This window comes from Microvirga arvi (assembly GCF_016892765.1).
Lineage (GTDB): Bacteria > Pseudomonadota > Alphaproteobacteria > Rhizobiales > Beijerinckiaceae > Microvirga > Microvirga arvi.
The window spans coordinates 1-111,111 of record NZ_JAFEMD010000010.1; the positions used below are offsets into that span (position 1 = coordinate 1).

Consider the following 111,111-nt stretch of genomic DNA (forward strand, 5'->3'; position numbering starts at 1 on the left):
CCGACACGCTCTCGGGCGGCGACGGCTCGGACTGGCTCGAGGGGCGCGCGGGGGCGGACGTGTTCCGGTTCGAGGGGACGCTGGGGACGCCGGGCGCGCTCAACGTCGACCAGATCCTCGATTTCAACGCGGCGGAGGGCGACCGGATCGCGCTGGCCACCAACGTGTTCGGGAGCTTGCCGGCGACGACGGTGATCGACATAGTCAACGGAACACCGATGGGGCGGCAGGTGCTCAAGAGCGGCGCATTCACGGTGGGCAGTGCGGCCACGAGCTGGGAGCACCGGATCGTGTACAACCAGGCCACGGGGGCCTTGTTCTACGATGCGGACGGCACCGGCGGCAGCACCGGCAATGTGGCGCAGATCCAGTTCGCGCAGCTGAAAGCCGGCACCGCCCTCTCCGCCGCCCACTTCCAGATGTTCCCCCTGTAGATACCAGGACAGAGCAGAGCCAACAATACAAAGAGCCGGCGCCAAAAGGCGCCGGCCGCATCACCAACAAATCCTCGAAATGAGGATCTTGATTGGCGCGACAGGATCCGTCGACCGGCGGTCATGACGGCAAGAGAGAGAGAGAGAGAGAGGCGCTTACCGCCCGAAGATGCCCTTGAAGAACTGGGCCATCTTGTTGTGCTTCTTCTTGCGGTCCACGTCGGCCTGGCTCTTCACCCAGGCGATCTGCACCACCCGGCGCTCGCCGGAGAAGGGCAGATGGCCGTGCCAGGAATTGTCGGAGCGCAGGAAGGCGAACATCGTGCCCATGGTGGGCGGCACTTCGAGCTTGTAGCGGTCGTAGTTCTTCTCGTCGTAGAGAACGCGCAGGCGGCCACCTTCGTCCTGCTGCCACTCGTCGTTCATGTAGACCAGCATGGTCATGACCTTGGACGGGCCGTCCGTGTGGATGGAACCGTATTTCGGCTGCGACTTCTTCATGATGGTGGTCAGGCGCGGATACTGGTGAAGGTCCAGGCCGAACTTCTTGGACAGTTCCTCCGTCAGCTCGGGGCCTTCGAGCTCCTCGATGAGCCGCTTGAAGCGTCCGTGAAGCTTGACCTCGTCGACCGTCAGGTAGCCCGGCTTGCTGATATCGGGAAAATCGCGCCGCAGGTCGTCGATCTTGTCCTGCTTCAGGAGGCTCGAGGCTAGAACATAGTCGTAAGGCTCGCTGGACCGCTCCGCATTTCGAACGGCGCTCAGGTCGATCAATTCCATCTTTGTCCCAAGGCTAGAGCATATTTCGGCGAAGTGGATCCGGTTCGCCGTCAAAATATGCGGCAAGGCAAACAAGAGAGATGATTCCACGTCAGTGGAAACAACTCTAAGGCTGCCTGTCAATTGGCCGACAAAGTACCGAAGCCCTCCATTCTGTAAATCCTCGTTTCACGGTCGCGTGAGCGCAGGCGAGGGCCTCGACCTTGGCAGGAGATCAGACGATCTCGATCACCGGCTCCATGTTGAGGAGCCTGCCGAGCGCCCGGACGCGCCCGTTGAGACGCTCGTTGGCGAGCGGCTCCATGGCTTCCGGCAATTGCAGCACCACCTGGCCGCCGCGGGCGCGGAGCGGCGCCTGGGGCAAAACGCCCTCCATGGCGACGGAGACCGGATAGGCGACACGCATGAGCGCCGCGAGCAGGCGGGCGCGCTCCATGAGCCGCGGACCGGCGAGCGACTTGATGCGCGAACTCACCTTGTCGGGCGACAGGCCCTCGTGCCGGAAGAAGATCGACAGGGCGAGATAGGCGCGGCCTGGATGGTCGAGCCCGGCGAAGGCGCCATAGGCGATGAGGTTGAGGCTCTGCTCGCCCCGGTAATCGGGATGGGCGCGCCAGCCGATATCGGCGAGCAGGCAGGCCGCGCGGCGCAGACGGGTATCCTCATCGGTCTCGGGCAGCCCCAGGCTCCGGATGAAGGCTTCCGTCCAGGCGCACAGCTCCTCGCCGTGGCGCGGCGAGCGGGAGCGCAGAAGGTTGAGGTCGCTGGCGGCGGCGATGAGCGGATCGCGCTCGCGGGTCTCGGCGTCGAGCTTGTCGAAGAGCACGCCTTCGCGCACACCGAAGGCGGAGATCGCCACCTCCTTCGGCTCGCCGAGGCGGATGATCTCCTCCAGCACCATGGCGCCGTAGGCGAGCAGCGGGCGGCGCGCCTCGGACACGCTCTCGATATCTTTGAGGGTCTTCGAATCCGCCTCCTCCACGAGGTGCAGGAAGTCGAGGCCGTCCTCGGGATCGAGGATGTAGCCGTGCATGACGTGCAGCGGATAATCGTGCGCCGCCTGATGCAGCTTGGCGAGTGCGCGCCATGTGCCGCCGACCGCGTAGAAGGTGCGGCCATGAAGGTTTTCGAGATATTCCGGAGCGCGCCCAAGGGCTTCGCGCACGATCCTCTGAGCCTTCTTCAGCGAGCCGCCGCTCACGTCCAGCAGGGCGAGGCCGCCGAGCGGCATGGTGATGCCCTGCCCCACCTGCGCGCCGTGCACGTCCACCAGTTCCAGGCTGCCGCCGCCCATGTCGCCGACGATGCCGTCGGGAGAGTGAAAGCCTGCGATGACGCCGAGCGCGGAGGCCCGCGCCTCCTCGGCTCCGGAAAGCAGGCTGATCGACTGGCCGCAGGCCTTCTCGGCCGCCTCCAGGAAGGCAGGCCCGTTGGACGCGTCGCGCGCGGCGGCGGTGGCGAGCACGAAGGTATCCGACACGTTCATCGTGTTGCAGAGGACCCGGAACCGGGCCAGCGCCCGAAGCGCCCGGTCCACGGCCTCCTCGTCGAGTCGGCCTGTGGTGGCCACGTGACGGCCGAGGCCGCACAGGACCTTCTCGTTGTAGATCGGCGTGACGGCGCGCGAGAGACCCTCATAGGCCACGAGGCGCACCGAGTTCGAGCCGATGTCGATGATCGCGACCGGACGCCCGAGCTTGAGCCGTCCCGGCGCTTCGAAGCTGGGGGCCGGCATGCTAGCGCTGCCCGCGCTTGGCGAGCGCCTTGGGGCTTGAGGTCTTGAGGGATTTGCCACGGCCCGACAGACTTGGGTTCGTCATGAAATACTTGTGAGCGTTGAATGGTTCCTCGCCCTTGGCCAGCGCCACCCGTTGGCTCGTGCCGTCGGGCAGGACGGTCCAGCTCTGTTCGTTGTCGAGGAGGTTGGCGAGCATGATCTGATCGAGCACCTGCTGGTGGACCGTGGGATTGAGGATCGGCATGAGCGCCTCCACGCGCCGGTCGAGGTTGCGCGACATGAGATCGGCCGACGAGATGTACACGTGCGCCTTCGGGTTGGGCAGGCCCTGCCCGTTGCCGAAGGCATAGATGCGCGTGTGCTCCAGGAAGCGCCCGACGATGGACTTGACCCGGATGTTCTCCGACAGGCCCTTGATGCCGGGCCTGAGGCAGCAGATGCCGCGCACGATGAGATCGATCTGCACGCCCGCAGCAGACGCATCGTAGAGCGCATCGATGATGTCGGGATCGACGAGCGAGTTGCACTTGCCCCAGATCGCGCCGGGACGTCCCGCCTTCACGTGCGCCACCTCCTCCTCGATGTGCTGGAGCAGCCGCTTTCTCAAGGTGAGCGGCGACACCGCCATGCGCTCGAGTTCGGCCGGCTCCGCATAGCCGGTGACGAAATTGAAGATGCGCGACACGTCGCGCCCGATCACCGGATCGGCGGAAAAGTAGGACAGGTCCGTGTAGATGCGCGCCGTGATCGGGTGGTAGTTGCCCGTGCCCACATGGCAATAGGTGATGAGCTGGCTGCCTTCGCGGCGCACCACCATGGACAGCTTGGCGTGGGTCTTCAGCTCGATGAAGCCGAACACGACCTGAGCGCCGGCGCGCTCCAGGTCGCGCGCCCAGCGGATGTTGGCCTCCTCGTCGAAGCGGGCCTTCAGCTCGACCAGCGCGGTGACGGACTTGCCGGCCTCCGCAGCTTCGGCCAGCGCCGCGACGATGGGCGAGTCCGACGAGGTGCGGTAGAGCGTCTGCTTGATCGCCACCACGTTCGGATCGCGCGCGGCCTGACGCAGGAACTGCACCACCGCGTCGAAGGATTCGTAGGGGTGGTGGACGATGATGTCCTTCTCGCGGATCGCCGCGAAGCAATCGCCGCTGTGCTCGCGGATGCGCTCGGGGAAGCGTGGGTTGTAGGGTTTGAACTTGAGATCCGGCCGTTCGAGCGCCACGAGCTGCGACAGGTCGCGCAGGCCCATCATGCCCTCGACGACGAAGACCTCGTCACTCGAAACCTCGGATTCTTCGGCCACGAAGAGACGCAGATCCTCCGGCATGGCGGCCTCGGCCTCGAGGCGGATCACGCTGCCGCGGCGGCGCTGCTTGAGCGCCGTCTCGAACAGGCGCACCAGATCCTCAGCCTCCTCCTCCACTTCGATATCGGAATCGCGGATCACCCGGAAGGCGCCCTGCCCCTGCACGTCGTAACCGGGGAACAACCTGCTCGTGAAGAGCACGATCATCTGCTCCAGGGCGATGAACCGGGTAGCGCCGGTCTCGGCAAAATCCGGCAAGCGGATGAAGCGATCGGCCCGCGACGGCAGGCGGATCAACGCGTTCAGCACCTTCCCATCGCTCTGACGCACCAGCTTCAGGGCGATGGAGGAACCGAGATTCGGGATGAACGGGAACGGATGCGCCGGATCGATGGCGAGCGGGGTGAGCACGGGGAAGACATGGTTGAGGAAATAATCCTCGAGCCAGGAGGCCTCGGCCTTCGTCAGGCCCGCCCCCTCGACGAGGATGATGCCCTCCTCCAGGAGCATGTCCCGCAATTCGCGCCAGCGCCGCTGCTGGTCGGAGGCGAGATGCGAGACCTCTGCCGAAATCTTCGCGAGTTGCTCCTGCGGCGAGAGCCCGTCCTGCGAGGTGGTCGCCACGCCGGAGCGGACCTGTCCGCGCAGGCCCGCAACACGGACCATGAAGAACTCGTCCAGGTTCTCGGCCGAGATCGACAGGAAGCGCAGCTGCTCCAGAAGCGGGTGATGGCTGTTGGAGGCTTCTTCCAGCACCCGCCGGTTGAACTGCAGCCAGGACAGCTCGCGGTTGATGAAGCGCTGGGGGAACTGCCGCAGAACGGCGCCGTCGAGTTCGATATCCGGCGGGGCCTTCGGCAGGGGAGCCTCGCTGACGGTCTCCACCTCTTTCAGGGCAAACGCGCTGCGCACCTCGTTCTCCGCCGCTTCCGTCTTCGGCGTCCGTTTTGCTCTGGGCTTCGTGACGGTTTCACGACGGGTGGGCAACAGGGCGTTGGTCTCGGGCTTCACTCGTTCTCTTCCGTTTCCTGCGCGGCACCAAGGATCTCCGCCGCGATCGCCCGCGACACGCGACGGCCTCGGCTCAGGGCTTCCCGGTCGAGGAGAGACACGATTTCGGAGGCCTTGGCGAGCGAACGCTCGATCCGCAAAGCAATATAGTCGACAACGGAGGTATCGACCACGAGTTGCCTGTCGACGAACAGCTTCACCAGAACCGCCTTGAGGAGCGCATCGTCCGGCGGCTCCAGCGCGACGCTCGGCGCGAGCCGCAGGCGGGAGAGGAGATCGGGGGTTTTCAACGACCAGCGGTCCGGAGGCGTCTCGCAGGTGATGAGGAGCGAAGCCTTTTTCTCCCGCGCCAGGTTCAGGAGATGGAACAGGGCCGCCTCGTCGCGCTCGCCCCGATCCATATCCTCGATGGCGAGCGCCCCGTTCGAGACGAGGTGCGGGACCTTGTCATGGGTGATCCCGGTGGCATCGATGGTCCAAGCATGGGCGTTCGTCGCCCAGATGGAGGCGAGATGGCTCTTGCCGCTGCCGGAGGGGCCGATCAGCACGAGAATCGTGTCCGGCCAGTCCGGCCAGCTTTCAATGAGCCCGTAGGCCTGCTCGTTGGAGGGGCTGACGAGAAAATCCTCGGCCCCGAAGCGCGGATCGAGGGGAAGGTCGAAGGCTAGCTGCTTGGGCGCCTCACGCATCGAGATCGGCTTTCCGGTCGGCCTCGACCCGAGGTTTGAGGATCACCGTTTCGCCGCCCCGATACAGCGGGCTCGCCAGGTATTGGCGCAGGGCAAAACGGGCGATGACGCCGATGGCGGCGGCGAGCGGCACCGCGAGCAGCAGGCCGACGAAGCCGAACAGCGCGCCGAAGGCGACCAGCGCGAACATGAGCCAGACCGGATGGAGGCCGACGGACTCGCCGACGAGCTTCGGCGACAGGATGTTGCCTTCCACGAACTGGCCAAAGATGAAGATGCCGAGCGTGGCGGCGATCATGGCCCAGTCCGGCCAGAACTGCACGATGGCGACGCCGACCGAGAGGATGAGGCCGGTGAGCGAGCCCACATAGGGAATGAAGCTCAGGATGCCCGCCGTCATGCCGATCAGGGCGCCGAAATTGAGCCCGATGAGGGTCAGACTCACCGCATAGAAGGTGCCGAGGATCAGGCAGACGAGGGCCTGCCCGCGGACGAAGCCGGCAATCGCCCGGTCGATGTCGCGGGCGATGGTGCGGATCGTGTCCCGGTGGCGCATCGGCATCCAGGAATCCACGGTCCTGACCATGCGGTCCCAGTCGACGAGCATGTAGAAGGCCACCACCGGGGTCACCACCAGCAGGGAGAAGATGCCGATCAGGGCCTGCCCGCCGGACCACAGGCCCTGCAGGAAGGTGGTCATCCAGGCGATGCCCTGGCTGATGAGGTTGCCGACGGAGGGCGGGGTCGATGGGAGCACCTCCTCGATGCCGAGCTTGCGGATCAACGGACCCAGCTGCTCGGCCCCGAGCTCTTGCAATCTGACCACGTAGCCGGGCAGCCTTTCCACGAAGGCCCCGACCTGCTGCGCCGCGAAGGGCACCAGGATCATGAGGGCGATGATGAAGACCAGGACGAACAGGATGAGGATGAGCAGGCTCGCTCCCAAGCGTCCGATGCCGACCTTCTGCAGCCGGTCGGCCAGGGGATCGAGCAGATAGGCGAGCGCGAAACCCGCCACGAACGGCAGCAGGATGCCGCGCAGCACGAACAGCAGCAGCACCGCGACGACCAGCGCCGCAATCCAGAACCCGATCTGCCGTTGGACCGTCATCGATACTCCAAACCTTTTCGGCTCTCAGCCCCCCATGTGCCGCAGCCAGCCCCCGAGATAGGCACCGGCGGAGGCTACGGTCAAGGCAGCGACCAATAGCATCGCAACATCCTCCAGCCCCGCCAGCTCGGCGCCGAAGGCGTTGGCGGCGAGGGCGAAGGCTGCGAACGCGATCTGCGCGCCAGTGTTGAGTTTGCTGACAAGGAGCGGCTTAATTTCGACCGGGCGGCTCATGACCCAGGACAGGAGCACCGCCGTCACGATCATCACGTCCCGGGACACGACCACGATGGCGAGCCAACCCGGGATCGCCCCCACGATGGCCAGCGTCACATAGATCGAGACCAGGAGCGCCTTGTCGGCGATGGGGTCGATATAGGCCCCGAACTCGCTCCTCATGTCGAACCGGCGGGCAATGAACCCGTCGACCGCGTCCGAGACCCCCGCCACCACGAACAGGATGAAGGCCGCGACCCACCGCTGCTGCATGATCATGAGGATCACGATGGGCACGATGATGAGGCGGCCGATGGTGATGATGTTCGGAATGGTCATCCGGGCGATGATGGACGCTCGAGGGGCGGAGTTCAATGTTTGCGGCATGAGGGTGGGGATAACGGGGGCTTCTCATTCTCCGACGTCATGGCCGGGCCTGTCCCGGCCATCCCGATGCTGAAAAGCGCCTCGCCTCACCGCATCGGGATCACCGGCCCAAGGCCGGTGATGACGTGGAGGGTGTCATTCCCGGCTGGAGCGTCAGCGAAGGGAAAGGGAATCCACCCGCACACTCGGCGCCATGGATCCCCTTCCCTCGCCTGCGGCTCGCCGGGGATGACACCCGCCGAATCTGCTACCATTGCTCAAATCCCCTTGCCTCCCGCCCCCTCCCGCCTTACTGCCCACCCAACACGGGGTGAGCCATGACGACCGAGAAGCCCGAGAAGCAGACGAACGGCCTGACCTATGCCCAAGCGGGCGTCGATATCGACGCGGGCAATGCCATGGTCGACCAGATCAAGCCCCTGGTGCGCTCGACGCGCCGGCCCGGCGCGGATGCGGAGATCGGCGGCTTCGGCGGGCTCTTCGACCTCAAGGCCGCGGGCCTCAGGGACCCGATCCTGGTGGCGGCCAATGATGGGGTCGGCACCAAGGTGAAGATCGCCATCGACACCGGCATTCACAACACCATCGGCATTGACCTCGTGGCCATGTGCGTGAACGACATCATCGTGCAGGGCGCCGAGCCCCTGTTCTTCCTCGACTATTTCGCCACCGGAAAGCTTTCCCCCGAGGTCGGCGTCCATATCGTCAAGGGCATCGCCGAGGGCTGCCTCCAGGCGGGCTGCGCGCTCATCGGCGGCGAGACGGCGGAGATGCCGGGGCTTTACGCCAAGGGTGACTACGACCTCGCGGGCTTCGCGGTCGGCGCCGCCGAGCGCGGCACCCTGCTGCCGAAGGATGTCGGCGTCGGCGACGTGCTGATCGGCCTGCCCTCCTCCGGCGTCCATTCCAACGGCTTCTCCCTGGTGCGCCGGATCGTCGAGCATTCCGGCCTCGCCTGGGATGCGCCCGCTCCCTTCGCTCAAGGACAAACCCTCGCCCAGGCCCTGCTGGAGCCGACCCGGATCTACGTGAAGGCCCTGCTGGAGGTGCTGAAGGGCGGGTCCGGTATCAACGCGCTCTGCCACATCACCGGCGGGGGCTTTCCCGACAACATTCCGCGCGTGCTGCCCGACGGCGTCGGCGTGCGCCTCGATCTCGGCGCGATCGCCGTTCCGCCCGTCTTCGGTTGGCTCAGCCGGACCGGCGGCGTGGCCGAGGCGGAAATGCTGCGCACCTTCAACTGCGGCATCGGCATGATTGTGGTCGCGAGCGCCGACAAGGCCGAGACCGTGATGGAGCGCTTGCTCAAAGCGGGCGAGAACCCGGTGCGCATCGGCGAGACGATTGCCCATGCCGGCGGCGACCGCGTTCAGACCTCGGGCGCCTTGAAGCTCTGATGACCCGCCGCCGCGTCGCCATTCTGATCTCGGGCCGCGGCTCGAACATGGCCTCGCTGATCGAGGCCGCCCGTGCGCCGGATTTCCCTGCCGAGATCGCGCTCGTTCTCTCGAACCGCCCCGATGCGGCAGGTCTGGAGCGGGCGAAGGCGGCTGGCATCGCGGCGCTCGCCATCGACCATAAGGCCTTTCCCGACCGAGAGAGCTTCGATCGGGCGCTCGATGCCGCGCTGGGCGAGCACGACATCGCCTTCATCTGCCTCGCCGGCTTCATGCGGGTGCTCACCGATGGGTTCGTGGAACGCTGGTCGGGCAGGATGATTAATATCCATCCCTCCCTCCTGCCCCTCTATCGCGGAACGCAGACTCATCGTCGCGCTCTGGAGGACGGGGTGCTGGTGCATGGCTGCACGGTGCATTTCGTGGTGCCCGAGCTCGATGCCGGCCCGATCATCTCCCAGGCCGCCGTGCCGGTGGTGCCGGGCGACACGCAGGAGAGTCTCGCCGCCCGCGTCGTCGTGCAGGAGCACCGGCTCTACCCGCAGGCTTTGCGCATGATCTGCGACGGGACGGCGCGCCTGGAGAATGGGCGGGTCGTGTTTTCACGCAGGTGGGACGCAAGCGGCGCGCTGCATTCGCCTGGATGATGCAGCAAAGCGAGATATCCATACGAGCCGATTGACACGCGTTCGGAACAGGCGTGGAATCTCAGGTGCTGGGGTGGCCTCTTTGACGGGAGGAAGCCATGGAATCGCTTAACCGTCGCCAGACCTTGCTCACCATTGCCGCAGCGTCTGTTGTTCTTCCAGCTGTACCCGCTGCCGCTCAAACCTCCGGCTCGCCGGAAGGCCGGGAAATCGCGCCGGGCGTTCGTCGCGTGGACTACTCCAAGCGTGAGACGATGATCCCGAACTACAAGACTGTCTCGATGCGCGACAACATCTATCAGCCGGGCGCAAGCACCAGCGGTGCGAGTATGGGCAATGACATGGTCTGCCACATGCTGGAGGGCGAGCTGACCGTGGACACCGGATCCGGCGACACCCTCTACAAGAAAGGCGACGTGTGGTCCTGCGCCAAGAACATGCCTGAGCGCAGCAAGAATACCGGCACCACGGTGGCCATCATGCGCGTGATCGACCTGCTGACCGGATAGCTGCGGACGCAAAGCCTCTCGTACGTTCCATGGAAAGGCCGGAGCGATCCCGGCCTTTCTGCATCGTAGTCTCGGAGGCGGTCAAACCTGCGTCCACACGATGCGCTGCCTCAAGGGTTGATACGATGCTTTAGCGAAGTGCCTGGACAAGCGCCGCATCGGGGAAACAGGTCTCGCCGCTCCGGCTCTTGCTCTGCCATTGGCCGATGGCCGTGCGCGTGGCAAAGCCGATCAGGCCGTCCACCTTTCCGACATCGTAGCCCTGGCCCTTCAGCCGCTCCTGCATGGCCTGGATATCGCCACGCCGCAAGGCATCGATCGGTTGCCACCGCCCCATGAATGCCGGGGCACCGCCCATGCGATCGGCGAGGTGGCCGATGAAGAGCGCATACAGATCGGACTCGTTGTACTGCTTGAGAACATAGAAGTTCTCGGACACCAGGAAAGCCGGTCCCAGGCGACCTGCGGGCATCACCAGGAAGGCGGTCGCATTGCTGTTCCACCGGGGCAAGGCGCCGCCGGCGGGCCTTAGGCCGAGCCCCAGCCACTCCTGCATCGGCTTGCCCTGTCGCGGACCTTCGAGGGTGCAGGAGACAGCCTGCGGCAGGCTCACCTCGAAGCCCCAGGGCGCATCCGGCTTCCATCCGTGCTCGCGCAGATAATTCGCAATCGATGCCAGGCTGTCGGGCACCGAGTTCCAGACATCCCGCCGCCCGTCCGCATCGGCATCGACCGCGTAGCGCAGGAATTTCGAAGGGAGAAGCTGCGGCTGCCCCATGGCGCCGGCCCAGGACGACAGCAGGGTCTTGCCGGAAAAATGATCCTCCTCGAGGATCACCAGAGCCGCCAGAAGCTCCGGGTAGTACAGCGCGCGTCGGCGCCCCATGAAGGCCTGCGTGGCCAGAACCCGCAGAGCCTGGAGCTGCGGCGCGACGCGGCCGAAATGCGATTCCCTTCCCCAGATCGCAACGACGATTTCCCGCTTCACGCCGTAACGCTTCTCGATGCCGTCGAGGGCGGAGGCCCAGCGCCCCAGGAGGTCGCGTCCGCTCTTTGCCAGGGAGGCGAGCTGAGCCTCGGCGAAATAGCGGCCTGGACGCTGGAACTCGGCCTGCCGCTGATCGTCGGACGCAGCCGGCCGGCCGGGCGGCTGAAGCTCGGGCAGATCCCAGTCGAGCCTGATCGCCGACAGATTGCGCTCGAACGTCTCCCGGGAGACGCCCTGTTTCTGCGCATCCGGCCAGACCGTCTGCACGAGCCAGTCCCGGAACTGCGCCTCGGTGTCGAGGCGCGTTTCCTGCGCCTGGAGCGTCGAGGCTCCCGGCATCGGAACGGCACACGCGGCGAAAGCGGCAAGGACGATGGCCGAGAAGCGGGCGAGGCTGACCGATACGCGCATGGCGGACAATCTAGAGCATCGGACCGAAAGCGACAAAACGGCCGGGCCCCACCAGCACTCCCCGGATGGTCTTAAATCTGCGGCCGCGGCAGCTTGCAGGCGTCGAGGGCCGTGAGAGCTTTTGCACGGGCGGTCTCGTTGAACACGCCCGTGTCCCGGTATGCCTGGAGTTCATCGGTGCTCAAGGAGCGCATCGTGCGGCCGGCATAGCAGTCACAGCTGCGGTTCAGGGATGCCTCGCTGACGCCGCTCTGAAGCTTCGCCTGCGTGACCGAGCAAGCCTGGCTCACCCGCGCACGCAGCTGGCTCATGCTTTCGGTCTTCAGGGCCGGATCAGGCTGGTATTGGGTCGGCATGTTGGAGGCGGCCGCATAGGCGGCCGTCGCGCTCAGGGACGCGGCGGCTGCAACAAGCAGCGCACGGGCGATCGAGATCATGGTCAGCTCCCCAGGGGTGAAATCACGTTCGGCTTTAAGAATAGGCTTGGCCGTACAGGATCAAGGGGGAGCTGGAGATAGGCTTAAGAAGCTCTGACTGAAGCCGTCTTCAGAGGTCCCTGGCTCAGCCTTATCCTGAGAGGATGGCTCATAAAGCCATGCGCTGCCTTTCCCCTCCCCCTTGCGGGGAGGGGCAGGGGTTGGGGGTGGTGCAGCTTGGTGAGCCGTCTCCGTCATAGCCGGGCTTGTCCCGGCTATACACGTCTTAAGAACCGCAGCGCATCAAAGGCGTGGATCCCCGGAACAAGTCCGGGGATGACGCGGTAGAACAAGCTTTGACGGATGGTCGAGCGCAGCGCTCTGACTTTGCGCCCCCCACCCTTAATCCCTCCCCGCAAGGGGGAGGGAAACACCTGCCACGTCCTCACGAACCAGACTTTTCTGGTCTCCGATTCAGCCAACAAGCGCCTCAGGCCGATGCTGCTTGCGCGCGACCGGGGGCTCCAGGGCCGGGTCGAGATCGGCTTTCTCCAGCGCCACGCGATTGTCGTGGAAGGCGGCGCCGCCATAGGGCGCCACCTGATCGCCGCCGGTGAGCGTGTTGATGCCGCGCCCGAAGGGATGGGCCGCATTGGGCCAGATGCCCTCGGCGATGAGAACGCCGCGCCGCACGCCGTCGAACAGCTTGGCGCGAAGATACACCTCGCCGCGATGGTTCTTCAGCTTCACCCAGTCGCCCTCGGCGATGCCCTGCCGTTCGGCATCGAGCGGATGGATCATCACCTCCGGGCGACGCTCCTTGTCGAGGGAGGTCGGCGTCTCGGTGAAGCTGGAATTGAGGAAGTTGCGGGCCGGGCTCGTGGCAAGCCGGAACGGGTGCTCCTCGGTGGCCGCCTCGATCACCCCCCAATGATCGGGCAAGGCCGGCATGCTCGCCCAGGGACCCATCGGGCCATTATTCGAGGACGGAACCTTGGCCCAGTCGGGCCTGAAGCGGAACTTGCCGTCCGGATAGGCGAATCCGTTCAGGAAATGCGCCTCCTCGAAGGGCGGCTGCGCATCGACATGGACGTGGGCCTCCAGGTTCTCCAGCGTGCCCCAGCCGGAATTCTGGAGCGTCCAGTCGATGATCTCGCGCGGCTCCATCATGAACCCGCGATGCTCAGCACCGAGACGTTGCGCGAGGCCGCGGAACACCTCGTGGTTCGATCGGCACTCGCCCGGCGGCTCGATGAGCTTCGGCCCGACCTGGAAATGCTGGTGGCCGCCGCCGGAATAGAGGTCGTCGTGCTCCACGAACATGGTCGCGGGCAGCACGATGTCGGCCATGAGCGCCGTCTCGGTCATGAACTGCTCGTGCACGCAGACGAACAGATCCTCGCGGGCAAATCCCTGCTTCACCAGCTCCTGCTCCGGCGCCACGGAGACCGGATTGGTGTTCTGGATCAGCATCGCCTTCACCGGCGGCCCGTTGTAGAGCGCCTCGGTGTCTCCGGTGAGGACACGGCCGATCTGGGACTGGTCGAGGATGCGGATCGACGGATCGATGGCGTCGTGCCCCTCGATCAGGGCCTTGTTCCAGCGATAGATGCCGCTGTTCGAGTGAAGCGCCCCGCCGCCCTCATATCGCCAAGCGCCGGTGACGGCCGGGATCGACAGGGCGGCATGCATGTTGACCACGCCGTTGCGCTGGCGCCCGAAGCCGAAGCCGAGGCGGAAGTAGGTGCGCTTGGTCGAGCCCACGAGTTTGGCGAAGGCCTCGATCTCCTCCACCGCAAGGCCGGTGATGGCGGACGCCCAGGCCGGGTCGCGGGTGCGCAGATGCTCTTCCAGCTCATGCGGATGGTCGGTGTAGCGCTCCAGATACTCCCAGTCGGCATAGCCGTCGCGGAACAGCACGTGCATCACCGCGCAGGCAAGCGCGCCGTCGGTGCCGGGGCGTACGAGCAGCGCCATGTCGGCCTGCTTCATGGTGGCATTGTCGTAGATGTCGATGGCGACGATCTTGGCGCCGCGCTCCTTGCGGGCCTTCATCGCGTGGGTCATCACGTTGACCTGGGTGTGAACCGCGTTCGTGCCCCAGATCACGATGCAGTCGGAGACCGCCATCTCGCGCGGATCCGCACCCCTGAGATGCCCGGTGCCGGCCACATAGCCGGTCCAGCTCATGGCCGTGCAGATGGTGGAGTACTGGCCCGAATATTTCTTCACGTGGCGCAGGCGGTTGATGCCGTCGCGCATCACGTAGCCCATGGTGCCGGCATAGTAATAGGGCCAGACGGATTCCGACCCGAAGTCCCGCTCCGCCTCCAGGAATTTCCGGGCCACGATGTCGAGGGCCTCGTCCCAGGAGATGCGCTCGAAGGACCCTGAGCCGTTCGGGCCCGTGCGCCTCATCGGATAGAGCAGCCGGTCCGGGTTGTGGATGCGCTCCGCATAGCGGGCGACCTTGGCGCAGATCACGCCGGCCGTGTAGCTGTTGCTCTTCGCCCCATGGACCCGCCCGATGGTGCGGCCGTCGATCACCTCCACCTCGAGGGAGCAGACGGAGGGGCAATCGTGCGGGCAGACGGAGGCGCGGCGTTCGATGCGGGTAGCTTGGTTCATGGCGGGCGCATGATGAGGGAAAGGGCGGAAAATGAAAAGGCACTGTCTCCCTCTCCCGTTTGGGAGAGGGCTGGGGTGAGGGAAGGCCCCTGGGCCAGCTCTCTCGACTGTACCCACAAATGCGTATGGCCGGGACAAACCCGGCCATCGTAGCGACTGAACGGCAAGAGCCATGCCCTCACCCGGCTGCTTCCGCAGCCACCCTCTCCCATCCGGGAGAGGGATTTTTAGCCGACGATCTCGTTGCCTGAGAAGAACTGGGCGATCTCGATCTTGGCGTTGTCCTGGCTGTCGGAGCCGTGGACCGAGTTCTCGCCGATGGACTTGGCGTAGAGCTTGCGGATGGTGCCCTCGGCGGCGCTCTCCGGGTTGGTGGCGCCCATGATCTCGCGGTAGCGGAGCACGGCGTTCTCGCCTTCCAGAACCTGGACCACGACCGGAGCGGAGATCATGAAGTCCACGAGCTCGCCGAAGAAGGGGCGCTCCTTGTGGACGGCGTAGAAGGTCTCGGCCTCGCGGCGGCTCATGAGGATGCGCTTCTGCGCCACGATGCGCAGGCCGGCCTTCTCGATGACGGCATTGATGGCGCCGGTGAGGTTACGCTCGGTCGCGTCGGGCTTGATGATGGAGAAGGTGCGCTCGGTGGCCATGACAACTCACTTTGAAGATTCAAGGGAAATGGTGAAGTGCGGCGCTTATAGCGGCGTGCCCCCCTGCCCTCAAGCGCCTTTTGCCCATGTCCGCTTGGAAAGCTTGACCGCCTCCCCTAATCTTTTCTCATCGATCGGTCCCCTGAAGACCGACAGAGAGGAAGCCAAAATGAAAAAAGCCATCCTTGCCGCCTTCGGACTTGTCATGCTCGCCCTTCCCGCCTCCGCCCAGTCCACCGACCCGAGCGGCACCTGGCTCACGCAGAGCGGCGATACCCGTGTCAGGATCGCGAAATGCGGAGCCGCCTATTGCGGCACCATCGTCTCCTCCACCTATCAGAAGGACACGAACAACGCGGACCCCAAGCTGCGGGACCGCAATATCGTCGGCGTCCAGATGATCTCGGATCTCAAGCAGGACGGGGACGGCTACAGCGGCCAGCTCTACAACCCCCAGGACGGCAAGACCTATACGGGCAAGCTCAAGGTGATGAGCCCGAAAACCCTCCAGCTCTCCGGCTGCGTCTTCGGCGGGCTGATCTGCCGCTCCCAGACCTGGACGAAGGCGAATTGAGAGATCCGTCAACCTGAACCCGTCATGGCCAGGCTTGTCCCGGCCATCCATGTTTTAAGGGGCAAGGCGTGGATCCCCGGAACAAATTCGGGGATGACGAGAAGTGTCCTACCGTGCCCGCTGCCCGAACAGCACCGCCTGGACCGCCGGATCCGTCAGGTCGGTCTTGTTGCGGTCCTCGGAGCTGACCGCGATGCCGCGCTGGACCGCCGGACGGGCGAGCATCGTCGCCAACCAGCGCTTCACGTGCGGGAAATCCTCGATGTTCTGGCCCTGGCGCTCCCAGAGCTTAGCCCAGGGGGCGATGGCCATGTCGGCGATGGAATAGTCGCCGGCCACGAACTCCCGATTCGCAAAGCGCTTGTTCAGCACGCCATAGAGTCGGTTGGTCTCGTTGGTGTAGCGGTCGATGGCGTAAGTGACCTTTTCCGGCGCGTAGATACGGAAATGGTGCGCCTGGCCGAGCATGGGGCCGAAGCCGCCCATCTGCCAGAACAGCCATTGATCGACTTCGACACGCTGCCGCTCGTCCTGCGGGTAGAACCGGCCCGTCTTGCGGCCGAGATATTGCAGGATGGCTCCGGATTCGAACACGGAGATCGGCTCTCCCCCCGGCCCGTCGTGGTCGACGATGGCCGGCATCTTGTTGTTGGGCGAGATGCCCAGGAACTCGGGCTTGAACTGATCGCCTTTGCCGATATTCACGGGGTGGATCGTATAAGGCAGCCCGCATTCCTCGAGCATGATGGTGATCTTCCATCCGTTCGGGGTCGGCCAGTAATAGAGATCGATCGGTTTCTGCGCGGAAGCCGCCATTTGGAAAGCCTCTCCTTGGGTAACGACACGGGTCCGTGACGGGGACGTTAAGACATAAAATCGAGGCTGACACCCACGCCTGCAACGAAAATCCGGCAGGAACCGCGCATGGCTGCCCCTCGGGACTTGCATGTTGCGCGGCTTCGATTCACAAAGGTTATAATGTTAAAAAACGACTGCTGGGGTGATTCGATGCTGAACCGGTCTGTAAGCTCCGTCCTTGCCGTGGCCATGGCCCTCGCCCTGGCCGGCACCGTCCAAGCCGCCGAGACGAAGGCGAAGAAGGAGACGAGTGCCGCCCAGGCTGCTGCACGCGAACGCATGAGCAAGTGCAGCCTCGAGTGGAAGGAGGCCAAGGCCAGCGGCAAGGCGGCGAAGGATATGAAGTGGCCGAAGTTCTGGAGCGAGTGCAACAAGCGCCTGAAGGAAGGCGTGAAGGCCTGAGCGTTTCGCTCCATCGCACGGATCGGACATCTCCATGAACTGGCTCTCGCGCATCATCAGCAGGCAACCCGCTCCAGGCGGCAAGCCCATCCCGCCCCTGCAGGCCCTCTTCATCCGCCTCGACGGCCAATCGCTCCCCGCCGCCATCTACGAGGAATACGATCTCTCGGGCTTCGCCGACCAGCTGGAGGTGGCCCTTGGCGATCTTGGCGCACTCGATGGTCAGGCGAGCGGACCGACCGACACGATCATCTATCTCTACGGCCGGGACGCGGAGGCCATGTACCATGCCGTCGAGCGGGTCTTGAGGACCCATCCGCTCGCTCAGGGCGCGAGCGTGACGATACGGAAAGGGCCGCCGGGCACCGCCCGGCATGAGATCCGTACGGTCAACTGACCGCTCAGGCCGTGCGCCGGCCGGCTTCGCCACGAAGCCCCTGTGCCGATCCCACCGCTCATAGCCGACAATCGGATGAGATCATCCTCCTGCCCCTCTCTCAGGCGGGGCTGATGGATGTCGGAAGAGCCATGCACAATCGCGCTGCAATCGGCTAAACAGGCCATATGACACCAAAGATCCTCTTCCGCTGGGTCGCGTGGCTTCTCGTCCTCGCCATCGCGGTCGTTACCCTCGGCCCTGTCGAGTTTCGCCCCGTCACCGGAGCCTCGGTCAGCGTGGAGCGGTTTGTGGCCTTCGCGCTGCTAGGGACCGCATTCAGCGTGGGTTACCCGAAACACCGCCTCTCCATCCTCGTGCTGCTGATCGCAATGGCTGGCGCCCTCGAACTTGCCCAGAACTCTGTTCCAGGCCGCCACGGCCATCTTTCCGATGGCCTGATAAAGGCCTCGGGCGCTCTCCTTGGAGCAATGTTCACCATGCTCTTGGCCCGCTGGGGTCTAGGACCATTCCGGTGGATGCCTCGAAGGAGCATGCTTGATTAAGACGCTGTTAATCACAGGAGGTGGAGAATTGAACCTCTTCTGGGGAGGCCAGAATGGTTTCCGCTTCTCGACCCAAGACCACCGTTCTCATCGTCGACGATGATGCGCTCGCCCGCGAGCTCCTCGCTCAGCTGCTTCAAACAGGTGGTTTCGATGTCATCGCCGTACCCACCGGAGAGCGCGCTTTACTGATCCTGTGCCAACTCGCCGAAGAGGTTGACTGGCTTGTGAGCAAGGTGGCGCTTCCCGGGCTCGTCTGCGGATGGATTTTGACAGACGAATATCATGAGCATCACTCCGACCGGCCAGTGCTGCTGATTTCGCCCCTTGATCCGGCCGATGCGTCATCCTCGGCAAGAGCGGTTTTCGTTCCACCGGCAGCCCCTATGAGGGTTCTCGAGGCTTTGCAAGGCTTGAAGCATCCCGAACCGATGCAGGTCCTCCCGTTTCCTGTTACACACGCGGCTTGATCGGCCGCTCCTGGCTGTGGACTGCATTCTTCGGCACCCTCAATCCGTGGAGGTCGAGGCGAGCGGAACCCTCTCTTCACCCCATCGAGACGGAAAACTGGCCGATGGGATCGCTCGGACTGTCTTGAACGGGCCGCTGTGCCCCTTATACTCCGCCTCACCCTGACCTCAGGGATAAGAGGATCTGCCCAGAGCATTTTTCGGCGAAGTGGATCCGGTTCGCCGTAAAAATATGCGGCAAGCCAAAGAAGAGAGATGATTCCACGTCAGTGGAAACAACTCTAGGTGGATAGCATCGCTGGGCCCGGCGATGCATCAGGGGCAAATCAGGCAAGCGTCTTTTAGCATCTCAACTCTCCCTTCACTCCTTCATGCGATACCTGAGGCATGGCCAGCTCGAGCGCCCTGTCCCCGCTCGGTGCTTTCACGCTCCCCTGAAGTGCGGTATGATTCGGCCGAAGTACCCCTTAAGATGAGATGCAGCATGGTGATCCTTTACATGATGGCGGCTTTGATGGGCGGCCTCATCAGCTGCGTCCTGCTCTGGCCTCATGGAGCCGCCATAGCCCTTCTCAGCATGCCGTTCGGCGGCAGCTTGTTGGTGATGCTGGCTGCGATCCTGGTCTATATGCGAGCCTCACGCGAGACTGTCTCCGGCAAAGATCATGCAATCTCTATGGATCTGCCTCAGAACCTGCGGACGACGGAAAGCCGTCGATAGGCCCAGGCGAACAAAACGTTCCTAATCTCCGCACTATACTCAGCCACGAGACCGTATCCCGGGACATCTCGTCCGCCGGGCCCGCAGAACCCTCGCCCTTGGGCTCATGGATAGCAGCTTGAGCCCGGTCTTCGGTCGCTCCGAGGAAATCATAAGTCACTGTTGAAGGTGCTGCGGCAGCTCACCTGGAGCATCGGACCCAAAAGTAGGTCCGCACGATACGCTATTCGATGAGTTTCTTCTTGAAGCCCTCATGACTGCGCGAAAAGCCGAGGCGCTCGTAGAAGCGATGGGCGTCCTTGCGGGTCTTGTTGGAGGTGAGCTCCATGGCGCGGGCCCCGTGATGGCGCGCATGATCCTCCGCGAATTCCATCATCTTAGCGCCGATGCCGGTCGAGCGGCGTGCGGCCTTCACCTTCACGCTCTCGACCTTCACCCGCAGGGCGCCACGGCCGGTGAGATTGGGGATGAAGGTAAGCTGGAACGTGCCGATCACCTCGTCGCCGTCCAACGCCACGAACAGCCGGTTCTCGGGGCTTCGCCGGATGGCGGCGAAGGCGGCTTCGTAGGCTGCTTTCGTCTCGGGCGACCAGAGGTCGCCGTGGGAGCCCAGCTCGTCCTCCTCGTGGAGGCGGATGATCGCTTCGAGATCTTCGGCCTGCGCTTCGCGGATCAGGAGATTGCTCATGCGGCCGCGCGGGATTCCATCGGCAACAGATCCTTCCGGCTCTTGAAGCCGGGCAGGGATTCGAAGCGCTCCACCCAGGCCTGAAGGTTGGCATAGGCACCAAGATCGAAGCCGCCTTCGTCGGCGTAGGCGACGACGCCGTAAACGTCGATGTCGGCGATGGTGGCGCCCTCCCCGACAATCCAGTTGCGGCCGGCAAGATGCTGGTCGAGCACCTTGAGGGCGGCGTTGCCCCCGGCCATGCTGAATTCCAGCACTTCCGGTCCGGCCGGGCGGATGCCGAGCCTGATCGTCCTGGCGCGATAGACATGCGAGGCAAGACGGTCGAAATCCCAATACATCCATTCCCGCGCCTGGAGGCGCTCCTCGAGGGTCGCGCCGCCGAATCTGCTTAAGCTGTCAGCGAGGTATTCGAGGATCGCCGCCGACTGGCACAGATGGCGGCCGTTGTTGCGGTCGATGAGCAGGGGCACCTGCCCATAGCGCTGCTTCGACAGATGAGGAGGCTGCTTGTGCTCGCCCTGCATCATGTTCACGTGCACGTAATCGAACGGCTCCCCCGCCAAGGCCAGCATCAGGCCGACCTTGAAGGTCGGGCCGGAAAAGGCAATTCCGTGAAGTTCGAACCGTGCCGGCATGGGCGCCCCCTGTGGCGATGCTGTTGCCCGCAACCCTAGACAGCTCTTTTCCAACAGGAAAGAACCTCCCGTCAAAGAGCTGTGATCTGGCGCGGGACACGGACAAATTATATGACAGAGCATTGCATGAGACGGCCGCACCGGGTCGATCGCGGGGAACCCCAGTGCGCGCCAGGGACATCAGCTTCTTCATCTCTCTCTTTTTCGCCCGCCTGGCGGACCAGATGCTGCTGTTCCTGGTGCCCCTCGTGGTTTTCCAGACGACGCAGAGCCCCGCTTTGTCGGGCCTGGCCTTCTTCATCGAGACCCTGCCCCGCTACCTGCTGTTTTCCGTCTGCGGGATCCTCTGCGACCGGCGGTCCCCGGTATCCCTGCTGGTCATCAGCCAGCGCTTCCGCCTTCTCACCTGCGCCGTGGGCGTCACCGGCCATGAGCTCATCGGCGGCATCGGCTGGCTGGTCGCTCTCTCGGCCATCTGCGGTATCCTCTCGACGCAAGGGTTTCTGGCCCGGGAGGTGATGCTGCCGCAGATCTTCAGGCGTCATCGGTTCGAGAAGGTCCTGTCCTATTCCCAGCTGGGCGACCAGCTCGGGATGGTGATAGGCCCCATCCTGGCAGCCGCCCTGCTCGGCCTGTGGGCGTGGCAGATCGTGGTCGGCATCACGGCGTTCCTGTTCCTGCTGGCGGATCTCGGGCTCACCTGGTGGCACCGGTCGAGCCAGATCGAACTCGCCCCGCCGGAGGCGGCCTATGACAGCTGGGTCGATCCTTTCCGCATCGCCCTCAAGCACATCTGGCATCTGCCCGGACTGCGAAGGGCCGCCGCGCTGTCGGCCGGGCTGAACTTCGTCTTCGGCGTGACGCTCGCCACGTCCGCCGCGATGGTGACGGGCATCCATGGCCAGTCCGAGCAGAGCTACGCGCTTCTGCAGACGGCCAGCGCCGTCGCGAGCATCGCGATCCTGACGTTCCTGGCCCATGTCATCATACCATTGAGGGCAATGGGGGCCATTGGCTACACAGCCATCTTCATCGGCGGCCTGCTGACGGCCATCAGTCCCAATTACGGGATCTATGCCGCAGGCTACATTCTCGTCCTCGGCTTCGACAGAATGTTCACCATCTATCTCCGGAGCCTGCGCCAGAAGATCATTCCGCAGAAGGATTTCGGCAAGACGACCGGTGCGATGATCACCGTCAACAATCTGTCGCAGCCGCTGGCCGGGCTGTTGGTGGGTGCGTTCTCGGGTCCGGAAGGTCCGAGTCTTGTGATCGGCGGCATTTCGCTGGTGATGGGGGCAATCGGCGTCACCGTCGCCGTCGGTGCGGCGCCTGTTCTCAAGCAGGCCAACAGATAGGAGACAACATGCCCGGCATGGAACGCGAGCGAAAGCTTCTTCAGCAGGCCGTCGCCATCGCGGCGACCATTCCCGTCGCAACCGGGCTCTACGGCGTCCTTTTCGGTCAGGCCCTGACGGGCGATGCGGTGAGCATCTCGGCGGAGAGTCATTTCCGCTTCCTGTCGGGTCTGCTTCTGGGCATCGGGTTGTGCTTCTGGAGCACCCTGCCCTCCATCGAGATCAGGACCGGCCGCTTCCGCCTGCTGACCCTGCTCGTGATCATCGGCGGATTGGGCCGCCTGATCGGCCTCGGGCTGACCGGGCTGCCCTCGTTCTTCATGATCGGCGGCCTGTTCATCGAACTCGCCGTGGCGCCCGCCCTGTGCCTCTGGCAGACGCGCGTCGCCAATCGCTACGCGGAGGAGCACGGCGTCGCGTGATCCCTTCGAGCGGGAAACCGCCGGCCTGACCCCGACTGCCCTGACATTGCCGGATTGCGGGCGCATCCTGACGCCCTTGAGACATGCAGCCGGGGTGCGCCGTCGCAAGGCGTGCCAGCGGGCGCTTCGCGTTGCCATGATCCATGGCCCGGTCCGCACCTCGAAGGAGGTTGCACCATGAACGAACACGGAAAGCTCCTCGCCATTCTCCGGCAATCGGCCGATGCCGAGCTCGTCGACGCCATCGAGCGCCTGATCCAGGACGCTCCGGATCATGAATTGAACCGCATCAATACGCTCGCCTTTGCGGCGAGGCACGGCTTCGACGAGGATCGCGTGATCGCCGCCTTCCTCCACGCCTCAAGGCTCGGGCTGTTCGAGATGTCGTGGAATGTCCTGTGCCCCGGATGCGGCGGCGTGCTCGAGACCGGCATGAGCCTGAAATCGGTGAACCGGGAGGAATACACCTGCGCCCTCTGCGCCGCAGGCTACGAGCCGACCCTTGACGAGATGGTGGATGTCACGTTCACGGTGAGCCCGCGCGTGCGCAAGATCGCGGCGCACGACCCGGACACCCTGCCGCTGCACGAATATGCCCGCCAGGTGTTCTGGGGCTCAGGCGTCGACCTGCCCGAGGATTTCGAGCGCATGATCGACGAGATCATCCTCGATACCGTCGAACTCCCGCCCGGCGAAAGGGCGATCATGTCCCTGCAGCTCCCGGCGGGATTCGTGATTGTCTTCGAGCCTGTTACCCATGCGGCCCAGTTCATCGACGCGCAGGGCGAGCCCACCCGCGAGCGCCAGAGCATGTCTCTCGTGGTCAACGAGACCCATCCGCAGAACCAGACGCTCATCATGCGGCCGGGCCCCTTGCGCATTTCCATCGAGAACCGCACGAACCGGCGCGCCCTGCCCGCGGTGTGGGTCGCAGGCGACGAGCTGCATCACATGCTGAAGCGGCGCCGCCCCTTCCTGACGGCGAAGCGCCTGCTGACCAACCAGACCTTCCGCGACCTCTACCGCACCGACACGCTCGACATCGACCAGCGGCTGAAGATCACGAGCCTCACGTTCCTCTTCACCGACCTGAAGGGCTCGACGCAGCTCTACGAGCGCGTCGGCGACCTCGTGGCCTACGATCTCGTGCGGTCGCACTTCCAGGTCCTGCACGAGATCGTCGCCTCCGAGTCCGGAGCCGTGGTGAAGACCATCGGCGATGCGGTGATGGCGACCTTCCCGACCCCGGACCATGCGATCTCCGCCGCACTGCGGATGCGCGAGGCGATGCACCGCCTCAACGAGGAGCGCGGAAGCGAGGACCTGCTGCTCAAGATCGGCATTCACGAAGGGCCATGCCTCGCCGTGACGCTGAACGACCGGCAGGATTATTTCGGCCAGACGGTGAACATCGCCTCCCGCGTCCAGGGCCTCGCGATGTCGCGCTCGATCTTCGCGACGGGCTCCGTGGTCGAAAACCCGCGCTCCTCGCGGATCATCGAGAAGCAGGGCCTGCATCCCGCCCTGCAGAAGACGACCCTGCGCGGGATCAACGACGAGTTTTCGGTTTATGAGATCCCATAAGTCTCGCCGAAGCGTCATCCCGGGGCCGCGCAGCGGAGCCCGACCCGAAGGGCCGCGCCGCAGGCGTGGAAATCCATAAACTCAACGTCTCAAGTAAGTGCGATTGGCGTCGCGCCACTTTCGGAAGTGTTAGCGGTTATGGATTCCGGGCTCGGCTCTACCAGCCGCCCCGGAATGACAGTGCTAGATCTCCTACCAAGGCTAAATCTCAGAGCCTCTTCTCGAACCGATACTCCGCCGACCGCGAAATATCCTCCAGCTGCCGCTGTCCTTCGGCCTGCACATAGCCCAACCGTTTGTAGAGCCGGTGCGCCGTGATGAAGCGCGTGTCGGACCACAGGACGATGCGGCCCGCGCCCTTGCTGCGGGCATGGCCTTCTGCCTGTCGCACGAGCAGCGAACCCAGCCCCCGTCCGCGCTGGTCCGGGTGCACATAGAGCCGGTGCAGTTCCGCCGTTCCCGCTTCGGGAAAATCCACCGCCACGCAGGCGCAGACGCGGCCGCGCTCGTCCTCGATGGCCCAGAAGGAACCGCCGCTCTCAGCATAGGATCGGCTCGGCGCGCGCAGATCCGGAAGGTCGTCGTGCGGATCGACGAAGCAGCCTGGATAATCGGCATAGCAGACCGCAATCAGCCCGAAGAGATCCTGCCTGTCATGATCGACGACGGTGCGGATCACAGGGAGGAGGGCTTCCGTTTCACGGTTCGAGGCGGATTCGAGCATTGTCATGGTATCAGGACCCGTAGACAGAGATCAGGCCGCTGTCGGCAACGCTGAGGCACCAGCCTCTCTTCCCCTGAGCAGGCGGCGGATCCTGTCGGTGTGACGTTCCGTGACGAGGGAGAAGATGAAGGCGGCGGCGAGTGCTGCAAACACGAGTCCTACGAAGGCCGAATAAGCGGCGGCTCCTGGAGGAACCAAGGCCGGCGGCCATCCGAACCGTTCAAAGATGCCGCCCACGAAAACCGTGATCGGCACATGGATGAGGTAGAGCGAATAGGAGAAATCCGCGCCTGTGCGGACCGGACCTGCCAAGGGACACCAAGCCAGCAGCTTCCGGTTTGATATCGCGAGTCCCGTTCCGAGTCCGACGATGAGATCGGTGCCGAAGGGCGGCAGAACCTGAAGGCGGGAGATGACGAAGCCCACCCCCATTGCGGCAAGTCCCGAGAGCCCGACGATCAGCGGCATGTCGCGTTCGCGCGCCACCTGCGCGGCCGCAGTCCCGGCGAGCCAGATGACGAGCCAAGGGGCCCAGCTCAGCAACCCGCCTGCAAGATGGGATATACCCAGAAAAAGGAGCGTGACGGCCACAATCTTGATGGCGCTTGGACGTTTCGCGAGGCAGATGCCGAACAGGACGGGGGCGACGAGATAAAAAACCCATTCATAGCCGAGCGACCAGAGCGGCGGATTGGATCCGAGCGGCTTACAGAAAATGCCCTGCACAGCGGCGATGTTGCAGGCCATCTGCCCCCAGCTCCAGCCTGACGTCACGCCGATCGGCTGCAGGGGACGCTCGCCGAAGAACCGCGTGTCGATCATATACTGCCGACCGATCCAATCGAGCAGCAGGCTCAGGGCCAGCGCCGGCAGGAGAACGACATAGATCCGGGCAAAGCGGCTGGCGAAATAGGACTGCGCATTGAACCGGGTTGCACTGATGGCGCGCCACGCGCCGCCGCCGACGAGGAAGCCGCTGACGGCGAAGAAGATCGCCACCCCCTCCCGGTGAATGCCGGTGAGAAAATAAAAGGCCTTCGTCGCCAGATCCGCTTGGGCGACGTCCTGGAAGCTGACGAAGATGAGCCCGCGTGTATGGCCGAAAAGCACCAGCAACGCTGCGCCAAGACGCAGGACATCCAGAAACGGCCAATGATCGCCTGCGGATCGATGAGCTTCGATCATGAATTGTCTCTCCGATCCGTCAGTTCAGTGATCTCTCGGTTGAGCACCTCATGCAGATGCCGGTAGGCCTCCGCGGACAGATGGATGCCGTCGGTGGTGGTCCCTTCGCGCGCGCCTCCTTGCCTATCGCCAAAAACGTTCTGAAGATCGACGATGGCAGCGGCGCGGCCGTCGGCAATCTGCACGATTCGACGGCTGAAGGAAGCCATCGCCTCGGACGAATAGAAACCGGTGAGGCGCTTTCCCCGCTCGATCGGCGGCGGTGTCATCACGACCACCGGCACGGCGGCGGATTCGAAATGGCGGACGATCGCTTCGAAATGTGCCGTCACTCGATCAAGGCTCTCTTCGGTGCAGTCCTTCTTCGCATCGTTCGTGCCCACGAGGAGCACCGCGATGCTGGGTTCGGCGGAATTGAGCAGAATCGGCACCCTCGGCTCCAGGGCCTCGGTCCAGATGCCGGAATAGCCGGCATTCAGCACGGGCAGCGAACCGAGGCGGTTCCAGTAGAACCCTTCGATGAGGGAGTCGCCGACGAAGAGCAGCCCGCCCGGCCCAACGGCGGAGCGATGGGAGCCGATCACGATGTCGCGGATCAGCCAGTGCGGCGCGAAGGGGTTGGGCTGCGAGGTCATGGGGTTGGTGCTCTGCAAGAGCCCCGGCGGGCGCGGACGCGATCCGCCGGGATGGCCAATGGCCCTACTCGATCCCGAGCTTCTTCTTCAGGATCTCGTTGAGAGCCTGCGGGTTGGCCTTGCCGCCGGTGGCCTTCATGGTCTGGCCGACGAACCAGCCGAGCAGCGTGGGCTTCGCCTTCGCCTGCTCTACCTTGTCGGGGTTGGCGGCGATGATCTCGTCCACGGCCTTCTCGATGGCGCCGGTGTCGGTCACCTGCTTCATGCCGCGCTTTTCCACGATCTCGCGCGGGTCGCCGCCTTCGGTGAACACGATCTCGAACAGGTCCTTGGCGATCTTGCCGGAGATCACGTTCTCGCCGATGAGCTCGATGATGGCACCGAGCTGCGCGGCCGAGACCGGCGTCTCCGAGATGTCCTTGCCTTCCTTGTTCAGGCGGCCGAACAATTCGTTGATGATCCAATTCGCGGCGGCTTTGCCGTCGCGGCCCTTCGCTACCTCCTCGAAGAAGTCGGCAGAGGCGCGCTCGGCCACTAGAACGCTCGCGTCGTAGGACTGGAGGCCGTAATCGGCCATGAAGCGGGCCTTCTTCTCGTCGGGCAGTTCCGGCAGGTGCTGGGCGAGATCGTCCACATAGGCCTGGTCGAATTCGAGCGGCAGCAGGTCCGGATCGGGGAAGTAGCGGTAATCGTGCGCCTCTTCCTTGGAGCGCATGGAGCGCGTCTCGCCCTTGCCGGGATCGAAGAGACGGGTCTCCTGATCGATCGTTCCGCCATCCTCGATGATCGCGATCTGGCGGCGCGCCTCGACCTCGATGGCTTGGCCGATGAAGCGGATGGAATTGACGTTCTTGATCTCGCAGCGCGTGCCGAGCTCCTCGCCGGGGCGGCGCACGGAGACGTTCACGTCGGCACGGAGACTGCCCTTGTCCATGTCGCCGTCGCAGGTGCCGAGATAGCGCAGGATCGTGCGCAGCTTGGTCACGTAGGCGCGCGCCTCGTCGGCCGAGCGCAGGTCGGGCTTCGACACGATTTCCATCAGCGCCACGCCAGAGCGGTTGAGATCGACGAAGCTCAAGGTGGGGTGCAGGTCGTGGATCGACTTTCCGGCATCCTGCTCGAGATGCAGGCGCTCGATGCGCACGGTAATGGTTTCGCCGGTCTCCGGCACGTCCACGATGACCTCGCCCTCGCCCACGATGGGGCTTTTGTACTGGCTGATCTGGTAGCCCTGCGGCAAGTCCGGATAGAAGTAGTTCTTGCGGTCGAAGGTGCTGCGCAGGTTGATCTCGGCCTTGAGGCCCAGTCCAGTGCGGATGGCCTGGCGCACGCATTCCTCGTTGATCACGGGCAGCATGCCGGGCATGGCCGCATCCACGAGGGAAACGTGGCTGTTCGGATCGCCGCCGAAGGCCGTCGAAGCGCCGGAGAACAGCTTGGCCTGGCTCGTCACCTGGGCATGGATCTCCATGCCGATGACGATTTCCCAATCGCCTGTCGCGCCCTTGATGAGCTTCTTAGGGTTGACCGGAGCGTTCATGAGCCTCGCGCCTTTATTCTCTCGCCGTTTGTAGCCCGGAGTACGAGCGGCGCTTGAACCGGTCAACCCCCTTTCAGGATGAACAGGCGTTCAGATTGGTAACCCAATTGTTAAGATGAGAAATAATTTATGCACAGATATCGAAAATAATTGCCACGCTGCGATGAAACCGCTCTCCGCATTCGGCGTTGTTCGGGAGGTAAAACGGTCAAGGAGCTTTAAAATGGCTATGGATCCCATGGATCGCGAACCCAACGTCTACAATCGCGAGACCAATGTCTACGATAACACCGGGCGTGGTTCGAACACTCTTGCCTACGTGATTGGCGGTCTTGTTATCGCGCTCGGTCTGCTCGCCTTCCTCTTCTATGATGGCGGCAGCAACGAGCCGAGCACCACCGGCAGCACCGCCACCCAGACGGAAAGCACGGCGCCGCGTACGGGTTCCGGCGCGACCGGCGGTTCCTCGACCGCTCCGGCAAGCCCGGCTGCCCCGATGACTCCGGCTCCGGCTGCTCCGGCCGCCCCTGCCGCCCCGAAGCAGTAATCACGTCTCGCGTTACACTGCGCGGATGGGCCTGACCCCCGGTCGGGCCCATTCCTTTTGGCTGCATCGCGTGTGCGCTGCTGAGGAACCAAGCGGAAGCTTGAGCAATTTCGCTTGAGGGATTTCCCTGCCCGACAGCAGCTCAGGAGCGATGAGATGGCGAACAAATCGAGTTTCAGCCCGGAAGAATGGTCCCGCCTCGTTGCAAGCCCGGTGGTTGCCAGCATGGCGATCACAGCCGCCGATCCGGGTGGGCTCTGGAGCCTGCTGCAGGAATCGATGTCCAGCGGCTGGGCCCTGCTCGAGGCCAAGCAGAATGCTCAGGCCAACCCGCTCGTGAAGGCGGTCGCCGACGACATCAGCAACACCGAGACCCGGAACGCGGTTCAGGCATCTTTCCAGGCCCAGTTCAAGGGCAGCCAGTTCGCCGACATCAAGCGCAAGGCCATCGAGGAGCTTCACGCCGTTTCGACGCTCCTCGACACCAAGGCGCCCGACGAGGCCGCCGCCTTCAAATCCTGGCTATTTAGTGTCGCCCGGAAATCGGCCGAGGCTGGCAAGGAGGGGGGCTTCCTCGGATTCGGAGGTGTGGCCGTGAGTGATGCCGAGAAGGCGACCCTGGGAGAGATCGCCACAGCGCTCGGCAACCCGGCGGGTGCCGGCGCGGGGATCGCCGAGACCTAACCCTTGGCCAATCGGCGGGCGGCATAGGCGCCGCTCGCCCAGATCATGGCGGCCACGAAGCGCACGGGAAACAGCGTCAGCGCATCCGAACGCACAGGCGCGATCCAGGGCAGGCCCATGCTGCTGATGGCCCAGGACACGAGAACCGATACGGCCAAGGCCACCATGCCGACGATCATCACCTTGCCGAACTGGTCGGCCTTCCATCCGAGCCAGACCGCGATGAGGACCAGAACCGGATCGAAGGCGGCCGGCAGCCAGTCCCATAGGGTGACGATGGGAACGGTCGGATGCACGTCGCTCACGCCCACCAGTTCTGGGGCAGCTTGATGCGGCCGGCGGCTTCCTCGATCACCTGACCAGCGGCGAAGAGGGTCTCCTCGTCGAAGGCGCGGCCGATGAGCTGGAGGCCCAGCGGCAGGCCCTGGGCATCGAGCCCGGCCGGCACGGCGATGCCCGGCAGGCCCGCCATGTTCACGGTCACGGTGAAGATGTCGTTGAGGTACATCTCGACCGGATCGCCCGAGCCCTTCTCGCCGATGCCGAAGGCGGCGGACGGGGTGGCCGGGGTCAGGATGGCGTGGACTCCTTGAGCATAGACTTCCTCGAAGTCGCGCTTGATCAGGGTGCGCAGCTTCTGTGCGCGGACGTAATAGGCGTCGTAATAGCCCGCCGAGAGCACATAGGTGCCGATCATGATGCGGCGCTTGACCTCGCGGCCGAAACCGGCAGCGCGGGTCTTCTCGTAGAGATCGACGATGTCCTTGCCGTTCTCGCGCAGGCCGTAGCGCACGCCGTCGTAGCGGGCGAGGTTCGAGGACGCCTCGGCCGGCGCCACGATGTAGTAGGCCGGCAGCGCGTACTTGGTGTGCGGCAGCGACACCTCGACGATCTCGGCACCGGCCGCGCGCAGCCATTCCGCGCCCTTATGCCAGAGCTGCTCGATCTCGGGCGACATGCCGTCGATCCGGTACTCCTTCGGGATGCCGATCTTGAGGCCCTTCACGCCGCGGGAGATGGCCGCCTCGAAATCCGGCACCGGCAGATCGACGCAGGTGGTGTCCTTCGGGTCGGGGCTGGCCATGGAGCGGAGCATGATCGCCGAGTCGCGCACCGTGCGGGTGATCGGGCCCGCCTGATCGAGGGACGAGGCGAAGGCCACCGTGCCCCAGCGCGAGACGCGCCCATAGGTCGGCTTGATGCCGACCGTGCCAGTGAAGGCCGCCGGCTGGCGGATCGAGCCGCCGGTATCGGTCGCGGTGGCGCCAAGGCACAGATGAGCGGCCACGGCCGCCGCCGAGCCGCCCGAGGAGCCGCCGGGTACCAGATGCGTGCCCTCGATGGCGCCGGACGCACCCGCGCTCACATTCGAACCCTCGCGCCGCCAGGGCGAGACCACAGGGCCGAAGGCGCTGGTCTCGTTCGACGAGCCCATGGCGAACTCGTCCATGTTGAGCTTGCCGAGCATCACCGCACCGTCGTTCCAGAGGTTCCGGGTGACGGTGGACTCATAGGGCGGGTTGAAGTTGCCCAAAATCTTGGAGCCGGCGGTGGAGACCACGCCCTCCGTGCAGAACAGATCCTTGATGCCGAGCGGAATGCCCTCGAGCGCGCCGCCTTCGCCCCGGCTGAGCTTCTCGTCCGAGGCCTTGGCCATGGCGAGCGCCTTCTCGGGCGTCTCGAGCACGTAGGCGTTGAGCGCCCTCGCCTTCTCGATGGCTTCGATATGGGCCTTCGTGAGCTCCGCTGCGGAGAAGGTCCTGGCCTTCAGGCCGTCGCGGGCCTCGGCAATCGTGAGATGGGTCAGTTCGGTCACTGGACTGGATCTCTTTAATCGACGTCATGGCCGGGCTTGTCCCGGCCATCCACGCCTTATTCTGCGGGAGATCCCCGGGTCGCGCTGCGCTTGCCCGGGGATGGTCGAGTAAGGCGACCGCCTTATTCGACCACTTTCGGAACCAGGAAGAAGTTGTCTTCCGTGGCGGGGGCGTTCCGGACGATCTTGTCCGCGTCGCCGCCATCCGTCACGCCGTCCTGGCGCTTCTTCATGACCATGGGAGTGACGGAGGTCATCGGCTCCACGCCGTCCACGTTCACCTCGTTGAGTTGCTCGACGAAGGCGAGGATCGCGTTGAGTTCGCCCTGGAGATGAGGCACCTCCGCATCCGTCACGGCAATGCGTGCCAGATGGGCGATGCGGCGGACCGTTTTCTCATCGACCGACATGAATGGTCATACCCCTTGGAAATAGCTTTCGCGGGCTATAGCACCCGCCTGCGCCGGGGGGCAACGGCGGATGTGGGGGCATAACGCGCCTCACTGCCGTTCCCGGCCGCAGCGTCGGCGTAGGGGAAGGGAAACCAGAGCGCTGAGCATGGAGTTGATCCCCTTCCCTCGCTGCGCTCGCCGGGGATGACACCTACCACGTCATGACCGGACTTGTTCCGGCCATCCACCTCTTCAACCCACGGCAAAGACGTGGATCCCCGGGAACAAGCCCGGGGATGACGCGAAGAGTTATGTCTTACACCGTCACGCCCACCGTCTTGTGCGGCACCACGACCTGGATGCCCTTCCCCTCCATGGCGGCCACGAAGCGGTCCGCATTGGGCAGGATCAGGGGGAAGGAGCCGTAATGGCACGGGATGACCGCCTTCGCGCCGCTGAAATAGCGCTGGATCGCCAATGCTGCGACCTCCGGGCCCATGGTGAAGCGGTCGCCGATGGGAACGATCACGACGTCAGGCTTATGGATCTCGGCAATCAGGGCCATGTCGCCGAATATGTCGGTGTCGCCCATATGGTAGACGGTCGGCTCGTTCAGCGCCTTGACGATGATGCCGTTGGCGCTGCCCAAGGGGAAATTCACATCCATCTCCACGAGCCCCGACGAGTGGTCGGCCCGCACCAGGGTCACGGTAAATCCCCCCTGCCCGGTGGTGCCGCCGGTGTTCATCGGATCGAAATGCTCAAGCCCCTGCTTGGCCAGGTACATGCAGAGCTCGAAGTTCGTGACCACCTTGGCGCCCGTCGCTTTCGCGATCTCCAGGGTATCGCCCACATGGTCGCCATGCCCGTGGGTGAGGAGAATATGAGAGATGCCCCCGATGATCTTGTCCCTATCGCCCTCGAAACCCGGATTGCCCGTGAAGAAGGGATCGATGAGCACGGCCTTGCCGGCGAAATCGAGCCGGAAGGCGGAATGGCCGAACCACGTGATTTTCATGAAAGCACCCTCGCTTGTGGCATCATGAAATGGAGCAGCGGTCATCGCCGACCATGCTCCGGAGGAACAAAACGAAGGATCGGGTTTTAAGAAGCTAAGCAATAAACATCAAGCCTTGAGGAGGATCGCCATGCCACGCCTGATCGCCAGTCTCAGCCTTGCCGCTGGCCTCATCGCCTCCACCGGCGCCTGGGCGGTGGATATCTCCATCTCGTGCAGCGCGCTCGGCAAGGAATACGAGATCTGCAAGCAGGGTGTGGATTCCTGGGCTCAGCGGACCGGCAACACGGTCAAGATCGTCTCGACGCCGAACTCCGCCACCGAGCGTCTCGCCCTCTACCAGCAGCTTCTTGCCGCGGGCGCCGCCGACATCGACGTGTTCCAGATCGACGTGGTCTGGACCGGCATCCTGGCCGATCACCTCACCGACCTGACCGCCAAGGCGCAGGGCACGATCGACGACCACTTGCCCGCCATGGTCGAGACGAGCCGCGTCAACGGCAAGCTGATGGCTATGCCCTGGTTCGCCGATGCGGGCCTGCTCTATTACCGCCAGGACCTCCTCGACAAGTACAAGCGCCCTGTGCCGCAGACCTGGGCCGACCTCACCGAGACAGCCCGCCTCATCCAGGAGGGCGAGCGCAAGGAGGGACGCGGCGATTTCTGGGGCTATGTCTGGCAGGGCCGTGCCTATGAGGGCCTGACGACCAATGCGCTCGAATGGATCGCCTCCTTCGGCGGCGGCGCCATCGTCGACGACAAGGGCGAGATCACCATCGAGAACCCGAAGGCTGCCGAGGCCCTGAAGACGGCAGCCGGATGGGTCGGCACCATCACGCCCGAGGGCGTGCTCAACTACACGGAGGAGGAATCCCGGGGCGTGTTCCAGGCCGGCAACGCCGCCTTCATGCGCAACTGGCCCTATGCCTGGGCGCTGGCTCAAGGAGCGGACAGCACCATCAAGGGCAAGGTCGGCATCGCGCCCCTCCCGAAGGGCGACGCGGACGGGCGCCATGCGGGCACGCTCGGCGGACAGCTTCTCGCCGTCTCCAAGTATTCCAAGAACACCGAGGCCGCGACCGATCTGGTGATGACCCTGACAGGACCGCAGGAAGAGAAGCGCCGCGCGGTGGAGGGCTCCTTCAACCCGACCATCGTGTCGCTCTACAGCGATTCCGACATCGCTAGGGCCAACCCGTTCATCGGCGATCTCGTGGACGTGTTCACCAATGCGGTGGCGCGCCCCGCCACCGTGACGGGCCAGAACTACAACAAGGTCTCGACCGAGTTCTTCAACGCGGTGCATCAGGTGCTGTCGAAGCGGGCCGAGCCTGCCCAGGCGCTCAACCGCCTCGACCGTGACCTGAAGCGGATCAAGCGCAACGGCTGGCAATAAGCATGAGCGGTGCCGTCGCGCAAACCGGCGTTCCGGTGCAGAGCCATGTGCAGGGACGCCGCTCATCGCTGACACGCTCGCGCATCCGGGCCGCGTGGCTCTTCATCGCACCAAGCCTGATCATCCTCGCGCTCATCGCCGGCTGGCCCCTGGCGCGGACGATCTGGTTCAGCTTCACCGATGCGGATCTCAACTCCTTAAGCGACTACGAGTTCATCGGGTTCGAGAACTACCTTGCCAATTACGACGGCGAATGGCTCGGGCTGCTCACGGATCCCGACTGGTGGCACTCGGTATGGAATACGGTGTGGTTTACCCTCGTATCGGTCTCCATCGAGACCGTGCTCGGGATCATCGTGGCGCTGATCCTGAATGCCGCTTTCCCGGGGCGCGGGATCATGCGCGCCATCATTCTCATTCCCTGGGCGATCCCGACCGTGGTCTCGGCCCGCATGTGGAACTGGATGCTGCACGACCAGTTCGGCGTGATCAACGACATGCTGCTGCGCCTCGGCCTGATCGCGGCACCGATCACCTGGACCGCAAATCCCGATACGGCGCTGTGGACCGTGGTGATGGTCGATGTGTGGAAGACGACCCCGTTCATGGCACTCCTCATCCTCGCGGCCCTGCAGATGCTCCCCAGCGATATCTACGAGGCTGCGAAGGTCGACGGCGTGCATCCCGTGCGCGTGTTCTTCCGCGTGACGCTGCCGCTCATCAAGCCTGCCCTGCTGGTCGCGATCATCTTCCGCGCGCTCGATGCGCTGCGGGTTTTCGATCTCATCTATGTCCTGACCTCGAACGCGAAGGACACGGCCTCCATGTCGGTCTATGCGCGCCAGCAGCTCGTGGATTTCCAGGAGGTCGGCCTTGGCTCCGCCGCCTCGACGCTGATCTTTCTCATCATTGCGCTTCTCACCGTCATGACGCTCGCGGCAGGACGCGTGCGGCTCGGGGAGGATCCGCGATGAAGGCCCTGACCCGCATCGGCTTCTGGCTCCTCGTGATCGCCATCGGCCTGTTTGCGATCTTTCCGTTCTACTACGCGATCATCTCGTCCTTCCGCTCCGGCGCGGAGCTGTTCTCGGTCGCCTACCTGCCGGAGCGGCTCAGTCTCTCGAACTATGTCGCCGTGTTCGACCGGCAGCCCTTCGGCCGGAACATCCTCAACTCCATCATGGTCGCAGGCTCCGTGGTCGCCGTATCGCTGGGCCTCGGCATCACGGCAGCCTACGCCTTCGGGCGCATCGCTTTTCGCGGCCGCGCGCTCCTGCTCATGACGATCCTGGCCGTCTCGATGTTCCCGCAGGTCGCGGTGCTGTCGGGCATGTTCGAGCTCATCCGCAGCTTCGGGCTCTACAACACCCTGCCCGGTCTCATCCTCGCCAATCTCATGCTCACCCTGCCCTTCACGATCTGGGTGCTCACCACCTTCATGCGGGAATTGCCGAAGGAGATCGAGGAGGCGGCCTTCGTCGACGGGGCGACACCCTGGATCGTGGTGCGGCGCGTGTTCCTGCCGCTCATGGCGCCGGCCGCGGTGACGACGGGGCTTCTCGCCTTCATCGTGTCATGGAACGAGTTTCTCTTCGCCCTCACCTTCACCCTCACCAACGAGCGCCGCACCGTGCCGCCCGCCATCGCCCTCATGACCGGCTCGACCGCCTACGAGCTGCCCTGGGGCACGATCATGGCGGCATCCGTGATCGTAACCCTGCCGATCATCGCCCTGGTGCTCGTGTTCCAGCGCAAGATCGTGGCGGGCCTCACGGCGGGCGCGGTGAAGGGCTAGTCGGGAATGCTGCACAATGGCTGATGTCGTCCTCAAGAATGTCCAGAAATCCTTCGGCAAGGCGAAGGTGATCTACGGGGTCGATCTCGACATCCGCGACGGAGAGTTCGTCGTGTTCGTCGGCCCCTCAGGCTGCGGGAAGTCCACGCTCCTGCGCCTGATCGCAGGGCTCGAAGACATCACGGCGGGCGACCTCTCCATCGGCGGAGAGCGGGTGAACGACCTCGCGCCCGCCAAGCGCGGCATCGCCATGGTGTTCCAGTCCTACGCGCTCTACCCGCATATGAACGTCTACGACAACATGGCGTTCGGCCTGGAGCTGGCTAAGTCCTCCCGTGCCGAGATCGACCGCAAGGTGCGCGAGGCCGCGCGCCTGCTGCAGATCGAGGCGCTGCTCGACCGCAAGCCGCGTCAGCTCTCCGGCGGCCAGCGCCAGCGCGTCGCCATCGGCCGCGCCATCGTGCGCGACCCGAAGGTGTTTCTCTTCGACGAGCCGCTCTCCAACCTCGATGCGGCTTTGCGCGTGCAGACCCGCATCGAGATCGCCAAGCTCCACACCGACACCCGCGCGACGATGATCTACGTGACGCATGATCAGGTCGAGGCGATGACGCTGGCCGACCGCATCGTGGTGCTCAACGCGGGCCGCGTCGAGCAGGTGGGCTCGCCGCTCGAGCTCTACCATCGTCCGGCCAACCTGTTCGTCGCGGGCTTCATCGGCTCGCCGCAGATGAACTTCATCGAATGTCGTGTTGCCGGCGTCGGGCCGGACGAGGTGCTTGTGAGCCTGCCCGGCGGCGGCAGCGTTTCTGTTCCTGTCCTGCCGCACGGCGTCGCCACGGGCGAGAGCATTACGCTCGGCATTCGTCCCGACCATGTCAGGATCAGCCCCGAAGGCGCTCTCACCGGCCGGGTCGAGCTGGTGGAGGAACTGGGGGAGAACCATCTCCTCTACGTCGATGCAGGCCAGGGCCGCCGTCTCACTGTCCGCGAGCCTGGCGACGCACGGCACGAGGTGGGCGGCACTGTGAGCCTCGACCTTGCCCGCGAGTTCTGCCACCTGTTCAAAAGCACTGGGGAAGCTTTGCCGTCCAGAGTCGGCACCACGAACCCGGCTCCCTCCTCCCCCGACTTGGCCAGCCGCGCCGCCTGATCTCGACGCAGGGCGACTTCCTCTATACTGGCTGTATTCCGGCAGGCTGGACCAGGAGGAAACCCATGATTTCCAAGGACGACGAACTGGTCGCCTTCATCGACGCCCTCTCCCCGCGCGCGCGCCTCATGGGCCTCGATCTCGGCACCAAGACCATCGGCCTAGCCCTGTCCGACGTGGAGCAGCGGATCGCGACGCCGCTCGAGACAATCAAACGGGTGAAGTTCACGCCCGACGTGGGACGCATCAAGGATCTCGCTGCCCGCTACGAAGTCGGCGGGCTCGTCTTCGGCCTGCCGCTCAACATGGACGGCACGGAGGGCCCCCGCTCCCAGGCCACCCGCGCCTTCGTACGCAACCTCAAGCCCCTCCTGCCCCTGCCGGTCCTGTTCTGGGACGAGCGCATGTCGACCATGGTGGTGACCCGCACGCTCCTCGACGCGGATGCCTCGCGCGCCAAGCGGGCGGACGCGGTGGACAAAATGGCCGCCGCCTACATCCTGCAGGGGGCCCTCGACCGCTATGAGCGGATCGCAGCTGACGCGGCAGATGCGGAGGATGAGGCGGCCGCCCGAACGGTCCTCGACATGGAAACGCCGCCCGGAGGCGGCGCGATGGATGAGTAGCACGAGGTTTGGCCGCATCCGGCGCGAGGACGAATCCGGCTTCACTCGAGCCTACAGCATGCCGAAATCCTTGTAGGTCAGCTTGAGGTTCGCATCAAGCTGGGCGAACTGTACCGCAGCCTTCGGTCCTGTCCCATCCGCGTCGTAGTAAAGGGCACCCGTATTGTTATCGTAGATGAGGCGATCGTTCGAATCGTGAGCGCTGGAACCTGTCCAGAAAGCGGATGACGAGATGTAGCCTTTGGAATTGGCGGAGATCTTGAAGATCTTCTTGGAAAGGGCAATCGAGTCGTATTTGACGCTGAAATCGTCGATGACGTCGATGTTGCTGCCCGACGGCCTCGTATCGAAACCGAAATAGTCATAGCCGGCGCCGCCGATCAGCGTGTCTTGTCCCAGACCGCCGCTGAGAAAGTCGTTCCCGGTTCCCCCATCGATCTTGTCATTGCCGGATCCGGCATCGATGATATCGACCCCGCCCTTCCCCCAGAGGGTGTCATTCCCCCCGGCGCCGGCAAGAACATTGGCGCGGTTGTCGCCATAGACCTTGTCACTGCTGGACGTTCCTACAGCCACACCTTCGCTGTTAACTCTTCTCGTCGCCATAAAAGACCCATCCCTCTGAATAAACTAACGTTAAGTCACCCCAACATCCCTGCAATAAAATCCACAGATTCAAAAGGCAACACTATAGTGATAGAGGCTGCCGATCGTTCGAAGCGGGGCCTTATCCGTTTACCTCTTCCGTAGGAGCAGGCAGTGCGGCAACGCACGCGACCCCAGGCCTCTCAGGAGAGGGAGGACCTGCAGCAGGGGCGGCCATCGTCATCCGGCTTGTCCTGACCCTTATGCGGGTTCAGATCTCCAGATTATGCCTTGCGCGAACCAGGGAGGCCGGGCCGGTCATTTGGAGGCTTGACGACACACGAAAAGCCCCCTATCTCACCGCCACCAGCGACGTTGATTGAAAACTTTGGCCTCGGATTGAAAAACTTTTCCGAAAAGGCCAATGCCATCAATAGCTTAGTTGGGGGATAGTTTAATGGTAGAACAGCGGACTCTGACTCCGCTAGTCTTGGTTCGAATCCAGGTCCCCCAGCCAGTCTAAGATACTGGGTCTACTTCAGCTTTTCGCACAATGTCACAATGCAGAATCTCTGTGTCACAGGATGAAGCGCTTCAATTGCTTCTGAGCATTTGTGATCAACTTTCCGTATCGGCTTCTTCAAGAACGGACTGTGATGGAGCGCTCCCTTGGCAAGGGAGAGGTCAAGAGTTCGATCCTCTCTGGCCACCAGCCACAACCCCTTACGCGCTAAGGGTTTCAGGTTCGATGTCTGAATCCGGCCACTCGCAACCTAAACGACCTAAAACAGGGTCTGCACGAAATGATCCGGAACGGGCAAACAGCGCGCTGGTGAACGGCATCTCTGAGCCGCCATAGCGCGGACCGGTGCAAAGCGGGCAGGAGCAACGAACCGATCGGCCAAAGCCTCGGCGGCCTCGATCGAATCCACGCAAGGCATCTGGTTCCCACAATCGCTCGAAAAATATCCGCCTGTGAATAGCCGGGAAAGGGTTTCAGCCCACCCTTCCGGCAAGGTTTATTTCACCCGCACGGCTCCAAGTCGCCTCCCGTTTCGGAGGTTCGACCTTGTTGCTGTGTGTTCGCCCCTTGATCCTGCTTGCCTGTACTGCTGTCGCATTCTTTACTATGGGCAGAGCCCCCGGCGCGGTGAGCCTGCACCGGCGCGATCTCGATTTGATGGTAGCGGTTCAAGTCGAGACGGGTACAGCTCACTGAGCGACCAGCGCATATCGGAGCGAACATCTATGTCAAAGTCACCCACAGGAGGCCGCAGGCCTAGTGACCCATGGAAGACGGCTGAAGCTGTCTTCAAGAAGGCGACAGCTCCGCCGGCGGAGCCCGCGCCCAAGCAGCCTTCCATTCCTGGCGCCAAGGAAGCCGTCACCCTCCGCATTGACCGGGACGTCCTGGACTTCTTTCAGGAGGACGGGCCAGGCTGGCAGGACAGAATCAATGAGGCGCTGCGGAAAGCCGCCGGGAAGTAGCCTTCTCCACATCACTGGTTAGTTGACCCGCGCTCAATCAGCGGAAGTTCCGCCCTTCCATGCTACCCCACGCTATCATTTATTCGGACGGAGCCTGCATCGGTAAGGCCGCCCTGCGCCCCGGAGGTTGGGCGGCCATCATCCTCATCGGGCAAGCGGAACGGATCATTCTGGGCTCACACCCCGCCACCACCATAACAGCTATGGAGTTGACGGCCGTGATCCACGCCCTGGAGGCTCTGCCGCCTGGCAGCCGAGCCATAGTGTACACGGACAGCGCGGCAGTCGTGGCAGGGATCACGGAGCGTCTGCCCTGGTGGCGATCACGCGGCTGGCGCACGATCAAAGGCCACAAGGTGCAGGATCGGGTGCTCTGGCAGCAGCTTGCGGAACTCGCCGCCACCCGGCAGGTGAGCTGGGTCTGGGTGAAGGGCCACGCCGGCAACCCCGATAACGAGCGCGTGGATACGCTTGCCCGCGCGCAGGCTCGGAGCGGATTTGAGCAGGAACCTTCCTAGAGTTGGCGGAAGGGAAAATCTCTTTTCGCCCCTTCATGCCATTCTCCCTCATTCCCGCGACACCGCCTACGATCACGATTAGGCCCTTCAGCTCACGCTTTTAACATAGGTTAGAATATTTGATGGGCCCGTCTGGAACGACCCTCGATTAACACAGTTACTTTGGCAAGCTTGCAACAGAGCCGGTCGGAGGGTGTGAAATGCGTGATGAAGCTGTCGACGATTGGCAAAGCGGTGAGCTTATCTTGGTCCCTCTCGCATGGAGGGAGGATGAGCTCTGGTCCCAAATCCAGGCCGCCGCCCAAGAGCGTATAAGTACAAATCTCCAGACCATATACAGCGACATGCTTCGGCAGCCTCTATCGCCTTTGCTCCTGGACATGGCCTGCAAAATCGAACGGCAACACGATGCCTCCTGACAGGAGGAAACTGGTTCCTCATGCAGGCATGGGATATGCCATGTCAGCTTGATTTCGAAGGAGTTCGAAGCTGCTCCAGAAGACGAAGGCCTGCATCGTCAGCCGGCGGGTGGAGCTCTCCCAGGAACATCACGCCATACGTTTTTGCCTCAGACCACATCAAGCGCACCGCTACGGCCTGTTCCAGGATGGGGATCTCCAGCTCGAACTCCTCTGGGAGGTCAACCGCTCCGGGCAGCCAAAGCCGCGCACCTGTCATCGATAGGTCGCGAATGGTGCAAGGAAGATGCAGGCCTTGCGGCTCAAGCCTGATGCGCCCCTCAAGGAGCGACGGCAAACGCTTGCTAAGACGCCGGCTCTGCATCCACGGATCCTCTTGAAAACTGGGGTCGAAGGAGACCACCGGCAGCCTGATCGATCGAAAGGCGCTGATCAAGGCCCAAGGGAGAGTTCGACCAGCGCCACGGCCAACCAGTCCAACGGTTCCGGGAGCGAGTTCTGGATCATGAAAGGCCGCAATGCTGCAAATAGGGTTGGAACCGGCAGCATCAACGCTGGTGCGAGGCGCTGTTTTCCTAGAGCATCGTGCGGAAAGTGGATCCGGTTTTCCCGCATCAACGATGCTCTCATCCAAGAAGAAAGCATCGGATTTGACCCCGAAAGTGGACTCCAGCTTTGGATCCGATGCTTTAGTGAAACCAAAAGCAAAAGGGCAGCCTCCTACCTCCGAAGCGCAATAGCAATTTGCCTGTCCGCAAGAGACAAATGTTAACGATGGGTTAATCCTGTTGAGGGGGGATTCATGGCCAAGTTGGACGACCGAACCGAGCCTATGAGCGCAGACGAAACACTATCCACGGCAAACGAAAACCAAGCTCTGTGTCAGTCGCTCTCTGATCCGGAGACTCAAATCCTTCTCCTGATCGCAGCCGGCAAGCAGGATGCCGAAATTGCTGTTGCCATTGAAATGGATCAGGCTGCTGTGAAGGAACACGTCAAGTCGATCCTCCGGAAGGCTATGGCCTCTGTCAGCTCGGCCAGACGCTCAAGGAGGATTGAGCTTCGCCCCTCAGAGTTTCCATCTGATATGGTCAGCCCCTTCACCGCCTAGCACGAGGCAGGAATCATCCTTGGCCAACCCTCACTAATTAGCGCGTCAGTGCAGGTGTTCAGGCAGCGCGAACAAAATCGGTTTGGTTCGGTTGTTGCCTTCAACGTATGCCCATGGCTTGGCGGGATCTAGAAGCAGTCACCCGCACTGATGCGTGTCGCGATGCCCGTATCAATCATGCGGGCCACAAGTTTACCGCCGATGCAGTAGCCGGTGTGGCGCATGACGCTCCAGCCCTTCCCAGGATCGGCTTGAATCCAGTTGACCGCGTTCGCGCAGTCGAAGTGAATCCAGATCTCAAAAAAGAAAAGCGCCTGTCCGAAGACGGCGCTTTAAGTTACGGATCTGTAGGGGCAAATATAACAAATCCGACATTTGTTACCTGCTCACACAAAACCGAACCTGTCTTCGTCTTTGGTCGAATGCTTGGTGCGACATTTTAGCAGTCTGAGCCAGAGATAGGGGTTTCCACCTATTGAATGATTTGGTTCAGCTCGATATGCCGGATGCTCCGTAGGGGCAAATACGGGTTCTAAGGGTCGTGAACACAGTCCAAATAATAGGACTGGACGCGGCCCTTTTCTTTTTCTCAGCCAGTCTTGGCGTCTCGCGTGGCCTGCAACTGCTTTATAGTTGCCCGGCTCTCTTCGACGGAAGCCCGCAAATGTCGGCTCTTAAGCGCCGAAGGGAGCCAGGCTCCTTGGTTGGTGGAGTGCCATGAGCCGCCTTTTCGCGAAGCTCGCTGCTCTCGATGGCGGGTCCGCTCAACAGCCGGTCGGCTGCGCCACCTCGGATCGCAGGGCGAATTGCGACACAACGATTCAGGGTTCTTCGCCGCGACATTCAGGGAAAACCCCGATCTGCCTGAAGAGGCAACGATGCTAAGCTGCCGACGCGATGAGCGTAAGGCCGACGGTGCGCGTTGAAGCAGTAACATCGCAGCGCGCCATCCGAGCCGCTCGACACCTTGGCAAGCCATGTCGGCTTTGAAGCCGGATGCATGAGCGCATTTCAGGAGCGAACATCCATGTCTCGATTTCGCAAAGATTCCGCTCAGCTATTCAGCGCAGCAGTTCTGGCGAGCGCCCTCGGGATCGGAGGGGCGGCGACAAGCGCCTATGCCATCACCGAACAGGAAGCCCGGGACATCGCTGTCGAAGCCTACGTATATTTTTATCCACTCGTCACCATGGACGTGACGCGCAGACAACTCACCAACCGCGAACCCGGCAAGGCGCTCGGCAGCGGTCCGATGAACATGTTCAGCAACGTGCCGACGTATCCGGCCGCAGATGACAAGGCCGTAGTTCGACCGAACTTCGACACACTCTATTCAGTCTCGTACCTGGATCTCACCAAGGAGCCCATGGTGGTCTCGGTCCCGGACACGGGCGGTCGCTACTACCTGCTGCCGATGCTCGACATGTGGACCGACGTATTCGCGTCGCCGGGCTGGCGCACGACAGGGACACAGGCGGGCGAGTTCCTCATCGCACCACCCGGCTGGCGCCCCGATCTGCGCGACAGGTTTGTCGAGGAGTTCCGGCTGCCCGCCGGGACGACGCGCATCGAGGCTCCGACCCCCTATGTTTGGATCATCGGCCGCACGAAGACCGATGGCGCGGCCGACTACGACGCCGTGCACAAGATCCAGGCCGGGTTCAAGGTCACTCCCTTATCGGATTGGGGCAAGAGCCCGCGAGCGCCCGAAGTGAAGATCGACCCGAGCATCGACATGAAGACACCGCCCAAGGTGCAGGTCGACACGATGCCGGCCAGCAAGTACTTCACCTATGCGGCGGACCTCCTGAAGGTCAACGGCCCCCACCCAACCGACGAGCCGATTCTCGCCCGCATGAAGCGGATCGGCATCGAGGCGGGCAAGAGCTTCGACGTCGAGAAGGTTGACCCGGTCGTGAGGACGGCTCTCGATGCCGCACAGGCAAGCGCCCAGCAGCTCATGGAATGGAAGGTGAAGACCTTGGCCCGCGTCGCGAACGGCTGGTCGATGAACACCGACACGATGGGCGTGTACGGCAATTATTACCTCAAGCGGGCCATCGTGACCCAACTCGGTCTTGGCGCGAACCTGCCCGAGGATGCGATCTATCCGCTCAACCTATTCGACGACACCGGCAGACCGCTCGATGGCGCCAGCAAGTATTCGATCCACTTCGAGAAGGGCGAAACGCCTCCGGCCGCAGCCTTCTGGTCGATCACGCTCTACGACCCGGAGGGCTTTCAGGTTCCGAACAGCCTCAACCGCTTCGCGGTGAGCAGCTGGATGCCGTTCAAGTACAATGCGGACGGATCGCTCGACCTCTACTTCCAGAGCGAAAGTCCAGGCAAGGATAAGGAGGCCAATTGGCTGCCCGCGCCGAAAGGACCGTTCAACCTGACGATGAGGCTCTACGCCCCAACGTCAGCGGCCCTTACTGGCAAGTGGAATCCGCCTCCGGTCATCAAGCGCGAAGCGGTGTCGAGCCTGACCGTTCAATAATGGGCACAGGGCGCCAGGGCTCGGCTCCCTGGCCCTTTACCCCGGCGCCAAGGGTGGCCCCGCAAAGCAAACGGCAGTCACCCTTAAGTCGCACATAAAAGGACATTGACGTTGGTGATGTCTGCCACAGGTTAGGGAAACATATGTTAATTCCGAAAAGAGTTGCGTCTTGCTCAAGCGCGTCCTGGGTCGCAAAACGCTACCCGATGATCCTGTCGACAGAGGGCTAGCGGCAACCGCACTGGTAGCTGCGCTGACGGCCTTGCTGATCTGCTGGCAGCTTCCCTAACAATTGGCGCCACCCCCCGCATCGACACGGGGCGCTTCTGTATTTTCCTATCCAAGGACGAGCCGAGACTGTGTGCAGGGTATAGGCTCACCAGCCATGTCCGTCCCTTCGCGCGCGCAGCTCATCTGCATTCTGCGGTGCGCTCGTCGCACCAGCATGACGCAAAAGTAGATACCCTTTTGCCCTGACCGGTCGGATGGCACGTTCTTGACCCGATGGGGTTATAGTTCATGACGTGAGACAATACTCACACCATGAGCACCGATATGCGTATTTCGACTTTATGCTTCTTTGCTGCAGCCTTCTTCTCCACGGGGGCTTTGGCACAGCCGGGTGGCTGGGCTTCCACCCCTGAAGGAAAAGCACGCTGGGACGCCTGCTACAAAGAGACCAGACTGATCCATCGAACCCGCAATATGTCCACTCTCGACTTCAAGCTGGCGGTCAAGGGCGCCCGCAGGGAGCATATGCAGGATTGCATGACGAGGGCACAGCCTCCGGCCCCGGTGCAGGTTGCCGTTCCCACGGACAGGAATCCCGAGACCGCTCTGGCAGGTTGGGCTAGCAACAACTGAGCTTGGCGGGATGCCTAACGCATCGTGCGGACCCAGAGGGCCGCGTCAGCGAAAAGTGGACCCGGTTTTCCGCACGATGCACTCATCCGATGCTCTAGAGGCGCTGGGCTCCCTTAAGGGTGGCAGAGCCGGACTCCATGCTCCGGCAATGTCGGCGGCGGTTGAATGCCGGCATTGCTCCAGACATGCGATGGGAAGCGGGCGGGACGCATCATGCAGATTCTGCAGCGAACCGTTTCGCCCCCCTCAACGCTTCATGAGCTCTATGTCCGCGCATGGGATGATCATCACCGGGCGGAGATCCTCGCCCACGATCTCGATGACGATCTCGTTGCTGTAGTCCGGCGGCATGGCAGCCCAGCTCCGCAGGAGAGTCTGGACCACCTTCAACGCTTCGGACCTGGCCGCCGCAACGTCCGGCACATCGATCCCGTTCGGATCCTCATTGATACCGAAATGGCTCCTGATATCGATGTAATAGCGGGGCACGATCGACCCTCAAACAACCCCGAACCGGAGGACATCCTCCGTCATCGTCTTCACTTATGTTAATCGACGAAAAGCATCGTTGAAATACACTCTGAATCTCCTCCCACTATTCCGGGCGAGATCTGTCATCATCCGGACTTTCGGACAGTCCAGCTTCTTTTTCGAGGCCCGAGAGGATCCGGAGGGCGACGCTTTATGTTATCGACCGTATCAATCCCGTCAGGAGCCTCGATGTTCTTTCCTTTGATGAAGCTTGCCACAGACACCACGATGCTCGCCGCTGAGGCTCAGATGGTGATCTGGACCCGCCTGTCGCAGGCTGCCATGGGCCGCGGATCCAACGCGGAGAATCTGCTCATGGTGACTGAGAAGATCACTGCTTTCACAGAAGCGGCCTCCATCATCGCTGCGGGCGGCTCCGCGCATAAGGTCATCAAGGGGTACCGCAGGAAGGTCCGCGCCAACGCGAAGCGCCTGAGTCGATAACCACGTTTGAATCGGCTGGTGGCTCTCAGGAAGTCACATCCCAGGGGTGCCATCTGCATCGAAACATCCGTCCCGATAGACGTATGACCCCTACAGCATTGATGAGCGCGTCGTTCGGGGTGGAACCGGGGGTCCACGCAATGCCCTGGTCTTCAGCATGGGTGCGACAGTTTGCAACATGCCGAGCGCTGATCCTCCTGAACAAGCTTTGCAGGAAAGCTTGGCCATTGACTGTATTCGAGAAACCGGTGCCTGCATCAGGATAAAATCCCTGTAAATGAATGGCTTTCGCACCCGTGTTCAAACCCGAATCGAATGAATAGCCAAGCTTATTGTGCTTGCGCATTGGCTGGAATATGAGCTTGACCTTGGGAAGGTACGTATTTTCCACTATTCCAATTTACAGGCAAATCAGCGTATAGATTTCATCCATTGAAGCGGAAACAATTATATAAAAGTTCACCAAAGATATATTCCCGTAGACTGATGTGTCGAAGGGGGCCGACACGGACCGAGCCGCGGACCAGTTGACTAGACTGGACGCGGCTTTTCTTTTGGGGAGGACTGAAGTTCAGGAACCTTTTGGTCCTGAGAGAAGCCATCCAGTCCCTCCTCAAGACGCTGCCAATCCGTCTCCATACGAGGCAGTCCGAACCGCAGAAGGTGTGGATTGTACTGGAACCGCCGCACCCAGATGCCGCGCCGCCCCAGGTATTGGAAGAGTTCGGGCGCCTGCCTGGTCTCCAGGAGGCGATACAGGATCGTGCCGCGAAGGGGAGCCTCCGCAACGGGGCTTAGAAGCCGATCCAGTCGGCGGGCGTCGTCCGCACGGGCGGATTTCGCGGCCTGCAGCCACTGCCAGTCCCGAAGAGCCCGCCGACCCGCCTCGATGGCAGGCCCCGAGACGGCCCATGGGCCAAGGGCCGATCTCAGCCTCGCTGCCATCTGGGCCGGCGCCAAGGCAAAGCCGATCCGCAGCCCCGCAAGGCCATAGGACTTGCCGAAGGAGCGCAGGACGACGGCGTTGCCAGGCAGCACGGGCACCAGGGACTCCCCTGCATCGAAATCGGCAAAAGCCTCATCCACCACGAGCAAGCCGCCTTGCGGGCGCAGCTCCTCCGCGTGGCGAAACAAGGCTTCGCGCTTGAGAAGCCGGCCGTCGGGATTGTTGGGATTGACGACGACCACGACATCCGCGCCATCGAGCCGGTCCGGAGCCTCGACCTCGGTCACGTCATGGCCCGCTCCACGCCAGGCATGGGCATGCTCGGCATAGGCCGGGCCGAGGATAGCCACCCGTGACCGCGGCCGGAGACGAGGCAGCAGGCTGATCAGAACCTGCGTTCCCGGCGCCGCGACCACGGCTGTGGCATCCGTGGCATCATAAGCTGCAGCCGCAGCCTCCTCCAGATCCCGGTGATCGGCAGGCGACGGTAGCCGCTCGAACAGGGAGGCTGGCAAGATCGGCACGGGATAGGCTATGGGGTTGATCCCCGTCGACAGGTCGATCCACGGCTCGGGCGCCTGCGGAAACAGCCGCCGGGCCTCGTCCAGATCGCCCCCGTGCCAGATCCGCGCCTCACTCATCCGATTCACCCATGTCCCTCTCCGACAGCCTGCTTGTATTGAGCCTCGCCCTCGCAGTGGAGGCCGCCGCCGGTTATCCCCACCGCCTTTACACGTGGATCGGGCATCCCGTCACCTGGATCGGGCAGCTGATCAAAGGGCTCGACCGGGGCCTGAACCGGGATGATCGGTCATTCGGTCGGCGCCGGGCCGCCGGCATCCTCGCCCTCTTGACCCTGCTCGCCGTCACGGGGGCGGTCGCATGGGCGGTCGAGATGCTTCTCCGGCCATTCGGCCTCATCGGCCTCATGATCCTGGCCATCCTCGCCAGCAGCCTCATCGCCCAGCGCAGCCTGCATGACCATGTGGTGGCCGTGTCGAAAGGGCTGCGCGAGGGCGGGATCGACGGCGGACGCAAGGCCGTCTCGATGATCGTCGGGCGCAATCCGCAGAGCCTCGACGAGGCTGGAATCTCCCGCGCCGCCATCGAGAGCCTTGCGGAGAATTTCTCCGACGGGATCGTCGCTCCTGCCTTCTGGCTTGGGCTCGGCGGCCTCACGGGCGCTGTTCTCTACAAAGCGGCGAACACCGCCGACAGCATGATCGGACATCGCACTCCCCGGCACGAGGCGTTCGGCTGGGCGGCGGCCCGTTTCGACGATCTGGTGAACCTTCCCGCCTCGCGCCTCGCGGCGCTTCTCATTCTCGGAGCAGCGGCCCTGAACAGGGGCGCCTCGCCTCAAGGGGCGTGGCGTGCCGTCTGGCGGGATGCTTCGCACCATCGCTCACCCAATGCCGGCTGGCCCGAGGCCGCCATGGCCGGAGCCCTGGGCCTTCGGCTCGCCGGGCCCCGAGTCTATGGCGACGTCCGGGTCGAGGATCGCTGGATGGGCGACGGGCGTGCCGAGGCGAATGCCGGAGACATCGACCGGGCGCTTGCAATCTACAGGACCGCCTGCGCTTTGTTGCTGGGTCTGGCTGCGGGATCGGCGCTGCTGGCCTGGATCATCGCGCACTGATCGCAAGCAGTCGCTCGCAATCGAGATGCGCTTCAAGGTGATCGGCGAAGCGGTCGAGGATATCGTCGACAAGAGCCTCGTAGGCGAGGTCGCTCGTCTCGGCTCCGAGCAGCCTGAGCCAGCGTGCCCGCTGGCTGTCATCCGCAAAGAGGCCATGCACATAGGTGCCGACCACGCGCCCATCCGGCGAGACGGCACCGTCCCTTTGCCCGTTCGCCAATCGCGCAAAGGCCTGTCGGGAAGCATCGGGGCCGGATGTCTCGCCGATATGCATCTCGTAGCCGGAAAAAGGGATTCCGTCCGGGATCGTGGTGCCTGTCACGGCCTCTAGCCGCTTGCTGGCCGTGAGCGTGGTCGTGACATCGAGAAGGCCCAGACCTTCGATGGAGCGGCCTGCCTCGCCCTCGATGCCGAAGGGATCGTCGACGCGCCGTCCCAGCATCTGGTAGCCGCCGCACAGGCCGAGCACCCATCCGCCCCGGCGCACATGCGCCTTCAGGTCGATGTCCCAGCCCTGCGCTTGGATGAACTTGAGATCGTCGATGGTGGTCTTGGAGCCAGGCAGCAGAACGAGCGCAGCCTTTACCGGCAACGGCTGGCCCGGCTCGACCAGAACGACCTCCACCCCCGGCTCCTCGCGCAGAGGATCGAGATCGTCGAAGTTGGAGATCCAGGGCGTCACCGGCACGGCGATGCAGACGGATCCTTTGCGTCCTTCGCGCCGCAGACCGAGACCGTCCTCTGCCGGAAGTCGCGCGGCATCGGAAAAATGCGGGACGAGGCCCAGAGCCGGCCAGCCCGTGCGCTCGGCCACGAAGCGCATGCCGCTGTCGAACAGGGCCGGATCGCCCCGGAAGCGGTTGACGACGAAGCCGCGGATCATCCCGGCGTCGCCATCGTCGAGCACCGCCTTGGTGCCGACGAGACTGGCGATCACGCCACCACGGTCGATGTCGCCCACGAGCACCACGGGCACGTTCGCCGCGCGGGCAAAGCCCATATTGGCGATGTCGCCGGCTCGGAGATTCACTTCCGAAGCGGAACCCGCGCCTTCGACAAGAACAAGATCGGCCTCCCGAGACAACCGACCGAAGCTGTCGAGAACGGCCTCCGTGAGACGCGGCTTCCAGGCTTGGTATTCCCGCGCCTTCGCCGTGCCGACCACTCGGCCCTGCACCACCACCTGCGAGCCGATCTCGCTCTGGGGCTTGAGCAGCACCGGGTTCATGTGGACGCTGGGCGCAACGCCCGCCGCGCGCGCCTGCAGCGCCTGCGCCCGGCCGATCTCGCCGCCATCGGCTGTCACGGCGGCGTTGTTCGACATGTTCTGCGGCTTGAACGGGCGAACCTTGAGGCCCTTTCGCGCAAAGACCCGGCACAGGCCGGCCACCAGGAGCGACTTGCCCACATTGGAGCCGGTGCCCTGCACCATGAGCGCGCGCATCAGAATTCGACGCCTTCCTGCGCCTTCACTCCGGCCGCGAAATGGTGCTTCACCAGGGTCATCTCGGTCACAAGATCGGCCGCCTCGATCAGCTCCGGCTTCGCATTGCGGCCGGTGACGACCACGTGGAGATCGGGCCGGCGCTGTCGCAGGGTCTCCACCACCTTGGCCAGGGGCAGATATTCATAGCGCAGCGCGATGTTGAGTTCGTCGAGGACCAGGAGGCGGATGTCCTCCCGGGCCATCAGCTCCTTCACCTTCTCCCAGGCGCGCTCGGCCGCCGCCACGTCGCGGGAGCGGTCCTGCGTCTCCCAGGTGAAGCCCTCTCCCATGGTGTGCCACTCCACCTGATCACTGAACCGGTCGAGGGCTAGGCGCTCGCCGGTTTCCCAGGCGCCCTTGATGAATTGCACCACCCCCACATGAAATCCGCGCCCGAGCGCCCGTAGCATCAGCCCGAAGGCCGCCGTGGACTTGCCCTTGCCCGGACCCGTATGGACGATGAGAAGCCCCTTCTCCAGGGTCTTGGAGGCGACCTCCCGGTCCTGCACTTCCTTGCGCTTGATCATCTTGGCGCGGTGGCGCGCCTCTTCGTCCTTGGACATCCGGGCCTGCTTTCCTGTGGAAGGCCCGCACCATGAACACCCCGAGACCGGATTTCAAGGCGGAGCCTGCACCATGCCCAGGCTTGAAAGATGTCCTCAGGCTGGTTAAGCATGGTACCGACGGTGCCCCGGCAACGGGGTGAAAAGGGAATGCGGTGAGACACCGCGGCTGCCCCCGCAACTGTAAGCGGCGAGCCTACGCTCCAAATGCCACTGGGTTTATCCCCGGGAAGGCGGCAGCGGAAAGCATCGACCCGCGAGCCAGGAGACCTGCCGTCAGCCTTTGCTTCTATCGGGTCTGTCGGACGGGGTGTGCCGGCGGTGACCGTAGTCGAATGACCCTCCGTCATTCGGTTCCGTCCGTGGAAGCTCAACAGACTCGAAGATCCAGAGTCTCCCGACGGAGAGAACGATGACCGCACCGATTCTGCCCAAGACCCGCCTCCTCGCCCTGACATTCGCCGGCCTCATCGCCGCGTCTCCGGCTCTCGCCCACCATCCCATGGGCGGCATGACGCCAGCCACCTTCACGCAGGGCCTGCTCTCGGGCTTCGGCCATCCGGTCATCGGCCTCGACCACCTCGCTGCCCTCGTCGGCGTCGGCCTGGTCTCCTCGCGCTTTGCCCGCGGACTCACGCTCCCGGCCTTCTGGGTCGTCGCCATGGCCGCCGGTGTCGGCCTGCACCTGATGAGCGCCGACCTGCCCTTTGCGGAGGCTCTCGTGGCGCTGAGCGTCGTGGTCATCGGCCTCGCGGCGACCATGCGCACCACCCTGCCCTATGCCCTGATCGCGGCGCTCTTCGCTGCCGGCGGCGCGGTGCACGGCTATGCCCTGGGTGAGTCGATCGTTGGTGCGGAATCCACGCCGCTCGTCGCTTATCTCGTCGGTCTCGTCGCGGTTCAGACGGCGCTTACGACGGGGATCGCCCTCGCCGCCCGTTCGCTCGCAAAAGGCTCGCTCGCCGCTCCCTCGCTCCAGCTGCGCCTCGCCGGTCTCGCGGTCGCCGTCACCGGCGTCGCGACCCTGGCCCTGCCCGCCTTCGCCTGAGCGGATCGGCTCACAAGCGATGACCCCATCTCCTGAGGAGATCTGCCTGCATGTCTGCGTCACCTGCCGTCAGGCGGGTGGCCCGGACGACAAGGCGCTCCGGCCCGGTGCCATTCTTCACCGGGCGCTGACCGAGGCGCTTAGCGGTCCCGATGCCCCGAAGGTGCGGGTGGAGGCGGTCGAGTGTCTCTCGGTGTGCAAGCGTCCCTGCACCATCGCGGTCTCAGGCCCCGGGCGCTGGACCTACATCTATGGCGACCTGAGCGCCGAGACATCGGTCGAGACGATCCTCGACGGGCTGCGCCGTTACGCGGCGACGTCCGACGGCCTCGTGCCTTGGCGCGAGCGGCCCGAAGCCTTCCGCAAGGGCGTGGTCGCCCGCATTCCTCCGTTCAAGACAGACAGCGCGGCCTGAACGAAGCCGCCGAAAGGCAAGCCTTCATGAGCGATCTTTCAAAGATCCCCTGCACGATCATCACCGGATTCCTCGGCGCCGGCAAAACCACGCTGGTGCGCCACCTGCTGGAGAATGCGAATGGGCGCCGCCTCGCGGTTCTCGTGAACGAGTTCGGCGATCTCGGCTTCGACGGCTCCTTCATCGAGGGCTGCGGCATCGAAGGCTGCACGAAAGAGGACATCGTCGAGCTCCCCAACGGCTGCATCTGCTGCACGGTGGCGGACGATTTCGTGCCGGCCCTGAACACGCTGCTCAACCGGCCCAATCCCCCTGAGCACATCCTGATCGAGACCTCGGGTCTTGCCCTGCCCAAGCCCCTGGTTCGCGCCTTCAACTGGCCCGATATCCGCTCCCGCGTGACAGTCGACGGCGTGATCGCCGTGGTCGATGGCCCGGCCGTCGCCTCCGGCGCCTTCGCGGATGATCCGGACGCGCTCGAAGCCCAGCGCGCGGCCGACGCTTCCGTCGATCACGAGAATCCGTTGGAGGAGGTCTTCGAGGACCAGCTCCTCTGCGCCGATCTCATCCTCCTCAACAAGACCGACCAGATGCAGGCCGGCGACAAGGGCAAGGTCCTTGCCGAGATCGGGGAGCACCTGCCCCGCGCCGTGAAGGTGATCGAGACCGCTCACGGCAAGGTTGATCCGACGGTGCTGCTGGGCCTTGGCGCCGCTGCGGAAGCCGACCTCGATGCACGTCCCTCGCACCACGAGACGGCCGAGGATCACGAACACGACGATTTCGAGAGCATCGCATTCCCCGTCGATCCCGTCGCCACGCCGGAGGCGCTCGTCGCCCGCGTCGAGCGCGCGGCGGAAGCGGCCGGCGTGCTGCGCATCAAGGGCTTCGCGCCCGTGAACGGCAAGCCCATGCGTCTCGTGGTCCAGGGCGTCGGCCAGCGCGTCGCGCATCACTTCGACCGGCCGTGGAAGGTGGGCGAGGCACGGGACGGGCGCATGGTCGTCATCGGCCTGAAAGGCTTCGACGCGAAGGCCGTCGAAGCCGCTTTGCGCGCGGGATGACATGCATCTCCTTCCGGTCACAGCGATTTCCCTCGAGGAAGGCCAGGAGGCCATCGACCTCCAGCAGCCTCCGGGGGATATCGTCGTCCTCTCCTTCGCGGACAGTGACCTCGGCGCGCTGGCCGCTGCGCAACGGGTGAAGGCGGGCGGCCCGTCGCTCCGCCTCGCTTCCTTACGCCGACTGCGCCATCCTCTTTCCATCGACCTCTACATCGAGAAGACCGCCGCTAAGGCGCGCTTCGTCCTCGTGCGCTGCCTCGGCGGACTCGACTACTGGCGCTACGGCTTGGAGCGGCTGTCGGAAGCGTGCCGATCCCATGGCGTGAAGCTTGCGGTTCTACCCGGAGACGACCGGCCCGATCCACGGCTTGCGTCTTTTGCAACTGTTCCGCAGGCGCTCTGCAACAGCCTGGAAACGTATTTCCAGTCCGGCGGCATCGACAACATGAGGCGGCTTCTCGCGCGCATCGGCGCCGAGATCGGCGAGAGCGAGGCGAGTGTCGAGCTGCCGCATGACGTGCCTCGCGCGTTTGCATGGAAACCGGAAGGCGGCATCGCCGAGCCCGAACCACTGCTCGCCCGCCTCTCGAGCGAACGCCCCCTCGCCTATCTCCTCGTCTATCGCTCTGGCGTGCTCTCTGGCGACACGCAGGCTGTCGAAGCCTTAGCGACAGCACTGCATGAACGCAGCATCGACACGCTCGTGCTTGCGGTATCGAGCCTGAAAGATCCGGAAGCGGTGGCCGTCCTTCGGCGCACGATCCAGACACGCCGCCCCGACGTGATCGTGACGACGACCGCCTTCTCGTCCCGCGACGACGAGAACTTCGTGCTCGACGAAGCCGATTGTCCGATCCTTCAAGCCATTCCGGTCGGCGGCGCGATGGAAGCGTGGGAGGCATCGCCGCGCGGCCTCTCCGCCGCCGATCTTGCCATGCAGATCGCCCTGCCCGAATTCGACGGGCGCATCGCAGCGGGACCCATATCGTTCAAGGCCGAAGAACCTGCTGATCCGGCGCTCGCCTTTTCGCGCCGGGTGCAGGCGCCGGATGTGGCGGGCATCGATGCGGTTGCAGACATGGCCGCCGCATGGGTGCGACTCGCCCGGATGCCGCACCGCGAGCGGAGGCTGGCGCTCGTTCTCTCCGATTATCCTGCGCGCGGCGGCCGCGCCGGTTTCGCGGTCGGGCTCGACACGCCTGACAGCGCCTGCGCGATCCTCGATCTGCTGCGCGACGCCGGCTATCGGGCCGAGCGTAATTTCACGGCCGATGACTTGATGCCGCGCCTAACTGAAGGCGAGGAGGTCTTCGACGTTCCGCTGCCTCTCTATCGCGCATGGCTCGACACGCTGCCTTCGGAGCAACGGGCTGCCATCGACGAGCGCTGGGGCTGCGTCCACAACGATCCGTCATTCGCGCACGATGTTTTCCGCTTCCGCGCCATGCGTGCCGGCAACGTGCTCGTCGCCCTTCAGCCTGATCGTGGCCACGGACTCGACCGCAAGGGCTACTACCACGATCCCGAATGCCCCCCAAGCCATGGCTATCTTGCCTTCTATTGCGGATTGCGAACGATCGAGAACATTCACGCCCTCGTGCACCTGGGCACCCACGGCACCACCGAGTGGCTGCCAGGCAAGGCGGTGGCGCTCTCGGGCCGGTGCTGGCCGCGTCTTGCCGTCGGCCCGTTGCCGGTGATCTATCCCTTCATCGTCGACGATCCGGGCGAAGCCGCTCCGGCCAAACGCCGCATCGGCGCCGTGACAATCGGCCATCTCACGCCGCAGACGGGCGACGCCGGCCTGCACGGGGAGGCCGCAGCCCTGCGTGAACTGGTGGAGGAATTCTCTTCAGCCCAGGTGCTTCATCCGGGGCGCGCCGCGCTTGTCGCAAGCGAGATTCTTGAGCGCGCACGAGCGAGCGGACTGGCCGCGGCCTGCGGCGTCGATGACGGCATGCCGATGGATGAAGCATTGACGCGCCTCGATGCGCATCTCTGCGATCTCGGCGAGGTGACGATCCGCGAAGGCCTGCACGTTTTCGGCAGCGCCCCTGAGGGTTTCGAAGCATGTGCTGCCGGTGAGCGCCACGGGTTGCTGAACGCTCTCGACGGCCGCTTCGTAGTGCCCGGCCCCTCAGGTTCGCCCTCCCGCGGGCAAACCGACGTCATGCCTACGGGGCGCAATCTCGCGACGCTCGACCCCCGGTCAATCCCGACCCGCGCCGCCACCGAACTCGGCTGGCGCGCCGCGGCGGAGGTCGTGCGCCGCCACCTGCAGGAGCAAGGCGATTGGCCGCGCCGGATCGTGATGGACCTTTGGGCCTCGCCGACCCTGCGCTCCGGCGGTGAGGACATCGCCCATGCGCTTGCGCTCATGGGCGTGCGACCGACCTGGGACCATGCCTCGACCCGCGTCACCGGCTTCGAGATCGTGCCGCAGCCGTTGCTCGACCGGCCCCGCGCCGATGTGACGATCCGTGTCTCCGGCGCCTTCCGGGATACGTTCCCTGACCAGATTGCGCTGCTCGATCAGGCCGCCCGCGCGGTTGCCGCGCTCAGCGAGGACGATGAGTGGAACGAGCTCGCCGCCGCGCGCCGACGCGGCGCGGCGCTCGCCCGCGTATTCGGCTCCGCACCCGGCACCTATGGCGCAGGCGTTTCGGCGCAGGCCCTCGACGGCGAATGGATGACGAAGGACGATCTCGGCCGCACCTATCTCGAAAGCACCTCGCATGCGTTCGGCTCCGGCGGCGAGGCACGGGCCGATGAGAGTTTCCCGCAACGCGTCGAACAGGCCGAAGCCTTCGTGCATGTGAGCGACGTGGCCGAACGGGATATTCTCGATGGCGATTCCGCCGCCGATGCCATCGGCGGCTTTGCGGCAGCGGCGCAGACCTTTGGTGCCTCGCCTGCCCTCTACAGCCTCGACACGAGCCGCCCGCAGCAGCCGAAAGCTCGTACTCTGACGGAAGATGTCGATCGTCTCGTGCGCGGCCGCCTGACGAACCCGCGCTGGATCGAGGGCCAGCTTCGGCACGGCTGGCGCGGCGCAGCGGAGATCGTACAGGGAGTGGATGCGCTCTTTGCTTTCGCGGCCACGACGGACGCCGTTCCCGCCGCGACTCTCGATCTCGTCTTTACGGCGCTGATGGCCGATGAGCCAACCTGGCAGCAGATCTCAGCCGCCAACCCTGCCGCCGCGCAGGCCATCCGCGACCGCCTGGCCGATGCACGCCGGCGCGGCCTATGGGAGAGCCGCCTCAATTCCGTTGCAGCCTTCTTCGACGATGAGCGAAAGGAGGCCGCCGAATGAACCCACAGCCGATCAGCGAAAGGCGTCGGGGCTGGTGCCCGGGCGTGCGCCGCCCGATGGAGACCGGCGACGGGCTGCTCGTGCGCCTGCATCCGTTCGGCGGCAGGCTTACGGCCGATCAGGCGCGCCTCATTGCGGGGGCTGCACGCGAGAACGGCAACGGCGATCTCGACATCACCGCCCGCGGCAACCTGCAGATCCGCGGCGTGAGCGAGGAGAGCCATCCAGAGTTGCTCGCCCTCCTCGAACGCGAGGGCCTGGCCGAGCCGGAGGGTGACGGTCCGAACAGACTGACCGTCATGTCGCCGCTGACAGGCCCGGATCATGGCGATGTGCTCGACCTGGCCCAAGAGATTGAAGACAGAGCCGTTCCTCTGCACGGTTTGCCTGGAAAATTCTTCGTCACCGTCGACGATGGCGGCCCGATGCCTCTCGATGCCCTTGGCGCCGATCTTCACGTTGTCGCGACAGGCGAAGACTTTGCCATCGCTTTCGGCAGCGCCGAGCCAAAGGGGCTGCAATGGATAGGCACAGCCAGCCCCGTCCGCGCTGACGATGCTATCCTCTTCATCCTGGCAGACTTTGCGCAGATGAGAATCGAGGGCAGAACGCGGGCGCGCAGGCTGCGCGATCTCGAACCTGCTCTTGCCGCGGAACTCGCGGCTTCGGCCGAACTCTCGCCCGCGACGCCGCCCCTCGAACGTCCATCAGCTCCGCGGGCCGGCTCGTTCCAGATACGGCACGGGCATGCCGTCCTTCTGGCGCTTCCCTTCGGCCGCTGCAGCGCCGCGCAGCTGGATCAGGCCGCTCAATGGAGCGAGCGCTTGGGCCAAGGCGAAATCCGCCTGTCCTTCACGCGCGGCATCCTGGTGCCGGGCATTGCAGGTGAGCATGTCCTGACACTGCTTGCGGAAGCCTCCCGAGCCGGCTTCATCACCGACGGCGATGACCCGCGCCTGTCATTGATCGCCTGCCCCGGCAGGCAGGGCTGCGGCAGCGCATTGACCCCCGCTCCCGCCGATGCGCTGCGGATCGCGGAGTCCTGCGCGGACATTCTCAAGGACGGCGCCATTCTTCACGTCTCGGGCTGTCCGAAAGGCTGCGCTCATCCGGGCAGGGCCGAACTCACGCTGGTAGGCCGCGAGGATGGCCGCTATGACGTCGTGCCCAACGGCTCCACCCGCGATGCGGCCTCCCTTCATCTTTCAGTCGACGATCTCATGACCCGCTTATTGCCTTTGGCCACTCTGGACGACCTGCGCCGCACGTTTGCGGAGGACGCGCAATGAGCCCATCCCGCGACTACATCCGCGAGGGCGCGGAGATCTACCGCCGCTCGTTCGCGATCATCCGGTCCGAGGCCGACCTGTCGCGTTTTTCCGGCACCGCCGAGCGCGTCGTCGTGCGCATGATCCATGCATGCGGCATGACGGACCTGCCACGCGACATCGATCTTTCGCCCGATTTTGCAGAAGCTGCCGAAGCGGCCCTCAGGCGCGGCGCACCGATCCTGTGCGACGCCAAGATGGTGGCGAACGGCATCACCCGCGCGAGGCTTCCGGCGAATAACGAGGTGATCTGCACGCTGGACGATCCGCGCGTTCCCGCGCTCGCAACCGAGCTCGGCAACACCCGCTCGGCCGCTGCCATGAAGTTGTGGCGCGAGCGGCTCGAGGGTGCGCTCGTGGTGTTCGGCAACGCCCCCACCGCCCTCTTTCATCTGCTCGAATTGCTCGATGCGGGCGCCCCGAAGCCTGCCGCCGTGATCGGCATTCCGGTCGGCTTCATTGGCGCAGCAGAGTCCAAGGAGGCGCTGGCCCGGGACGGACGGGTGCCATATCTCGTCGTCCACGGCCGGCGCGGCGGCAGCGCCATGGCGGCGGCTGCCGTCAATGCTCTCGCAAACCCGGTCGAGTGAGGTGGGCATGACTGAACACACCGCCCGCTTCTTCGGTTTGGGCCTCGGCCCCGGCGATCCGGACTACATGACCGTGCGCGCCCGCAAGGTGCTGGAGAGCGCCGATAGGCTCGTTCATTTCTGCAAACGCGGACGGCGCGGCAATGCGCGCACCATCGCGGATGCCGTGGTCGGCCAGAGCCCCGAGCGGGAAATCGCCCTCGTGTATCCGGTGACGACCGAGATTCCAGCCGACCACCCCGAGTATGCCGCAGCCCTCAACCCGTTCTACGAGGAAGCGGCGTCACGGCTTCTCGCCGAGGTCGAGGCGGGACGCACCGTCGCCGTTCTGTGCGAGGGCGACCCGTTCTTCTACGGCTCCTTCATGCATTTGTGGTGGCGCCTGAAGGACAAGGTGCCGACCGAGGTCGTGCCCGCCGTCTCCGGAATGTCGGGCGCCTGGACCCGCGCCGGCGCGCCGATCACCTGGGGTGACGACGTGCTGACGGTCTTGCCCGGAACGCTATCCGAGGCGGAGCTGACGCGCCGTCTGTCAGGAACCGATGCCGCCGTGGTGATGAAGCTCGGACGCAACCTGCCGAAGGTGCGTGCGGCGATCTCCGCCGCAGGTCTCCTGGAGCGCGCGATCTATGTGGAGCGCGCCACCATGGCGCAGGAGAAGATCGTTCCGCTGCCCGATCTGCCTGAGGATTTCGACGCGCCGTACTTCTCGCTCATCATCGTGCCGGGGCAAGGGAGGCGCGTATGACGGGCCTCGTCACCATCGTGGGCCTCGGTCCCGGCGATCCGCGTCTTCTGACGCCGGCTGCCTCGGAGGCGCTCGCCTCCGCCACGGACCTCGTCGGCTATGGCCCCTATGTGGACCGCGCGCCGGAATGGCCCGGCCAGCGCCGCCATTCATCGGACAATCGCGTCGAACTCGACCGAGCGCGCTTTGCCCTCGATCTCGCGACGAAGGGTGCGCACGTCGCCGTGATATCGGGCGGCGATCCCGGTGTATTCGCCATGGCAGCGGCCGTGTTCGAGGCGGTGGAAAATGGCGATCCCTCCTGGCGCAGCCTCGACATCCGCGTGGAGCCCGGCATCACGGCGATGCTCGCGGCGGCCGCCCGCGTCGGCGCACCTCTCGGCGGCGATTTCTGCGCCATGTCACTCTCGGACAATCTCAAGCCCTGGGAAACCATCGAAGCGCGGCTGCGCGCGGCGCTCACGGCGGATTTCGTGGTGGCGCTCTACAACCCGATTTCCTCAGCCCGCCCCTGGCAGCTTGGCGCAGCCTTCAAGATTGTCGCAGAGACGCGCGAGCCGGACACGCCGATCATCCTGGCACGGGCCGTCATGCGGCCGGACGAGCGCATCAGGATCCTCCCACTCTCGGAAGTGGAGGCTTCCATGGCCGATATGTCGACAATCGTGATGATCGGCGCGAGCACCACGCGGCTGATCGAGCGGCCTGAGGGCCAAGCGCCTTACGTCTACACGCCGCGCTACTATGGGGTGCGCCCGTGACGGCGCTCGAGCCAATCGAAGGCTGCTTCGGCGGTGGCGACTTCCTCCACGCCGCTGGGCTTTTTCGGCCGTGCGACGACGATGACAGGAAGGCCGAGATCTCGCGCCGCCGCGATCTTCGGATAGGTCGCGGCACCGCCGGAATTCTTCGTCACCACAACGTCAATGCGCTCGCGCTCCATGAGCGCCCGCTCGGCCGCCTCGCCGAAAGGCGCGCGGTCCCGGATCGCGATGACGTTCGGCACCGGCAGCGCATCGCCGATGGGTTCGATGGTGCGCACGAGATAGATGTGCTGCGGCGCGGCGGCGAAAGGCGGGAGTTCGAGACGACCCACAGTCAGGAAGACGCGGCGGGGAGTGTCCCCCAATGCACGAACGGCCTCCTCCATCGATGCGACCTCGATCCAGCGGTCGCCCTCCTGTTGCCTCCAGGCCGGGCGTCGCAGGGCAAGCAGCGGAACGCTCGCATTTGCGCAGGCCTGCGCCGCATTGCGGGACATCACGGCCGCGAAGGGATGGGTCGCGTCGATCACCGCCTCGATCCGCTCCTCGCGCAGATAAAGCGCAAGGCCTTCCACGCCGCCGAAGCCGCCGATGCGGGTCGGGATCGGCAGGGGCCGTGGGTCGCTGGTGCGTCCGGCCATGGACAGGACAGGGCTGAAGTCGGATCGGCCGGCAAGAAGCGCCGCAAGTGCGGAGGCCTCCGTCGTACCGCCCAGAACGAGAATGCGCATGCGCCCCTTTTCCCTGAAATCTGATGCGGAGTCGAGCATGACGAAGGCTCCCTGGCTCACCATCATCGGCATCGGCGAAACCGGACGCGCCGGGCTCTCCCCTGCGGCCCTTGAGGCTCTCGACGGGGCGGAGTTCGTGATCGGCGGCGCGCGGCATCTCACTCTTGCGGCACCGCTGTCCGGAAAGACGCAGACCTGGCCGAGCCCCTTTGCGGAGGGATACCCCCTGATCCTCGCCCGCCGGGGCGAGCCGACCTGCGTGCTCGCAACGGGCGATCCATTCCATTTCGGAGTCGGTGCGGAACTCGCCCGTCTCATTCCGTCCGACGAAATCGTCTGCTTCCCGCAACCCTCCGCCTTCAGCCTTGCCGCCGCGCGGATGGGCTGGTCGCTGCCGGATTGCGATTGCATCAGCCTTCACGGTCGTGCGCTGGAGCGGATCATCCCTTCTCTGCAACCGGGCGCGCAGCTTCTTGTGCTGTCCTGGGACGGCTCGACACCGGGCAAGCTCGCCGAGCTACTGAAAGCCCGTGGACTCGGAGCCTCGACCATCACGGTCCTGGAAGCCATGGGCGGCCCGCGCGAGCGCATCCGCCAGGCTGCGGCAGACACCTTCGACATCGCTGACATCAACCCGCTCAACACCGTCGCGATCGAGATTGTGGCATCGCGGGATGCCCGCATCGTCCCCCTCGCGCCCGGTCTTCCCGATTCTTGGTTCGAGAACGACGGTCAGCTCACGAAGGCGGAGATCCGCGCGCTGACATTGGCGGCGCTGGCACCGAAAGCCGGCGAGCTTCTGTGGGACATCGGCCTGGGCGCGGGCTCCGTCGGCATCGAATGGTGCCTGCGCCAACCGCGCAATCGCTGCATCGGGATCGAGGAGCGGCCGGAGCGCGCCGAACGTGCGCAGCGCAACGCGCTGGAGCTGGGTGCGACGGCACTGGACATCCGCATCGGACGGGCGCCCGAAGCGCTGGCCGATCTGCCGGTGCCGGACGCGATCTTCATCGGCGGCGGGGTATCGGAGCCCGGCGTGTTCGATGCGGCATGGACAGCGCTGAAATCCGGAGGGCGTCTCGTCGTCAACGCCGTGACGCTGGAGACCGAGACGCTGCTCGGCACGCTTTATGCGCGTCATGGCGGCAGCATGCGGCGCTTGGCGCTCTCGCGTCTGGAGCGTGTCGGCGGCATGCACGGCTGGCGGGCGGCGATGCCCGTTACGCAATGGGTGGTGACAAAGCCATGATCGTCGCAGGAGTAGGGTTCAGGCGCGGCGTCGCCGCCGATGAGATCGTGGCGCTGGTCGAGCAGGCGCTGGAGCGTGCCGCTCTTGCAACGGATGCGCTGGGCAAGCTCGCCACCGTCGAGGCCCTGGCCGCCCTGCCCGCCTTCACGGAAGCCGCGCGCCGGCTCGACGTCGTCGCTTCACCGGTTGCCGAACCCGACCTGTCCGCAGCGGCTCCCCGCCTGCGCACGCAATCGGCCCGATCCATCGCCGCGCATGGCGTCGGATCGGTAGCGGAAGCCGCCGCCCTTGGAGCGGCAGGCCCCGGTGCGCAGCTCATCCTGGAGCGCATCGCCTCGGCCTCCGCCACCTGCGCGCTCGCGCGTATGGAGACCCGCTCATGACCGTGCATTTCATCGGGGCAGGCCCCGGCGCCGCCGATCTCATCACCGTGCGCGGACGCGCACTCATCGAGCGCTGTCCCGTCTGCCTCTATGCCGGCTCCATCGTGCCGCCGGAGATCCTGTCCTGGTGCCCGCCCGGGGCGCGGCGCGTCGACACGGCGCCTCTCGATCTCGATGCGATCACAGCGGAATACGTGCGGGCGCACGAGCGCGGCGAAGACGTGGCGCGGCTCCATTCCGGCGATCTTTCGATCTGGAGCGCCATGGGTGAGCAGCTGCGCCGGCTCGATACCCGCGGCATCCCCTACACGATCACGCCTGGCGTTCCGGCCTTCGCGGCAGCCGCCGCAGCGCTCGGGCGCGAACTGACGGTGCCGGAAGTCGGGCAGTCGGTGATCCTGACGCGCACCTCCGGCCGGGCGTCCGCCATGCCGGAGACGGAGCGGCTCGCCACCTTCGCGCTGACGAAGGCGACGCTCGCCATTCACCTGTCGATCCACGTGATCGAGCAGGTGGTCGAGGAGCTGCTGCCCGCCTACGGCGCCGATTGCCCGGCAGCAGTGGTCTGGCGCGCCTCATGGCCGGACGAGCGGGTGATCAAGGGCACGCTGTCCACCATTGCCGCCATGGTCCGTGCGGAAAAGCTGGAACGCACGGCGCTGATCCTCGTGGGGTGGACACTGGAGGCGAAAGACTTCCGCGACAGCGCCCTCTACTCGACCGATTACGACAGGCGTTTCCGAACCAGCGCCCAGGAGGGCCGCCGATGAGCGGCGCGGCCTCAGGCAACGGGATGGAACGGCACGCGGCCGACGAGCTGTCCGTAGCGGTCGAACACGATGATTTCGAGAGCAATGTTCGCGCCACGCAGCGCTTTGGCGGCCGTCTGCCATGCATGCTGCGCCACTATGTCGGCAAGAGGAAGGCCGAGGTTTTTGGCTGTCTCCAGCACTTCGAGCGCCGTGTTGGCGCCACGCGCCTGCTCGGCGATGAAGGGCTCGGCACCGGCTTCGAGCAAGCGCCCGGACAGCCAAGCGAGATCAACCGCGCCAGACCGCGAATGCAGGTCGAGCAGGCCCTGACCGAGCTTGGTCATCTTGGCGATGCCACCGGCAATGGTGACTTTCGGAACCGGGTTGCGGCGCAGGTATTTCAGCATGCCGCCGGCAAAGTCGCCCATGTCGATGAGGGCGTGGTCCGGCAGGTTGTAAAGAGACTGGACCGCCTTCTCGGACGTGGAGCCCGTGGCGCCTGCGACATGGTCGAGGCCTCCGGCGCGGGCCACGTCGATGCCGCGATAGATGCTGTGAATCCAGGACGAGCAGGAATAAGGAATCACGACGCCGGTCGTGCCGAGGATCGACAGCCCGCCCACGATGCCGAGGCGTGGGTTGAGGGTCTTCCTGGCAAGCGCCTCGCCGCCGGGAATGGCGATTTCGACCTCGATGTCCGTGGGTCCGCCGACGCTGCGGGCGGCCTCTTCCAAGTTGTCGCGGATCATCTGGCGCGGCACGGGATTGATGGCGGGCTCGCCCGGAGGCAGGGGGAGGCCTGCACGGGTGACGGTGCCCACCCCCTCGCCCGCCCGGAATGTCACGCCCGAACCCGGCGCACCGGCGCGGATGGTTGTGATCACCAAGGCGCCATGGGTCACGTCGGGATCGTCGCCTGCATCCTTGACGACACCAGCCCGCGCGCCGCCTTCGACAGGCTCCGTCAGCGCCAGGGAAAAGGCTGGCCGCGCTCCGCCCGGGAGCACGATCTCGACAGGATCGGGATAATCGCCCGTCTGCCAGCCGAGATACGCCGCCCTGGCCGCCGCCGTGGCGCAGGCGCCCGTGGTCCAGCCACGGCGCAACGATCCGGCGGGTTTACTCTCGTCCATAGGCTCTCTTACATCGTCCCCATGAATTCCAACAGCCATCTCGGGATGGCCGGTCACGATCGGAGCTTCGCATGACCGCCCTCTCCCGCCTCTCGCCGCCCTTTGCTCCCGGCACAGTCTGGCTCGTCGGCGCAGGTCCGGGCGATCCCGGCCTGCTTACGGTCCATGCTCTCAATGCCTTGGCGAAGGCGGATGTGATCGTCTACGACGCCCTCGTCGACCCTGCCGTCCTGTCCTTCGCCGGTGAAGGGGCCGAGCTTGAATTTGCAGGCAAGCGCGGCGGCAGGCCCTCGGCCGTCCAGCGGGACATATCCGAGCGGCTGATCCAGCTCGCCCGCGCGGGCAAGCGCGTGCTGCGGCTCAAAGGCGGCGACCCCTTCATCTTCGGGCGCGGCGGCGAGGAGGCCTTGGCCCTGTCGGAGGCAGGCATCCCGTTCCGCATCATCCCCGGCGTGTCGAGCGGGCTCGCCTCGCTCGCCATACACGGCGTGCCGGCGACCCTGCGCAGGACCAACCACGCCGTGATCCTCGCCACCGGCCACCCGGCTCCGGATGCGGAAATCGAATGGACGTCGCTTGCCCGCACGGGCGCGCCGATCGTGCTCTACATGGCCGTGTCGAGCCTCCCCTCCATCGTGGAGGGCCTCATGAAAGGCGGCCTTGCCGGCGACACGCCGGCGCTTGCCGTGCATGGCGCCACGACCGCCAAGGAGAGCGTCGTGGAGGGGACGCTGGAGACCCTGCCGCGGCTTGCCGAGGAAGGGCTTATCCGCTCGCCAGCCATCGTGGCCATCGGCGCCATCGCGGCCTTCCGCTCGGCCATTGCCAACCATCTGCTCGAGTTCGGAAGCGAGGCGGCGCAGTGAGTTTGAGCCCCGGCCTTCTCGTCGCCGCGCCCCGCTCGGGATCCGGCAAGACGACCGTCGTGCTCGGCCTCCAGCGGGCGCTCGCCCGCCGGGGCCTGCGCGTACGCGGCGTGAAATGCGGTCCCGATTACATCGATCCGGCCTTCCACGCGGCGGCGACCGGCACCCCGAGCTTCAACCTCGACAGCTTCGCCATGAGCGGGCCGCTTCTCGGATCGATTGCAGCGCAGGCTGCCGGCGACGCCGACCTCGTGATTGCGGAAGGCTCGATGGGTCTCTTCGACGGCATCCGCCAGGAGACCGGACGCACGGGCGCGAGCGCCGACATCGCAGTCCTCTTCGGCTGGCCGGTGATCCTCGTCCTCGACGTGTCGGGACACGCGCAATCGGCCGCTGCCGTCGCGCTCGGATGCGCGCGCTTCGACCCGCGGATCGACGTGGTCGGCGTGGTGCTGAACAAGGTCGCGAGCGAGCGCCACAGGAGGCTGGTGGAGGACGGCATGGCGCGCATCGGCCTGCCCGTCCTCGGTGGCCTCATGCGCAACGCCGAGCTGACCCTGCCCGAACGCCATCTCGGCCTCGTTCAGGCGGGCGAGACCGAGGAACTCGACGGGCGACTTGAGCGTCTGGCCGATGCGATGGAAGGCGCCATCGATCTTGATCGACTCGTCGCGCTCGCCCGGCCGACGCAGATCACGACGCGTGACGGCGCGGTGCCCCTGCCTCCTCCGGGCCAGCGCATCGCACTGGCCTCCGACCGGGCCTTCTCCTTCGTCTATCCGCATGTGCTCGCCGGATGGCGCGAGGCGGGGGCCGAGATCGTGACCTTCTCCCCATTGGCCGATGAGCCACCTCCCTCAGGCTGCGATGTCTGCTGGCTCCCCGGAGGGTACCCGGAGCTCCATGCGGGTCGCATCGCCGGCGCCCAGCATTTCTTCGAAGGTTTGCGAAGCTTTGCCGAAAGCCGCCCGGTTCATGGGGAATGCGGAGGCTACATGGTGCTGGGGCAGTCCTTGGAAGACGGGTACGGCCATATCCATCCCATGGCGGGCCTCCTGCCGGTCGAGACGAGCTATGCCAAGCGCAAGATGCATCTCGGTTACCGGGTCGCGCATCTCGTCCATGGCGGGGTGATGGGACCGGCAGGTCAACGCCTCGTCGGCCATGAATTCCACTATGCCTCGGTCACGCAGAGCGATCCCGCGCGAGAGACGGCTTTCGCCATGGTCCAGGATGCGGAAGGGAACGACCTCGGCACCGCCGGCCATCGGCGCGGCCTCGTCACGGGCAGCTTCTTTCACGCTATCGCGCAAGGATAGCGGATCCTCGGCCTCCAAGCTGGTCCGTGAACCTCTCCGGAGCCGGAGAGTTGAACAGGACCATGAGAGGAGACTATCCATGCGTCTGAGAGTGATTCTGCCCCTGGCCGCCCTGCTCGCCCTGTCTGCCTGCGGCGAGGACGGGCCGAACGAGACCGGCAGCACGGACAACACCAATCAGCCCGCCAAGACGATGCCCGCAAATCCCGCCGCTCCCAGCCAGCCTGCAGGGCCGCCTGCACAGTAGGCTGATCATCATCGGTTTCCCGCTTGGGATGATGGCCAGCCGACCCAACCCCACTGCAGGTAATTTTATCCCATGTTAATGCGCCGGCATCTCATCCGCGTCTACTTGATGAATGCATGCTGGATCGGGGACGGCATCATGCCGCGGCACCGGCCGAAGTGATGAATTGTCATCGTTTCGCCTCAGGCTTCCTCCCTAATCCCGCGCGAAAGCTAGAAGAGGGCCGAGGAGGACATCCGAGCTTGACGGTTCGAACCGTCAAGCTCCTGTCCATCGCACCCGAGGGCATTGGAGGCGCCGATGAAAGAGGCATTCCAGATCGGACAGCTTGTCCGCATCACAAGACCTGCTTCGGGTTACGCGGATCATCGCACCTATTGCATCGTCTGCCTGGTGTCGAAGGCCGAGGAATACGCGGTTTATCGGGTCAAGAACACGGTCGGTGTCGAGCGCCTCGTGAGGGCCGACGAGATCGAGCCGGCGGCCCTCACGGCGGTGCCCTAGAAAGCTCAATCCGAACTTTGTCCCGGAAGCTGCCGGAAATTGCCTCCGGCAGCCTTATTAGCCCATGGTAGCGGGTGCCCGCACCTTGCTCTCTCCTGACCGGCGCGACAGAATACCTCCCAACGAAGCCCGCGATGGGCAGCCGGCTTGAGACCGGCGAGGTGCATGCGCCGGCACGGCCACGCATCAACAGGGAACGAAGCGATACCGCGCCGAAAGACGTGCGGGGGCCAGGGAGGTTGACGTCTTTGACGACGGCATCAGACGCGCGCGCAGATACGTTTCCGAAGCTCCTGGTACGCAATGCGCGCGTACGCCCGAACCGCACCGCGTTTCGGCACAAGGATCTCGGAATCTGGCAATCCTGGACATGGAGCGAGGCGCACGAGATCGTGCGCGCCTATGCCAGCGGCCTGCAATCGCTCGGCCTGAAGCGTGGCGGCAAGATCGCCATCATCGGCTACAACCGGCCCTATCTCTATTGGACCATTGCCGCAGCCCAATGGCTCGGTGCGGTCCCGATCCCGGTCTATGCGGATTCGGTGGCGGAAGAGATGGCTTACGTGCTCGCCCACGCGGAGGTCACCCATGCCGCCGTGCAGGACCAGGAGCAGGTCGATAAGCTCCTTTCCGTCTCGGACCAGCTGCCGCAGTTGGAGCATGTGCTCTATGACGAGCAGAAGGGCCTGAGGGATTACGACCACAGCCGTCTGCACGCGATCCAGTCCGTCGTGGAGGAAGGCCGCGTGCGCCTCGCCGATGCTCAGGAGGCGGAAAACATTGAGCGCTCCCTGCAGGACGGCAAGGGCTCGGAGCTCGCCATCATTCTCTACACCTCCGGCACGACGGGCCGCCCCAAGGGCGTGATGCTCACGTCCGATGCCGTGATCGCGGCGGCGGAGATCGGCTGCGATTTCGACAAGCTCAACGAGACCGACGAGATCATGGCCTATCTGCCGATCGCCTGGGTCGGCGACCACATCTTCTCCTATGCCCAGGCCTTCCTGGCGGGCCTCTGCGTCAACTGTCCCGAGAGCCCGGAAACGGTGGCCGACGACCGACGCGAGATCGGCGCGACATACGTCTTCGCCCCGCCGCGCATCTTCGAGAGCATGCTGACGCTCACCATGGTGCGCATCGAGGATGCGAGTGCGCTCAAGCGGCGCATGTTCCATTACTTCATCCAGCACGCGAACAAGGTCGGCGAGAAGATCCTGAACAGGGAGCCAGGAATCGGCGCATGGGACCGCTTCCTCTGGAAGCTCGGGAACGTGCTCGTCTATGCGCCGCTTCGCAACCGCTTCGGCATGACGCGCGTGAAGGTGGGCTATACGGCAGGCGAGGCGATCGGGCCCGAGATCTTCCGATTCTACCGCTCGATCGGCGTGAACCTGAAGCAGCTCTACGGACAGACGGAGGCCTCCGTCTACATCACCATGCAGCCGGACGGTGAAATCCGCGCCGACACCGTGGGCCGTCCTGCCCCTCAGGTGGAAATCCGCATTGCCGACAATGGCGAGGTGCTCTACCGCTCCCCCGGCATCTTCGTGGGCTATTACAAGGACGAGGAGAAGACGGCGGAGACGAAGACACCCGACGGCTTCGTGCATTCGGGCGATGCCGGTTTCTTCGACTCCAACGGCCATCTCAAGATCATCGACCGCGCCAAAGACGTGGGCAAGATGCGGGACGGCTCGCTCTTCCCGCCGAAATACGTCGAGAACAAGCTGAAATTCTATCCCAACATCAAGGAAGCGGTCTGTTTCGGCGACGGGCGCGATCATGTGGCCGCCTTCATCAACATCGACCTCGTGGCGGTGAGCAACTGGGCCGAGCGGAACGGCGTCACTTATGCCTCCTACCAGGAGCTCGCCGGTCATCCCCGCGTCTATGACATGATCGAGAAGCATGTGGACGAGGTGAACCGTTCGCTGGCCTCCGAGCCGCGCATGGGCGGCGCGCAGATCAGGCGCTTCCTCATCCTGCACAAGGAACTCGATGCGGACGACGGCGAACTCACCCGCACGCAGAAAGTACGCCGCGGCTTCATCGCCGAACGCTACGCCCCCCTCATCCAGGCGCTCTACGACGGTTCGACGGAGGCCGACATCTCGACGGAGGTCACCTTCGAGGACGGACGCAAGGGCGTGATTTCCGCACGGGTCAAGATCCGTGACATGAAGCTCTATCCGGCCTCGCACACCACGTCTCTTCCGGAGGCCGCAGAATGAGAGCGCCCGACCATCCCGTCATGAGCAAAGGCGACGTGCTGCTTGCGGTGGAAAACGTGTCGCTGCGCTTCGGCGGCGTGAAGGCGCTCACCGATGTGTCCTTCGACATTCGGAAGAGCGAGATCCGCGCCATCATCGGCCCCAACGGCGCCGGCAAGACCTCGATGCTCAACTGCATCAACGGCTTCTACTATCCGACCGAGGGACGCATCACCTTCAAGGGCGTGAAGCGCCCGAAGATGCGCCCTTACGTGGCAGCGCGCGGAGGCATCGCCCGCACCTTCCAGAACGTGGCTCTCTTCAAGAGCATGTCGACGCTGGACAACATCATGGCCGGGCGCTCGATCAAGATGCGCTCGAACTTCTTCTGGCAGCTCTTCCGGCACGGCCCGGCCATGAAGGAAGAGATCGAGCATCGCAGGTTCGTGGAGGAGATCATCGACTTTCTCGAGATCCAGCACATCCGCAAGACCCCTGTGGGCCGCCTTCCCTACGGCCTGCAGAAGCGGGTCGAACTCGGGCGCGCGCTCGCCATGGAGCCGGAGCTCCTGCTCCTCGACGAGCCCATGGCCGGCATGAACCTCGAGGAGAAGGAGGACATGTCGCGTTTCATTCTCGAGGTGAACCAGCAATACGGCACCACCATCGCTCTCATCGAGCATGACATGGGCGTGGTGATGGACCTCTCCGACCGGGTCGTGGTGCTGGAATACGGGCGCAAGATCGCCGACGGTACGCCGGCCGAGGTCAAGGGAGACCAGCGCGTGATCGATGCCTATCTCGGCGTGGCGCATTGAGGGCGGGCGATGGACATTCTCTATAAGATCTTCATCGAGCCCTTCGTCTTCATGGGCGAGGCGCCGGATCTGCTGATCCAGACCCTCTGGGAAGGCCTCGTCTCCGGCGTTCTCTATGCGCTGATCGCACTGGGCTTCGTGCTCATCTTCAAGGCCTCGGGCGTGTTCAACTTCGCCCAAGGCATCATGGTCGTGTTCGCGGCCCTGACCCTGGTCGGGCTCTACGAGAAGGGCGTGCCGGCCTTCCTGGCGCTGATCCTGGCAGCTCTCGCGATGCTTGTGCTCGCCGTGGTGGTGGAGCGGGTGGTGCTGCGGCCCCTCGTCAACCAGCCCGACATCATCCTGTTCATGGCGACCTTCGGGCTCACCTATTTCCTCATCGGCTTCGGCGAGCTCATCTTCGGCGGCAATCCGAAGGAGATGATCACGAGCGCGCTCCTCCTACCGCAGGGCACGACCGAGTTGGACATGCTGGGCGGGATGGTGCGCTTCCAGCACCTCGACATTGCAGCCGCCGTCATTGCATCCATCATGATCGGCCTGCTGGCGGTGTTTTTCTCCAAGACCCGCATCGGGCGCGCGCTTCGTGCAGTGGCGGACAGCCACAAGGCTGCGCTCTCCGTCGGCATCTCGCTCAACCAGATCTGGGTGATCGTGTGGTTTGCCGCCGGCATCGTGGCGCTGGTGGCGGGCATCATGTGGGGCGCCCGCTCGGGCGTGTCGTTCTCGCTCCAGATCATCGCCCTGAAGGCGCTGCCCGTCCTCATCCTTGGCGGCTTCACCTCCATTCCCGGCGCCATTATCGGCGGCCTCATCATCGGCGTGGGCGAGAAGATCGGCGAGTTCTACTGGGGCCCGCTGGTGGGCGGCGGCGTCGAGACCTGGCTCGCCTACGTGATCGCCCTGCTTTTCCTGCTCTACAGGCCGCAGGGTCTGTTCGGCGAAAAGATCATCGAACGGATTTAAGGGGGATTTGTCAGTGCTCTACCGCGAGGCCGGCCAGTTCAAGACCAACTACGCCGCGGACAGTGCGATCTTTCCCCTGCGCCAGGACAGGCTCGGGCTCGGGGTCATCATCCTCGCCGCCTATGCCCTCGCCTTCATCGGCAACAGCTTCCTGCTGCAGGCGGTGATGATTCCGTTCCTGGTTTTCTCGCTCGCTTCCATCGGGCTCAACATCCTCACTGGCTATACCGGTCTCCTCTCTCTCGGCACCGGCGCCTTCATGGGCGTGGGCGCCTATGCCTGCTACAAGCTGATGACGGCGTTCCCGGGTGTGAACGTCATCATCTGGATCTTCGCCTCAGGCTTCTTCTCCGCGGCCATCGGCGCCCTTTTCGGGCTGCCCTCCTTGCGCATCAAAGGCTTCTATCTGGCCGTTGCGACGCTCGCGGCGCAGTTCTTCCTGCAATGGTGCTTCATCCGCATCCCGTGGCTCGTGAACTACAACGTCTCGGGTGCCCTCGATGCGCCGCTGCGCACCCTGTTCGGCACGCCGATCATGGGGCCGAACGCCACGCCGCAGACGCGTTATCTTGTGGTGCTGACCATCGTCATCCTGCTCACCTGGCTCGCCTCCAACCTCGTCCACGGACGTATCGGGCGCATGTGGATCGCGATCCGCGACATGGACCTGGCGGCCGAGCTCATGGGCATCCGCCCGCTCCAGACGAAGCTGCTCGCCTTTGCGGTCTCGTCCTATTATTGCGGCGTCGCCGGCGCGCTCCTCGTCTTCCTCTGGTATGGCGGCGCGGAATATGATGTCTTCAACATCAACCAGTCCTTCTTCATCCTCTTCATGGTGATCATCGGAGGCCTGGGCAGCCTGATCGGCTCATTCTTCGGCGCCGCCCTCATCTTCATCCTGCCGATCGTCCTCGGCATCGTGCTGCCGGCAATGCTTTCACCCTTCGGCATTTCGGTGGGCGCAGACGTGATCGAGCACCTGCGCTTCATGATCGTGGGTGCGCTCATCATCTTTTTCCTGATCGTCGAACCGCACGGCCTCGCGCGGCTCTGGCAGATCGGCAAGCAGAAGCTCCTGGTCTGGCCGTTCCCCTACTGACGGCGGACCACAAGGAGACGAAAAAACGGAACAAGAATTCGACCATCGGTCGATACAACGGGAGGAAACGCAAAGATGTCGTTTCGCAAATTAGGTCTTGGATTAGCCGCCGCGACAATGCTCGCGGGCATGGCCCTGCCTGCCTTCGCGCAGGATTCGGTCTATGTTCCCCTCTTCACCTACCGTACGGGCCCCTTCGCGGGCTCCGGCACCCCGATCGCCGACGGCATGCACGATTACCTGCGCATGCTGAACGAACGCGATGGCGGCATCGGCGGCGTGAAGCTCGTTCTCGAGGAATGCGAGACCGGCTACGACACCAAGAAGGGCGTCGAATGCTACGAGTCCGTGAAGGGCAAGAATCCGGTCGTGGTCAATCCGTGGTCGACCGGCATAACCCTGCCGCTCATCCCGCGCGCCTCGGTGGACAAGATCCCGATCCTGTCCATGGCCTACGGCCTCTCGGCCTCAGCCCGCGGCGACATCTTCCCGTGGGTGTTCAACCCACCGGCCACCTACTGGGACGGCCTGTCGATGATCGTCAAGTACATCGGCGAGAAGGAAGGCGGAATCGACAAGCTGAAAGGCAAGAAGATCGGCTTCCTGCATCTCGACGCCAGCTTCGGCAAGGAGCCGATCCCGCTGCTCCAGGAACTGTCGAAGGAGCTCGGCTTCGAGGTCGCGCTCTATCCGGTGGCTGCCCAGGACATGCAGAACCAGTCCTCGCAGTGGCTCAGCGCCCGCCGCGACCGTCCCGACTACATGATCATGTGGGGCTGGGGCTCCATGAACGGTGCAGCCGTGAAGGAGGCTGTGCGCTCGGGCTATCCCATGGATAAGTTCTACTCGGTCTGGTGGCCGGGGGAGGATGACGCCCGCTCCGGCGGCGCCGGCGCAAAAGGCTTCAAGATGCTCAACTGGCATGCTGTGGGAACGAACTTCCCGGCGATCCAGGACATCCAGAAGCACGTGGTCGACAAGGGCCTGTCGAAGGCTCCGAAGGACAAGGTCGGCGAGCTGCTCTACAACCGCGGCATCTACAACTCGCTGCTGATCGCGGAAGGAATTGCCCAGGCCCAGAAGCTCTCGGGCAAGAAGGCCGTGACCGGCGAGGACGTGCGCCGCGGCATGGAGAACATCAAGCTCGATCCCGCGCGCCTGAAGGAACTCGGGCTCGAAGGCTTCACCGATCAGCTGGCCCTCTCCTGTGCCGATCACAACGGTCACCGCGCCGCCTTCATGCAGGAATGGGACGGCACGAAATGGGTGAAGATCTCCAACCCCATCGAGCCGATGACCGACCGCGTGAAAGGTCAGCTCGATGCCGCCGCGAAGGACTATGCCGAGAAGAACGCCGGCTGGCCCAAGCGGACCGAGGCTTGCGACAAGGCAAGCTAGTTCAAGCGCGCCTTACCCTCTCCCCTATGCGGGAGAGGGTGGCGAACGGAGTGAGCCGGGAGAGGGGCAGCAGATGTGAGCACAGCCCCTCTCCCACCCTGCTTCGCAGGGCACCCTCTCCCGCTGAAGGGGAGAGGGAAAGGAGAGAAGCGCACATGAGCAGCGCCATTCAGATGCAGCCGCAATCGGCGGACACCGTCCTCACGGTCAACAACATCGAGGTCGTCTACGACCACGTGATCCTCGTGCTGAAAGGCGTCTCGCTCACCGTGCCCAGGGGCGGCATCGTGGCGCTCCTCGGTGCGAACGGCGCCGGCAAGACGACGACCCTGAAGGCCATCTCCAATCTGCTGCATGCGGAGCGCGGCGAGGTGACGAAGGGCTCGATCGAGTTCAACGGGGAGAGGGTGCACAAACTCTCCCCCAACGAACTCGTGCGCCGCGGCTGCATCCAGGTGCTGGAGGGCCGCCACTGCTTTGGCCATCTCACCATCGAAGAGAACCTGTTGACAGGCGCCTTCACGCGCAAAGACGGCAATGCCGCCATCCGTCGCGACCTGGAGGCCATCTACGAGTACTTTCCGCGTCTCAAGCAGCGCCGCACGTCGATGGCGGGCTACACCTCCGGCGGAGAGCAGCAGATGTGCGCCGTCGGTCGGGCCATGATGTCCAAGCCTTCCATGATTCTGCTGGACGAGCCTTCGATGGGCCTCGCGCCGCAGATCGTGGAGGAGATCTTTGAGATCGTGCGCAAGCTCAACGCGACGGAAGGGGTCTCCTTCCTGCTGGCGGAGCAGAACACCAACATGGCGCTCAAATACGCGACCTATGGCTATATTCTCGAGACGGGTCGCGTGGTGATGGACGGGCCGGCGCAGATGCTGCGCGAGAATGAGGACGTGAAGGAATTCTACCTCGGCGTATCGGAAGGAGACCGTAGGTCGTTCCGCGCGGTGAAGAGCTACAAACGCCGCAAGCGCTGGCTGGCGTGATGCTCAATGTGCCGAACCGCACTTGACGCAACGTCATATCTTTTCTTACGGTCTACATCGTGAGCGATGCAGTGCTCACGTCATACGTATCAGGGGGCAATTCAATGGACTTTGCACAAGCCGTCAAAACCTGTCTCAACAAATATGCCACTTTCTCGGGGCGCGCGCAGCGCTCGGAGTACTGGTACTTCTTTCTGTTCATGATCGTCGTGAACATCGTCGCGAGCGTTCTGGACTCCATCATCTTCGGCGATATGCCGCTTCTCTACCTGATCGCCACGCTGGCGCTGATCGTTCCAAGCATCGCCGCTGGTGCGCGCCGCCTGCACGACACGGACAAATCGGGCTGGTGGCTGCTGCTCGGCCTCATTCCGTTTGTCGGAGCCATCGTCCTGATCGTGTTCTTCTGCCAGCGGGGAACCGTTGGCCCGAACCAGTTCGGAGGGGATCCCCTGCAAGTATCGCTTTCGAACCCGCATATGGCCCGCGCCTGACCCAGCCATTCGCGAGGCGATGGCACGCCATACCGGACACACCGTCGATCATTCGACGGTGTGTCTACGAAAACCAACTCATTTGAACGAGGGACATGCTTTTGGCAGATCACTACGATGCTCTCGAAGCTCGCGCTCCCATTGAGCGCGAAAGCGCGCTTTTCGCAGGGTTGCCGGAGGTTTTGAGACAGGCAGCGCGATCTCCAGCCTATGCGGAGCGCCTGCAGGGCATGGATCTCGCCAGCATCACCAGCCGCGAGGCGCTGGCCAGTCTGCCCGTTCTGCGCAAGGCCGAGTTGCCCGCCCTGCAGAAGAGCGCCCTCCCCTTCGGCGGCCTCGTAGCCGATGCGCCAGGATCGTTCGGACGCCTCTTCACGTCGCCAGGACCGATCTTCGAGCCGGAATCCGCTGTCGCTAATCCTTGGCGTTCCGCGCGCGGTCTGTTCGCCGCCGGCTTTCGAGGTGGCGACGTGGTGCTCAACACGTTCAGCTATCATCTCACCCCCGGCGGCTTCATCATGGATTCAGGGGCGCGCGCGCTCGGCTGCGCGGTCATTCCGGCAGGCCCGGGCAACACGGAGCAGCAGTTCGAGTTGATCGAAGCCTATCGTCCGGTGGCCTATTGCGGCACGCCGGACTTTCTCAAGATCCTGCTGGATGGGGCAGCCGCATCAGGGCGGGACGTCTCCTCGATCAGGCGAGCTCTCGTGTCCGGCGCGGCCTTTCCGAAATCCCTGCAGGAGGAATTCTCTGCCCGGGGTATCGAGGCCTATCAGGCTTATGCCACGGCGGATCTCGGCTTCATCGCCTACGAGACCGCCGCCCGCGACGGGCTTGTTGTCAATGAGGACATCATCGTCGAGATCGTTCGGCCCGGGACCGGCGATCCCGTGCCCGATGGTGAGGTCGGTGAGATCGTCGTGACCACCCTCGATCGACACCATCCCTTCATCCGCCTGGCTCTCGGCGACCTCACGGCCGCGATGGCGGGGGTCAGCCGGTGCGGACGCACCAACATGCGGATCAAGGGCTGGATGGGCCGGGCCGATCAGGCCACCAAGGTCAAGGGAATGTTCGTACGGCCCGAGCAGGTGGCGGAGATCGGCCGCCGCCATCCGGAACTGGGGCGTCTTCGCCTCATCGTCACCCGAGAGGGGGAAATCGACGTGATGACCTTGGCTGCGGAATCGAGCGCACCAAGTGATGACCTGGCCGCAGCTGTGGGTGCAACGCTTCAGAGCGCCACAAAGCTTAAGGGGGCGGTGAGATTTGCCTCTCCCGGCAGCCTACCGAATGACGGAAAGGTCATTGCGGATGAACGGAAATACGACTGATCTGCTGTCCTTTCATTCCGACAATCCGGCTTTGCACGGATGCACAAACAGCCAAGCTCATAAGGCTTGAACCCATGACTCACAGTTCATAATCTCAAGCTTATCAGTGATTCGAAAATCAGGAAAAGACGAGCGTTTCCAAAAAGAAAGAGCACCCGGAAGGGTGCTCTAAGGTGTCCGGCCGTAGGGGCAAAAGTGACCGGAGATGCCTATTAACGTCGGTTCCTGCAGGTGGTTCCAAAAAAATCTAAAATTTTTTTATGGTCAAGCCAGTGCCTCAATGAGGTCACGTTTTCACAGTCTAGAACTGGGCTTCCCGTGGGGGCAACTACGGGCCGGGGCCGCGACCAAGATCCGATCAAGGACGGTCGCGGCCAATTTCCTTTTCCACCCTTATCTGTGACTTCGCCCTTTTGAAGCCCTGAAGGGTTTGAAAGGGGTCCGAAGCTTTCCGGACCCCTGCCGGCACAAGGCCGACTGGCTCTTAGTAAGTGCCGAACTTGAAGTTCAGCTTGGCGCGCGCGACGAAGAACTCGTTGTCGTCATCCCGCCCGATCGGCGCGACCACCGGAACGGCAGCCCCTCCCCCATCAGGCGTGAAGGTGCCGACAACGCCATCGAAGTCATCGTCATCATTATCGAAGCTGAGCCACAATCCTTCGAGGCCGAAGGTGACGGCCGAGGAGCCGAACCAGTTCACTGGCAGCGCCCATTCGACGCCACCACCCGCCACCCAGCCGGTGCTGTTGTCCGAGTAGGCCAGACCGCCTGTGGCGTAGATCAGGACGCGGTCGAAGGCCACGCCGGCGCGGGCACGAACGGTGCCGAACCAATCCGACAGGTTGTTGTCGAACGTGCCGGGCACGAAAAGGCCGCCGCCGCCGGCCGGAACGAACCTGACGGCCTCGCCCTCGTCGGTGTCCGCCCACTGGATGTCGGTCTCGAGACCGATCACGAAGGAGCCGATCTGGTAGTTGTAGCCGATCTGGGCGCCGCCGGTGAACCCGCCGTCGCCGCTGTCCGGGAAGATCAGCGTGCCAGGAACCACGCCAGGAGCGGGCGCCAGGACGACCGACTCTTCATCATCGCTGCGCCAGCCCCAGCCGGCATTCACACCGGCATAGAAGCCGGTCCAGGTGAAGATCGGAGCAGCCGCGATGATCGGTGCCGGAGGTGCTGCGCGAACCGGAAGGTCCGCCGCGGAAGCAGCGGCGCAAGCAAGCGTCAAGCCGGCAACCCCTGTCAGGAAGCCAAATACGCGTTTTCTCATAACCGTAACCCCTTGCTGTGAGGACTCACGGGAGAAACATTCATACCTTACGTTGAGGAAATCTATTGCAAACCGGCAACACTCTTAAATTCTTCAAGTATTCAAGAGGCGAAAAAGTAGTACTCCCTCTGATAAAAGAATATTGTCCAATGTTAATGAAAATAAGTCCTTTAACGTATTATTAAAAATCGAATTGACACTACTTGCTCTGCATGTCCTAATATGCCTGTTTTCGGCTTGACAACCGAAGGCGAGGAGATCACTCAACCCTGCCCATTGGGCGGGGTTTTTTCTTGATGCAGCTACCCCTGTCCGGCACCGCTCAAAGGTCCCCCAGGAGGAGCTGTGCCTGAGGGCTCGGCTTCGGACCTGGGCTCTTTCTGCTGGAAGATGAGCCGGGCCTGTTCTCCGGCGCTTCCCGTCGCTTGGAGCCGCTCTGGCTACGCATCCTCGCCTTGGCCTTATCCCGCGCGACGGCCTCCGGCGCGTCCGGTTTGGCATCCAGCCATTTGCCGCGCTTGATCACCTCGTTCACCCTGCCTTGATTGACGCTCAGCTCGAACGCTATCTCCTGCTGGGTCATCTCGGTCGTTGCGTGGAGTTCCAGGATGCGCCGGGCCAGTTCAGGTGTCATCTTTCGACCGGCGATGCGTCTGGCGGGTGTAACCGAGCGCTTGGTGCGGTCCCGCTCGCGAAGCCTCTGCAGGATGGCGAGAGCCATATGCATTCCCTGCTCGCGCAGGGCGTCCTCGAATTCCTTGAGCGTGGTCAAAGCGAACGCACTCCTCCAGAGAAGACAATCCCTACGGTATGAGGAGCCGCGGTCTTTTCACCCCAGCACCTCCAACGAACCAACGGCTACGCTCCAGCTAAGTTTCAGCCAAAGCCGGGCGGCTCAGTCCTCTTCCTCCTTGCAAGGCCAGGATTTCGGCTGAGCGAGACCCGGTGGCAGCTTGGTCTGAGCGGTGCCGCAGGCAATGTCGACCTGAGCCTGTGTCAGGCCGGTAGCCTTACTCAGATCCGAGCCGCCGATCTGGGTGAGGAAGAGATATGTTCCTGTGAAATTCACACCCTGAAGATCCAACCCGTCCAGCCGCGCCCGTGAGAGGTTGGAGTAGCTGAAATCCGCCCCGGAGATCTTCGAGCTTTGGAACAGCACCCTCGCGAGCTCCGCCTTGGTCAGGCTGGCTCTCGTCAGGTCGGCCCCACTGAAGTCTGATCGGTTCAGCTCGGCCTTCGTGAAGTTCGCTCCGGCCGCCTTGACCTGGGCGAAGTTCGAGCGGCTCATATCCGCAGAGACAAACGCGGCACCATTGAGATTGGCCTGGCCGAAATTGGCTCGCCAGCCGAGGGCCTTGGTAAAATCGGCCCGCGACAGGTCGGCTCCCTCGAAGCGGGTGCGGCTCACTTCGGTTTCGCTCAGGTTGGCTCCTGCCATCTTTGACGAAGCGAAGTCGCTCAAGGTCAGCAGAGAGCGCTGAAAGATGGTACCGGTCAGATCCTCGCCCGTGAGGACAAGGCGAGCTTTGGAGCATCCCGACCAATCGACACCGGGACCGGGCGCATCCTGACACTTGGCCGCCGCAGCTCCTGCACCCATGACCAGGACGATCAGGCTCTCCGTAAGCCGGCGGACGGCCTTCGCCCCGAGCGACGGCACCCGCACCTGCAAGCGTTGACAATCCTCCATGGCCTCCTCTTACGGCTATGATCATGAAATAGGCTTCGCTCCCCTAAGGAGGAGGCCTGGCGAGCAACTTTCCTGGATTTGCGCGAGACTCGACTTCCCCTTCCTATGGTCTAGCTTCTGCAGCGATTCTTGTGGAGCAAGACATGCGCATCATCGTAACCGTTCCTGCCATTCTGCTTGCCGGTCTTGTCCTGAGCGGCTGCGTTGCATCCACGGCACCGGTCGGCGTGCTGCCGCGCGATCCCGTGCCGCCTCCTCCATCCGTCTCCGGGGAAGCGCCACGGCGCGCAGGCAGCGAGGGTGCAGGCACCATGGGCCAGCGCCGTGGCCTGAGCGTTCCAAGTCAGGCTACCCCTCGGCGCCCTTGATGCCACCAGCTGCCGCAGCCTCTAGATCCAACGGCGGAGCCTCTCCTTGAGAGCTTGCGCCACTGCGCCAATGCGTAGCTGGCGCAGATTCCTATTCCGATGGTATATGCCGGAACGGTACATAAGAATCCGGGATAAATGTCCATGACGTGGGTTGAAGCCATCGGCTGGTTTGGGGCAGCCCTTGCCATCGCAGGCAGCGCGATGAAGACCATCATTCCGCTGCGCTGCATCGGGATCGGGGCCAATCTCTGCTCCCTGACCGTTTCCGCATTCCTGGGTAATATTCCAGGCGTCGTGGCCAATCTGATCCTGCTGCCCATCAACAGCGTGCGCCTCTATCAGATGCTGGGCCTGATCAAGCGTGTGAAGAACGCCTCCAAGAGCGACTTGTCCATGGAATGGCTCAAGCCGTTCATGACCCGCCGCAAGACGAAGACCGGCGAATTGCTTTTCGCCAAGGGCGATATCGCGGACTGCATGTTCTTCACGATTTCCGGACGCTATCGTCTGAAGGAGATCAATATTGAACTCCTGCAGGGACAGGTGGTCGGCGAAATGGGCTTCATGTCGCCGAGCAACACCCGTACCCAGACGCTTGAATGCCTGGAAGAAGGCGAGGTGCTGAGCATATCCTATGACGAGGTGCGTCAACTCTACTTCCAGAACCCGCAATTTGGCTTCTATTTCCTGCGTCTGACCAGCGAGCGCCTGTTCCAGAACATGGAGAGAATGGAGGAGGAGATTGTCCGCCTCCGCGAGGCCCTTCCGCAGATCGAGACCGTTCAGAAAGCGGCTTCAGCTTAGAAGAATTACAAGGAATGCTCAGTTTAGAATTCCTATAAGTTATTGATTTTAATCTGCTTTTTGGTTGACCGCAAAGTGTGTTTGTGGTTCTTGCAGCATCAAAGGGATACGGCACCATGCCGCCCGAAACCGATTCTGAAGGAACTCATGATGGCGAACATCTCGTTTGCACGCGGTCTGCTCTGCGGGGCCGCTGCTCTTGGCGCTCTGGCAGGTTCGACCCTCTCCGCCTCGGCGGAGGAAGTGCTGAACATCTACACCACCCGCGAAGCCGGCCTGATCAAGCCCGTCTTGGATGAGTTCACCAAAGAGACCGGCATCAAGGTCAATACGATCTTCATTGCCAACGGCCTCGAGGAGCGCATCCGCACCGAGGGTCAGAACAGCCCGGCGGACGTGATCATCACGGTCGATATCGGCCGCTTGCAGGCGGCCAAGGATTACGGCGTCACGCAACCGGTGAAGTCCGAAGCGCTCGAGAAGGTCATACCGACGGCCTATCGCGATCCGGAAGGCCATTGGTTCGGCATCGCCCTTCGCGGGCGCGTCGTCTATGCCTCGAAGGAGCGCGTGAAGCAGGACAAGATCTCTTACGAGGAGCTCGCCGATCCCAAGTGGAAGGGCAAGGTCTGCATCCGCTCCGGCCAGCACCTCTACAACATCAGCCTGATCGCCGCGATGATCGCCCACAAGGGTGAGGCGAAGGCCGAGGAATGGCTCAAGGGCGTGAAGGCGAACCTAGCGAAGAAGCCTTCGGGCGGCGACCGCGAGCAGGCCAAGGACATCCTGGCCGGCGTCTGCGACATCGGTGTGGGCAACACCTACTACGTCTCGCTCATGCTCAACGGCAGCGACGCCGAGCAGAAGAAGTGGGGCGAAGCCATCAACGTGATCCTCCCCACCTTCGAGGGCGGCGGAACCCACGTGAACGTCTCCGGCCTGGCGCTGGCGAAGAACGCGCCGAACAAGGCCAACGCCGTGAAGTTCATGGAGTACATGGTCTCCGATGAGTCTCAACGCATCCACGCCGACCTCAATTCCGAATATCCGATCAAGGCCGGCATCAAGATTCACCCGACCATCGCCTCCTTCGGCGAGCTCAAGGCCGATAATGTGCCGGTCGCCGAGATCGCGAAGCTCCGCAAGAAAGCCAGCGAGTTGGTCGACAAGGTCGGCTTTGATCAATAAGACTGGAGGCGGCTCTTCCAGCCGCCCTCACCTTTTCCAGAGAGGCGCTGCCGGCAACGGCGGCGCCATTCCCATTTTGCCGTGACAGCACAAATCCAGACCGCATTCCGCTCCTCGCCGCAACGGAAGGCGAAGCGCATTCCCTGGTGGCTCTCCGCTGCCGTGGCCGTGACCGGTCTGCTCGTGCTCCTGCCTGTCGGCGCCCTCATCGGCATCGCCGCCGAGGGAGATGCGGAAATCTGGCCGCATCTCATCGCCAATGTGCTGCCAGCCAGCACGATCGACACGCTCGCCCTGCTCATCGGCGTCGCCGTCGTCGCAGGCTCCATGGGCATCACCACGGCTTGGCTCGTCACCGCACATCGCTTTCCCGGCCGCGGCATCCTGGTATGGCTCCTGCCGCTGCCGCTCGCTGTGCCGACCTACATCACCGCTTATATCTACGTGGAAGTCTTCGACTCCGCAGGCCTCCTTCAGATCGCCTTGCGCGATTTCATGGGCTGGAAGTCGCGGGCGGAGTACTGGTTTCCCGAGATCAGGTCGCTGCCCGGCTGCATCCTCGTGATGTCCGTGGTGCTCTATCCCTACATCTACATCGTGGCACGGGCGATGTTCCTGACGCAGAGCGCCAGCATGCTGGAGGTGGCGCGGACCTTGGGCGCGAGCCGCATCAAGCTCTTCCGCATCATCGCGCTTCCCCTCGCCCGCCCTGCACTGGCGGTGGGCCTTGCGCTGGCCTTGCTGGAAGCTCTCAACGATATCGGCGCGAGCGAATATCTCGGCGTCCGCACCCTCACCGTTTCGGTCTACAACACGTGGCTCAACCGCGGCAGCCTTGCGGGAGCGGCGCAGATTGCCTGCGTCATGCTGGCCTTCGTGGTGGGCCTAATCCTGATCGAGCGTTACGGTCGGCGCGACAGGCGCTATGCGCTCTCGCCGAAGCGCCACCGGACCGTGCATCCGGTGCCTCTCGCCGGCATGCGCGCCTGGGTGGCGACGCTGCTCTGCGCGTTGCCCGTCCTCATGGGCTTCATCCTGCCGACGGTTTTCCTGCTGCGCGAAACCCTGCGACGCGGCCTTCTGAACCAGCTCGACAGGGATTTCCTCGCCCATTTCATGACGACCATTGGATTGTCGGTGGCTGCGACGACCGCGGTGCTGGTCATTGCCATCATGCTGGTCTCAGCCGCCCGCCTGTCCAAGAATTCCCTGACCAGGGGGGCTCTCTTCTTGGCAGGCCTCGGTTATGCGCTCCCCGGCACGGTGCTGGCGCTGGGGCTCATGACGCCGTTGGTCGGCTTCGACAACCTGATCGGCACGGTCTGGCGCCACCTGACCGGCGAGCGCCTCGGCCTCCTCCTCATGGGTGCTGCGGGCGGCATCATCATCGCGTACGTGATCCGTTTCCTGTCGATTGCGACGGGCTCGCTGTCGGCCGGTCTGGACCGCGTCTCGCCAAGCCTGGAGGATGCTGCACGCACGCTTGGAACCTCGCGGCGGGAGATGGTGTGGAGGATCCAGATCCCCCTCATGCGCCCGGCGCTTGCGAGCGCCGCCCTGCTGATCTTCGTCGATTGCATCAAGGAACTGCCGGCAACTCTGCTGCTGCGGCCGCTCAACACCGAAACCCTCTCAACCCTCGTCTACACCTATGCGTCCAGGGGGCGTTTCGAGGAAGGATCGCTCGGCGCCCTCGTCATCGTGCTGGTCGGCTTGGTGCCCGTCATCCAGCTGGTGCGCAGCGCGGAGGCTCGCCCGACGGTTGCGGAAGGCCCGAGTTCACCATCAGGTTCCACAGGCTCTTGAGTCCGACGATGGCTGCGGGCTGATGATGCTCGTCTCCTCCTTATTGTAATGGGCGTCAGGGACCAACGCCGTCATCCCAATTCGAAGGTTGAAATCCCGTAGGTTCGGGGCAGAGGCAAGTCTGGCGTCTCTCCACGATACATCCTCGCGGTCTCAAAGACCGGCGACAGGCCGTAACGCACGGCCAGCTGGACGGCCGTCTCATTGGGCGCAGGCAGGTCCAGGAAGATCGGAGCGCCTCTGGCCTGAGATGCAAGCGCTCGAAACAGCAGATCAGCCTCGTTCTCGCCATCGGCGAAGAGCGGCCCGATCTTATAACCATAGCGGCAGGCTCGTACGACCCCATAGCCCTTGATCGTCCCGTCTTTTACAAAAGCCATCGCAGTGCGTTTGTCCGGCTTGAGCCAGCAACGCAAAAAGGTCTCGCGCGGCGCGGCAAAGAACGGCCGGTCATAGGCCAGAACGGCCTCCGTGATCTCTGGAGTCATCCTCCGCAGGCAATCGTTCCGAGGGGTTTCGATCCGAGGGGCTCCGCTATAGCGAACGTTGCGGTGGGCCAGGACGAAGCCTGATCGCGCATAGTTCTCCTGCTGGGCCACGACGCCGTCCAGACCCACCGTGCAGCCCTCGAGATAAGCCATACCGGTCTGCCAGAGATGGTATCCGAATCCTTGCCCGCGATAATCCGGCCGGACAATGTAGAAGCCGAGGAAGCCAAACGCGCTGGAGTACCGAACAACCGAGATGGAGGCGATTGGCTCGTGACCCAGAGTGCCCATGAGAAAGCCTGTGGGGTCGGCGGCGTGGAAGCACTCAGCGTCATTGAGGCCAGGGTTCCAGCCCTCGGCCGCAGCCCAGTTGATCGCTTCTTCGAGATTTTCACGATCCATGACACGGATCGTCATGGCGTCTAGGTCTGCTCGTGCCATTCAGCCTCGCCATGCATTTTATCGCGAGCGGAACCACCGCATGACTTCATCGACAGCATAGAGTGACCCTGATGCCAGGCAAGCGCGCCGCGGGTTGTGCGATCCCGGAGTCGAGCACCCGATCTTCATCGCAGACTGGGAATTGTCGATCCGCGCAAAAGCAAACAGACCCCGGGAAACCCCGGGGCCTGTGCGAGGAGCGCTGATGCCACGCTCGCCATTGTCTTTCCTCAGGCCGCGTTGGACTGGCTACCGAGCGCTACTTTGAACTCGGCCTGAGTCTTCGCCTTGATCTCGTCCACCGTCACCCCCTCAGCCAGCTCGATCAGGGTCATGCCGGAGCCGCCCTTCTTGTCGATGGAGAACACGCCGAGATCGGTGATCACCAGGTCGACCACGCCGGCCCCGGTCAGCGGCAGGGAGCATTCCTTCAGAAGCTTCGGATCTTCTGAGCCGTCCTTGGCTTTGGCCACGTGCTCCATGACCACGACCACGCGCTTGACGCCGGCCACAAGGTCCATGGCGCCGCCCATGCCCTTGACCATCTTGCCGGGGATCATCCAGTTGGCGAGATCGCCGTTCTCGGCGACCTGCATGGCTCCCAGGATCGAAAGATCAATATGGCCGCCGCGGATCATGCCGAAGGAATCGGAGCTCGAGAAATAGCTCGTGGTCGGCAGCTCGGTGATCGTCTGCTTGCCGGCATTGATCAGGTCCGCATCCTCCTCGCCCTCGAAGGGGAACGGCCCCATGCCGAGCATGCCGTTCTCCGACTGGAGCTGCACGCGCATGCCCTTGGGGATGAAGTTGGACACCAGCGTCGGGATGCCGATGCCGAGATTCACGTAGAAGCCGTCGCGCAGCTCCTTGGCCGCGCGGGCGGCCATCTGTTCACGGGTCCAGGCCATCAGACTTCCTCCCCTGCTCCCGCCGGCACAGCCTCCTCGGCGCGCTTGCGGGTCGTGCGTTGCTCGATGTGTTTGACCGGGTTCGGCACATGCACCATGCGCTTCACGAAGATGCCTGGCGTATGGATGCAGTCCGGGTCGATCTCGCCGGCCGGCACCAGATGCTCGACCTCGGCGATGGTCAGCCGCGAGGCGGTCGCCATCATCGGATTGAAGTTGCGGGCAGTCTTCCGGTAGACGAGGTTGCCTTCCGTGTCGCCCTTCCAGGCATGGACGATGGAGATGTCGGCAAACAGCCCCGTCTCCATGACATATTTCTCGCCGTTGAACTCGCGAACCTCCTTGCCTTCGGCAATGAGGGTGCCGACGCCGGTCTTGGTGTAGAAGGCCGGGATCCCGGCGCCGCCGGCGCGGATGCGCTCGGCCAGCGTGCCCTGCGGGTTGAACTCGAGCTCCAGCTCGCCGGAGAGGTACTGCTGGGCGAAGAGCTTGTTCTCGCCCACATAGGACGAAATCATCTTGCGGATCTGGCGGGTTTCCAGAAGGCGGCCGAGGCCGACCCCGTCGACACCCGCATTGTTCGAGATGAAGGTCAGATCCTTCGCCCCCGAATCACGAATCGCCTCGATCAGCGTCTCCGGAATGCCGCAGAGACCGAAGCCCCCAGCCATGATGGTCATGCCATCCTTGACCAGGCCAGCCAGCGCCGAGCGCGCGTCGCTGTAAACCTTATCCATCAAATCCTCTCCTTGTGGGCAGATTTCCGCCCGTTCGAAGTGTCGCGGTTCGAATGGCGGCCACCCTGCAACTTGGCCTCAATTTAGACAATCCCTTCGTATGGATATATGGAAACGATTCAACGGTTCGCCCTGTCCTGAGGACATCTCCTCTTCACCGCTTGCGGGACGGGGCTCAAGGTTTACAACATTCATTCCATGTCCCGCCGCATCTTCTTCCTCATTGCGCTGATCTCGCTTGCCGTCCTCGGGACGGCGGCGTCCCCCTGGACATTGCCCGGGGGTGGCCTGTCGGCGGAGCTGAAGGACCATGTCAAGACCCGATATGGCCTGGACCTGACGGTCAGGGGACGGAGCACCTTCGCCGTGCTTCCCATCCCCCGGGTCAAGTTCGAGAACGTGACGCTTCAGTTTCCTGACGGGGCACTGAAGGCCGAGGGCGGCACCCTTCGGGGCGAGTTGCGCCTCCTGCCCCTCCTCTTCGGACGGATCGAGCTTTCCGACTTCGACTTGGCGGAAACCCGCATCATCGGCTCGGTACAGAAGCTCCAGGCCGTCAACTGGGCCGAGATCTTCAAGGAGCGTTCGACCGAAACCCACGCCCGCCGGCTCGTGGTGTCCAAGTCCTCGGTGCGCTGGACCGATCTGAAGGAGGCCAACCTGGATCGGCTCAATGCCGTCATGCGCTGGGCCGATGCATCCGAACCTCTGGCTGCGACCGGCTCGGCGATCTGGCGGGATGAACCGATATCCCTCGATCAGGTCTCGATCTTCCCTGACCTGCTCGCATCCAACAAGATCAGCCCGTTCTCCATCACCCTCACCTCCCCCAGCGCGCGCCTCTCTGCCGAGGGCGAGGCTCAGCTTGGCGATACCCCCCGCCTGACGGGCGAGAGCACCATCGAGGCGAGTTCGGTGCGCGACTTCACCCGCTGGAGCGGGGTCGATCTCCCGTTCGGGTCGCTGCTGCAGGCTTTCTCGATCAGCGGCGACTTCTCCATGGACCGCCGCCGCCTGTCCTGGCCCGCCGTGTCGATCGCCATGGGATCCGACAAGCTGGAGGGGACTTTGGGCGTTCGCTTCGATACGGAGCGGCCTGTCATCACCGGCACGCTTGCGGCCGATACGCTCAACCTGGCGGACCTGTTCGCCCCCTTTTCCCAGACCCGCACCGATTCAGGCTCCTGGAGCGAGGAGACGATCGACCTGACCCGGGCGACCGGTACCGATCTCGACCTTCGCCTCTCGGCGACAACCGCCAGTCTCGGGCGCCTGAGCTTGGATGACATGGCAGCCAGCGTGCTCGTGCAGCCCGGCCGAATCGAAGCTTCCATCGGGCGGGCGGCCTTCTTTGATGGCACCCTGAAAGGACGCCTGTCCCTGGCGGCGCAGAACGGTCAGGTGGACTTCAAGAGCCAGGGAACCTTCTCAAAGGTGAAGATCTCACCCTTCCTGGCCGCACTCGGCGAGCCGCGCTGGATCACGGGCCGGGCTCAAGGACAGTTCAGCTTCGACGGAAAAGGCAGGAATCCGGCAGACGTCATCCGTCAGGCTCAAGGCCGTTCCTCGATCGAACTGTCGGAGGGAGAGGTGGTTGGGATCAACCTTCAGGATGCCCTGCGCCGGGTGGACAAGCGGCCTCTCCTCGCCTCGCTCAACTGGAAGGGCGGACGCACGCCTTTCGAGAGAGCCGATGCCCAGATCGTGGTGCAGAACGGCGTCGGTGAGGTCGTCGAGGGCAAGCTCAGCGGGCCTGCGGTCCAAGCCCGCCTTCACGGACAAGTTCTCCTGGTCGACCGGACCCTTCAGATGATAGCGGGAATCTCGTCAGCCGAAGCGCCGGCCGGGCAATTGCCGGCTCTCGCGTTCGACGTCACGGGCGACTGGGACAATGTGGCGGTCACCCCGCAGGTCCGCTCCCTCATCGAGCGCTCCGGCGCGGCCAAGCCCCTCTTCCCGCAGGACCGTGTTCCCGCCAACGAGCAGGGGCCCCAGGCCATCGCTCAGTGAGCATTGCGGCGCGAGTTCAAGGTCGAGCGCTTGCTGAGCAGGGTGGCTGAGATCACGCCGAGCGTCACGATGCCGATCAGGATCGCCGAGGCCGCATTGACCTCGGGCGAGAGCCCAAGGCGCACCTGGCTGTAGATCTTGATCGGCAGGGTTGTCGCACCCGGACCTGCGTTGAAGCTCGCGACTACCAGATCGTCCATCGACAGCGTGAAGGCGAGCAGGAAGCCCGCCACGATGGAGGGCGCGATCAGAGGCAGCGTCACCGAGAAGAACGTGCGCAGGGGTGGTGCGCCGAGATCCATGGCCGCCTCCTCCAGCGACCGATCGAAGGTCATGAGTCGTGCCTGCACCACGACGGTCACGAAGCACATGGTGAGCGTGGTATGCGCGAGCGTGATGGTCCAGAAGCCGCGATCGAAATCGACCGCCACGAAGAACAGCAGCAGCGACAGGCCGGTAATGACCTCCGGCATGACCATGGGTGCATAGACCATGCCGGTGAACAATGTTCGACCGGGGAAGCGTCCATAACGCGTCAGCGCGAGCGCCGCGAGCGTGCCGAGAACGGTGGCCAGCGTCGCGGACAGAAGCGCGATGCGCAGCGTCACCCAGGCAGCCTCCATGAGGGACTGATTACGGAAGAGCGCCCCATACCATTGCGTGGAGAAACCGCCCCACACCGTGACGAGCCGCGAGGCATTGAAGGAATAGATCACCAGCAGCAGGATCGGCAGGTACAGGAAGGCAAAGCCGATCACGAGCGAGGTGACGTTGAAGAGGCTCAGGCGCCGGTTCATGGCCGCGCCTCCACGCGCCGGGCCTCCACATCGCGGTAGATCACGATGGGCATGACAAGGATGATGAGCAGCAGGATGGCGACCGCGGAGGCCAGCGGCCAGTCGCGGTTGGAGAAGAATTCGCTCCAGAGCTGCCGGCCGATCATTAGGGTCTCCGAGCCGCCGAGCAGGTCGGGGATCACGAACTCGCCCACGGCCGGGATGAAGCACAGAAGCGAGCCGGCAACGATGCCCGGCATGGCGAGCGGCACGGTGATCGTCCAGAACGAGCGCCACGGCGTGGAGCCGAGATCGAGCGCTGCCTCGAGGAGCGTATCGTCCATCTTCTCCAGTGTCGCGTAGAGCGGCAGCACCATGAACGGGAGATAGGCATAGACAATGCCGATATAGACGGCAATTTCCGTGTTCAGGATGTCGAGCGGCTCCGAGATCAGCCCGATTCCCATGAGCGCCTGGGTGAGCAGCCCTTCAGGCTTGAGGATGGCGATCCAGGCGTAGATGCGGATGAGGAAGCTCGTCCAGAACGGCAGGATGACGAGAGCGACCAGCAGCGAGCGGTAGCGCTCCGGCGCACGCGCCATGCCATAGGCGATGGGAAAGCCCGCGAGCAGCAGCAGCAATGTCGAGACGGCAGCGATGCGCACTGACGAGAGCGTCGCACGGAAATAGAGATCGTCCTCGGTCAGGAGTGCAAAGTTCTCAAAATCGAGCGCACTGAGGAAGCCCGCGATGTCGCTCCACTCGAAGACCGGCTTGTAGGGCGGCTGGGCCACCGCCGGGTCCGAGAGGCTGATCTTAAGAACGATCAGGAACGGCACGAGGAAGAGCACGCCGAGCCAGAGATAAGGCACGGCGGGCACGAGACCCGAGGTCAGGCGTCGTATGAGGGAGCGCTCGATCATGGCTATTCCGCCAGGATCACTGCCGCATCCGGCGCGAAGGTGACATAGACCTGCTCGTCCCAGTCGATGGGGTTGTCTACGAAGCGCGAGGCATTGGCGCGGGTGACACGCAGGATCTCGCCGGTGACGAGTTTCACGCGGTAGACCGTCCAGTCCCCGAGATAGCCGATATCCCAGACCTCGCCGGTGAGCACGTTGATGGCGCCAGGGCCCGGCGGGTCACGTTGGATCACCATTTTCTCGGGACGGATGGCAATCGCCACGGGTTGGCCGGAATGCAGCACCTCATCCGGATCGTCGATGGTGAGCGGCGCTTGAGCCGATGGCGTCTTCACCCGCCAGAGGCCGTTTTCCTGGCCCTGAACGTGGCTCTCCAGGATGTTTACGTCGCCGACGAACTCGGCGATGAAGCGGGTCTTGGGCTGCTCGTAGATCTCGCCGGGAGTGGCGACTTGGACGATCCGGCCATTGTCCATGACCGCAATCCGGTCGGCCATGGTCATGGCCTCCTCCTGGTCGTGAGTGACGACAACGAAGGTCATGTTGAGGTCGTGCTGAATGTCCATCAACTCGAACTGGGTTTCCTCGCGCAGTTTCTTGTCGAGGGCGCCGAGAGGTTCGTCGAGGAGGAGAACCTTGGGCTTCCTGGCAAGAGCCCGGGCCAGAGCGACGCGCTGACGCTGGCCGCCGGAGAGCTGGCTCGGATAACGCCTGGCGAGCTTCTCGAGCTGGACGAGGCGAAGCATTTCGCCCACCCGGTCTGCAATCTGGCCCTTGGGCATTCCGTCCTGCTTGAGCCCGAAGGCGATGTTCTTCTCGACACTCATATGCGGGAAGAGCGCATAAGACTGGAACATCATGTTCACGGGCCGGCGATAGGGCGGCACGCCTGCGAGATCCTGCCCCGCCAGCGTGATCGTGCCCCCGGTCGGTGTCTCGAAGCCGGCCAGCATCCGCATCAGAGTGGTCTTGCCGCAGCCGGAGGGACCCAGCAGGCAGAAGAACTCGCCTTCGAAGATGTTGAGGGAGAGATGATCGACCGCGACAGACTCGCCGAAACGTTTCGTGACGTTCTCGAAGCGAATGAGCGGCTTGGCATCAGGACTGGCCCAAGGGGCAAAAGAGCGGCGCACGGCGCCGACGGAAGCGGATTGACGGGCTGGAGGAGGCAAGATTCTTGAACTTCACCTGTCTGAGAAAAAACCAGCGCGCAAACTAGGATGTTTGGACAGCAAGAACAACAGCTTAAAAGCCCTGGTCCCTCAACCTTTGCGCAGGGCGCCACGAACCAGAGGAATGGCTGCGTCGCTCGATCGCGGAGGCTGAAAACCGCCAGCCAAGAAAAAAGCCCGACCTAAAGCCGGGCTGAAGTTTGGAGGTTAAGTCAATGGCCGCCGGCGCCAGCGGGAGCCGCACGCGGTTTCTTGATGAAGGGCAAGGCGAGGACCAGCCCCAGAAACAGCACGGTCAGTAGCAGGAACACGTCGGCAAAGGACATGACCAGCGCCTCGCGATGGACCATGTTGGACATGGTCTTGAGGGCGGCAGAGCCGGCATCCGTCCCGAGGGACTGGAACTTCAGGGTCATGGCGTTCAGTGTCTCGACCGCCGTCGACCGGCCCCAGTTCAGGCTCTCACGCAACCGCTGGACGTGCAGGTCCAGACGGTCGTTCAGAGTCGTGTTGATGATCGCCAGGCCCACGGCACCACCCAGATTACGGGTGAGATTGTAGAGACCCGACGCGTTCTTGATGCGCTCCGGCGGCAGGGTGCCGAGTGCGATGTTGTTGATCGGCACCATGCAGATCATCAGGCCGACCCCGCGGAAGATCTGCGGCACGAAGAGCTCCCAGAAATCCCAATCCTTGGTCAGGCTGCTCATCATCCATGTGCCGAACGCGAAGGCCGCAAAGCCGATGCCCATCATGACACGCGGGTCCATCCTGCGGGACAGGACGCCCGCCACCGGCGCCATCAGGAACATGGTCGCGCCCGACACGAACATGGTCTCGCCGATCTGCAGGGACGAATAGCCCCGCACACTGCCGAGATAGACAGGGTAGAGATAGGTCAGTCCGTAGAGGCCGATGCCCATGACGAAGCTGAAGGACGAGCCTGCGAGGAAGTTGCGGTCGGCAAAAGCGCGCAGATCCACGATCGGCTGCTTTGCGGTGAACGCCCGGTAGAAGAAGCCCAGGCAGCCGACGACGCAGACGATGGTGAGGATCAGCACCGCCTCGTCCTGGAACCAGTCGTTCAAAGGCCCCTCTTCCAGCACATATTCAAGGCTGCCGAGGAAGGCCGCCATGAAGCCGAGGCCCGCCCAATCGAAGGACTTGAAGAGGCTGAAATCCGGTTCGTCGAAATCGACCAGGAGGTAAGTGGAGATTGTGACGAAGATGCCGGGCACGATATTCACGAGGAACAGCCAGTGCCAGGAGAACAGGTCGGTGAGATAGCCACCCAGCGTCGGGCCGATCGTTGGCGCGAGCGTTGCCACGAGGCCGATGATCGGCGAGATCACGGGCCGCTTCTCCGGCGGGAAGATCGTAAAGGCCGAGGCAAAAACCGTGGGAATCATGCCGCCGCCGATGAAGCCCTGCAGCGCGCGGTAGACGATCATCTGCTCGATGTTCGTTGCCGTCGCGCACATGAAGCTCATGAACGTGAAGCCGCCCGAGGCGATCACGAACATCCACCGGGTGGAGAGCACGCGCGAGAGCGTGCCCGAGAGCGGGATCATGATCACTTCCGCGATCAGATAGCTGGTCTGCACCCAGGAGATCTCCTCCGACGAAGCGGAGAGGCCGGCCTGAATCTCGGCAAGCGATGCGGAGACGATCTGGATGTCCAGGATCGCCATGAACATGCCGAAGACCATGCAGAAGAACGCAAAGGTCCGGCGCCTGCTCACGGGCGCAGGCTTCGCGACAGGCATGGCGCCGTGCGGCTTGTTCGGGATGGCAGCGGAGGCAGCCATGGTTCCTTACTCTTTGAGGCTTGCCGTCTTCTCAGTCTCGGCCGAAGTGCGCGTATCCACATCGACGACAACCGACAGGCCCGGGCGCAGCAATCCTTGCTGAGCGACCTCGGGGTTCACGGAGACACGCACGGGCACGCGCTGAACGATCTTGGTAAAATTGCCGGTGGCGTTTTCCGGCGGCAGCAGGCTGAACACCGCGCCGGAGGCCGGCGAGACGCTTTCAACCGTGCCGACGATGTCGGCGTCCGGGAAGGCATCGACCTCGATACGCACCTTCTGCCCGACTTTGAGGGAGGCGAGCTGCGTCTCCTTGAAGTTGGCATCCACATGCACGCTCGTCAGAGGAACCAGCGCTGCGAGGCGCGCGCCCGGCTGCACATAAGTGCCGACCTCCACCGCCTTGTTGCCGATGACGCCATCGGCCGGCGCGCGAATTTCCGTGAAGGAGAGATCGCGCTGCGCCTTCTCGACAGAGGTCTGCAACTCGGCGGCAAGGCGCTCGCCCTCGTTCCGCTGGGCAGCAAGAACCTCCACATTCGCCTGAGCGGCGGCCAGTGCGGCCTGGGCGCTCCTCACATTGGCATCGGCGCGGTCACGGGCGGCCTTGGCATTCTCGAGGGCGGCCCGGCTGGTGTAGTCGGAACGGGCGAGCTGCTGCTGGCGGGCATAGTCGCTCTCGGCGCGCTCGGCCTCCGCCTGAGCAGCGGCGATCTGCGCCTGGGCCTGGGCCACGGAGGCACGGCTCGCCTCGATCTGGCGACCGATGCGCGTGATCGCACTCTGCTGGGTTGCGAGCTTGTCCCTGGCCGACTGCAGGGCAAAGCGATAATCACCGTCATCAATCTTGGCGATCAGGTCACCGGCCTTGATGCTCTGATTGTTGGTAACGGCAACGGATTGCACATAACCGGAGACCTTGGCCGACAGGATCGTGATGTCGGCCTGCACATAGGCATCCTCGGTCGAGATCATGAAGCGGCCGTTGGTCCACCATTCATGCCCCTCATAACCTCCGAAGGCGAGCGCGGCCGCAAGCACGGCCAGGATTGCGGGCTTCTTGCCGAAACCCTTCTTAGGCGGACGGACGGCCTCGGGGGTCTTCTGCTCCAGCTGAGGCGCAGGCGCGGACTGCCCTTCCCTGGCGGTCTCAAGGTCGCTCTTCGCGCCCTGCTCGAACTCTTCACGGTAAGCCATCTGAACCTCTGCAAAGCGAACACAAAGCCCGTAGGACCAAAAGGTTCGAGCTTGTCGTTACAGCCTTGATCTTCCTCGATTGCCTGCCATATATGAGTTGACCGAACCGTTCGGTCAATAGCAAGAAGAGGAAATTCTACGAGCCATGAGCGACATGCATGACAGCATCCTGGATCAGGAGCTCTCCTCCGCCCTCGAGGACGGCATTGAGAGCGCCAAGCGCCGTCAGATCCTGGAAGGCGCTCGTAAGGTCTTTCTCGCGCGCGGGTTCGACGGGGCCAGCATGGGCGAGATCGCCAAGGTGGCAGGCGTCTCCAAGGGTACGCTCTACGTTTATTTCGACAGCAAGGAGAGCCTGTTCGAAGCCCTGACGACGGAGGAAAAGCAGGGCTTGGCCGAAGTGCTGTTCAAGCTGGATGCAGAAGATCCCGATGTTCGCGGCGTCCTGAGGAAGCTCGGCCTAAGCTACCTGCGCCGCATGGGCAAGCCCGAGCATATTTCCTCAATCCGGATGGTTATGGGCGCGGCGGAGAAGTTCCCCCGCCTGGGTCAGGCCTTCTACGAAGCCGGACCGTGCCAGGGCATCGCTCGGCTCAAGTCCTACTTCGATCGGCAGGTCGAAGCCGGACGCCTCTCCATCGAGGATACCGGCGTGGCCGCTCAGCACCTCCTCGATCTCTGCGTCTCGGGCATGCTGCGGCGCCTCCTCTTCTCGGTGGGCGATCCACCGACCGAAGATCAGATCCAGAAAAACGTCGAGAACGCGCTGCGGGTCTTCTTCGCAGCCTATGGACCCGACGCCCCGAAGCAATAAGAACCGACCGGAACTTCCCCGCTGCCCTGCCCTTCATTAGTCTGATCCTACAGATGGCTGGGAGGGGTGATGGTGAGGCGCGAGAGCGGAGCGGGACACGTCGCGGCCTTTGCCTTGATGGCGCTGATCTGGGGCCTGACCTGGCTGCCGATGAAAATCGCCTCCGAAGCCGTGCCGCCGATCTTCCTGGCGGCCGTCCGCTTCCTGATCGCCGGGTTCTGCTATCTGGCCTTCATCCTCGCAAAAGGCCTGCCACTCAGGGCAGAACAGCTGGGGCGGGTCATCACAGCATCACTGCTCATCACTACCTGTTCCTACAGCCTGCTCTTCTGGGGCGTCGCTCGCGCGCCAACCGGCATCTCATCTATTGTCAATCTCGCGCTCACGCCTGTCTTCGTGATCCTCGTTGCGGCGCTCTATGGCGAGGAGCGAATTACGAAGCGCCGGGTTGGAGCGATTGCGCTCGGCATCGCAGGTCTCGTGATGCTCTTCTCGGGGCGCGCCGGCTCGGCGCAGGACGGAGCCATGATAGGCCTCGCAACAGTCGCGGCAGCCACGCTCAGCTATGCCTGGGGCGGGGTTATCAGCCGTCCGCTCATGCAGGCGATGCATCCGATCACCCTCGCCTTCTGGGAGACGAGCATCGGCGCTCTCGGTCTCATACCTCTGTCGCTCCTGGTGGAAGGCTACGACCAGTCCTACTTCGCAGGGCTGATGGACTGGCGCGCCCTGTTCGGCCTGAGCGTCCTTGTCCTCGGCGGTTCGCTTGGAGGATTCTCGATCTATCTCTGGCTGGTGCGGGACTGGGGCGCCTTCCGGGCCGGCCTCTACTCGTTCGTCAGCCCGGTCGTGGCCGTCGCGGTCGGCGTCGTCTTCGCGAATGAAGCCTTCGGCTGGCCGGAGGCCTTAGGCATGGGCGTGATGCTCGCCGCCACCGCGCTTGCGCTTACCGAGGGCAAGCGCGCGGCGATATCGGCCTAATGATCGGTCCGGAAGGCCTCTGCCACCCGGGCCTTGAGCACATCCGGCTGACGCAGGATCAGGGCACCTCTCGTGCGCTCGATCAGGCCCTCCTGGGACAGCATCGTGAACTCCCGCGTGATCTGCTCGCGGCGGCAGCCGATGCGGGCGGCGACGATGTGATGGAAGGGGGGCGGCGTGATCACCCGTTCTCCCGACCGGTCCTGCCGCGGCGTCGACAGGCGCAGGAGCTCCGAATAGAGCCGGTGCCGGAGGTCGAGGACCGTCTGCTCCATGAAGCGGGCATTCAGCTCGCGGATGCGGGAGGCCATGAGGCAGAAGAGGCGTTCGGCCACGGGCTGGTGGGAGAAGAGCAATTCCTTGAAGACGGAGGCCGGCATGACGCAGGCTTCCCCACGGGTCAGAGCCGTGACATTGGCGGAGCGCGGAACGCCGTCGAGAGCGGCCAGCTCGCCGAACAGGTCGCCAGACCTCATCTCGTGAAGAATGACCTCCTTGCCCGAGGGGGTGCGCATGAGAACCCGCACCTCTCCGGAGAGGAGGAGGTAGACATCCGTGGAGGGCTCGTCGAAGTCGACCAGAACCTCCTCGGGGTCGAACCGGCGCCAATTGGCCCGTCCCTCGAACGAGGCAAGGTCGATCTCCAGCCCCTTGAACAACTTGATCCCGGTGAGCCGTGCCATCGGCCTCCTCCCATGCCTGCATCTTGGCTATACCATGAATCCCGTGCTTGCGGTACGGAATAGGCACCTATGCCTTTCTCAGGCCTTGGGGATTTTGTCACTGGCGATTTCGGCTATCAAGGGGCGGACGGGATAACATCCCTCCGGTTGCCGCCTGAGCCATTCACCACCTTGCCAGCGCCGTGATCCCACGCCAAAAGGCGGCATGCTCCATGTCAACGACCTGACCTACCGCATCGGCGACCGGCTGATCCTCGACCGCGCCTCCTTCAACCTCCCCACCGGAGCGAAGGTGGGGCTCGTCGGGCGCAACGGCGCGGGCAAGACCACCCTGTTCAAGATCATCCAGGGCGATCTCCCCACCGAGAGCGGCTCCGTCACCCTGCCCCGCGGCATGAAGATCGGCGCCGTGGCCCAGGAGGCGCCGGGCGGGCCCGAGACCCTGATCGAGGTGGTGCTGGCCGCCGACAAGGAGCGTGCGGCGCTGCTCGCCGAGGCTGAAACGGCCGACGGCCTCCACCGGGCCGAGATCGAAACCCGGCTCACGGACATCGGAGCGCATTCGGCCCCGGCCCGCGCGGCCGCCATTCTCCATGGCCTCGGCTTCGATGCGGAAGCGCAGAACCGGCCCTGCTCCGACTTTTCGGGCGGCTGGCGGATGCGCGTGGCCCTTGCCGCCGTGCTCTTCACCGAACCCGACCTGCTGCTCCTGGACGAGCCGACCAACTACCTCGATCTCGAAGGCACTCTCTGGCTCTACGACTATCTCGGCCGCTATCCGCACACGGTGCTGGTCATCAGCCACGACCGCGAGTTGCTCGACACCTGCGTGAACCACATCCTCCATCTCGATCGGGGCAAGCTTGCGATCTACCGCGGCGGCTACACCTCCTTTGCCAAGCAATATGCGGAGAAGCGCGAACTGACCGCCAAGATGGCGGCCAAGCAGGAGGCCGAGCGCAAGCACCTTCAGGCCTTCGTCGACCGCTTCAAGGCCAAGGCCTCCAAGGCCCGGCAGGCACAGTCCCGCGTGAAGCGGCTGGCCAAGCTCGAGCCCATCGCCACCATCGTGGAGGACGACGTGCTGCCCTTCAACCTGCCGGGGCCTGAGCGCCCCGCCGCGCCACCGCTGATCGCGGTCGAGGGTGGGGCCGTCGGCTATGGCGAGCGCATCGTGCTCGACCGCCTGAACATCACGATCGCGCCGGACGACAGGATCGCGCTGCTCGGCTCCAACGGCAATGGCAAGTCCACGTTCTGCAAGCTGATCGGCGGCAGGCTCGTGCCCATGAAAGGCGAGATGCGCACGCCCACGCGCATGGATGTCGCCTATTTCGCCCAGCATCAGCTCGACGAGCTGAACCCGAAGGCGACGGCCTACGACCATGTGGCGGAGCGCATGCCCGACACCCCGATCGCCAAGATTCGTGCCCGGACGGCGCAGATCGGCTTTCCGGGCGCGAAGGCGGATACGCCGGTCTCCGCGCTCTCGGGCGGAGAGAAGGCCCGCCTGCTCATGGGTCTTGCCGCCTTCAACGGACCTCACCTGCTCATCCTCGACGAACCGACGAACCACCTCGACATCGACAGCCGCACGGCCCTGATGGAGGCGATCAACGACTATACGGGCGCGGTGATCCTGGTGAGCCACGACCGATTCCTGATCGAGGCCTGCGCCGACCGGCTCTGGATCGTCGGCAGCGGCAGCGTAAAGCCCTTCGACGGCGATATGGACGATTACCGCCAACTCGTCCTTTCCGGTGAACTCGATTCCCAGAAGCGGTCCGACAAGCCGCAGGCCCCCAGCGCATCGAAGGTGGACGAGCGCCGCGCCGCCGCCGAGCGCCGCATAGCCCTCGCCCCCCTGCGCAAGAAGCTGGAGGCGCTCGAAACACGGATGGCGAAACTTACGGACGTGATCAGCAAGGTCGACACGGCGCTCGCCGATGGCACGGCCTTCCAGAAGGACCCGGCGAAGGCGACCGAACTCTCCAAGATGCGCGCCGAGGCTGCTTCCGCCTTGGGGATCCTGGAGGAGGAGTGGCTGGCGCTCAGCAGCGACATCGAGGAAGCGAGCGCCTAGGAGATAGCGCACCTCGCCTTCCGTCTACTCCCCTAGAGCAGCGGGGCTACCTCCTCCGAGCATGCACCGAATCAGAGCGGGGCCGTAAGCTCTTTCGAGCCTTAGGGGAGGCTGACACATGAAGCTCCTGATTTCCGCCTGTACCGACAAGGCCTTCGAGGAAGGCCTCATGCCGATGGCTCATCTGACGACCGGCACTGCCTGCGCCATGAATGACAATGCGATCCGGTCGCAGGCCAAGCGAAGGCACCGTCTCCACTACCCGAGGCATGTGGTCGGTCCTGCGCGCCAGGTAGCATCATAGAGCCGTCGTGCGGCGGAGCACATCGGGCTGTTCCGATCAGGGCTAGTTTTCGGCTGCCTTTGGTGGAGGTTCCGATGGCTCAACGCCTGTCCTACTGCAGCGCGAAGATATTCGCCCACGCGATCCTGCCTCTCGTCCTGGCCCAACCGAAGCCTATCGCAAGCGCGAATGACGATGATCCCCTGGCTTCGCTCCCCTGCATATGGCGCTAGGCGAAGGCTTTGAAGGTTTCGAGGGGGCATGGTCGCTCCGCCGCGTCTCCCGAGATTCCCTCATCGCACCACATCTGACCTGTGCGCGTTCAAGTTGTTCCTGCGGCGTTCATCATCGGAGGCGCAGATTGGTGCGCCTGGAATGGAGGACGACCATGGTTCGTGCGGCTTTGGCTACAACAGTGATGATCATAGGAATGCTTCTCGGGACAGCCCCGGAAGCCCTGGCGCAGGGATTGGTCCCTTGCGCACGGGAACACGAATTCTGCCGTGTGCCCTATCCCACCCGTGTCATCTATGGCGTTCCGGGACGAAGCGTGGAGGTCTTCGTTCGAGGCGGCGGTGTTCCCTGCTCCAACAGGATGTTCGGCGACCCGGCTCCCGGCATCGTCAAGCGCTGCGCCTATGTCGCCCGCGGGTACGACAGAGGCTTCAGGGACGACAGAGGCTACGATGAAGGCTACCGGAGACGCTACCGGGACGATGGCCGAGGCTATCGAGATTACGATGACGGCTATGGTCGTCCTTCCGGGAGATACGAGGTTTACTGATCCGGGCAGCGAGGTGGCCGGAGATCGTCCCTAGAGCCAAGGGAAGAGCGCGCGATCGTTGCAAGAGAAGCACATCCAACATTGCCGTGAGCAGATGCGATGCAACCGCGTCTCACATCTTCTGCATCCCATGCCCTCTCATTTCATCGTGTCTTCATAAATCATTAATCATGATCCTAGTTTACCGCCGAACGCACGGCTTTACGTCCGATGAACAAGCCGCCTTGCCGCCATTCAGCCATCGTGCCCGATGATCGCGTCACGAGGGGTTAACCAGCCCATGGCAAAACTCGGGGCTGACACCTTCGACCGGCCTCCCGATGGGAGCACCCCGGGAACGGAAGATCGCGGAGACAACGATGGCGAAAATCTACGGAGACGATTTCGACGACGATATCGATGGCTATTCCACCTCGGATATCATCTACGGCTATGACGGTGACGATCTGATCTACGGCTGGAACGGGCATGACGACATCTATGGCGGCTACGATCAGGACACGATCTACGGCGGTTATGGAGATGACTACCTGAGCGGCGCCGCCGGCCATGACGATCTCTACGGCGGAGCCGGCCTCGACTATCTCCTGGGCGGCTCCGGCGATGATTTTCTGTCCGGCGGAACCGGACGCGACACGTTGAGCGGCGGAACGGGAGAAGACTACTTCGCCTTCAAAAGAGGCGAGTCGGGCCTCACGACGAGCACGGCCGATACGATCACCGACTGGAACAGGTCCTTCGATTTTATCGACATGACAATCAAGGGGACATCACGCAACTACCGTGAAGTCATGACGGATGCGTCATCGATTTCAACGGCGGCCTCCGACGCGGACTATCTGTATGGCGACACGAGCATCAGACACGTGTTTCTCTACAATCCCGACATCGACAGGGGCTTCCTGGTGTCGGATCTCAATGCCGATGGTCTGTTCGAAACGGGTGTCGTTCTCAAGAATGCCGGGCTCGCATCCGACATGAGATATGATTATATCATCTGAGCGCTCATCACTTCCTCAACGTCATGGCCGGGTTCGCCCCGGCCATTCGTGTTTTGGAAGTTGCAGAACCTGAATCCCTGGAGCGAATTCTGCGGATAAAGGATCAGTTCAAGGCTTCACGACCCGATCGAGCTTGTTGTTGACGAAGAAGTAGAGCTCGCGGCCGCCGGGCTCGGAATAGAGAACCTGCACCTCGCGCTGTCCCTTGCCGCTCTCGCCCACGAGCACATCCGTCGCAGGCTTGCCCTTCAGTCGCACGAGGTCGCATTCGGTGATGCCGGGCTCGATCGCAGTGGCCGTGCCCGCAGGATTTCCGGTGCAGCGGCCATCAGGCCCGAGGACGGGGCCGTCAATTACTGGACCTACCGTTGCGGAAGGCGCTGGGATTGCTGCTATGGGCACACCCGCGGATGGCGGCTCGCTTCGTGTGCTGTTGCAGGCTGACAGAGCAAGAGTCGCAACGATTACGCTCGACAGAACTTTCACACGCATCACCATCAATCCCTGTTATCGGCTGCCCTCGCCTGCAGGGCCTCGTCGAAAAGCCGCTGCGCATCGGCTTTGAAGACCTGCCGCGACGCCTGTCGCGAATAGAACATGTGGCCGCCTTCGTAAACAGCGAGCCCTACGCGCTTCTGGGGACCGAGGTCGGGCAGCTGGTTCAGCAGGAGCTGGGAGGTGAAGTAAGGCGTCACCAGATCGGTGAAGCCATGGGCCACAAGCACGCGCAGCTTGCCGTCGAGCGAGAGCGCCTGCCGCAACTCTTCCAGGTTTTCAGGTCCGTTGCGCCCGCCACCCCAGCGCCACGCGCCGTTGATGGAACCGTTGAGCAGATTGTAGCGCCCTTCCGCCTTGTAGTTCAGGGTGTGGGTCAGGTGATGGATGATGGCGCTCGACAAGGGTGCCGTCATGCCGTCGAGCACCGGATCCTCGAATCGGGAGGTCTGTGCATTCGGATTCGGGTCGGCGATGGCGGCATTGGTGTCGTAGGCGCTGACGATCTCGGACGTGCTGCGCCGCAATTCCCTTTGGGCAGCCCGCATGTCGATGCGCCCGGCAAGGCGGCGCGAGACCTCGGGGCTGAGCCCGCTCAGCTCGGCCACCCGCCGGCTGACCCGCTCGACCGCCTCCTTGTCCTGAAGGCCGCGCATGAGATCGACGAGATACTCGCCCGACGCATAATTCTCAGCCTCCTTCAGGGCATCGCGCGAGACCGGTCCTTTGCGGGACAGATTCGCCGCCGCGAGCGAGGGCAGGAGTGTCGCGCTCGCCCAGGGCGCACCGGTGCCTTGGTCGAGCCAATCGAAATCGAAGACCGGCGAGATCAGGATCAGGCCACTGAAACCCACGCCCTGATCGCCCTGGAGCTTCTGTGCCAGCAGCGGTCCTCGGAAGCCGCCATAGCTCTCGCCGGCGAAGAATTTCGGCGACATGAGCCGGTTCTTCTCCTTCAGCCAGCGGGCGACGAAAGCGGCAAGGCCGTCGATGTCGCCCTGGACGGAGTAGAACCGTTCCCGCACCTGATCGCCGCCGACCACGCGGCTGTAGCCGGTGCCGGGCGGGTCGATGAAGACGAGGTCGGTGAAGTCGAGCCAGGTCTCGCCATTGGGTACGAGCGCCGGTGGAGCCGAGGGACTGATCGTCGGACCTTCAAGAGGCAGTACCCACGGCCCGATGGCGAGCAGGTGGAGATAGGCCGAAGATGCGCCCGGCCCGCCGTTCACGACGAAGGTCACCGGCCGTATCGCCGAGTCGGCATCGTCACGGGTATAGGCGACGAAGCCGATCTCCGCCTGCGGCGCGCCTTGCTGGTCAGCCAGCGTCAGGTGCCCGGCCGTTGCCGTGAACGACAGGGTCCGGCCGGGAAGCTGGAGGGTATGCCGCGTCACCGATTCCGGCGGCAGGGCCTGAGCGTCCCTGGCCTCGGGTCGAGGCCGGCGCTGCTCCTGCTGCCCTTGCGGCTGCGCCTGGGGCTGCTGCTCCTGGGCTCCGGCTCCAAGGGGCATAGCCATGGACAGGAGAAGAGCGGCGTAGAGGGGAAGGCGCAGCTTTCGGGTCATGGGAACATCCTTGTGGCTGCCCTGAAACTGGAGAGCCACCCTCTCGTTGCAAGCGCCGGAGTGATGAAGTCTTCGTGTTTGCGGGCTGCCTTTCCAGCCCGCTCTAAGCCTTCTTCTGCCAGCGCCCGCGCTCATCCTGCTGCCAGTAGGTCGCGTTGTGAGAGCCCTCTTTTACCGCGCGCCACTGGTCGCGGGCGAAGGCCAGCGCTTGGATGTCATTGCCGTCGAAGAGGATCGCCAGCCGCTCGTAGGAGGCGATGTCCTCCGGCAGTTCCGCACCCTCCACGAGAAAGCGGATGGAGGCGCCATTGGGATTGGCGCCCGACAGGGTGATGAGGACCGGCTGATCCGCCGCATGCGCCTCGCGATCCGTGCCATGCGGCAGGAAGCTCTCGTCGGTGAATGTCCACAGGTGATCGTCGAGGGCTGACATGCGCTCCTCCGTCGTTACCTGCACCACCGCGCGCCAGCCCCGTTCCAGCGTCTTCTGCAGGAGCGTGGGCAGCACGGCCTCGAGCGGCTGATGCTGGAGATGGTAGAAAAGGACCTCTGTCATCTCAATCTCACCGCTTGAGTGCGAATGTCGCCGCACAACGGGCAGTGAGATTCTCCAGTTCCTGAAAAAGCTCCGGATCGGGCGACTTGAAATTGAAGCATGTCTTCCCTTGGCGCCGCTTTTGCAACGGCTCCGACAGTCCTGCGCCGAGCTCCGGGTGTTCATAAAGCGGGATCAGGTGATAGGCGACATAGGCGCGTCCGTTCTTGATCCAAATAAAGGGCGTGGTGGGCTTATCGCGATAGGGCCTATCAAACTCCACCACATAGATGTCCGGCGTATCCGCGGTCACGATGAAAGGGACGGAGGCATAGACCTTAGCCAGCTCTCGCAGGGCTGCGAAAGCCTCTATCCTACTGCCCGGTCCCTTTGTCATGCGGTTGCCTTTACGTTTCGTAGTGGTCCCGAACGAGGCGATCGAGGAGGCGCACGCCCCAGCCCGAGCTCCAGCCCTTGTTGATCTCGGTCGCCGGCGAGCCCATCGCCGTGCCGGCGATGTCGAGATGAGCCCAGGGCACATCGTTGACGAAGCGCTGGAGCAGCGCCGCCGCCGTGCTCGAACCACCTAAGCGGCCCGCCGAATTCTTCATATCCGCGAACTTGGAATCGATCATCTTGTCGAATTCCGGCCCCAGCGGCATGCGCCACACGCGTTCGCCGGTGGCCTTGCCGACCGTTGTCAGACGCTCGGCCAGTTCGTCGTTGTTCGAGAACAGACCCGCATATTCCTGGGCCAGAGCGACCAAGATCGCGCCCGTCAGGGTCGCCAAGTCGATCATGAACTTGGGCTTGAAGCGGTCCTGCACGTACCAGAGCACGTCTGCCAGGACGAGGCGGCCCTCGGCGTCCGTGTTGATGATCTCGATGGTTTGGCCGGACATGGTGGTGACGATGTCGCCGGGGCGCTGGGCGTTGCCGTCAGGCATGTTCTCCACGAGCCCGATGGCGCCGACCACGTTGGCCCTGGCCTTGCGGCTCGCCAGCGCATGCATCAAGCCGACGACGCAGGCGGCGCCTGCCATGTCGCCCTTCATGTCCTCCATGCCGGCGCCCGGCTTGATCGAGATGCCGCCGGTATCGAAAACGACGCCCTTGCCGATAAAGGCGATGGGCTGGTCGCTCGCCTTGCCGCCGTTCCAGCGCATGATGGCCACCCGGCCGCCGCGCACGGAACCCTGGGCCACGCCGAGCAGCGCCCCCATTCCGAGTTTCTTCATGGCCTTGTCGTCCAGGATCTCGACCTCGACGCCGAGCTTGGTGAGGGCCTGGGCGCGCTCGGCGAATTCCTGCGGGCCCAGCACGTTCGGCGGCTCGTTGACGAGGTCGCGGGCGATGATGACGCCTTGCTGGACACCTTCGCGCGACTTGTATGCCTTCTTGACCGCCGCGGGATCGGCTACGCTGAAGACCAGCCGACCGCCGCTCTTGGTATCGTCCTCGCCCTTCTTTTTGGTCTTGTAGCGGTCGAAGCTGTAGCGGCGCAGTTGGACGCCGAGCGCCATATCGGCCACCGCTTCCGGTGTCACCTCGATCTCGGGCAGGTCCAGCACCGCCGTAGCGAGCTTGCCGTTCACCTTGCCGGCGATCAGGCCGCCCAACTGGACGAAATCCATATCCTTGCGGTCTTTCTCGCCGCCAGTGCCGATCACGATCAACCTGTCGACGGCGAGGCCTGCGGGAACCACGATCGACATGGCGGACTTCGCCTTGCCCTTGAAGTTCTCGGCGGCAGCCGCCTTGGCGATGAGATCGACGGCCTTCGACCCGAGCTGCTTGGCCACGCCGGGCGCGGGCTTGAGATTCTCCCCCACGAAGACGATGAGATCGCCGGTTTCGACCTTGCCATGGATCTGGAAGTCGATCTTGAAGCTGTCGGCCATGAAATCCTCTTGTTCTGATGCACATTCCGGTCTTGGGGCCGGCTGCGATGCTGACATTTCGGACATATATCATATTGCGCGCAAGCGCATCGTTCGGAAAAGTGGACTGGTTTTCCGCCCCCGGCGATGCGCCAGAAGAGAGAAAGAAGCTCCACTTTTGGGTCCGGATGCTCGTGACACGGGGAAGCTGCCGTGAAATCGGCGCAATCTCGGTCTGTTGAAAACGGCTGTCTTGCCTGAGATCCTGTGACACGATACCCAGGGCGCACCGCCCGGGGGCGAAGGGCCTTATGACACTTCTCGAACGCTACATCCTGAAAATCACATTCAGCGCCTTCGCCGCTTGCCTGGTCGCTCTCACCGGCGTGATCTGGGTCACGCAGGCCCTGCGTGAACTCGATCTGCTGACAGGCAAGGGCCAGACTCTCCTGATCTTCCTGACCGTAACGGGCCTGTCCCTGCCGGCTCTGATCAACGTCATTGCGCCCGTCGCCCTGTTCCTGGCGACCATCTACACGCTGAACAAGCTGAACGGCGATTCCGAATTGATCGTCATGAGCGCCGGAGGCATGCCTCCGCAGCGGCTTCTTCGGCCCTTCCTGGCGCTGGCAGCCTTCGTCTGCCTGATCGTCGGCATCATTTCGATCCACATCATGCCTGCGAGCTTCCAGGAGATGCGGCAGCTGTTCACGAAGATCAGGGCCGACTTCGTGGGCTCCATGGCCAAGGAAGGCCAGTTCATCAGCCTGGATAACGGCATCACCTTCCATTACCGGGAGCGCCAAGGCGATGCCCTGCTGGGAATCTTCATGGAGGACCTCCGGGAGAAGGATAAGGCCATCGTGTATCTGGCCGAGCGCGGCCAGACCGTGGAGCAGGGCGGAACGGCCTATCTCGTACTCCAGAAGGGCAGCGTTCAGCGCAAGGAGCCCAACAGCCGCGATTCTTCCATCGTCGCCTTCGAACGCTATGCAGTCGATCTGTCCGCCTTCAACAACGAGGGAGGAGAGGTCGTCTACAAGCCGCGCGAGCGAAGCACCACCCAGCTTCTCTTCCCGGACAAGAGCGACAGCCTCTATCAGGAGCAGAGAGGGCGCTTCCGGGCCGAACTGCACGAGCGGCTGTCCTCCTGGCTCTACCCGCTCGCCATGATGATGATCGCTTTCGCTGCCTTAGGGGAAGCCCGCACGACCCGCCAGGGGCGTGGCTTGGCCATTGCAGGTGCTGTCGTAGCGATCGTTCTTCTCAGGATCCTGGGTTTTGCCGCTTCGAGCGCCGTTGCTCGAACATCCGTAGCCATCGTGATGATCTACGGCATACCGCTCTTGGGAATCGTCGTCAGCCTTCTGCTGATCCTGAAGGGACCAGCCATGCTGTCTGCACAGGCCAAGCTTCAGAAGGCACTCCGCAGGGTGCTGCCGTCACGCTCTCCCGTCATCCAGAAAGCCTGAGCATGCTGATCGGCCGGACCCTGGGCTTCTATTTCTCCCGTCAGTTTATTAAGACTATTTTCCTGGTCTTTGCGACGGTCTTCACGCTTGTCTATACCCTGGATTTCGTGGAGCTCATGCGCAGAGCCGGCGACGCCCCGAGCGCAACGACAGGCGTGATCGCCCAGCTTGCCCTGTTCCGCACCCCGGCGATCGCCGAGCAGGTGATGCCCTTCGCGGTGCTTTTCGGCAGCATGGCGGCGCTCTTGCAGCTCAGTCGCAAGCTCGAACTGGTGGTGGCGCGGGCCGCCGGCATTTCCGCGTGGCAGTTCCTCCAGCCCGGGCTACTCATTGCCCTGCTGATCGGGGTCATGTCCGTCACGGTCTACAACCCGGTCTCGGCCACCCTCAAACAGCACGCCTCCACGATGGAAACGAACGTTTTCTCTCGGAACGTACAAACCCGGGAGAAGCCGATCTGGCTCCGCCAGAGAAGCCTGGACGGTCAAGCCATCTTCCGCGCGAACGGTTCAGCGACCGATTCCGCGACCCTCTACGGGGTTACCGTCTACGCCTTCGATCATGGAGGTACCTTCAGCCACAGGGTCGAGGCCCGGGAAGCAGCCCTGCACGAAGGCTTTTGGGAGCTGAGGGATGCCAGAATCCTGTCCGCCACGGAGGAGCCCCAGTCGCACGACCGGTACCTGATCGCCTCGAGCCTCCAGCCCTCGGAGGTTCGACAGAGCTTCATCGACCCGGATGCGGTCCCCTTCTGGGATCTGAAGGAGACCATCAACCGCATGGAGCAGGCGGATATCAACACCACGACTTATCGCCTCCACTACGACCTGCTCCTGGCCCGCCCTCTCCTGTTCATCGCCATGGTGTTCGTGGCTGCATCCGTATCGTTAAGATTCTTTCGATTTGGTGGTGTAGCCATGATGGTTCTGGGTGGCGTCGCGGCCGGGTTCATGCTTTATGTCGCCACTGAGCTTATGGCGGAGCTTGGAGCCTCCGGGATCATCAGCTCCCTTGTTGCGGCCTGGTTCCCTGCTGTAGTAGGCAGTCTCTTAGGGACCTTGGCCTTATTGTACCAAGAGGACGGCTGACCGTTGTCCATAAGAAGTATTGCGAAGGAGTGGGGATGCGGCGGCTTAAGACAACGATCGCAATGTCTGCGGTCGCAGCGGCTTTGGTCTACGCCGCTGGGTCGACGTCTGCGCTTGCCCAAGCCACCCTCAACGAGGCCATCGGCGCCCGTGCCCAATCGGGATCGGGGGAGGATCGCCTCCTCGTCGATGCCAAGGAAATCGTCTACGACAACGACCGGAACACGATTGCCGCCGCCGGCGACGTTCAGATGAACTACCAGGGCCGGACGCTTCAGGCCGACCGGGTCACCTATGACCGGAACACCGGCCGCGTCTTTGCGGAGGGCAATGCCCGCCTGACGGACGCCAACGGCACGGTTGCAACCGGTGATCGCTTCGAGCTCACCGACGACTTCAAGAACGGCTTCATCGATTCTCTGAGGGTGGTCCAGACCACGGTGGAACAGGGCCGCCCGCTTACGACCCGTTTCACCGCCCCGCGTGCGGAGCGCGCCGAGGGCGAGACCACGGTCTTCGAGCGCGGCACCTATACCGCCTGCGAGCCCTGCAAGGACAATCCGGAACGCCCCCCGCTCTGGCAGGTGAAGGCGGCAAAGATTATCCACAACAACAGCGAGCAGACGATCTACTACGAGGACGCCTCCCTTGAGCTCTTCGGCATACCGGTCGCCTACCTGCCCTACTTCTGGACCCCCGATCCCACGGTCAAGCGCAAGACCGGCTTCCTGTCCCCACGCTATGTCTATTCGAGTGCGCTGGGATATGGCGGCTCGATCCCGTTCTTCTGGGCCATCGCTCCGAATTACGACCTGACGATCACCCCGACCGTCCTGAGCCGGCAGGGCCTGCTCGGACAGGTGGAGTGGCGCCACCGGTTGGAGACGGGCACCTACAATATCCGTGCCGCCGGGATCAACCAATTGGAACCCGAGGCCTTTCTGCCTCCTCCCCTCGGAGCGGGAAATCGGGATTTCCGTGGCTCTCTCGAGACGGCCGGCAATTTCTACATCAACAACAATTGGCGCTGGGGCTGGGACATCGCTCTGGTGTCGGACAAGTGGTTCCTGACCAACTACCGGATCCGCAGCGAGAGCCTGAGCAGCTATTACGTCAAGGAATCGATCTCGACCCTCTATCTCCAGGGCCAGGGGGATCGCTCCTTCTTCGACGCGCGGGGCTACTACTTCCAGACCCTGTCCACATACGACTGGCAGAAGCAGCAGCCGGTCGTGGCTCCGGTGATTGATTACAACAAGCGCTTCACGCCTCCGACGATCGGCGGCGAGTTCGCGCTTGATGTGAACGTAACCAGCCTCTCCCGCGAGGCAGCACAGTTCGATCCTCTCTCCCAGTCCAACACGACCTTTTTCGGGGTCGCGCGGACCTGCATCGTCTTCGATCCGTCCGCCTGCCTTGTTCGCGGCATCAGCGGCTCGACATCCCGGGCCTCCGTGACCGCCTCGTGGCGCCGCGAGTTCATCGACGCGGCCGGTCAGGTCTGGACCCCGTTCGCCTATCTGCGAGCGGATAGCTTCTGGGTCGATCCCGATATGAAGGGCTTCCAGAATCCGCAGCTGTCCAACTTCATCGATGCGGATGACGATTATATCTTCCGCGGCACTCCTGCGATCGGTCTTGAATACCGCTATCCCTTCATCGCGAGCCTCGGCACGTCGGGCCAGCAGATCCTCGAGCCGATCGCCCAGATCATCGCCCGCCCTAACGAGACCCGGATCGGCAGCCTTCCCAATGAAGATGCGCAGAGCCTCGTTTTCGACGACACGTCGCTCTTCGACTGGGACAAGTTCTCCGGCTATGACCGGGCCGAGGGCGGCGTGCGCGCCAATCTCGGCGTGCAGTACACCGTCACAGGCGCTGACAACTTCTATGCCAATGTGCTGTTCGGGCAGTCGTACCAGATCGCGGGGCGCAATTCGTTCCGACAAGGGGATCTGGCCAATGTGGGCCTGGACTCGGGCCTCGATTCCCGCGCCTCGGATTATGTCGGCCGCTTCCAGGTCTCGCCGAACGCCAACTTTGCCTTCGTGAGCCGTGCACGGATCGATCAGGAGGACTTCAGCCTGAACCGGTTCGAAGCCGGCATCCGGGCGAACTTCAACCCTTACCTGCCGGTCTCGACGTCGCTGACCTACGCCCGCTACGCGGCCCAGCCTGCCATCGGCTTCCCAACCCGCCGTGAGGGCCTGCTCGGCTCGGCCCGGTGGGACATCACGCCGAACTGGTACGTCTCGGGCTCGGTTCTCCTCGATCTCGACCGCTACCTCGTGGCACGCGAGACATACCGCGTAGCCTTCAATGCCAACCCGGCAACGGCTGTTTATGACCGTGAAAACGTCGGCTATGTCGCTGGCATGTCGCTGGGTCTCGGCTACGTCGACGAATGCACGACCTTTGCGGTGAGCTACAGCATCACCCCACGGGACGTCACGTTGAGTTCGGGCGAGAGGGGGCAGAACCACACCATTGCCTTCAGCCTCGAGCTCCGCTCCCTCGGTGAGGTGGGCTACACCCAAAAGCTCGGTGGCTCCAGCAGCGATGACTGATCGCGAAGGGTTCCTGTGTCAGGCTTGAGCCAGCACCTTCTCCTGCTTACGCAGGGTGACCCCGCCGGGATCGGACCGGAACTCGGTCTAAAGGCCTGGATCGAGCGCGATGAACGGGCTTTGCCACCTTTCGCGATCGTGAGTGATCCCAAGTTCCTCGCGCATGTTGCGCAGGGCTACGGCTGGACCATCCCGATCACGGTGGTCCGGCCAGAGGAAGTTGTTGCAACCTTCCCACACGCCCTCCCCGTGATTGCTTTGGAGGCATCGGTCTCGGCGCAACCGGGTCATCCCGATGCAGCCTCGGCCCCGTCGGTGATCGAGTCCATCGAGACGGCGGTGCGGCTGGTGCGAGCAGGCGCAGCTTCGGCCGTCGTGACCAGCCCCATCGCCAAGCACGTGCTCTACGCGGCCGGCTTCCGGCACCCGGGCCATACGGAATTCCTGGCGGATCTTGCCTCCAGAGGCAGCGGCGGGAGCTATCATCCCGTGATGATGCTCTGGAGCGAGCAATTGGCCGTCGTGCCTGTCACCGTCCATATTCCCCTCTCGGACGTGCCCTCCATCCTGACCACGGACCTGATCGTGCTGACCGGGCGGATCGTGGCCAAAGAACTGAAGGAACGCTTCGGGATCGCACATCCGAGGCTCGCCCTTGCGGGCCTCAACCCCCATGCCGGCGAGAACGGCGCCATGGGCACGGAGGACGGCAGCGTCATCGTCCCGGCAGCCGAGATCCTGCGTCAGGAGGGCATCGCGGTAGAAGGCCCTCTGCCGGCGGATACCATGTTCCACGCCCGCGCCCGCAGCCGCTACGATGCGGCGCTCGCCATGTATCACGATCAAGCCCTCATCCCGATCAAGACCATCGCCTTCGACGAAGCGGTCAATGTGACACTCGGGCTGCCCTTCGTGCGGACGTCGCCGGATCACGGCACCGCCT

General features: G+C 63.7%; 110 protein-coding genes, 1 tRNA gene, 2 pseudogenes and 1 riboswitch (1 of these 114 only partly in view). Of the genes and pseudogenes, 67 read left to right on the forward strand and 46 right to left on the reverse strand.

Annotation, left to right across the window (positions count from 1 at the left end; all coding sequences use genetic code 11):
- Positions 1–434 (forward strand): annotated as a pseudogene (locus tag ILT44_RS08060) (calcium-binding protein); the annotation flags it as partial.
- Positions 435–590: 156 nt separating this feature from the next.
- On the opposite strand, the gene ILT44_RS08065 reads toward ILT44_RS08060, so the two are convergent.
- From ILT44_RS08065 to ILT44_RS08090, 6 genes are all read right to left on the reverse strand, one after another.
- Entirely contained in the window at positions 591–1,214 is a 624-nt protein-coding gene (locus ILT44_RS08065) for a 2OG-Fe(II) oxygenase (protein ID WP_204239067.1), read from the reverse strand.
- A gap of 214 nt (positions 1,215–1,428) precedes the next feature.
- Positions 1,429–2,949: an exopolyphosphatase gene (gene ppx, locus ILT44_RS08070; protein ID WP_204239068.1), complete on the reverse strand. Its 1,521-nt coding sequence runs from the start codon at positions 2,947–2,949 to the stop codon at positions 1,429–1,431.
- A 1-nt stretch (position 2,950) separates the two neighbouring features.
- Complete coding sequence (locus tag ILT44_RS08075) at positions 2,951–5,119, reverse strand: RNA degradosome polyphosphate kinase (protein ID WP_239468009.1); 2,169 nt, start codon at positions 5,117–5,119, stop codon at positions 2,951–2,953.
- A gap of 146 nt (positions 5,120–5,265) precedes the next feature.
- Entirely contained in the window at positions 5,266–5,958 is a 693-nt protein-coding gene (locus ILT44_RS08080) for a P-loop NTPase family protein (RefSeq protein ID WP_204239070.1), read from the reverse strand.
- A complete protein-coding gene (locus ILT44_RS08085) occupies positions 5,951–7,069 on the reverse strand; it encodes an AI-2E family transporter (protein WP_204239071.1) in 1,119 nt (372 codons plus the stop codon). The genes ILT44_RS08080 and ILT44_RS08085 overlap by 8 nt, the downstream gene beginning before the upstream one ends.
- A gap of 24 nt (positions 7,070–7,093) precedes the next feature.
- The gene (locus ILT44_RS08090; RefSeq protein ID WP_204239072.1) at positions 7,094–7,624 is read right to left on the reverse strand and encodes a CDP-alcohol phosphatidyltransferase family protein; all 531 of its coding nucleotides are present in this window, start codon (positions 7,622–7,624) and stop codon (positions 7,094–7,096) included.
- Positions 7,625–7,989: 365 nt separating this feature from the next.
- Here ILT44_RS08090 and purM point away from each other — a divergent pair, with 365 nt between their 5' ends.
- From purM to ILT44_RS08105, 3 genes are all read left to right on the forward strand, one after another.
- Entirely contained in the window at positions 7,990–9,069 is a 1,080-nt protein-coding gene (gene purM / locus ILT44_RS08095) for a phosphoribosylformylglycinamidine cyclo-ligase (protein ID WP_204239073.1), read from the forward strand.
- Positions 9,069–9,716, forward strand: a complete 648-nt coding sequence (purN, locus tag ILT44_RS08100) for a phosphoribosylglycinamide formyltransferase (RefSeq protein ID WP_204239074.1) — start codon at positions 9,069–9,071, stop codon at positions 9,714–9,716. The genes purM and purN overlap by 1 nt, the downstream gene beginning before the upstream one ends.
- 98 nt (positions 9,717–9,814) lie before the next feature.
- Positions 9,815–10,225 (forward strand): cupin domain-containing protein, encoded by a 411-nt coding sequence (locus tag ILT44_RS08105; RefSeq protein ID WP_204239075.1) that lies wholly within the window; start codon positions 9,815–9,817, stop codon positions 10,223–10,225.
- Positions 10,226–10,355: 130 nt separating this feature from the next.
- Here the strand turns inward: ILT44_RS08105 and ILT44_RS08110 are convergent, their stop codons facing one another.
- The 4 genes from ILT44_RS08110 to ndk form a co-directional block, all read right to left on the reverse strand.
- Positions 10,356–11,624: a lytic murein transglycosylase gene (locus tag ILT44_RS08110; RefSeq protein WP_204239076.1), complete on the reverse strand. Its 1,269-nt coding sequence runs from the start codon at positions 11,622–11,624 to the stop codon at positions 10,356–10,358.
- 71 nt (positions 11,625–11,695) lie between these two features.
- The gene (locus ILT44_RS08115) at positions 11,696–12,061 is read right to left on the reverse strand and encodes a hypothetical protein (protein WP_204239077.1); all 366 of its coding nucleotides are present in this window, start codon (positions 12,059–12,061) and stop codon (positions 11,696–11,698) included.
- Between the two features lie 453 nt (positions 12,062–12,514).
- The gene (locus ILT44_RS08120) at positions 12,515–14,668 is read right to left on the reverse strand and encodes a molybdopterin-containing oxidoreductase family protein (RefSeq protein WP_204239078.1); all 2,154 of its coding nucleotides are present in this window, start codon (positions 14,666–14,668) and stop codon (positions 12,515–12,517) included.
- Positions 14,669–14,895: 227 nt separating this feature from the next.
- A complete protein-coding gene (gene ndk, locus ILT44_RS08125; protein WP_199048305.1) occupies positions 14,896–15,318 on the reverse strand; it encodes a nucleoside-diphosphate kinase in 423 nt (140 codons plus the stop codon).
- A 169-nt stretch (positions 15,319–15,487) separates the two neighbouring features.
- Between ndk and ILT44_RS08130 the strand changes: the two genes are divergently transcribed.
- Positions 15,488–15,892: a DUF2147 domain-containing protein gene (locus ILT44_RS08130; protein ID WP_204239079.1), complete on the forward strand. Its 405-nt coding sequence runs from the start codon at positions 15,488–15,490 to the stop codon at positions 15,890–15,892.
- Between the two features lie 108 nt (positions 15,893–16,000).
- Here the strand turns inward: ILT44_RS08130 and ILT44_RS08135 are convergent, their stop codons facing one another.
- The gene (locus tag ILT44_RS08135; RefSeq protein WP_204239080.1) at positions 16,001–16,708 is read right to left on the reverse strand and encodes a glutathione S-transferase N-terminal domain-containing protein; all 708 of its coding nucleotides are present in this window, start codon (positions 16,706–16,708) and stop codon (positions 16,001–16,003) included.
- Positions 16,709–16,900: 192 nt separating this feature from the next.
- Here ILT44_RS08135 and ILT44_RS08140 point away from each other — a divergent pair, with 192 nt between their 5' ends.
- The 5 genes from ILT44_RS08140 (at position 16,901) to ILT44_RS08160 (ending at position 19,285) form a co-directional block, all read left to right on the forward strand.
- Positions 16,901–17,152: a hypothetical protein gene (locus ILT44_RS08140; protein ID WP_204239081.1), complete on the forward strand. Its 252-nt coding sequence runs from the start codon at positions 16,901–16,903 to the stop codon at positions 17,150–17,152.
- Positions 17,153–17,186: 34 nt separating this feature from the next.
- Positions 17,187–17,549, forward strand: a complete 363-nt coding sequence (locus ILT44_RS08145) for a hypothetical protein (protein ID WP_204239082.1) — start codon at positions 17,187–17,189, stop codon at positions 17,547–17,549.
- 167 nt (positions 17,550–17,716) lie between these two features.
- Complete coding sequence (locus tag ILT44_RS08150; protein WP_204239083.1) at positions 17,717–18,094, forward strand: VanZ family protein; 378 nt, start codon at positions 17,717–17,719, stop codon at positions 18,092–18,094.
- A gap of 53 nt (positions 18,095–18,147) precedes the next feature.
- On the forward strand, positions 18,148–18,564 hold the full coding sequence (locus ILT44_RS08155) for a response regulator (RefSeq protein ID WP_204239084.1): 417 nt from the start codon (positions 18,148–18,150) through the stop codon (positions 18,562–18,564).
- A gap of 484 nt (positions 18,565–19,048) precedes the next feature.
- A complete protein-coding gene (locus ILT44_RS08160) occupies positions 19,049–19,285 on the forward strand; it encodes a hypothetical protein (RefSeq protein ID WP_204239085.1) in 237 nt (78 codons plus the stop codon).
- Positions 19,286–19,508: 223 nt separating this feature from the next.
- On the opposite strand, the gene ILT44_RS08165 is transcribed toward ILT44_RS08160, so the two are convergent.
- On the reverse strand, positions 19,509–19,973 hold the full coding sequence (locus tag ILT44_RS08165; protein WP_204239086.1) for a GNAT family N-acetyltransferase: 465 nt from the start codon (positions 19,971–19,973) through the stop codon (positions 19,509–19,511).
- Positions 19,970–20,611 (reverse strand): glutathione S-transferase family protein, encoded by a 642-nt coding sequence (locus ILT44_RS08170; protein WP_204239087.1) that lies wholly within the window; start codon positions 20,609–20,611, stop codon positions 19,970–19,972. Before ILT44_RS08170 ends, ILT44_RS08165 begins: the two co-directional genes overlap by 4 nt.
- Positions 20,612–20,775: 164 nt before the next feature.
- On the opposite strand from ILT44_RS08170, the gene ILT44_RS08175 reads away from it, so the two are divergent.
- The 3 genes from ILT44_RS08175 (at position 20,776) to ILT44_RS08185 (ending at position 23,975) form a co-directional block, all read left to right on the forward strand.
- Complete coding sequence (locus tag ILT44_RS08175) at positions 20,776–21,969, forward strand: MFS transporter (RefSeq protein WP_204239088.1); 1,194 nt, start codon at positions 20,776–20,778, stop codon at positions 21,967–21,969.
- Positions 21,970–21,986: 17 nt separating this feature from the next.
- Complete coding sequence (locus ILT44_RS08180) at positions 21,987–22,391, forward strand: DUF4345 domain-containing protein (protein WP_239468011.1); 405 nt, start codon at positions 21,987–21,989, stop codon at positions 22,389–22,391.
- A 177-nt stretch (positions 22,392–22,568) separates the two neighbouring features.
- Positions 22,569–23,975, forward strand: a complete 1,407-nt coding sequence (locus tag ILT44_RS08185) for an adenylate/guanylate cyclase domain-containing protein (protein ID WP_204239090.1) — start codon at positions 22,569–22,571, stop codon at positions 23,973–23,975.
- A gap of 208 nt (positions 23,976–24,183) precedes the next feature.
- Here the strand turns inward: ILT44_RS08185 and ILT44_RS08190 are convergent, their stop codons facing one another.
- The 4 genes from ILT44_RS08190 to gatB all read right to left on the reverse strand — a co-directional run bounded on the left by ILT44_RS08190 (position 24,184) and on the right by gatB (position 28,059).
- Complete coding sequence (locus ILT44_RS08190) at positions 24,184–24,699, reverse strand: GNAT family N-acetyltransferase (RefSeq protein WP_204239091.1); 516 nt, start codon at positions 24,697–24,699, stop codon at positions 24,184–24,186.
- Positions 24,700–24,729: 30 nt separating this feature from the next.
- Positions 24,730–25,884 carry an acyltransferase family protein gene (locus ILT44_RS08195; RefSeq protein ID WP_204239092.1) on the reverse strand — a complete coding sequence of 385 codons (1,155 nt, stop codon included), beginning with the start codon at positions 25,882–25,884 and terminating at the stop codon, positions 24,730–24,732.
- Positions 25,881–26,519, reverse strand: a complete 639-nt coding sequence (locus tag ILT44_RS08200) for an SGNH/GDSL hydrolase family protein (RefSeq protein WP_204239093.1) — start codon at positions 26,517–26,519, stop codon at positions 25,881–25,883. Before ILT44_RS08200 ends, ILT44_RS08195 begins: the two co-directional genes overlap by 4 nt.
- A 64-nt stretch (positions 26,520–26,583) precedes the next feature.
- Positions 26,584–28,059 carry an Asp-tRNA(Asn)/Glu-tRNA(Gln) amidotransferase subunit GatB gene (gene gatB / locus ILT44_RS08205; RefSeq protein WP_204239094.1) on the reverse strand — a complete coding sequence of 492 codons (1,476 nt, stop codon included), beginning with the start codon at positions 28,057–28,059 and terminating at the stop codon, positions 26,584–26,586.
- A 223-nt stretch (positions 28,060–28,282) separates the two neighbouring features.
- On the opposite strand from gatB, the gene ILT44_RS08210 reads away from it, so the two are divergent.
- A complete protein-coding gene (locus ILT44_RS08210; protein ID WP_204239095.1) occupies positions 28,283–28,606 on the forward strand; it encodes an LPXTG cell wall anchor domain-containing protein in 324 nt (107 codons plus the stop codon).
- 156 nt (positions 28,607–28,762) lie between these two features.
- Complete coding sequence (locus tag ILT44_RS08215; protein WP_204239096.1) at positions 28,763–29,290, forward strand: hypothetical protein; 528 nt, start codon at positions 28,763–28,765, stop codon at positions 29,288–29,290.
- Here the strand turns inward: ILT44_RS08215 and ILT44_RS08220 are convergent.
- The 4 genes from ILT44_RS08220 to ILT44_RS08235 form a co-directional block, all read right to left on the reverse strand.
- Positions 29,287–29,595, reverse strand: a complete 309-nt coding sequence (locus ILT44_RS08220; protein ID WP_204239097.1) for a hypothetical protein — start codon at positions 29,593–29,595, stop codon at positions 29,287–29,289. The two genes, ILT44_RS08215 and ILT44_RS08220, sit on opposite strands and share 4 nt — an antisense overlap.
- Complete coding sequence (gene gatA / locus ILT44_RS08225; RefSeq protein WP_204239098.1) at positions 29,592–31,106, reverse strand: Asp-tRNA(Asn)/Glu-tRNA(Gln) amidotransferase subunit GatA; 1,515 nt, start codon at positions 31,104–31,106, stop codon at positions 29,592–29,594. Before gatA ends, ILT44_RS08220 begins: the two co-directional genes overlap by 4 nt.
- Positions 31,107–31,228: 122 nt before the next feature.
- A complete protein-coding gene (gatC, locus tag ILT44_RS08230; RefSeq protein WP_204239099.1) occupies positions 31,229–31,516 on the reverse strand; it encodes an Asp-tRNA(Asn)/Glu-tRNA(Gln) amidotransferase subunit GatC in 288 nt (95 codons plus the stop codon).
- Positions 31,517–31,814: 298 nt separating this feature from the next.
- Entirely contained in the window at positions 31,815–32,516 is a 702-nt protein-coding gene (locus tag ILT44_RS08235) for a metal-dependent hydrolase (protein WP_204239100.1), read from the reverse strand.
- A gap of 130 nt (positions 32,517–32,646) precedes the next feature.
- Here ILT44_RS08235 and ILT44_RS08240 point away from each other — a divergent pair, with 130 nt between their 5' ends.
- The 5 genes from ILT44_RS08240 to ruvX all read left to right on the forward strand — a co-directional run bounded on the left by ILT44_RS08240 (position 32,647) and on the right by ruvX (position 37,486).
- Positions 32,647–33,912, forward strand: a complete 1,266-nt coding sequence (locus ILT44_RS08240) for an ABC transporter substrate-binding protein (RefSeq protein WP_204239101.1) — start codon at positions 32,647–32,649, stop codon at positions 33,910–33,912.
- Between the two features lie 2 nt (positions 33,913–33,914).
- A complete protein-coding gene (locus ILT44_RS08245) occupies positions 33,915–34,886 on the forward strand; it encodes a carbohydrate ABC transporter permease (protein ID WP_204239102.1) in 972 nt (323 codons plus the stop codon).
- Positions 34,883–35,707, forward strand: coding sequence for a carbohydrate ABC transporter permease (locus ILT44_RS08250; protein WP_204239103.1), 825 nt, complete (start codon positions 34,883–34,885; stop codon positions 35,705–35,707). Before ILT44_RS08245 ends, ILT44_RS08250 begins: the two co-directional genes overlap by 4 nt.
- A gap of 16 nt (positions 35,708–35,723) precedes the next feature.
- The gene (locus ILT44_RS08255; RefSeq protein ID WP_204239104.1) at positions 35,724–36,860 is read left to right on the forward strand and encodes an ABC transporter ATP-binding protein; all 1,137 of its coding nucleotides are present in this window, start codon (positions 35,724–35,726) and stop codon (positions 36,858–36,860) included.
- Positions 36,861–36,925: 65 nt separating this feature from the next.
- A complete protein-coding gene (gene ruvX, locus ILT44_RS08260) occupies positions 36,926–37,486 on the forward strand; it encodes a Holliday junction resolvase RuvX (RefSeq protein ID WP_204239105.1) in 561 nt (186 codons plus the stop codon).
- A 51-nt stretch (positions 37,487–37,537) separates the two neighbouring features.
- On the opposite strand, the gene ILT44_RS08265 is transcribed toward ruvX, so the two are convergent.
- Positions 37,538–38,092 (reverse strand): calcium-binding protein, encoded by a 555-nt coding sequence (locus ILT44_RS08265; protein ID WP_204239106.1) that lies wholly within the window; start codon positions 38,090–38,092, stop codon positions 37,538–37,540.
- 422 nt (positions 38,093–38,514) lie between these two features.
- On the opposite strand from ILT44_RS08265, the gene ILT44_RS08270 reads away from it, so the two are divergent.
- The 3 genes from ILT44_RS08270 to ILT44_RS08280 all read left to right on the forward strand — a co-directional run bounded on the left by ILT44_RS08270 (position 38,515) and on the right by ILT44_RS08280 (position 40,077).
- Positions 38,515–38,588, forward strand: a tRNA-Gln gene (locus ILT44_RS08270).
- Between the two features lie 731 nt (positions 38,589–39,319).
- Positions 39,320–39,559 (forward strand): BrnA antitoxin family protein, encoded by a 240-nt coding sequence (locus ILT44_RS08275; protein ID WP_204239107.1) that lies wholly within the window; start codon positions 39,320–39,322, stop codon positions 39,557–39,559.
- Positions 39,560–39,618: 59 nt separating this feature from the next.
- Positions 39,619–40,077, forward strand: a complete 459-nt coding sequence (locus ILT44_RS08280) for a ribonuclease H family protein (RefSeq protein WP_204239108.1) — start codon at positions 39,619–39,621, stop codon at positions 40,075–40,077.
- 462 nt (positions 40,078–40,539) lie between these two features.
- On the opposite strand, the gene ILT44_RS08285 is transcribed toward ILT44_RS08280, so the two are convergent.
- Complete coding sequence (locus ILT44_RS08285; RefSeq protein WP_204239109.1) at positions 40,540–41,130, reverse strand: PilZ domain-containing protein; 591 nt, start codon at positions 41,128–41,130, stop codon at positions 40,540–40,542.
- Positions 41,131–41,298: 168 nt separating this feature from the next.
- On the opposite strand from ILT44_RS08285, the gene ILT44_RS08290 reads away from it, so the two are divergent.
- From ILT44_RS08290 to ILT44_RS08300, 3 genes are all read left to right on the forward strand, one after another.
- Entirely contained in the window at positions 41,299–41,607 is a 309-nt protein-coding gene (locus ILT44_RS08290) for a LuxR C-terminal-related transcriptional regulator (RefSeq protein WP_204239110.1), read from the forward strand.
- 1,027 nt (positions 41,608–42,634) lie between these two features.
- Entirely contained in the window at positions 42,635–44,107 is a 1,473-nt protein-coding gene (locus tag ILT44_RS08295) for a DUF1254 domain-containing protein (protein WP_204239111.1), read from the forward strand.
- A 555-nt stretch (positions 44,108–44,662) separates the two neighbouring features.
- Positions 44,663–44,971, forward strand: coding sequence for a hypothetical protein (locus tag ILT44_RS08300; RefSeq protein ID WP_204239112.1), 309 nt, complete (start codon positions 44,663–44,665; stop codon positions 44,969–44,971).
- A gap of 246 nt (positions 44,972–45,217) precedes the next feature.
- Here ILT44_RS08300 and ILT44_RS08305 read toward each other — a convergent pair whose 3' ends face one another.
- Positions 45,218–45,460 (reverse strand): DUF6894 family protein, encoded by a 243-nt coding sequence (locus ILT44_RS08305; protein WP_204239113.1) that lies wholly within the window; start codon positions 45,458–45,460, stop codon positions 45,218–45,220.
- Positions 45,461–45,691: 231 nt separating this feature from the next.
- Here ILT44_RS08305 and ILT44_RS08310 point away from each other — a divergent pair, with 231 nt between their 5' ends.
- Positions 45,692–45,946, forward strand: coding sequence for a hypothetical protein (locus ILT44_RS08310; protein WP_204239114.1), 255 nt, complete (start codon positions 45,692–45,694; stop codon positions 45,944–45,946).
- A gap of 531 nt (positions 45,947–46,477) precedes the next feature.
- Here ILT44_RS08310 and cobD read toward each other — a convergent pair.
- Positions 46,478–47,533 carry a threonine-phosphate decarboxylase CobD gene (gene cobD, locus ILT44_RS08315; RefSeq protein ID WP_204239115.1) on the reverse strand — a complete coding sequence of 352 codons (1,056 nt, stop codon included), beginning with the start codon at positions 47,531–47,533 and terminating at the stop codon, positions 46,478–46,480.
- Positions 47,534–47,544: 11 nt separating this feature from the next.
- On the opposite strand from cobD, the gene cbiB reads away from it, so the two are divergent.
- The gene (gene cbiB / locus ILT44_RS08320) at positions 47,545–48,531 is read left to right on the forward strand and encodes an adenosylcobinamide-phosphate synthase CbiB (protein WP_204239116.1); all 987 of its coding nucleotides are present in this window, start codon (positions 47,545–47,547) and stop codon (positions 48,529–48,531) included.
- On the opposite strand, the gene ILT44_RS08325 is transcribed toward cbiB, so the two are convergent.
- Both ILT44_RS08325 and cobO read right to left on the reverse strand, forming a co-directional pair.
- The gene (locus ILT44_RS08325) at positions 48,518–49,963 is read right to left on the reverse strand and encodes a cobyric acid synthase (protein WP_239468014.1); all 1,446 of its coding nucleotides are present in this window, start codon (positions 49,961–49,963) and stop codon (positions 48,518–48,520) included. The genes cbiB and ILT44_RS08325 overlap by 14 nt on opposite strands.
- 11 nt (positions 49,964–49,974) lie before the next feature.
- Positions 49,975–50,580 (reverse strand): cob(I)yrinic acid a,c-diamide adenosyltransferase, encoded by a 606-nt coding sequence (cobO, locus tag ILT44_RS08330; protein WP_204239118.1) that lies wholly within the window; start codon positions 50,578–50,580, stop codon positions 49,975–49,977.
- Positions 50,581–50,684: 104 nt separating this feature from the next.
- Positions 50,685–50,872: riboswitch (cobalamin riboswitch) on the forward strand.
- 120 nt (positions 50,873–50,992) lie between these two features.
- On the opposite strand from cobO, the gene ILT44_RS08335 reads away from it, so the two are divergent.
- The 8 genes from ILT44_RS08335 to cobJ are packed head-to-tail and all read left to right on the forward strand — an operon-like array spanning position 50,993 to position 59,850.
- Positions 50,993–51,628 (forward strand): HupE/UreJ family protein, encoded by a 636-nt coding sequence (locus ILT44_RS08335; protein WP_204239119.1) that lies wholly within the window; start codon positions 50,993–50,995, stop codon positions 51,626–51,628.
- 19 nt (positions 51,629–51,647) lie between these two features.
- On the forward strand, positions 51,648–52,043 hold the full coding sequence (locus tag ILT44_RS08340) for a DUF1636 family protein (protein WP_204239120.1): 396 nt from the start codon (positions 51,648–51,650) through the stop codon (positions 52,041–52,043).
- Between the two features lie 26 nt (positions 52,044–52,069).
- Entirely contained in the window at positions 52,070–53,107 is a 1,038-nt protein-coding gene (gene cobW / locus ILT44_RS08345) for a cobalamin biosynthesis protein CobW (RefSeq protein ID WP_204239121.1), read from the forward strand.
- A 1-nt stretch (position 53,108) separates the two neighbouring features.
- Complete coding sequence (cobN, locus tag ILT44_RS08350; RefSeq protein ID WP_204239122.1) at positions 53,109–56,423, forward strand: cobaltochelatase subunit CobN; 3,315 nt, start codon at positions 53,109–53,111, stop codon at positions 56,421–56,423.
- A complete protein-coding gene (cobG, locus tag ILT44_RS08355; RefSeq protein ID WP_204239123.1) occupies positions 56,420–57,712 on the forward strand; it encodes a precorrin-3B synthase in 1,293 nt (430 codons plus the stop codon). Before cobN ends, cobG begins: the two co-directional genes overlap by 4 nt.
- Positions 57,709–58,341: a precorrin-8X methylmutase gene (locus ILT44_RS08360; RefSeq protein ID WP_204239124.1), complete on the forward strand. Its 633-nt coding sequence runs from the start codon at positions 57,709–57,711 to the stop codon at positions 58,339–58,341. The genes cobG and ILT44_RS08360 overlap by 4 nt, the downstream gene beginning before the upstream one ends.
- A gap of 7 nt (positions 58,342–58,348) precedes the next feature.
- Positions 58,349–59,089, forward strand: coding sequence for a precorrin-2 C(20)-methyltransferase (locus ILT44_RS08365; RefSeq protein ID WP_204239125.1), 741 nt, complete (start codon positions 58,349–58,351; stop codon positions 59,087–59,089).
- Positions 59,086–59,850, forward strand: a complete 765-nt coding sequence (gene cobJ, locus ILT44_RS08370; RefSeq protein WP_204239126.1) for a precorrin-3B C(17)-methyltransferase — start codon at positions 59,086–59,088, stop codon at positions 59,848–59,850. The genes ILT44_RS08365 and cobJ overlap by 4 nt, the downstream gene beginning before the upstream one ends.
- Here the strand turns inward: cobJ and ILT44_RS08375 are convergent.
- On the reverse strand, positions 59,832–60,584 hold the full coding sequence (locus ILT44_RS08375; protein WP_239468015.1) for a cobalt-precorrin-6A reductase: 753 nt from the start codon (positions 60,582–60,584) through the stop codon (positions 59,832–59,834). The two genes, cobJ and ILT44_RS08375, sit on opposite strands and share 19 nt — an antisense overlap.
- A 37-nt stretch (positions 60,585–60,621) precedes the next feature.
- Here ILT44_RS08375 and cbiE point away from each other — a divergent pair, with 37 nt between their 5' ends.
- The 3 genes from cbiE to cobM are packed head-to-tail and all read left to right on the forward strand — an operon-like array spanning position 60,622 to position 62,986.
- Positions 60,622–61,833 carry a precorrin-6y C5,15-methyltransferase (decarboxylating) subunit CbiE gene (gene cbiE, locus ILT44_RS08380; RefSeq protein WP_204239128.1) on the forward strand — a complete coding sequence of 404 codons (1,212 nt, stop codon included), beginning with the start codon at positions 60,622–60,624 and terminating at the stop codon, positions 61,831–61,833.
- Positions 61,830–62,216, forward strand: a complete 387-nt coding sequence (locus ILT44_RS08385; RefSeq protein WP_204239129.1) for a cobalamin biosynthesis protein — start codon at positions 61,830–61,832, stop codon at positions 62,214–62,216. Before cbiE ends, ILT44_RS08385 begins: the two co-directional genes overlap by 4 nt.
- A complete protein-coding gene (gene cobM / locus ILT44_RS08390; protein WP_204239130.1) occupies positions 62,213–62,986 on the forward strand; it encodes a precorrin-4 C(11)-methyltransferase in 774 nt (257 codons plus the stop codon). Before ILT44_RS08385 ends, cobM begins: the two co-directional genes overlap by 4 nt.
- 11 nt (positions 62,987–62,997) lie before the next feature.
- Here the strand turns inward: cobM and ILT44_RS08395 are convergent, their stop codons facing one another.
- Positions 62,998–64,101 carry a cobalt-precorrin-5B (C(1))-methyltransferase gene (locus ILT44_RS08395; protein WP_204239131.1) on the reverse strand — a complete coding sequence of 368 codons (1,104 nt, stop codon included), beginning with the start codon at positions 64,099–64,101 and terminating at the stop codon, positions 62,998–63,000.
- 71 nt (positions 64,102–64,172) lie between these two features.
- On the opposite strand from ILT44_RS08395, the gene cobA reads away from it, so the two are divergent.
- From cobA to ILT44_RS08455, 12 genes are all read left to right on the forward strand, one after another.
- Positions 64,173–64,967 carry a uroporphyrinogen-III C-methyltransferase gene (gene cobA / locus ILT44_RS08400; RefSeq protein WP_204239132.1) on the forward strand — a complete coding sequence of 265 codons (795 nt, stop codon included), beginning with the start codon at positions 64,173–64,175 and terminating at the stop codon, positions 64,965–64,967.
- Positions 64,964–66,286 carry a cobyrinic acid a,c-diamide synthase CobB gene (locus ILT44_RS08405; RefSeq protein WP_204239133.1) on the forward strand — a complete coding sequence of 441 codons (1,323 nt, stop codon included), beginning with the start codon at positions 64,964–64,966 and terminating at the stop codon, positions 66,284–66,286. The genes cobA and ILT44_RS08405 overlap by 4 nt, the downstream gene beginning before the upstream one ends.
- A 79-nt stretch (positions 66,287–66,365) precedes the next feature.
- Positions 66,366–66,533, forward strand: coding sequence for a hypothetical protein (locus ILT44_RS08410; RefSeq protein WP_204239134.1), 168 nt, complete (start codon positions 66,366–66,368; stop codon positions 66,531–66,533).
- A gap of 300 nt (positions 66,534–66,833) precedes the next feature.
- Positions 66,834–67,037 (forward strand): hypothetical protein, encoded by a 204-nt coding sequence (locus ILT44_RS08415; RefSeq protein ID WP_204239135.1) that lies wholly within the window; start codon positions 66,834–66,836, stop codon positions 67,035–67,037.
- Between the two features lie 248 nt (positions 67,038–67,285).
- The gene (locus ILT44_RS08420; RefSeq protein WP_204239136.1) at positions 67,286–69,268 is read left to right on the forward strand and encodes an AMP-dependent synthetase/ligase; all 1,983 of its coding nucleotides are present in this window, start codon (positions 67,286–67,288) and stop codon (positions 69,266–69,268) included.
- Complete coding sequence (locus ILT44_RS08425) at positions 69,265–70,065, forward strand: ABC transporter ATP-binding protein (protein WP_239468003.1); 801 nt, start codon at positions 69,265–69,267, stop codon at positions 70,063–70,065. Before ILT44_RS08420 ends, ILT44_RS08425 begins: the two co-directional genes overlap by 4 nt.
- A 9-nt stretch (positions 70,066–70,074) precedes the next feature.
- Positions 70,075–71,031, forward strand: a complete 957-nt coding sequence (locus ILT44_RS08430; RefSeq protein WP_239468004.1) for a branched-chain amino acid ABC transporter permease — start codon at positions 70,075–70,077, stop codon at positions 71,029–71,031.
- A 13-nt stretch (positions 71,032–71,044) separates the two neighbouring features.
- Positions 71,045–72,130 (forward strand): branched-chain amino acid ABC transporter permease, encoded by a 1,086-nt coding sequence (locus ILT44_RS08435; protein WP_307826376.1) that lies wholly within the window; start codon positions 71,045–71,047, stop codon positions 72,128–72,130.
- A 75-nt stretch (positions 72,131–72,205) separates the two neighbouring features.
- Entirely contained in the window at positions 72,206–73,528 is a 1,323-nt protein-coding gene (locus ILT44_RS08440) for an ABC transporter substrate-binding protein (protein WP_204239138.1), read from the forward strand.
- Positions 73,529–73,683: 155 nt separating this feature from the next.
- Positions 73,684–74,520 (forward strand): ABC transporter ATP-binding protein, encoded by an 837-nt coding sequence (locus tag ILT44_RS08445; protein ID WP_204239139.1) that lies wholly within the window; start codon positions 73,684–73,686, stop codon positions 74,518–74,520.
- Positions 74,521–74,624: 104 nt separating this feature from the next.
- A complete protein-coding gene (locus tag ILT44_RS08450; RefSeq protein ID WP_204239140.1) occupies positions 74,625–75,014 on the forward strand; it encodes a DUF805 domain-containing protein in 390 nt (129 codons plus the stop codon).
- A 101-nt stretch (positions 75,015–75,115) separates the two neighbouring features.
- Complete coding sequence (locus ILT44_RS08455) at positions 75,116–76,348, forward strand: phenylacetate--CoA ligase family protein (protein WP_239468017.1); 1,233 nt, start codon at positions 75,116–75,118, stop codon at positions 76,346–76,348.
- A 484-nt stretch (positions 76,349–76,832) separates the two neighbouring features.
- Here the strand turns inward: ILT44_RS08455 and ILT44_RS08460 are convergent, their stop codons facing one another.
- The 3 genes from ILT44_RS08460 to ILT44_RS08470 form a co-directional block, all read right to left on the reverse strand.
- On the reverse strand, positions 76,833–77,618 hold the full coding sequence (locus ILT44_RS08460) for an outer membrane protein (RefSeq protein ID WP_204239142.1): 786 nt from the start codon (positions 77,616–77,618) through the stop codon (positions 76,833–76,835).
- Positions 77,619–77,940: 322 nt separating this feature from the next.
- Entirely contained in the window at positions 77,941–78,390 is a 450-nt protein-coding gene (locus ILT44_RS08465) for a hypothetical protein (RefSeq protein ID WP_204239143.1), read from the reverse strand.
- Between the two features lie 123 nt (positions 78,391–78,513).
- A complete protein-coding gene (locus ILT44_RS08470; protein WP_204239144.1) occupies positions 78,514–79,308 on the reverse strand; it encodes a pentapeptide repeat-containing protein in 795 nt (264 codons plus the stop codon).
- A gap of 143 nt (positions 79,309–79,451) precedes the next feature.
- Between ILT44_RS08470 and ILT44_RS08475 the strand changes: the two genes are divergently transcribed.
- From ILT44_RS08475 to ILT44_RS31870, 5 genes and pseudogenes are all read left to right on the forward strand, one after another.
- Positions 79,452–79,676: a hypothetical protein gene (locus ILT44_RS08475; RefSeq protein ID WP_204239145.1), complete on the forward strand. Its 225-nt coding sequence runs from the start codon at positions 79,452–79,454 to the stop codon at positions 79,674–79,676.
- A gap of 144 nt (positions 79,677–79,820) precedes the next feature.
- Positions 79,821–80,483 carry a Crp/Fnr family transcriptional regulator gene (locus ILT44_RS08480; protein ID WP_204239146.1) on the forward strand — a complete coding sequence of 221 codons (663 nt, stop codon included), beginning with the start codon at positions 79,821–79,823 and terminating at the stop codon, positions 80,481–80,483.
- A gap of 147 nt (positions 80,484–80,630) precedes the next feature.
- Positions 80,631–81,671, forward strand: a complete 1,041-nt coding sequence (locus ILT44_RS08485) for a Fe(3+) ABC transporter substrate-binding protein (RefSeq protein ID WP_239468005.1) — start codon at positions 80,631–80,633, stop codon at positions 81,669–81,671.
- Positions 81,672–81,998: 327 nt separating this feature from the next.
- A pseudogene (locus ILT44_RS31865) lies at positions 81,999–82,559 on the forward strand (ABC transporter permease); the annotation flags it as partial.
- A gap of 285 nt (positions 82,560–82,844) precedes the next feature.
- On the forward strand, positions 82,845–83,477 hold the full coding sequence (locus tag ILT44_RS31870; protein ID WP_372441144.1) for an ABC transporter permease: 633 nt from the start codon (positions 82,845–82,847) through the stop codon (positions 83,475–83,477).
- A gap of 71 nt (positions 83,478–83,548) precedes the next feature.
- Here ILT44_RS31870 and ILT44_RS08495 read toward each other — a convergent pair whose 3' ends face one another.
- The 3 genes from ILT44_RS08495 to ILT44_RS08505 form a co-directional block, all read right to left on the reverse strand.
- Positions 83,549–84,406, reverse strand: a complete 858-nt coding sequence (locus tag ILT44_RS08495) for a GNAT family N-acetyltransferase (RefSeq protein WP_204239149.1) — start codon at positions 84,404–84,406, stop codon at positions 83,549–83,551.
- Positions 84,407–84,636: 230 nt separating this feature from the next.
- Positions 84,637–85,314: a 3-oxoacid CoA-transferase subunit B gene (locus ILT44_RS08500; protein ID WP_204239150.1), complete on the reverse strand. Its 678-nt coding sequence runs from the start codon at positions 85,312–85,314 to the stop codon at positions 84,637–84,639.
- On the reverse strand, positions 85,314–86,051 hold the full coding sequence (locus ILT44_RS08505; protein ID WP_204239151.1) for a CoA transferase subunit A: 738 nt from the start codon (positions 86,049–86,051) through the stop codon (positions 85,314–85,316). The genes ILT44_RS08500 and ILT44_RS08505 overlap by 1 nt, the downstream gene beginning before the upstream one ends.
- A 198-nt stretch (positions 86,052–86,249) precedes the next feature.
- On the opposite strand from ILT44_RS08505, the gene ILT44_RS08510 reads away from it, so the two are divergent.
- A complete protein-coding gene (locus ILT44_RS08510) occupies positions 86,250–88,061 on the forward strand; it encodes an AsmA family protein (RefSeq protein WP_204239152.1) in 1,812 nt (603 codons plus the stop codon).
- On the opposite strand, the gene ILT44_RS08515 is transcribed toward ILT44_RS08510, so the two are convergent.
- The 5 genes from ILT44_RS08515 to ILT44_RS08535 all read right to left on the reverse strand — a co-directional run bounded on the left by ILT44_RS08515 (position 88,055) and on the right by ILT44_RS08535 (position 93,937).
- Positions 88,055–88,858 (reverse strand): ABC transporter permease, encoded by an 804-nt coding sequence (locus ILT44_RS08515; RefSeq protein ID WP_204239153.1) that lies wholly within the window; start codon positions 88,856–88,858, stop codon positions 88,055–88,057. The genes ILT44_RS08510 and ILT44_RS08515 overlap by 7 nt on opposite strands.
- A complete protein-coding gene (locus ILT44_RS08520; RefSeq protein ID WP_204239154.1) occupies positions 88,855–89,760 on the reverse strand; it encodes an ABC transporter permease subunit in 906 nt (301 codons plus the stop codon). Before ILT44_RS08520 ends, ILT44_RS08515 begins: the two co-directional genes overlap by 4 nt.
- A gap of 2 nt (positions 89,761–89,762) precedes the next feature.
- Positions 89,763–90,932 (reverse strand): ABC transporter ATP-binding protein, encoded by a 1,170-nt coding sequence (locus ILT44_RS08525; RefSeq protein WP_239468006.1) that lies wholly within the window; start codon positions 90,930–90,932, stop codon positions 89,763–89,765.
- Between the two features lie 212 nt (positions 90,933–91,144).
- On the reverse strand, positions 91,145–92,740 hold the full coding sequence (locus tag ILT44_RS08530) for a DHA2 family efflux MFS transporter permease subunit (protein WP_204239155.1): 1,596 nt from the start codon (positions 92,738–92,740) through the stop codon (positions 91,145–91,147).
- A 6-nt stretch (positions 92,741–92,746) separates the two neighbouring features.
- On the reverse strand, positions 92,747–93,937 hold the full coding sequence (locus ILT44_RS08535; RefSeq protein WP_204239156.1) for an HlyD family secretion protein: 1,191 nt from the start codon (positions 93,935–93,937) through the stop codon (positions 92,747–92,749).
- Positions 93,938–94,091: 154 nt separating this feature from the next.
- Here ILT44_RS08535 and ILT44_RS08540 point away from each other — a divergent pair, with 154 nt between their 5' ends.
- A complete protein-coding gene (locus ILT44_RS08540) occupies positions 94,092–94,751 on the forward strand; it encodes a TetR/AcrR family transcriptional regulator (RefSeq protein WP_239468019.1) in 660 nt (219 codons plus the stop codon).
- Positions 94,752–94,820: 69 nt separating this feature from the next.
- The gene (locus ILT44_RS08545) at positions 94,821–95,732 is read left to right on the forward strand and encodes a DMT family transporter (RefSeq protein WP_204239158.1); all 912 of its coding nucleotides are present in this window, start codon (positions 94,821–94,823) and stop codon (positions 95,730–95,732) included.
- Here ILT44_RS08545 and ILT44_RS08550 read toward each other — a convergent pair.
- Complete coding sequence (locus ILT44_RS08550; protein WP_204239159.1) at positions 95,729–96,415, reverse strand: Crp/Fnr family transcriptional regulator; 687 nt, start codon at positions 96,413–96,415, stop codon at positions 95,729–95,731. The genes ILT44_RS08545 and ILT44_RS08550 overlap by 4 nt on opposite strands.
- A 205-nt stretch (positions 96,416–96,620) precedes the next feature.
- Here ILT44_RS08550 and ILT44_RS08555 point away from each other — a divergent pair, with 205 nt between their 5' ends.
- From ILT44_RS08555 to ILT44_RS08570, 4 genes are all read left to right on the forward strand, one after another.
- Positions 96,621–98,498, forward strand: coding sequence for an ABC-F family ATP-binding cassette domain-containing protein (locus tag ILT44_RS08555; RefSeq protein ID WP_204239160.1), 1,878 nt, complete (start codon positions 96,621–96,623; stop codon positions 98,496–98,498).
- Between the two features lie 118 nt (positions 98,499–98,616).
- Positions 98,617–98,802, forward strand: coding sequence for a hypothetical protein (locus tag ILT44_RS08560; protein WP_204239161.1), 186 nt, complete (start codon positions 98,617–98,619; stop codon positions 98,800–98,802).
- A gap of 367 nt (positions 98,803–99,169) precedes the next feature.
- Complete coding sequence (locus ILT44_RS08565; RefSeq protein ID WP_204239162.1) at positions 99,170–99,565, forward strand: hypothetical protein; 396 nt, start codon at positions 99,170–99,172, stop codon at positions 99,563–99,565.
- Between the two features lie 359 nt (positions 99,566–99,924).
- Positions 99,925–100,566 carry a calcium-binding protein gene (locus ILT44_RS08570; protein WP_204239163.1) on the forward strand — a complete coding sequence of 214 codons (642 nt, stop codon included), beginning with the start codon at positions 99,925–99,927 and terminating at the stop codon, positions 100,564–100,566.
- 108 nt (positions 100,567–100,674) lie between these two features.
- On the opposite strand, the gene ILT44_RS08575 is transcribed toward ILT44_RS08570, so the two are convergent.
- The 5 genes from ILT44_RS08575 to ILT44_RS08595 form a co-directional block, all read right to left on the reverse strand.
- On the reverse strand, positions 100,675–101,064 hold the full coding sequence (locus tag ILT44_RS08575) for a hypothetical protein (protein ID WP_239468007.1): 390 nt from the start codon (positions 101,062–101,064) through the stop codon (positions 100,675–100,677).
- Entirely contained in the window at positions 101,064–102,626 is a 1,563-nt protein-coding gene (locus ILT44_RS08580; RefSeq protein WP_204239165.1) for a S10 family peptidase, read from the reverse strand. The genes ILT44_RS08575 and ILT44_RS08580 overlap by 1 nt, the downstream gene beginning before the upstream one ends.
- Before the next feature lie 103 nt (positions 102,627–102,729).
- Positions 102,730–103,182 carry a DNA polymerase III subunit chi gene (locus ILT44_RS08585; protein ID WP_204239166.1) on the reverse strand — a complete coding sequence of 151 codons (453 nt, stop codon included), beginning with the start codon at positions 103,180–103,182 and terminating at the stop codon, positions 102,730–102,732.
- 7 nt (positions 103,183–103,189) lie between these two features.
- Positions 103,190–103,558, reverse strand: a complete 369-nt coding sequence (locus ILT44_RS08590) for a hypothetical protein (RefSeq protein WP_204239167.1) — start codon at positions 103,556–103,558, stop codon at positions 103,190–103,192.
- 10 nt (positions 103,559–103,568) lie between these two features.
- Positions 103,569–105,062, reverse strand: a complete 1,494-nt coding sequence (locus ILT44_RS08595; RefSeq protein WP_204239168.1) for a leucyl aminopeptidase — start codon at positions 105,060–105,062, stop codon at positions 103,569–103,571.
- Positions 105,063–105,352: 290 nt separating this feature from the next.
- On the opposite strand from ILT44_RS08595, the gene lptF reads away from it, so the two are divergent.
- The 4 genes in view from lptF to pdxA are tightly spaced (at most 35 nt apart) and all read left to right on the forward strand, a layout consistent with a single transcriptional unit that may run on beyond the window.
- Positions 105,353–106,513, forward strand: coding sequence for an LPS export ABC transporter permease LptF (gene lptF, locus ILT44_RS08600; protein ID WP_204239169.1), 1,161 nt, complete (start codon positions 105,353–105,355; stop codon positions 106,511–106,513).
- Positions 106,514–106,515: 2 nt separating this feature from the next.
- Positions 106,516–107,601, forward strand: a complete 1,086-nt coding sequence (lptG, locus tag ILT44_RS08605) for an LPS export ABC transporter permease LptG (RefSeq protein ID WP_204239170.1) — start codon at positions 106,516–106,518, stop codon at positions 107,599–107,601.
- Between the two features lie 35 nt (positions 107,602–107,636).
- Positions 107,637–110,168 carry an LPS-assembly protein LptD gene (locus tag ILT44_RS08610; protein ID WP_204239171.1) on the forward strand — a complete coding sequence of 844 codons (2,532 nt, stop codon included), beginning with the start codon at positions 107,637–107,639 and terminating at the stop codon, positions 110,166–110,168.
- A 15-nt stretch (positions 110,169–110,183) separates the two neighbouring features.
- Positions 110,184–111,111 carry the 5' portion of a 4-hydroxythreonine-4-phosphate dehydrogenase PdxA gene (gene pdxA / locus ILT44_RS08615; protein ID WP_204239172.1) on the forward strand. Its footprint extends 83 nt past the window's final position, so the window shows 928 of its 1,011 coding nt (coding positions 1–928); the start codon lies at positions 110,184–110,186; its stop codon lies beyond the right edge, outside the window.

Bases quoted from the DNA above. Each gene is read 5' to 3' on its own strand.
- ILT44_RS08065 (WP_204239067.1), bottom strand. From the start codon at position 1,214: ATGGAATTGATCGACCTGAGCGCCGTTCGAAATGCGGAGCGGTCCAGC.
- ILT44_RS08135 (WP_204239080.1), bottom strand. From the start codon at position 16,708: ATGGCGGCTTCCGCGCAGAAACCGATCGATCTCTATTACTGGCCGACC.
- ILT44_RS08240 (WP_204239101.1), top strand. From the start codon at position 32,647: ATGCCACGCCTGATCGCCAGTCTCAGCCTTGCCGCTGGCCTCATCGCC.
- ILT44_RS08565 (WP_204239162.1), top strand. From the start codon at position 99,170: ATGGTTCGTGCGGCTTTGGCTACAACAGTGATGATCATAGGAATGCTT.
- cobA (WP_204239132.1), top strand. From the start codon at position 64,173: ATGACCGCCCTCTCCCGCCTCTCGCCGCCCTTTGCTCCCGGCACAGTC.
- ILT44_RS08610 (WP_204239171.1), top strand. From the start codon at position 107,637: ATGCGGCGGCTTAAGACAACGATCGCAATGTCTGCGGTCGCAGCGGCT.
- ILT44_RS08475 (WP_204239145.1), top strand. From the start codon at position 79,452: ATGCGCATCATCGTAACCGTTCCTGCCATTCTGCTTGCCGGTCTTGTC.
- ILT44_RS08530 (WP_204239155.1), bottom strand. From the start codon at position 92,740: ATGGCTGCCTCCGCTGCCATCCCGAACAAGCCGCACGGCGCCATGCCT.
- ILT44_RS08150 (WP_204239083.1), top strand. From the start codon at position 17,717: ATGACACCAAAGATCCTCTTCCGCTGGGTCGCGTGGCTTCTCGTCCTC.
- ILT44_RS08180 (WP_239468011.1), top strand. From the start codon at position 21,987: ATGGAACGCGAGCGAAAGCTTCTTCAGCAGGCCGTCGCCATCGCGGCG.
- ILT44_RS08470 (WP_204239144.1), bottom strand. From the start codon at position 79,308: ATGGAGGATTGTCAACGCTTGCAGGTGCGGGTGCCGTCGCTCGGGGCG.
- ILT44_RS08340 (WP_204239120.1), top strand. From the start codon at position 51,648: ATGACCCCATCTCCTGAGGAGATCTGCCTGCATGTCTGCGTCACCTGC.
- ILT44_RS08585 (WP_204239166.1), bottom strand. From the start codon at position 103,182: ATGACAGAGGTCCTTTTCTACCATCTCCAGCATCAGCCGCTCGAGGCC.
- ILT44_RS08425 (WP_239468003.1), top strand. From the start codon at position 69,265: ATGAGAGCGCCCGACCATCCCGTCATGAGCAAAGGCGACGTGCTGCTT.
- ILT44_RS08560 (WP_204239161.1), top strand. From the start codon at position 98,617: ATGAAGCTCCTGATTTCCGCCTGTACCGACAAGGCCTTCGAGGAAGGC.
- ILT44_RS08195 (WP_204239092.1), bottom strand. From the start codon at position 25,884: ATGATCGAAGCTCATCGATCCGCAGGCGATCATTGGCCGTTTCTGGAT.
- ILT44_RS08335 (WP_204239119.1), top strand. From the start codon at position 50,993: ATGACCGCACCGATTCTGCCCAAGACCCGCCTCCTCGCCCTGACATTC.
- ILT44_RS08170 (WP_204239087.1), bottom strand. From the start codon at position 20,611: ATGCCGGCACGGTTCGAACTTCACGGAATTGCCTTTTCCGGCCCGACC.
- ILT44_RS08160 (WP_204239085.1), top strand. From the start codon at position 19,049: ATGGTGATCCTTTACATGATGGCGGCTTTGATGGGCGGCCTCATCAGC.
- ILT44_RS08190 (WP_204239091.1), bottom strand. From the start codon at position 24,699: ATGCTCGAATCCGCCTCGAACCGTGAAACGGAAGCCCTCCTCCCTGTG.
- cobN (WP_204239122.1), top strand. From the start codon at position 53,109: ATGCATCTCCTTCCGGTCACAGCGATTTCCCTCGAGGAAGGCCAGGAG.
- cobG (WP_204239123.1), top strand. From the start codon at position 56,420: ATGAACCCACAGCCGATCAGCGAAAGGCGTCGGGGCTGGTGCCCGGGC.
- ILT44_RS08450 (WP_204239140.1), top strand. From the start codon at position 74,625: ATGGACTTTGCACAAGCCGTCAAAACCTGTCTCAACAAATATGCCACT.
- ILT44_RS08520 (WP_204239154.1), bottom strand. From the start codon at position 89,760: ATGATCGAGCGCTCCCTCATACGACGCCTGACCTCGGGTCTCGTGCCC.
- ILT44_RS08300 (WP_204239112.1), top strand. From the start codon at position 44,663: ATGCGTATTTCGACTTTATGCTTCTTTGCTGCAGCCTTCTTCTCCACG.
- ILT44_RS08495 (WP_204239149.1), bottom strand. From the start codon at position 84,406: ATGGCACGAGCAGACCTAGACGCCATGACGATCCGTGTCATGGATCGT.
- gatC (WP_204239099.1), bottom strand. From the start codon at position 31,516: ATGTCGGTCGATGAGAAAACGGTCCGCCGCATCGCCCATCTGGCACGC.
- cbiE (WP_204239128.1), top strand. From the start codon at position 60,622: ATGACGAAGGCTCCCTGGCTCACCATCATCGGCATCGGCGAAACCGGA.
- ILT44_RS08595 (WP_204239168.1), bottom strand. From the start codon at position 105,062: ATGGCCGACAGCTTCAAGATCGACTTCCAGATCCATGGCAAGGTCGAA.
- ILT44_RS08165 (WP_204239086.1), bottom strand. From the start codon at position 19,973: ATGAGCAATCTCCTGATCCGCGAAGCGCAGGCCGAAGATCTCGAAGCG.
- ILT44_RS08105 (WP_204239075.1), top strand. From the start codon at position 9,815: ATGGAATCGCTTAACCGTCGCCAGACCTTGCTCACCATTGCCGCAGCG.
- cbiB (WP_204239116.1), top strand. From the start codon at position 47,545: ATGTCCCTCTCCGACAGCCTGCTTGTATTGAGCCTCGCCCTCGCAGTG.
- cobD (WP_204239115.1), bottom strand. From the start codon at position 47,533: ATGAGTGAGGCGCGGATCTGGCACGGGGGCGATCTGGACGAGGCCCGG.
- ILT44_RS08580 (WP_204239165.1), bottom strand. From the start codon at position 102,626: ATGACCCGAAAGCTGCGCCTTCCCCTCTACGCCGCTCTTCTCCTGTCC.
- ruvX (WP_204239105.1), top strand. From the start codon at position 36,926: ATGATTTCCAAGGACGACGAACTGGTCGCCTTCATCGACGCCCTCTCC.
- ILT44_RS08295 (WP_204239111.1), top strand. From the start codon at position 42,635: ATGTCTCGATTTCGCAAAGATTCCGCTCAGCTATTCAGCGCAGCAGTT.
- ILT44_RS08140 (WP_204239081.1), top strand. From the start codon at position 16,901: ATGCTGAACCGGTCTGTAAGCTCCGTCCTTGCCGTGGCCATGGCCCTC.
- gatB (WP_204239094.1), bottom strand. From the start codon at position 28,059: ATGAACGCTCCGGTCAACCCTAAGAAGCTCATCAAGGGCGCGACAGGC.
- ILT44_RS08480 (WP_204239146.1), top strand. From the start codon at position 79,821: ATGACGTGGGTTGAAGCCATCGGCTGGTTTGGGGCAGCCCTTGCCATC.
- ILT44_RS08275 (WP_204239107.1), top strand. From the start codon at position 39,320: ATGTCAAAGTCACCCACAGGAGGCCGCAGGCCTAGTGACCCATGGAAG.
- ILT44_RS08245 (WP_204239102.1), top strand. From the start codon at position 33,915: ATGAGCGGTGCCGTCGCGCAAACCGGCGTTCCGGTGCAGAGCCATGTG.
- ILT44_RS08130 (WP_204239079.1), top strand. From the start codon at position 15,488: ATGAAAAAAGCCATCCTTGCCGCCTTCGGACTTGTCATGCTCGCCCTT.
- cobJ (WP_204239126.1), top strand. From the start codon at position 59,086: ATGACGGGCCTCGTCACCATCGTGGGCCTCGGTCCCGGCGATCCGCGT.
- cobM (WP_204239130.1), top strand. From the start codon at position 62,213: ATGACCGTGCATTTCATCGGGGCAGGCCCCGGCGCCGCCGATCTCATC.
- ILT44_RS08410 (WP_204239134.1), top strand. From the start codon at position 66,366: ATGCGTCTGAGAGTGATTCTGCCCCTGGCCGCCCTGCTCGCCCTGTCT.
- ILT44_RS08280 (WP_204239108.1), top strand. From the start codon at position 39,619: ATGCTACCCCACGCTATCATTTATTCGGACGGAGCCTGCATCGGTAAG.
- ILT44_RS08265 (WP_204239106.1), bottom strand. From the start codon at position 38,092: ATGGCGACGAGAAGAGTTAACAGCGAAGGTGTGGCTGTAGGAACGTCC.
- ILT44_RS08575 (WP_239468007.1), bottom strand. From the start codon at position 101,064: ATGGTGATGCGTGTGAAAGTTCTGTCGAGCGTAATCGTTGCGACTCTT.
- ILT44_RS08310 (WP_204239114.1), top strand. From the start codon at position 45,692: ATGTTCTTTCCTTTGATGAAGCTTGCCACAGACACCACGATGCTCGCC.
- ILT44_RS08440 (WP_204239138.1), top strand. From the start codon at position 72,206: ATGTCGTTTCGCAAATTAGGTCTTGGATTAGCCGCCGCGACAATGCTC.
- purM (WP_204239073.1), top strand. From the start codon at position 7,990: ATGACGACCGAGAAGCCCGAGAAGCAGACGAACGGCCTGACCTATGCC.
- ILT44_RS08235 (WP_204239100.1), bottom strand. From the start codon at position 32,516: ATGAAAATCACGTGGTTCGGCCATTCCGCCTTCCGGCTCGATTTCGCC.
- ILT44_RS08185 (WP_204239090.1), top strand. From the start codon at position 22,569: ATGAACGAACACGGAAAGCTCCTCGCCATTCTCCGGCAATCGGCCGAT.
- ILT44_RS08115 (WP_204239077.1), bottom strand. From the start codon at position 12,061: ATGATCTCGATCGCCCGTGCGCTGCTTGTTGCAGCCGCCGCGTCCCTG.
- ILT44_RS08515 (WP_204239153.1), bottom strand. From the start codon at position 88,858: ATGAACCGGCGCCTGAGCCTCTTCAACGTCACCTCGCTCGTGATCGGC.
- ILT44_RS08215 (WP_204239096.1), top strand. From the start codon at position 28,763: ATGGCGAACAAATCGAGTTTCAGCCCGGAAGAATGGTCCCGCCTCGTT.
- ILT44_RS08430 (WP_239468004.1), top strand. From the start codon at position 70,075: ATGGACATTCTCTATAAGATCTTCATCGAGCCCTTCGTCTTCATGGGC.
- ILT44_RS08365 (WP_204239125.1), top strand. From the start codon at position 58,349: ATGACTGAACACACCGCCCGCTTCTTCGGTTTGGGCCTCGGCCCCGGC.
- ILT44_RS08415 (WP_204239135.1), top strand. From the start codon at position 66,834: ATGAAAGAGGCATTCCAGATCGGACAGCTTGTCCGCATCACAAGACCT.
- ILT44_RS08395 (WP_204239131.1), bottom strand. From the start codon at position 64,101: ATGGACGAGAGTAAACCCGCCGGATCGTTGCGCCGTGGCTGGACCACG.
- ILT44_RS08460 (WP_204239142.1), bottom strand. From the start codon at position 77,618: ATGAGAAAACGCGTATTTGGCTTCCTGACAGGGGTTGCCGGCTTGACG.
- ILT44_RS08080 (WP_204239070.1), bottom strand. From the start codon at position 5,958: ATGCGTGAGGCGCCCAAGCAGCTAGCCTTCGACCTTCCCCTCGATCCG.
- ILT44_RS08590 (WP_204239167.1), bottom strand. From the start codon at position 103,558: ATGACAAAGGGACCGGGCAGTAGGATAGAGGCTTTCGCAGCCCTGCGA.
- ILT44_RS08500 (WP_204239150.1), bottom strand. From the start codon at position 85,314: ATGGCCTGGACCCGTGAACAGATGGCCGCCCGCGCGGCCAAGGAGCTG.
- ILT44_RS08210 (WP_204239095.1), top strand. From the start codon at position 28,283: ATGGCTATGGATCCCATGGATCGCGAACCCAACGTCTACAATCGCGAG.
- ILT44_RS08545 (WP_204239158.1), top strand. From the start codon at position 94,821: ATGGTGAGGCGCGAGAGCGGAGCGGGACACGTCGCGGCCTTTGCCTTG.
- ILT44_RS31870 (WP_372441144.1), top strand. From the start codon at position 82,845: ATGCTGGTCTCAGCCGCCCGCCTGTCCAAGAATTCCCTGACCAGGGGG.
- purN (WP_204239074.1), top strand. From the start codon at position 9,069: ATGACCCGCCGCCGCGTCGCCATTCTGATCTCGGGCCGCGGCTCGAAC.
- ILT44_RS08535 (WP_204239156.1), bottom strand. From the start codon at position 93,937: ATGGCTTACCGTGAAGAGTTCGAGCAGGGCGCGAAGAGCGACCTTGAG.
- ILT44_RS08085 (WP_204239071.1), bottom strand. From the start codon at position 7,069: ATGACGGTCCAACGGCAGATCGGGTTCTGGATTGCGGCGCTGGTCGTC.
- ILT44_RS08200 (WP_204239093.1), bottom strand. From the start codon at position 26,519: ATGACCTCGCAGCCCAACCCCTTCGCGCCGCACTGGCTGATCCGCGAC.
- ILT44_RS08445 (WP_204239139.1), top strand. From the start codon at position 73,684: ATGAGCAGCGCCATTCAGATGCAGCCGCAATCGGCGGACACCGTCCTC.
- ILT44_RS08255 (WP_204239104.1), top strand. From the start codon at position 35,724: ATGGCTGATGTCGTCCTCAAGAATGTCCAGAAATCCTTCGGCAAGGCG.
- ILT44_RS08385 (WP_204239129.1), top strand. From the start codon at position 61,830: ATGATCGTCGCAGGAGTAGGGTTCAGGCGCGGCGTCGCCGCCGATGAG.
- ILT44_RS08505 (WP_204239151.1), bottom strand. From the start codon at position 86,051: ATGGATAAGGTTTACAGCGACGCGCGCTCGGCGCTGGCTGGCCTGGTC.
- ILT44_RS08555 (WP_204239160.1), top strand. From the start codon at position 96,621: ATGCTCCATGTCAACGACCTGACCTACCGCATCGGCGACCGGCTGATC.
- lptF (WP_204239169.1), top strand. From the start codon at position 105,353: ATGACACTTCTCGAACGCTACATCCTGAAAATCACATTCAGCGCCTTC.
- ILT44_RS08290 (WP_204239110.1), top strand. From the start codon at position 41,299: ATGGCCAAGTTGGACGACCGAACCGAGCCTATGAGCGCAGACGAAACA.
- ILT44_RS08325 (WP_239468014.1), bottom strand. From the start codon at position 49,963: ATGGTGCAGGGCACCGGCTCCAATGTGGGCAAGTCGCTCCTGGTGGCC.
- ILT44_RS08540 (WP_239468019.1), top strand. From the start codon at position 94,092: ATGCATGACAGCATCCTGGATCAGGAGCTCTCCTCCGCCCTCGAGGAC.
- ILT44_RS08120 (WP_204239078.1), bottom strand. From the start codon at position 14,668: ATGAACCAAGCTACCCGCATCGAACGCCGCGCCTCCGTCTGCCCGCAC.
- ILT44_RS08110 (WP_204239076.1), bottom strand. From the start codon at position 11,624: ATGCGCGTATCGGTCAGCCTCGCCCGCTTCTCGGCCATCGTCCTTGCC.
- cobO (WP_204239118.1), bottom strand. From the start codon at position 50,580: ATGTCCAAGGACGAAGAGGCGCGCCACCGCGCCAAGATGATCAAGCGC.
- ILT44_RS08250 (WP_204239103.1), top strand. From the start codon at position 34,883: ATGAAGGCCCTGACCCGCATCGGCTTCTGGCTCCTCGTGATCGCCATC.
- ILT44_RS08510 (WP_204239152.1), top strand. From the start codon at position 86,250: ATGTCCCGCCGCATCTTCTTCCTCATTGCGCTGATCTCGCTTGCCGTC.
- ILT44_RS08090 (WP_204239072.1), bottom strand. From the start codon at position 7,624: ATGACCATTCCGAACATCATCACCATCGGCCGCCTCATCATCGTGCCC.
- ILT44_RS08375 (WP_239468015.1), bottom strand. From the start codon at position 60,584: ATGCGCATTCTCGTTCTGGGCGGTACGACGGAGGCCTCCGCACTTGCG.
- ILT44_RS08485 (WP_239468005.1), top strand. From the start codon at position 80,631: ATGATGGCGAACATCTCGTTTGCACGCGGTCTGCTCTGCGGGGCCGCT.
- ILT44_RS08570 (WP_204239163.1), top strand. From the start codon at position 99,925: ATGGCGAAAATCTACGGAGACGATTTCGACGACGATATCGATGGCTAT.
- ILT44_RS08550 (WP_204239159.1), bottom strand. From the start codon at position 96,415: ATGGCACGGCTCACCGGGATCAAGTTGTTCAAGGGGCTGGAGATCGAC.
- ppx (WP_204239068.1), bottom strand. From the start codon at position 2,949: ATGCCGGCCCCCAGCTTCGAAGCGCCGGGACGGCTCAAGCTCGGGCGT.
- cobW (WP_204239121.1), top strand. From the start codon at position 52,070: ATGAGCGATCTTTCAAAGATCCCCTGCACGATCATCACCGGATTCCTC.
- ILT44_RS08155 (WP_204239084.1), top strand. From the start codon at position 18,148: ATGGTTTCCGCTTCTCGACCCAAGACCACCGTTCTCATCGTCGACGAT.
- ndk (WP_199048305.1), bottom strand. From the start codon at position 15,318: ATGGCCACCGAGCGCACCTTCTCCATCATCAAGCCCGACGCGACCGAG.
- ILT44_RS08145 (WP_204239082.1), top strand. From the start codon at position 17,187: ATGAACTGGCTCTCGCGCATCATCAGCAGGCAACCCGCTCCAGGCGGC.
- ILT44_RS08360 (WP_204239124.1), top strand. From the start codon at position 57,709: ATGAGCCCATCCCGCGACTACATCCGCGAGGGCGCGGAGATCTACCGC.
- lptG (WP_204239170.1), top strand. From the start codon at position 106,516: ATGCTGATCGGCCGGACCCTGGGCTTCTATTTCTCCCGTCAGTTTATT.